General features: G+C 59.8%; 102 protein-coding genes, 8 tRNA genes and 3 pseudogenes (1 of these 113 cut by a window edge). 51 read left to right on the top strand and 62 right to left on the bottom strand.

Annotated features, from left to right (window positions below; genetic code table 11):
* Positions 1-174: 174 nt before the first annotated feature.
* Positions 175-444 carry a hypothetical protein gene (locus tag PSEBG33_RS28565; RefSeq protein ID WP_005786761.1) on the bottom strand — a complete coding sequence of 90 codons (270 nt, stop codon included), beginning with the start codon at positions 442-444 and terminating at the stop codon, positions 175-177.
* A gap of 487 nt (positions 445-931) precedes the next feature.
* Between PSEBG33_RS28565 and PSEBG33_RS17290 the strand changes: the two genes are divergently transcribed.
* Positions 932-2,035 carry a sigma-54 interaction domain-containing protein gene (locus PSEBG33_RS17290; protein WP_005786759.1) on the top strand — a complete coding sequence of 368 codons (1,104 nt, stop codon included), beginning with the start codon at positions 932-934 and terminating at the stop codon, positions 2,033-2,035.
* On the opposite strand, the gene PSEBG33_RS17295 is transcribed toward PSEBG33_RS17290, so the two are convergent.
* Entirely contained in the window at positions 2,024-2,389 is a 366-nt protein-coding gene (locus PSEBG33_RS17295; protein WP_005786757.1) for an antibiotic biosynthesis monooxygenase, read from the bottom strand. The genes PSEBG33_RS17290 and PSEBG33_RS17295 overlap by 12 nt on opposite strands.
* A gap of 100 nt (positions 2,390-2,489) precedes the next feature.
* On the opposite strand from PSEBG33_RS17295, the gene soxR reads away from it, so the two are divergent.
* Together soxR and PSEBG33_RS17305 are read left to right on the top strand one after the other, a co-directional pair.
* Positions 2,490-2,945 carry a redox-sensitive transcriptional activator SoxR gene (soxR, locus tag PSEBG33_RS17300; protein ID WP_005786755.1) on the top strand — a complete coding sequence of 152 codons (456 nt, stop codon included), beginning with the start codon at positions 2,490-2,492 and terminating at the stop codon, positions 2,943-2,945.
* Positions 2,946-3,019: 74 nt separating this feature from the next.
* A complete protein-coding gene (locus tag PSEBG33_RS17305; RefSeq protein WP_005786753.1) occupies positions 3,020-3,478 on the top strand; it encodes a VOC family protein in 459 nt (152 codons plus the stop codon).
* 106 nt (positions 3,479-3,584) lie between these two features.
* Here the strand turns inward: PSEBG33_RS17305 and PSEBG33_RS17310 are convergent, their stop codons facing one another.
* The 4 genes from PSEBG33_RS17310 to PSEBG33_RS17325 are packed head-to-tail and all read right to left on the bottom strand — an operon-like array spanning position 3,585 to position 8,035.
* A complete protein-coding gene (locus PSEBG33_RS17310) occupies positions 3,585-4,817 on the bottom strand; it encodes an MFS transporter (protein ID WP_005786751.1) in 1,233 nt (410 codons plus the stop codon).
* Positions 4,814-5,530 (bottom strand): 2OG-Fe dioxygenase family protein, encoded by a 717-nt coding sequence (locus PSEBG33_RS17315; protein ID WP_005786749.1) that lies wholly within the window; start codon positions 5,528-5,530, stop codon positions 4,814-4,816. Before PSEBG33_RS17315 ends, PSEBG33_RS17310 begins: the two co-directional genes overlap by 4 nt.
* 4 nt (positions 5,531-5,534) lie before the next feature.
* Positions 5,535-6,902, bottom strand: a complete 1,368-nt coding sequence (locus PSEBG33_RS17320; protein ID WP_005786747.1) for an ATP-grasp domain-containing protein — start codon at positions 6,900-6,902, stop codon at positions 5,535-5,537.
* A complete protein-coding gene (locus PSEBG33_RS17325) occupies positions 6,899-8,035 on the bottom strand; it encodes a KamA family radical SAM protein (RefSeq protein WP_232289412.1) in 1,137 nt (378 codons plus the stop codon). The genes PSEBG33_RS17320 and PSEBG33_RS17325 overlap by 4 nt, the downstream gene beginning before the upstream one ends.
* Positions 8,036-8,816: 781 nt before the next feature.
* On the opposite strand from PSEBG33_RS17325, the gene PSEBG33_RS17330 reads away from it, so the two are divergent.
* From PSEBG33_RS17330 to PSEBG33_RS17365, 8 genes are read left to right on the top strand one after another with little or no spacing between them, the layout of a single operon-like run.
* Positions 8,817-10,019 (top strand): PepSY-associated TM helix domain-containing protein, encoded by a 1,203-nt coding sequence (locus tag PSEBG33_RS17330; protein WP_005786742.1) that lies wholly within the window; start codon positions 8,817-8,819, stop codon positions 10,017-10,019.
* A complete protein-coding gene (locus PSEBG33_RS17335) occupies positions 10,016-10,552 on the top strand; it encodes a hypothetical protein (RefSeq protein WP_005786740.1) in 537 nt (178 codons plus the stop codon). The genes PSEBG33_RS17330 and PSEBG33_RS17335 overlap by 4 nt, the downstream gene beginning before the upstream one ends.
* Positions 10,549-10,872: a hypothetical protein gene (locus tag PSEBG33_RS17340; RefSeq protein ID WP_005786738.1), complete on the top strand. Its 324-nt coding sequence runs from the start codon at positions 10,549-10,551 to the stop codon at positions 10,870-10,872. The genes PSEBG33_RS17335 and PSEBG33_RS17340 overlap by 4 nt, the downstream gene beginning before the upstream one ends.
* The gene (locus tag PSEBG33_RS17345; protein ID WP_005786737.1) at positions 10,869-11,429 is read left to right on the top strand and encodes a DUF6162 family protein; all 561 of its coding nucleotides are present in this window, start codon (positions 10,869-10,871) and stop codon (positions 11,427-11,429) included. Before PSEBG33_RS17340 ends, PSEBG33_RS17345 begins: the two co-directional genes overlap by 4 nt.
* 19 nt (positions 11,430-11,448) lie before the next feature.
* Complete coding sequence (locus PSEBG33_RS17350) at positions 11,449-12,369, top strand: metal ABC transporter substrate-binding protein (protein WP_005786735.1); 921 nt, start codon at positions 11,449-11,451, stop codon at positions 12,367-12,369.
* Complete coding sequence (locus tag PSEBG33_RS17355) at positions 12,366-13,112, top strand: metal ABC transporter ATP-binding protein (protein WP_005786733.1); 747 nt, start codon at positions 12,366-12,368, stop codon at positions 13,110-13,112. Before PSEBG33_RS17350 ends, PSEBG33_RS17355 begins: the two co-directional genes overlap by 4 nt.
* The gene (locus PSEBG33_RS17360; RefSeq protein WP_005786732.1) at positions 13,109-14,008 is read left to right on the top strand and encodes a metal ABC transporter permease; all 900 of its coding nucleotides are present in this window, start codon (positions 13,109-13,111) and stop codon (positions 14,006-14,008) included. The genes PSEBG33_RS17355 and PSEBG33_RS17360 overlap by 4 nt, the downstream gene beginning before the upstream one ends.
* Positions 14,008-14,970, top strand: coding sequence for a metal ABC transporter solute-binding protein, Zn/Mn family (locus PSEBG33_RS17365; RefSeq protein WP_005786730.1), 963 nt, complete (start codon positions 14,008-14,010; stop codon positions 14,968-14,970). The genes PSEBG33_RS17360 and PSEBG33_RS17365 overlap by 1 nt, the downstream gene beginning before the upstream one ends.
* On the opposite strand, the gene PSEBG33_RS17370 is transcribed toward PSEBG33_RS17365, so the two are convergent.
* The gene (locus PSEBG33_RS17370; RefSeq protein WP_005786728.1) at positions 14,951-15,676 is read right to left on the bottom strand and encodes a UTRA domain-containing protein; all 726 of its coding nucleotides are present in this window, start codon (positions 15,674-15,676) and stop codon (positions 14,951-14,953) included. The genes PSEBG33_RS17365 and PSEBG33_RS17370 overlap by 20 nt on opposite strands.
* A gap of 351 nt (positions 15,677-16,027) precedes the next feature.
* Here PSEBG33_RS17370 and PSEBG33_RS17375 point away from each other — a divergent pair, with 351 nt between their 5' ends.
* The 8 genes and pseudogenes from PSEBG33_RS17375 to PSEBG33_RS27930 all read left to right on the top strand — a co-directional run.
* The gene (locus tag PSEBG33_RS17375; protein WP_005786727.1) at positions 16,028-17,104 is read left to right on the top strand and encodes an ABC transporter substrate-binding protein; all 1,077 of its coding nucleotides are present in this window, start codon (positions 16,028-16,030) and stop codon (positions 17,102-17,104) included.
* A gap of 177 nt (positions 17,105-17,281) precedes the next feature.
* Positions 17,282-18,088, top strand: coding sequence for an alkaline phosphatase family protein (locus tag PSEBG33_RS17380; RefSeq protein ID WP_005786725.1), 807 nt, complete (start codon positions 17,282-17,284; stop codon positions 18,086-18,088).
* The gene (locus PSEBG33_RS17385) at positions 18,085-18,921 is read left to right on the top strand and encodes an ABC transporter permease (RefSeq protein ID WP_005786724.1); all 837 of its coding nucleotides are present in this window, start codon (positions 18,085-18,087) and stop codon (positions 18,919-18,921) included. Before PSEBG33_RS17380 ends, PSEBG33_RS17385 begins: the two co-directional genes overlap by 4 nt.
* Positions 18,908-19,708: an ABC transporter permease gene (locus tag PSEBG33_RS17390; protein ID WP_005786722.1), complete on the top strand. Its 801-nt coding sequence runs from the start codon at positions 18,908-18,910 to the stop codon at positions 19,706-19,708. The genes PSEBG33_RS17385 and PSEBG33_RS17390 overlap by 14 nt, the downstream gene beginning before the upstream one ends.
* Entirely contained in the window at positions 19,705-20,694 is a 990-nt protein-coding gene (locus tag PSEBG33_RS17395; protein ID WP_005786721.1) for an ABC transporter ATP-binding protein, read from the top strand. The genes PSEBG33_RS17390 and PSEBG33_RS17395 overlap by 4 nt, the downstream gene beginning before the upstream one ends.
* 33 nt (positions 20,695-20,727) lie before the next feature.
* Positions 20,728-21,381, top strand: a complete 654-nt coding sequence (locus PSEBG33_RS17400) for an HAD family hydrolase (protein WP_005786719.1) — start codon at positions 20,728-20,730, stop codon at positions 21,379-21,381.
* Between the two features lie 361 nt (positions 21,382-21,742).
* Positions 21,743-23,824, top strand: a complete 2,082-nt coding sequence (locus tag PSEBG33_RS17405; RefSeq protein ID WP_228309648.1) for a carboxy terminal-processing peptidase — start codon at positions 21,743-21,745, stop codon at positions 23,822-23,824.
* Between the two features lie 180 nt (positions 23,825-24,004).
* A pseudogene (locus PSEBG33_RS27930) lies at positions 24,005-25,045 on the top strand (GGDEF domain-containing protein); the annotation flags it as partial.
* Here the strand turns inward: PSEBG33_RS27930 and PSEBG33_RS17415 are convergent.
* The 4 genes from PSEBG33_RS17415 to PSEBG33_RS17430 form a co-directional block, all read right to left on the bottom strand.
* Positions 25,042-25,413 (bottom strand): hypothetical protein, encoded by a 372-nt coding sequence (locus PSEBG33_RS17415; RefSeq protein WP_005786715.1) that lies wholly within the window; start codon positions 25,411-25,413, stop codon positions 25,042-25,044. The pseudogene PSEBG33_RS27930 and the gene PSEBG33_RS17415 sit on opposite strands and share 4 nt — an antisense overlap.
* Entirely contained in the window at positions 25,410-25,748 is a 339-nt protein-coding gene (locus PSEBG33_RS17420; RefSeq protein WP_005786712.1) for a helix-turn-helix domain-containing protein, read from the bottom strand. The genes PSEBG33_RS17415 and PSEBG33_RS17420 overlap by 4 nt, the downstream gene beginning before the upstream one ends.
* A gap of 97 nt (positions 25,749-25,845) precedes the next feature.
* Positions 25,846-26,301 (bottom strand): YkvA family protein, encoded by a 456-nt coding sequence (locus tag PSEBG33_RS17425; protein ID WP_005786711.1) that lies wholly within the window; start codon positions 26,299-26,301, stop codon positions 25,846-25,848.
* Between the two features lie 291 nt (positions 26,302-26,592).
* Entirely contained in the window at positions 26,593-27,333 is a 741-nt protein-coding gene (locus PSEBG33_RS17430) for an FKBP-type peptidyl-prolyl cis-trans isomerase (RefSeq protein WP_005786709.1), read from the bottom strand.
* 247 nt (positions 27,334-27,580) lie between these two features.
* Between PSEBG33_RS17430 and PSEBG33_RS17435 the strand changes: the two genes are divergently transcribed.
* Both PSEBG33_RS17435 and PSEBG33_RS17440 read left to right on the top strand, forming a co-directional pair.
* On the top strand, positions 27,581-29,389 hold the full coding sequence (locus PSEBG33_RS17435; RefSeq protein WP_005786707.1) for a di-heme-cytochrome C peroxidase: 1,809 nt from the start codon (positions 27,581-27,583) through the stop codon (positions 29,387-29,389).
* Between the two features lie 29 nt (positions 29,390-29,418).
* Complete coding sequence (locus PSEBG33_RS17440; RefSeq protein ID WP_005786705.1) at positions 29,419-30,552, top strand: catalase family protein; 1,134 nt, start codon at positions 29,419-29,421, stop codon at positions 30,550-30,552.
* 89 nt (positions 30,553-30,641) lie between these two features.
* On the opposite strand, the gene PSEBG33_RS17445 is transcribed toward PSEBG33_RS17440, so the two are convergent.
* The 4 genes from PSEBG33_RS17445 to PSEBG33_RS17460 all read right to left on the bottom strand — a co-directional run bounded on the left by PSEBG33_RS17445 (position 30,642) and on the right by PSEBG33_RS17460 (position 31,161).
* A tRNA-Asp gene (locus PSEBG33_RS17445) sits at positions 30,642-30,718 on the bottom strand.
* Positions 30,719-30,737: 19 nt separating this feature from the next.
* Positions 30,738-30,813, bottom strand: a tRNA-Val gene (locus tag PSEBG33_RS17450).
* A 176-nt stretch (positions 30,814-30,989) separates the two neighbouring features.
* Positions 30,990-31,066: transfer RNA gene (locus PSEBG33_RS17455), tRNA-Asp, on the bottom strand.
* 19 nt (positions 31,067-31,085) lie between these two features.
* Positions 31,086-31,161, bottom strand: a tRNA-Val gene (locus PSEBG33_RS17460).
* A gap of 159 nt (positions 31,162-31,320) precedes the next feature.
* Between PSEBG33_RS17460 and rdgC the strand changes: the two genes are divergently transcribed.
* From rdgC to sugE, 3 genes are all read left to right on the top strand, one after another.
* Complete coding sequence (rdgC, locus tag PSEBG33_RS17465; RefSeq protein WP_005786703.1) at positions 31,321-32,241, top strand: recombination-associated protein RdgC; 921 nt, start codon at positions 31,321-31,323, stop codon at positions 32,239-32,241.
* A gap of 98 nt (positions 32,242-32,339) precedes the next feature.
* Positions 32,340-33,299, top strand: coding sequence for a bile acid:sodium symporter family protein (locus PSEBG33_RS17470; protein ID WP_005786701.1), 960 nt, complete (start codon positions 32,340-32,342; stop codon positions 33,297-33,299).
* Between the two features lie 112 nt (positions 33,300-33,411).
* Positions 33,412-33,726, top strand: a complete 315-nt coding sequence (sugE, locus tag PSEBG33_RS17475) for a quaternary ammonium compound efflux SMR transporter SugE (protein WP_005786698.1) — start codon at positions 33,412-33,414, stop codon at positions 33,724-33,726.
* Positions 33,727-33,834: 108 nt separating this feature from the next.
* Here the strand turns inward: sugE and PSEBG33_RS17480 are convergent, their stop codons facing one another.
* From PSEBG33_RS17480 to PSEBG33_RS17490, 3 genes are all read right to left on the bottom strand, one after another.
* A complete protein-coding gene (locus tag PSEBG33_RS17480; protein ID WP_005786697.1) occupies positions 33,835-35,709 on the bottom strand; it encodes an MFS transporter in 1,875 nt (624 codons plus the stop codon).
* Between the two features lie 59 nt (positions 35,710-35,768).
* Positions 35,769-36,917 (bottom strand): TDT family transporter, encoded by a 1,149-nt coding sequence (locus PSEBG33_RS17485; protein ID WP_005786695.1) that lies wholly within the window; start codon positions 36,915-36,917, stop codon positions 35,769-35,771.
* A 111-nt stretch (positions 36,918-37,028) separates the two neighbouring features.
* The gene (locus PSEBG33_RS17490) at positions 37,029-38,216 is read right to left on the bottom strand and encodes an MFS transporter (RefSeq protein WP_005786693.1); all 1,188 of its coding nucleotides are present in this window, start codon (positions 38,214-38,216) and stop codon (positions 37,029-37,031) included.
* A gap of 91 nt (positions 38,217-38,307) precedes the next feature.
* Between PSEBG33_RS17490 and PSEBG33_RS17495 the strand changes: the two genes are divergently transcribed.
* A complete protein-coding gene (locus tag PSEBG33_RS17495) occupies positions 38,308-38,847 on the top strand; it encodes a TetR/AcrR family transcriptional regulator (RefSeq protein WP_005786691.1) in 540 nt (179 codons plus the stop codon).
* An 81-nt stretch (positions 38,848-38,928) separates the two neighbouring features.
* Here the strand turns inward: PSEBG33_RS17495 and PSEBG33_RS17500 are convergent, their stop codons facing one another.
* The 4 genes from PSEBG33_RS17500 to PSEBG33_RS17515 form a co-directional block, all read right to left on the bottom strand.
* Positions 38,929-39,708, bottom strand: a complete 780-nt coding sequence (locus tag PSEBG33_RS17500; protein WP_005786689.1) for an ABC transporter permease — start codon at positions 39,706-39,708, stop codon at positions 38,929-38,931.
* Complete coding sequence (locus PSEBG33_RS17505; RefSeq protein ID WP_005786687.1) at positions 39,705-40,637, bottom strand: ABC transporter ATP-binding protein; 933 nt, start codon at positions 40,635-40,637, stop codon at positions 39,705-39,707. The genes PSEBG33_RS17500 and PSEBG33_RS17505 overlap by 4 nt, the downstream gene beginning before the upstream one ends.
* Positions 40,638-40,772: 135 nt before the next feature.
* Positions 40,773-41,390 carry a glutathione S-transferase family protein gene (locus PSEBG33_RS17510; protein WP_005786686.1) on the bottom strand — a complete coding sequence of 206 codons (618 nt, stop codon included), beginning with the start codon at positions 41,388-41,390 and terminating at the stop codon, positions 40,773-40,775.
* Positions 41,391-41,446: 56 nt separating this feature from the next.
* Entirely contained in the window at positions 41,447-42,106 is a 660-nt protein-coding gene (locus PSEBG33_RS17515; protein WP_005786684.1) for a transglutaminase-like domain-containing protein, read from the bottom strand.
* A 191-nt stretch (positions 42,107-42,297) separates the two neighbouring features.
* On the opposite strand from PSEBG33_RS17515, the gene PSEBG33_RS17520 reads away from it, so the two are divergent.
* Positions 42,298-44,745 carry an acyl-CoA dehydrogenase gene (locus tag PSEBG33_RS17520; RefSeq protein WP_005786682.1) on the top strand — a complete coding sequence of 816 codons (2,448 nt, stop codon included), beginning with the start codon at positions 42,298-42,300 and terminating at the stop codon, positions 44,743-44,745.
* Between the two features lie 75 nt (positions 44,746-44,820).
* Positions 44,821-45,228, top strand: a complete 408-nt coding sequence (locus tag PSEBG33_RS17525; RefSeq protein ID WP_005786680.1) for a PA2817 family protein — start codon at positions 44,821-44,823, stop codon at positions 45,226-45,228.
* Between the two features lie 86 nt (positions 45,229-45,314).
* Here the strand turns inward: PSEBG33_RS17525 and PSEBG33_RS17530 are convergent, their stop codons facing one another.
* Positions 45,315-46,262 (bottom strand): LysR family transcriptional regulator, encoded by a 948-nt coding sequence (locus PSEBG33_RS17530; protein WP_005786677.1) that lies wholly within the window; start codon positions 46,260-46,262, stop codon positions 45,315-45,317.
* An 89-nt stretch (positions 46,263-46,351) separates the two neighbouring features.
* Here PSEBG33_RS17530 and PSEBG33_RS17535 point away from each other — a divergent pair, with 89 nt between their 5' ends.
* Positions 46,352-47,032: a hypothetical protein gene (locus PSEBG33_RS17535; RefSeq protein ID WP_005786675.1), complete on the top strand. Its 681-nt coding sequence runs from the start codon at positions 46,352-46,354 to the stop codon at positions 47,030-47,032.
* Between the two features lie 65 nt (positions 47,033-47,097).
* Here the strand turns inward: PSEBG33_RS17535 and PSEBG33_RS17540 are convergent, their stop codons facing one another.
* Entirely contained in the window at positions 47,098-48,672 is a 1,575-nt protein-coding gene (locus PSEBG33_RS17540) for an alkaline phosphatase D family protein (protein WP_005786673.1), read from the bottom strand.
* A complete protein-coding gene (locus tag PSEBG33_RS17545) occupies positions 48,669-49,223 on the bottom strand; it encodes a GNAT family N-acetyltransferase (protein WP_005786672.1) in 555 nt (184 codons plus the stop codon). Before PSEBG33_RS17545 ends, PSEBG33_RS17540 begins: the two co-directional genes overlap by 4 nt.
* Before the next feature lie 190 nt (positions 49,224-49,413).
* Here PSEBG33_RS17545 and PSEBG33_RS17550 point away from each other — a divergent pair, with 190 nt between their 5' ends.
* The 6 genes from PSEBG33_RS17550 (at position 49,414) to PSEBG33_RS17575 (ending at position 56,646) form a co-directional block, all read left to right on the top strand.
* Entirely contained in the window at positions 49,414-49,821 is a 408-nt protein-coding gene (locus tag PSEBG33_RS17550; RefSeq protein WP_005786670.1) for an ExbD/TolR family protein, read from the top strand.
* A 2-nt stretch (positions 49,822-49,823) separates the two neighbouring features.
* Positions 49,824-50,555 (top strand): energy transducer TonB family protein, encoded by a 732-nt coding sequence (locus tag PSEBG33_RS17555; RefSeq protein ID WP_005786668.1) that lies wholly within the window; start codon positions 49,824-49,826, stop codon positions 50,553-50,555.
* 24 nt (positions 50,556-50,579) lie between these two features.
* Positions 50,580-52,865, top strand: a complete 2,286-nt coding sequence (locus tag PSEBG33_RS17560) for a TonB-dependent receptor (RefSeq protein WP_005786666.1) — start codon at positions 50,580-50,582, stop codon at positions 52,863-52,865.
* Positions 52,866-52,889: 24 nt separating this feature from the next.
* Positions 52,890-53,537 carry a MotA/TolQ/ExbB proton channel family protein gene (locus tag PSEBG33_RS17565; protein WP_005786664.1) on the top strand — a complete coding sequence of 216 codons (648 nt, stop codon included), beginning with the start codon at positions 52,890-52,892 and terminating at the stop codon, positions 53,535-53,537.
* Between the two features lie 56 nt (positions 53,538-53,593).
* The gene (locus tag PSEBG33_RS17570) at positions 53,594-54,811 is read left to right on the top strand and encodes a phospholipase D-like domain-containing protein (RefSeq protein WP_005786662.1); all 1,218 of its coding nucleotides are present in this window, start codon (positions 53,594-53,596) and stop codon (positions 54,809-54,811) included.
* 95 nt (positions 54,812-54,906) lie between these two features.
* On the top strand, positions 54,907-56,646 hold the full coding sequence (locus PSEBG33_RS17575; protein ID WP_005786660.1) for a dipeptidase: 1,740 nt from the start codon (positions 54,907-54,909) through the stop codon (positions 56,644-56,646).
* A gap of 177 nt (positions 56,647-56,823) precedes the next feature.
* Here the strand turns inward: PSEBG33_RS17575 and PSEBG33_RS17580 are convergent, their stop codons facing one another.
* Entirely contained in the window at positions 56,824-58,485 is a 1,662-nt protein-coding gene (locus tag PSEBG33_RS17580) for a M24 family metallopeptidase (RefSeq protein WP_005786659.1), read from the bottom strand.
* 78 nt (positions 58,486-58,563) lie between these two features.
* On the opposite strand from PSEBG33_RS17580, the gene PSEBG33_RS17585 reads away from it, so the two are divergent.
* The 3 genes from PSEBG33_RS17585 to PSEBG33_RS30095 all read left to right on the top strand — a co-directional run bounded on the left by PSEBG33_RS17585 (position 58,564) and on the right by PSEBG33_RS30095 (position 62,466).
* Positions 58,564-60,054 carry a PLP-dependent aminotransferase family protein gene (locus PSEBG33_RS17585; protein WP_005786658.1) on the top strand — a complete coding sequence of 497 codons (1,491 nt, stop codon included), beginning with the start codon at positions 58,564-58,566 and terminating at the stop codon, positions 60,052-60,054.
* 113 nt (positions 60,055-60,167) lie between these two features.
* Entirely contained in the window at positions 60,168-62,348 is a 2,181-nt protein-coding gene (locus tag PSEBG33_RS17590; protein WP_005786656.1) for a hypothetical protein, read from the top strand.
* Positions 62,335-62,466, top strand: coding sequence for an FAD-binding protein (locus PSEBG33_RS30095; protein ID WP_157264139.1), 132 nt, complete (start codon positions 62,335-62,337; stop codon positions 62,464-62,466). Before PSEBG33_RS17590 ends, PSEBG33_RS30095 begins: the two co-directional genes overlap by 14 nt.
* On the opposite strand, the gene PSEBG33_RS17595 is transcribed toward PSEBG33_RS30095, so the two are convergent.
* Entirely contained in the window at positions 62,409-62,696 is a 288-nt protein-coding gene (locus PSEBG33_RS17595; RefSeq protein ID WP_005786654.1) for a hypothetical protein, read from the bottom strand. The genes PSEBG33_RS30095 and PSEBG33_RS17595 overlap by 58 nt on opposite strands.
* Positions 62,697-62,744: 48 nt before the next feature.
* On the bottom strand, positions 62,745-63,848 hold the full coding sequence (locus PSEBG33_RS17600) for a polyamine ABC transporter substrate-binding protein (RefSeq protein WP_005786653.1): 1,104 nt from the start codon (positions 63,846-63,848) through the stop codon (positions 62,745-62,747).
* Between the two features lie 136 nt (positions 63,849-63,984).
* On the opposite strand from PSEBG33_RS17600, the gene PSEBG33_RS17605 reads away from it, so the two are divergent.
* Complete coding sequence (locus PSEBG33_RS17605) at positions 63,985-64,776, top strand: helix-turn-helix transcriptional regulator (RefSeq protein WP_005786650.1); 792 nt, start codon at positions 63,985-63,987, stop codon at positions 64,774-64,776.
* A 78-nt stretch (positions 64,777-64,854) separates the two neighbouring features.
* Here the strand turns inward: PSEBG33_RS17605 and PSEBG33_RS17610 are convergent.
* The 4 genes from PSEBG33_RS17610 to PSEBG33_RS17625 all read right to left on the bottom strand — a co-directional run bounded on the left by PSEBG33_RS17610 (position 64,855) and on the right by PSEBG33_RS17625 (position 65,269).
* Positions 64,855-64,930: transfer RNA gene (locus PSEBG33_RS17610), tRNA-Gly, on the bottom strand.
* 3 nt (positions 64,931-64,933) lie between these two features.
* Positions 64,934-65,009 (bottom strand) — tRNA-Glu (locus PSEBG33_RS17615).
* 105 nt (positions 65,010-65,114) lie between these two features.
* Positions 65,115-65,190: transfer RNA gene (locus PSEBG33_RS17620), tRNA-Gly, on the bottom strand.
* Between the two features lie 3 nt (positions 65,191-65,193).
* Positions 65,194-65,269: transfer RNA gene (locus PSEBG33_RS17625), tRNA-Glu, on the bottom strand.
* Positions 65,270-65,638: 369 nt separating this feature from the next.
* Here PSEBG33_RS17625 and PSEBG33_RS17630 point away from each other — a divergent pair.
* Together PSEBG33_RS17630 and PSEBG33_RS17635 are read left to right on the top strand one after the other, a co-directional pair.
* Positions 65,639-66,397, top strand: coding sequence for a hypothetical protein (locus tag PSEBG33_RS17630; RefSeq protein WP_005786648.1), 759 nt, complete (start codon positions 65,639-65,641; stop codon positions 66,395-66,397).
* A gap of 136 nt (positions 66,398-66,533) precedes the next feature.
* Positions 66,534-67,346 (top strand): alpha/beta fold hydrolase, encoded by an 813-nt coding sequence (locus PSEBG33_RS17635; RefSeq protein ID WP_005786646.1) that lies wholly within the window; start codon positions 66,534-66,536, stop codon positions 67,344-67,346.
* 36 nt (positions 67,347-67,382) lie between these two features.
* Here PSEBG33_RS17635 and PSEBG33_RS30090 read toward each other — a convergent pair whose 3' ends face one another.
* The 4 genes and pseudogenes from PSEBG33_RS30090 to PSEBG33_RS17650 form a co-directional block, all read right to left on the bottom strand.
* Positions 67,383-68,087: a methyl-accepting chemotaxis protein gene (locus PSEBG33_RS30090; protein WP_420066313.1), complete on the bottom strand. Its 705-nt coding sequence runs from the start codon at positions 68,085-68,087 to the stop codon at positions 67,383-67,385.
* A 201-nt stretch (positions 68,088-68,288) separates the two neighbouring features.
* Positions 68,289-68,468 (bottom strand): annotated as a pseudogene (locus tag PSEBG33_RS30085) (HAMP domain-containing protein); the annotation flags it as partial.
* 995 nt (positions 68,469-69,463) lie between these two features.
* Positions 69,464-70,876: a PLP-dependent aminotransferase family protein gene (locus PSEBG33_RS17645; protein ID WP_005786642.1), complete on the bottom strand. Its 1,413-nt coding sequence runs from the start codon at positions 70,874-70,876 to the stop codon at positions 69,464-69,466.
* 200 nt (positions 70,877-71,076) lie between these two features.
* Entirely contained in the window at positions 71,077-71,838 is a 762-nt protein-coding gene (locus PSEBG33_RS17650; RefSeq protein ID WP_005786640.1) for an SDR family oxidoreductase, read from the bottom strand.
* 228 nt (positions 71,839-72,066) lie between these two features.
* Between PSEBG33_RS17650 and PSEBG33_RS17655 the strand changes: the two genes are divergently transcribed.
* A complete protein-coding gene (locus PSEBG33_RS17655) occupies positions 72,067-73,074 on the top strand; it encodes an NADP-dependent oxidoreductase (protein WP_005786638.1) in 1,008 nt (335 codons plus the stop codon).
* Between the two features lie 409 nt (positions 73,075-73,483).
* On the opposite strand, the gene pyrF is transcribed toward PSEBG33_RS17655, so the two are convergent.
* Positions 73,484-74,182, bottom strand: coding sequence for an orotidine-5'-phosphate decarboxylase (gene pyrF, locus PSEBG33_RS17660; RefSeq protein ID WP_005786636.1), 699 nt, complete (start codon positions 74,180-74,182; stop codon positions 73,484-73,486).
* A gap of 257 nt (positions 74,183-74,439) precedes the next feature.
* Between pyrF and PSEBG33_RS17665 the strand changes: the two genes are divergently transcribed.
* Positions 74,440-75,204 (top strand): response regulator, encoded by a 765-nt coding sequence (locus PSEBG33_RS17665; protein WP_005786634.1) that lies wholly within the window; start codon positions 74,440-74,442, stop codon positions 75,202-75,204.
* The gene (locus tag PSEBG33_RS17670) at positions 75,204-76,238 is read left to right on the top strand and encodes a sensor histidine kinase (RefSeq protein WP_005786632.1); all 1,035 of its coding nucleotides are present in this window, start codon (positions 75,204-75,206) and stop codon (positions 76,236-76,238) included. The genes PSEBG33_RS17665 and PSEBG33_RS17670 overlap by 1 nt, the downstream gene beginning before the upstream one ends.
* Before the next feature lie 463 nt (positions 76,239-76,701).
* Here PSEBG33_RS17670 and PSEBG33_RS17675 read toward each other — a convergent pair whose 3' ends face one another.
* The 9 genes from PSEBG33_RS17675 to PSEBG33_RS17715 all read right to left on the bottom strand — a co-directional run bounded on the left by PSEBG33_RS17675 (position 76,702) and on the right by PSEBG33_RS17715 (position 84,935).
* Complete coding sequence (locus PSEBG33_RS17675; protein ID WP_005786630.1) at positions 76,702-77,766, bottom strand: AI-2E family transporter; 1,065 nt, start codon at positions 77,764-77,766, stop codon at positions 76,702-76,704.
* Positions 77,767-77,838: 72 nt separating this feature from the next.
* Positions 77,839-78,657, bottom strand: coding sequence for a DUF4892 domain-containing protein (locus PSEBG33_RS17680; RefSeq protein WP_005786628.1), 819 nt, complete (start codon positions 78,655-78,657; stop codon positions 77,839-77,841).
* A gap of 102 nt (positions 78,658-78,759) precedes the next feature.
* Positions 78,760-79,614: an alpha/beta hydrolase gene (locus tag PSEBG33_RS17685; RefSeq protein WP_005786625.1), complete on the bottom strand. Its 855-nt coding sequence runs from the start codon at positions 79,612-79,614 to the stop codon at positions 78,760-78,762.
* Positions 79,611-80,414 carry an alpha/beta fold hydrolase gene (locus tag PSEBG33_RS17690; RefSeq protein ID WP_005786623.1) on the bottom strand — a complete coding sequence of 268 codons (804 nt, stop codon included), beginning with the start codon at positions 80,412-80,414 and terminating at the stop codon, positions 79,611-79,613. The genes PSEBG33_RS17685 and PSEBG33_RS17690 overlap by 4 nt, the downstream gene beginning before the upstream one ends.
* 97 nt (positions 80,415-80,511) lie before the next feature.
* Positions 80,512-80,955, bottom strand: a complete 444-nt coding sequence (locus PSEBG33_RS17695; RefSeq protein ID WP_005786621.1) for a hotdog fold thioesterase — start codon at positions 80,953-80,955, stop codon at positions 80,512-80,514.
* Positions 80,956-80,985: 30 nt separating this feature from the next.
* Positions 80,986-82,635 (bottom strand): AMP-binding protein, encoded by a 1,650-nt coding sequence (locus PSEBG33_RS17700; protein WP_005786619.1) that lies wholly within the window; start codon positions 82,633-82,635, stop codon positions 80,986-80,988.
* 464 nt (positions 82,636-83,099) lie between these two features.
* Positions 83,100-83,555, bottom strand: coding sequence for a phosphohistidine phosphatase SixA (sixA, locus tag PSEBG33_RS17705; protein ID WP_005786617.1), 456 nt, complete (start codon positions 83,553-83,555; stop codon positions 83,100-83,102).
* Positions 83,552-83,899: a DUF4389 domain-containing protein gene (locus PSEBG33_RS17710; protein WP_005786615.1), complete on the bottom strand. Its 348-nt coding sequence runs from the start codon at positions 83,897-83,899 to the stop codon at positions 83,552-83,554. The genes sixA and PSEBG33_RS17710 overlap by 4 nt, the downstream gene beginning before the upstream one ends.
* Positions 83,900-83,909: 10 nt before the next feature.
* Positions 83,910-84,935 (bottom strand): NAD(P)H-dependent glycerol-3-phosphate dehydrogenase, encoded by a 1,026-nt coding sequence (locus tag PSEBG33_RS17715; protein ID WP_005786614.1) that lies wholly within the window; start codon positions 84,933-84,935, stop codon positions 83,910-83,912.
* Between the two features lie 195 nt (positions 84,936-85,130).
* Here PSEBG33_RS17715 and PSEBG33_RS17720 point away from each other — a divergent pair, with 195 nt between their 5' ends.
* The 5 genes from PSEBG33_RS17720 to fabB all read left to right on the top strand — a co-directional run bounded on the left by PSEBG33_RS17720 (position 85,131) and on the right by fabB (position 92,080).
* A complete protein-coding gene (locus tag PSEBG33_RS17720; RefSeq protein ID WP_005786612.1) occupies positions 85,131-87,254 on the top strand; it encodes a TonB-dependent receptor plug domain-containing protein in 2,124 nt (707 codons plus the stop codon).
* A 1-nt stretch (position 87,255) separates the two neighbouring features.
* Positions 87,256-88,185, top strand: a complete 930-nt coding sequence (locus tag PSEBG33_RS17725; protein ID WP_005786610.1) for an ABC transporter substrate-binding protein — start codon at positions 87,256-87,258, stop codon at positions 88,183-88,185.
* Positions 88,182-90,083, top strand: coding sequence for an ATP-binding protein (locus PSEBG33_RS17730; protein ID WP_005786609.1), 1,902 nt, complete (start codon positions 88,182-88,184; stop codon positions 90,081-90,083). The genes PSEBG33_RS17725 and PSEBG33_RS17730 overlap by 4 nt, the downstream gene beginning before the upstream one ends.
* A gap of 249 nt (positions 90,084-90,332) precedes the next feature.
* Complete coding sequence (gene fabA / locus PSEBG33_RS17735; RefSeq protein ID WP_003210552.1) at positions 90,333-90,848, top strand: 3-hydroxyacyl-[acyl-carrier-protein] dehydratase FabA; 516 nt, start codon at positions 90,333-90,335, stop codon at positions 90,846-90,848.
* A gap of 11 nt (positions 90,849-90,859) precedes the next feature.
* Positions 90,860-92,080: a beta-ketoacyl-ACP synthase I gene (gene fabB / locus PSEBG33_RS17740; protein WP_005786601.1), complete on the top strand. Its 1,221-nt coding sequence runs from the start codon at positions 90,860-90,862 to the stop codon at positions 92,078-92,080.
* A gap of 187 nt (positions 92,081-92,267) precedes the next feature.
* On the opposite strand, the gene PSEBG33_RS30080 is transcribed toward fabB, so the two are convergent.
* The 3 genes and pseudogenes from PSEBG33_RS30080 to PSEBG33_RS17750 all read right to left on the bottom strand — a co-directional run bounded on the left by PSEBG33_RS30080 (position 92,268) and on the right by PSEBG33_RS17750 (position 95,012).
* Positions 92,268-93,131 (bottom strand): methyl-accepting chemotaxis protein, encoded by an 864-nt coding sequence (locus PSEBG33_RS30080; RefSeq protein ID WP_413817855.1) that lies wholly within the window; start codon positions 93,129-93,131, stop codon positions 92,268-92,270.
* A pseudogene (locus tag PSEBG33_RS30075) lies at positions 93,123-93,893 on the bottom strand (MCP four helix bundle domain-containing protein); the annotation flags it as partial. The gene PSEBG33_RS30080 and the pseudogene PSEBG33_RS30075, both read right to left, overlap by 9 nt.
* A 96-nt stretch (positions 93,894-93,989) precedes the next feature.
* Positions 93,990-95,012, bottom strand: a complete 1,023-nt coding sequence (locus tag PSEBG33_RS17750; protein ID WP_005786598.1) for an amidohydrolase family protein — start codon at positions 95,010-95,012, stop codon at positions 93,990-93,992.
* Between the two features lie 137 nt (positions 95,013-95,149).
* On the opposite strand from PSEBG33_RS17750, the gene PSEBG33_RS17755 reads away from it, so the two are divergent.
* Together PSEBG33_RS17755 and PSEBG33_RS17760 are read left to right on the top strand one after the other, a co-directional pair.
* Positions 95,150-95,566, top strand: coding sequence for an OsmC family protein (locus PSEBG33_RS17755; protein WP_005786596.1), 417 nt, complete (start codon positions 95,150-95,152; stop codon positions 95,564-95,566).
* A 64-nt stretch (positions 95,567-95,630) separates the two neighbouring features.
* A complete protein-coding gene (locus PSEBG33_RS17760) occupies positions 95,631-96,497 on the top strand; it encodes a pirin family protein (protein ID WP_005786595.1) in 867 nt (288 codons plus the stop codon).
* 84 nt (positions 96,498-96,581) lie between these two features.
* Here the strand turns inward: PSEBG33_RS17760 and PSEBG33_RS17765 are convergent, their stop codons facing one another.
* The 4 genes from PSEBG33_RS17765 to PSEBG33_RS17780 all read right to left on the bottom strand — a co-directional run bounded on the left by PSEBG33_RS17765 (position 96,582) and on the right by PSEBG33_RS17780 (position 100,295).
* Positions 96,582-97,310, bottom strand: a complete 729-nt coding sequence (locus PSEBG33_RS17765; RefSeq protein WP_032803389.1) for a dienelactone hydrolase family protein — start codon at positions 97,308-97,310, stop codon at positions 96,582-96,584.
* A gap of 65 nt (positions 97,311-97,375) precedes the next feature.
* Complete coding sequence (htpG, locus tag PSEBG33_RS17770) at positions 97,376-99,280, bottom strand: molecular chaperone HtpG (protein ID WP_005786592.1); 1,905 nt, start codon at positions 99,278-99,280, stop codon at positions 97,376-97,378.
* An 89-nt stretch (positions 99,281-99,369) separates the two neighbouring features.
* On the bottom strand, positions 99,370-99,822 hold the full coding sequence (locus tag PSEBG33_RS17775) for a PaaI family thioesterase (protein ID WP_005786590.1): 453 nt from the start codon (positions 99,820-99,822) through the stop codon (positions 99,370-99,372).
* Entirely contained in the window at positions 99,819-100,295 is a 477-nt protein-coding gene (locus tag PSEBG33_RS17780; protein ID WP_005786588.1) for a PaaI family thioesterase, read from the bottom strand. The genes PSEBG33_RS17775 and PSEBG33_RS17780 overlap by 4 nt, the downstream gene beginning before the upstream one ends.
* Positions 100,296-100,451: 156 nt before the next feature.
* On the opposite strand from PSEBG33_RS17780, the gene PSEBG33_RS17785 reads away from it, so the two are divergent.
* Positions 100,452-100,709 (top strand): hypothetical protein, encoded by a 258-nt coding sequence (locus PSEBG33_RS17785; protein ID WP_005786587.1) that lies wholly within the window; start codon positions 100,452-100,454, stop codon positions 100,707-100,709.
* A gap of 83 nt (positions 100,710-100,792) precedes the next feature.
* Here PSEBG33_RS17785 and PSEBG33_RS17790 read toward each other — a convergent pair whose 3' ends face one another.
* The 9 genes from PSEBG33_RS17790 to sdhA all read right to left on the bottom strand — a co-directional run.
* Positions 100,793-101,533 carry a DUF599 domain-containing protein gene (locus tag PSEBG33_RS17790; RefSeq protein ID WP_005786585.1) on the bottom strand — a complete coding sequence of 247 codons (741 nt, stop codon included), beginning with the start codon at positions 101,531-101,533 and terminating at the stop codon, positions 100,793-100,795.
* Positions 101,534-101,789: 256 nt separating this feature from the next.
* Positions 101,790-103,103: a branched-chain amino acid transport system II carrier protein gene (gene brnQ / locus PSEBG33_RS17795; RefSeq protein WP_005786584.1), complete on the bottom strand. Its 1,314-nt coding sequence runs from the start codon at positions 103,101-103,103 to the stop codon at positions 101,790-101,792.
* Positions 103,104-103,475: 372 nt separating this feature from the next.
* Entirely contained in the window at positions 103,476-104,357 is an 882-nt protein-coding gene (sucD, locus tag PSEBG33_RS17800) for a succinate--CoA ligase subunit alpha (RefSeq protein ID WP_005786582.1), read from the bottom strand.
* Entirely contained in the window at positions 104,357-105,523 is a 1,167-nt protein-coding gene (sucC, locus tag PSEBG33_RS17805; protein ID WP_005786580.1) for an ADP-forming succinate--CoA ligase subunit beta, read from the bottom strand. The genes sucD and sucC overlap by 1 nt, the downstream gene beginning before the upstream one ends.
* Before the next feature lie 204 nt (positions 105,524-105,727).
* A complete protein-coding gene (gene lpdA / locus PSEBG33_RS17810) occupies positions 105,728-107,164 on the bottom strand; it encodes a dihydrolipoyl dehydrogenase (RefSeq protein ID WP_005786578.1) in 1,437 nt (478 codons plus the stop codon).
* Between the two features lie 99 nt (positions 107,165-107,263).
* Positions 107,264-108,502 (bottom strand): 2-oxoglutarate dehydrogenase complex dihydrolipoyllysine-residue succinyltransferase, encoded by a 1,239-nt coding sequence (odhB, locus tag PSEBG33_RS17815; RefSeq protein WP_005786576.1) that lies wholly within the window; start codon positions 108,500-108,502, stop codon positions 107,264-107,266.
* 44 nt (positions 108,503-108,546) lie between these two features.
* Entirely contained in the window at positions 108,547-111,378 is a 2,832-nt protein-coding gene (locus PSEBG33_RS17820; protein ID WP_005786575.1) for a 2-oxoglutarate dehydrogenase E1 component, read from the bottom strand.
* A gap of 261 nt (positions 111,379-111,639) precedes the next feature.
* On the bottom strand, positions 111,640-112,344 hold the full coding sequence (locus PSEBG33_RS17825) for a succinate dehydrogenase iron-sulfur subunit (RefSeq protein ID WP_005786573.1): 705 nt from the start codon (positions 112,342-112,344) through the stop codon (positions 111,640-111,642).
* A gap of 11 nt (positions 112,345-112,355) precedes the next feature.
* Positions 112,356-112,785: the 3' portion of a succinate dehydrogenase flavoprotein subunit gene (gene sdhA, locus PSEBG33_RS17830; protein WP_005786572.1), read on the bottom strand. The gene runs 1,343 nt beyond the window's last position; 430 of the gene's 1,773 nt are visible here — the last part of the coding sequence; its start codon lies beyond the right edge, outside the window; it ends in the stop codon at positions 112,356-112,358.

The raw sequence follows: 112,785 nt of genomic DNA, 5'->3' as shown, positions 1-112,785 counted from the left end.
AACAGAGGTCGTCAGGTTTAACCGATCGAATGCCATTAAAGAAGGTAACTTTATTTAAATGTGCGTAGGAACGCTCCTGGAATTGAGCTTAACAGGCTGAAGTAGCTCCATGGCAAACAAAAAGCCCGAGGTTCCTTAAGGGAATCCTCGGGCTTTTTATCGCAAAAGGCCGGCTCAACTGGGGCGACCATGCAGGACTACGCTGCGCTCGGCGTTCATTTCACCCTGGCGATCAAAAGAGAAAGGCTTCTGTGGCTGGCCAAGCAACGTAGCGCGCTGCTGCTGATATTCGTCAAACGACAAGCCGCGACGGCTCAGCGCCTCCAGGGCCAATTGCCGGGTCTCCTCGGCGGTGTATGGACGCAATTCCGGGGCTGGATGGGACGCACATCCGGCAAGGACAGAGGTAACAAGTAGCAGCGAAACAGCGAGGAAACGGTTCATGGCGGCGGCTCTGCGAGAGGGGTTTCAAGTCAATGAACACAGGCTACTCCCGGTCCCTTCCACTGAAAAATCATCGCCCGTGATAGTCGCTATCAACCGGCACGCCACCTTCAACAATCGGCCGCCAATATTCCTTAAAGATCTATAAATATGCAAAAACATCCATTTACGGAATAAATCATTTTCTCTATAAATAGCTTCACACGTCAGCAACTGTGCAGTGGCAACAGCCAACCCCAAAACTGCGGTCAGTCAACAACTCCCTTTCTCGGCAGCGAGCGCCATACCCATACAGATCAAGGCCTGAACCCGTTGGTACAGCCCTTGTTCAACCTACTTCGCCTCTGTTGCTCAGTACCCCGCCGTTAAAGGAGCTGTTAACTAGTGTTCCCGTTGCTACCGCAGCTGTATGCCAGCCTGACGGGGCCGTTGGGGCATTGAGCCAGTCCCTGCCGATCCCGACGTTCTACTCCTGAAAGAGGTGCCCATGCAGCTTTTGACCCTACCGCCCTCGCCCGCCCTTGCGACCTCGATCCGCGCCACGGCCCAGGTCTTCGAAGACCCCAAATCCCAGGCACTGCTCGACCATATCCGACAAGTGGCGCCCAGCGAAGCCAGCGTGCTGATCATCGGCGAGACCGGCACCGGCAAAGAGCTGGTGGCGCGGCATATCCACAACCTCAGCGCCCGGCGCAACCGGCCGTTCGTGGCGGTGAACTGCGGGGCGTTCTCTGAATCTCTGGTGGAAGCCGAGTTGTTCGGCCATGAGAAAGGCGCGTTTACCGGCGCCCTCAGCGCCAAGGCCGGCTGGTTCGAAGAGGCAGACGGCGGCACCTTGTTTCTCGATGAGATCGGCGACCTGCCGATGGCCATCCAGGTCAAGCTGCTGCGGGTGTTGCAGGAGCGCGAAGTGGTGCGCCTGGGCTCGCGCAAAAGCATACCTATTGATGTAAGGATCCTGGCCGCCACCAACGTACAACTGGAAAAGGCCATCAACGCCGGGCATTTTCGCGAAGATCTGTACTACCGCCTCGATGTGGTCAGTCTGGAGCTGAGCCCGCTGCGCGAGCGCCCCGGCGATATCCTGCCGCTGACCCGCCACTTTATCCAAGCCTACAGCCAGCGCCTGGGCTACGGCCCGATCACCATCAGCAGCGAGGCCGAGCACAAACTCAAGCGCTACAGTTGGCCGGGCAATATTCGCGAGCTGGAAAACGTGATTCACCACACCTTGCTGATCTGCCGCAACGGCGTGATCGAACGCGACGATCTGCGCCTGTCAAATATGCGCATCGAGCGCCAGGACGACAGCCAGCACGCCACCGACAACAGCGCCGAAGCCTTGCTTGCGCGGGCGTTTCAAAAGCTCTTCGAGGAACAGGCCGGCGCCCTGCATGAAAAAGTCGAGGACGCTTTATTACGCGCCGCTTACCGCTTCAGCCATTACAACCAGGTGCACACCGCCAACCTGCTGGGCCTGAGCCGCAACGTTACGCGCACGCGCCTGATCAAGATCGGCGAACTGGCGGTAAACAAACGCCGGCCCGGGCAAACGCTGCAGGGCGAACGGATGCTGCATTTATCCATTTAAGCGGCAGTGCAAAGCATCGTCCTGACTGCGCTCAAAACTGCGCAACACCTGGAATGATCCGAAGGTCACAGCCGTCGCTTGATGCGCGCGGATCAGTGTCCAGAAATCTTCGTCGCCGTGCTCGAAACGCTTGAAGGCTGCTTCTCCGTCCTCGCGGGATTGCCATTGCAGGTAATTGAGCACCCGCCGCCCATCATCGCTGACCTGCACACTGGCGCTCAGAAAGCCGCCATGGCTTGCAGCGAGGCGCTCGCTCTGGGTGGTCAAAGCCGCCACCAGGGCTGATTGCTGGCGGGGCTCGATCTGAAATTCGATCAATTGAGTGAAGCTGCGATTTTTCTCTGATACCTGCATGAGCACTCCCCTTTCTCTGTAGGCAGAATCTTGCGATTCGATGTCACGCAGGGTAAAACCTCTAGTTAAGTCGAGGTCAAGCACTGTTTGGGAGTCTTACATGCTCAGCAACGAACTCAGCGTCGGTCAGTTGGCCGCCCGCAGCGGCGTAGCGGTCACCGCCCTGCACTTCTACGAATCCAAAGGACTGATCAAAAGCAATCGCAATGCCGGCAATCAACGCCGCTATCCACGGGACGTACTGCGCCGGGTGGTGCTGATCAAAATCGCTCAACGCCTGGGCATTCCGCTGGCGACCATTGGCGAGGCATTGCGGGCCCTGCCCGATGGGCGTACACCGAACGCTCACGACTGGGAGCGGCTGTCGGCGTTGTGGCGTGAAGATCTGGATGAGCGCATCAACAAGCTGATGCTGCTGCGCGACAAGCTCAATGGTTGTATCGGGTGCGGGTGCCTGTCGATGGAGGCGTGCCCGTTGCGCAATCACGATGACCAGTTGGGTGAGCGTGGCCCCGGTGCGCAACTGCTGGAGCCCACGCTTGATTCCGATCGGTAAAGCCGGTTGCGCAATGCAACGTGACCTATAGTGAAAAGGCTGTAACTCCATAACCACAATCAAAGGAGAACGTTATGAGCGTTAAACCTATTCCCGAGGGTTACCACGGCATTACTCCCTACCTGGGCATCAACGAGGCCGCAAAGGCGATCGAGTTCTACAAAAAGGCCTTTGGCGCCTCAGTGTTCATGCGCCTGGACATGCCCGACGGCAGGGTCGGCCATGCGGAGCTGCGTATTGGCGAAGCGGTGATCATGCTGGGCACGCCCTGTGACGAAACGGCCCTGCGCAATCCCGACTCACATCCCAGTGTCGGTTTGCACCTGTATGTGAATGACGTGGACGCACAATTCAAACAGGCGGTTGATGCCGGCGCCAGCGTAGTGTCCGAGCCGCAGGATCAGTTCTATGGGGATCGCTCGGCGAGTGTGAAGGATCCGTTCGGTCATCTCTGGTTCCTGGCCACCCATAAGGAGGACCTGACCGAGGAGCAAATCCGCCAACGTGCCATGCAGATGTTCAAGCAAAATTAACCCTGTGGGCGTGAGCTTGCTCGCGCCTGCAACACGCCACGCCTTGCCCCAGGTTCCAATCGGCCTGTTCCGGCAAGCTAAAGGCCTACGTGGAGTCTGGAACACTTCAAGGGTTTGTCGATCTGACACCCCGGTACGCATTGCGCCCCAGCCATATCGTCATGACCAACAAGGCGGTCAATGGCAGCCCATGGAACAACACGATCACCTGGGCCGGCGTCCACGTCACATAGAACGGCCCGACCACCAGCATGCCCACGCCAAAACCGGCCATCTGGATCAGGGTCAAGAGGCTGAACAGCGGCAAGCGCAAGCTATCGGGCTCGCTTTGCGCACGGGAGATCAACGCCACCTCGGACAATCCATCGCCCAGCCCTGCCCACACCACCAGCAACAGCGCCAGCCACAGTTCGGTCTGCTGGAATGTCAGGATAAAGCCGCTGGACATCAACGCCACACCGAGCATGAACAAGCGCTCCATGCCTTGGGTGCCACGACCTTTCAACACTGCACTGGCAATGCGCGCGCCAACAAACTTGCCACAGGCCCACACGGCCAGCAGATAGCCCATGACCGTCTTGGCCGTGTCCGGTGAAATGTACTGCGACAGCACTGGCCAGCCGACGTTATGGGCCGCGCTGCCAAGGGTGTCGAGCATGCTGATCAACAACATCGCGGCCAGCACCGGCGCACCGCGCAACCCCTTGGTCAGCTCGTGCCATTCGGCGGCCAGCCCGCGATGCGCGGCAACAGCAACGCTAAACAACGCGCGCAAGGGCAAGACCAGGCAAGCGGCAATCACATAGGTGCCGATGTTGACGGCAAACACCGCTTCAAATCCTCCCGTGGCGATCAGCAAGCCGGAGAGCAAACTGCCGAAGACCGCGCCGGTGGCAGCCGCCGAGGTGATCCATGCGTTGGTATTCACCCGCTGCTCAAGCGCGACCCAGGTGGGCAACTGACTGTTGAGGCCAATGGCAAACAGCGAATTGCACAGGCCGATGCCGAAGGCGATAAAGGGAAGAAGGGTGAGTTGATGGGCCGGTAACAATACCAGCAGCGGCGTCAGCAACAGCGCCCGGGCCAGGTCCAGCCCCGCCAACGTCCCACGCCCGGCAAACCGCCGGAAAAACGGGATGCCAAACAGGCTGGCGACAATCCCGCCGGTGACCCGGCACGCCAGGAAGATGCTGACAAACACTACGCTCTGGCTGAGCCAGTACACATAAGTGGACAACGCCACCATGTTGAGGAACGCGCCAAAATCCGACACACCGCGAGCAAAGATGATCAGGCGAGCGTTGCGGGTCGACAGATTCAGTTGTTGATCGTGGCTCATGCAGGCTGTGCCTCCTCGACACTGCGCAGGCTTACCAAGAGCACATCGCGCCAGGCCGGTGCCGTCTCCACCCGCGGTCGCACCTCCCCGGCCCGATGGTAGAACCCACGGTCGTTGATCACGATAGTCTCCAGAAATTTCTCCATCGGCAGTTTCAGCAGCCGGCTGTGCTCCGTTTCGTCGGCAAACACCTCCGACACCACCGGCACCGTGTTGCATTCGCCAATAAAGTGCATGAACACCCAATCCAGGCCGTCCTGGTGAATCCCCGAAGTGGTCGGGCTGCTCGATGGCCCATCCGCCCGCACCCGAAACTGATGGATATCGATCGTATAGGTCTGTTCGCCCAGGTGCGGGGCAATCACTGCAAGGTCCGTCGCCAGCAGCTTCTGCATGAGTGGGTGCTCGATAAAGCCCTCCTCGCTGTAGCTCAGGTGGTTCACGCCCTGGCGATAGTTCACCGCGTAGGTGACCGGCGATTTGAACGCCGTATTCCTGTCGATCTGCAATTGCCGTGACGGTAACAGACGATAGCGCAAGATGCGCCGTTCGCGGTGGGTGTAAGTCCTGAACGCCTCGTCGCGCACCAGGTTATCCCAATACGCGCGAAAGCTTTGCTCCTCACCGGGTTCAACTTTGACCAGTTCGCGAAAGTCCGGGCGATGACAAAAGTGATGTTCGCGCAAAAGCGCCGAAATCTGAGGGATGTCCATATCGCTATCCTGCAACCGGTGGATCGATGAGGATGCGCAGGTGTTGCTGCAACGCATCGTGCAAGGCATGGGCGTCGGCGGCATTGCCAACCTGGGCCCAGCATTTGAGCAAATAATGCTCCTCGATATCCGCGTCAATGTAGTGGCCGGGGTCCTGCGGGGCGTATTCCAGCACCGAGCGGTGTTGGTCCAGGAACTGCAGGCCGTCAATGCCCCTGAAAAGGCCACTGTGCTGCGGATAAATCGCCAGCATCGCGTAGTGTTGCCGCGCCTCGGCGTTCTTATGTGCGCCGGCCTCCAACTGTGCATTGATGCCCTTCTCGCCCAACAACAATCCCATATACAACTGATAAGGATCGATACCGGCCAAGTCGCGGAACGCCGAGTTCACATACAGTCCGCCCAGGCGCGGGTTGATCTCGATGACCACCGGCCCTGCGTCCGTCATGCGAAACTCGAAATGCACCACGGCGTTGGTCAGGCCCACCGCGTGCAGGCAGTCCACCGCGTACTGGCGGATCTGCTCGCACTGGGCCTGGCTGAACGACGTCGGAGGGGAAATCAGCAGGTTCTCAAGGACCGTGCCGCTGCGCTCGGTCAGCAGCAGTTTTTCATTGATCAGCAGCGGATGGACACGCTCGCCGGCAATCACACATTCCACACTGCCTTCGATGCCAGGAATATAACCTTCCAACAGAATGCTGCGCCCTGGCAGGTATTCACGCCGCAGCCCGTCCTCAGGCGGCAGGGCGTGCGCACAGCCGTAGAAGTCCGCATAAGCGGCGGCGCCATGATCACTCACGAAATGCCGATAGTGGCTGCGTAGCTCCTCCCAGTTCGAGCATTTTTTGATAAACGCCGAAGCCCCGCCAAAGGGCGGTTTGGCGATCAGTGGATAACCCACGCGCTCGGCGCCTTGCTGGAGTTCCGGTTCGTTGTTGCACAGCACGAACGGTACCGAACGCAACTCATGCTGTTTCAACACGCGGCGCATCAAGAACTTGTTATTGCACGCCGCGATCGCCTCTGGGTGGCTGTAGACCAAGCCCAACCGCTGACACGCCTGCGCAACGATACAGCCCACCTCCCCTTGTGCGGACGGGTGCCCGGCCTGGCAGAAAATCCCCCGCACCTGATAACGCCCGTCCAACTGTCCGACCAACTCCAGGATGGACTGCTCACTGAGCGTTTCGAGCAGGAACACTTCGTCACTGTCGGCCGTGAGTCGTTGCAGCTGCTTGCGCCCCGCCACGGCGGCCGTCAAACACGCCAAGCCGTGGGTGCGAGCCGCCGTGAAATGCGGTTCCCGGTAGCGGTAGCGAGCGCAAGCGCTGTCATCCACATCAATAAACAGAATCGCATCCTGTTTCATACCGCATCCTGCCAACTGCACCAGTGGCCCTCCCAGTTGCGAAAACGGTAAGTACGCTGCCCATCGCGAACTTCAAAATGCGGTAAGTCTTCAGGCTTTTCAAAGTCCAACAATGGCACGGTGAACTTGCCTTGTGCGTGAGGCAGTACATATTCGGGCAGGGCAATATTGGATACACGGCGTTTGAGCCGATCCATTATGACGATGGCTTGGCTGATCGAGGCCTTATACTCTGAAGCACCGGGTGAAAACGGCATGAAGTGATATAAGTAATAGGGCTTTACGCCCAGACGATAAAGATCAATGAATAATTTATGCAACGTCGCTTCATCATCATTCACGCCACGCAACAGCGGCATGTTAGAGAATACTATCGGTACCACACCCTGAATCCGTTTAACCGCGACGGCAAAATCAGCACTGAGTTCAAGGGGGTGGCAGACATGCACACCAAATGCATTGACTTTGTACTTGTCCAGCATCGCCACCAACTCATCGGTCACGCGAAACGGGTTGAAACTCAAGGCCCGCGAATGAATGCGTATCAGCAGGTCATCACGAATGCCGCGCAATGCGGCCAGCATCTCCTCAAGCTTGCGGTCGGCCAGCATCAGTGGGTCACCGCCGCTGAGAATCACCTCTTCAATCGCCGGGTTACTGCGAATGTACTCCACCGAATCCTTGAACGAGTCGGTGTTGGCGTTAGCTTTGTCGGTGCCCACCTGAAGCGTACGCAGCGCCTCGAAACAGAACTGGCAATAGGCATTGCAGGTGTTGGTGGTACGCAGGATCACGCGGTTGTCGTACTTGTGCTGGCAGATGGGCGTCTTCATCTCATGATTGAGTTCCCAGTTTTCGGAACTGCCGTCATAGTCGCCCTGCACCTGTTCGCTCCAATACGGTACTACCTGGCGCCACAGTGGGTGGTCCATCACCTCGCCGGTGGTGAGTGAACGCTTGATCAAATCAATGTAGTAAGGCGTGATCTGCATCTTGCGATCTTGCAAGTTGTGCTCGATATGCGCCGTTGTGGCCTCGCCCCATCCACCGCAGGCATTGCGCAGTGCAGGTTCATCGCGGATGGCATTCTTCTGCTGCCAGCGCCAGTCTTGCCACTGAACTGAACGATGCATGGCTTGATCAAAAATCGACATGAGTTTGAACTCTCTGTTAAGGCATAGGGACGCGTACTTTTCCAGCGCAGGAAAAGTATTATTCGCAACAATGACAACCGACGGGCAGGCGACAGACCACGATCAAGTAACTAATTTGATCACCGGCACCAGAGAGATATAACAGTTCACCACGTGATGGCGCGAATAAACGACTAGCACGGTCATGCAATCAACTTCCTTTTTATAATATTCCGACTTCCAAGTCCGCACTCACTAAAGCCGATGCCCGCCAATGTGTCAATACAATAACCTTGTAATTTTTCTGGAATTAACCTGCACCCGTGCCAACACCCTTTAATGACAAGGGGGGCTTTCGTTCAAGCCAAGCTATTTGAAAAACAAATAATACTGAAAGCAACGCGCGCCGCTGTTATAGAGAGGGTTATTTCTACTTATATAACTACGTAGCCGCACTTCCGCTGAGCCAGGGGCTGGGCGCGAGGCAGTGGCGCTCAAACGCATGGCTGATGACGAAATCACCCAGCGGCATGATCACGTCCCTGGAGGTCAGGCCCGGCCTCACGCAAGCCGCTGAACGCCTAGGGGCCGGTGTATTGCGTGTTCGATCAGCTCTCAAATCCGGCCTGAATGTGAACCTGAAACATTTTCTTTCATATGCGCCTTAGGGATTTCTCATTCTCATTCGTCTTAATTTAGATACAGCCCGTCGCGTCAGCAAAAGCTACGACTGGCCTTTTCCGGGCTTTCATTGCCCCCTTCGCTCAAGACCCTCATTCATATGTCGAAGAAGTCACGCTCCAAACTCTGGTTTCTCGTACATAGCTGGCTGGCGTTGCCCATCTGGTTCTTTGTACTGATCGTCTGTGTCACCGGCACCCTGGCCGTGGTGAGCCAGGAAATCGTGTGGCTGGCCAACCCGGATATCCGTGCGAGCAAGCCGTCGGATGACGCCCAGCCGCTGAGCTTTGACCAGGTGATCGCGGCCATCAAGCGCGATGAGCCCAAGGCAATCGTCCAGTCCATCATTCGCCCGGATGAGTCGCACTTCGCCCTGAGCGTCGGCCTCAGCTACCCGGATGGGCGCTCGGTGGACGTCTACGCCAACCCCTATACCGGAGCGATCCAGGGCATCAGCCCCTCGTTCAACTTTCAGCAATTTACCCGCGCCCTGCATGGCTGGTGGCTGGTGCCTTTCACCAATGGGTACAGCTGGGGCTGGTACCTGGTATCCGCGCTGGGCTTGCCACTGCTTGCCTCGCTGGTCACCGGGCTGGTGGTGTACAAACGCTTCTGGAAAGGTTTCCTGCGCCCTACCCTGCGTATCCGACACGGTGCGCGGATCTTCTGGGGCGACTTTCACCGCCTGAGCGGCATCTGGTCGATCTGGTTTATCGCGGTCATTTCAATCACCGGCACCTGGTTCCTGATCGAGGCGGCCTTGAGCGACAACCAGATATCCATTTCCAGTGAGCCCATCGTGCCGGTGATTGCCCGTGAAAAGGTGCCATTGTCGGCGTCGGGCGTCCCGGCACCGATGATCCCTATCGATAAGGCCATCGACATCGCCGCCGAAAAAATCCCGGGGCTGGACGCCAGCTTTGTGTTCATGCCAAGCAACGCGTACAGCCACCTGCAAATCGGCGGGCGCGGCTGGTACCCGTTGATGTTCCAGACCGCGCAACTGAACCCCTATGACGGTGAAATTGCCGTCTCGAACCTGTTGTCCGACCGCACCCCCCTGGAGTTCGTCACCGAGTCGATGCGCCCGTTGCATACCGGTGACTTCGGCGGCTTGTGGATCAAGTTGATCTGGGCCTTCTTCGGCCTGGTGCTGAGCATGATGGTATTGAGCGGCTTGCTGATCTGGACCAAGCGCACGGCCCTGGCCACCCTCAATGCCCTCAAGCGCGAAGCCAAGACGCAACGCCAACCCGCTTCTATCCCGGCCATGCACGCCAAAACCTCGGAGGCACAGCGATGAGCAAGGTCGCGACCGTACCGCCATCCCCACTGCGCGCCCTCTGGCTGAAATGGCGTTTTCACATCAATGTTCTGCTGTTGCTGATACCGCTGGGGTTCATGCCCAAGTACTTCGCCGACGCCGCACTGTTTCGCGGGGATACCGGTATCGGCGAGCGCGTAGCCGGGCAAGTGCAAGTCGGCCCCTGGAGCCTGACCCTGGCCGAGTTCCGCAATGAAGGCCCGAGCCCGAACCCGGCCGGGCCGATGAAATTCTTCAACGCCGCCCTGTGTGACACCTGCGCCAACGAAGTCAAGGCCACCTACCTGCGTATCGGTAAACCCCGCAGCCTGCGCGCCGCCGGGGTGATCTTCTTCGGTACGCCATACCGCATGGGCGCCGCCCTGCCAGTGCCGGAACGCACACCGGTGGACGCCGAAGTCTGGGTGACCATGGAAGGCTGGGACGGCAGCATGCACCAGGGTTCCATCCCGCTGAACCAGGCTTCGCCTGCCACCATTGCCTGGCTGAACAAGCAAGGAGTTAAACCATGACGTTCAAGCGCCTGACCCGCGCCGCACTGTTACTGTGCGCCGGCTTGAGTACCACCGCCTTTGCCCACAACCCGATGTGCGAATGCAAGGAAATCCCCGGCGAGCAGATCCAGTGCAAGGGCGGCTTTTCCGACGGCAGTGGCGCACCCGGCGTGACGCTGGATGTGATCGGCTACGACGAAACCATCCTGGTGCCCGGCAAGCTCGGTGAAGATTCGACCCTGACCTTCAAGAAGCCCGCAGCCGAGTTCTATGTGCTGTTTGATGCAGGCCCCGGCCACGTGGTGGAAATCGACCAAGCGGATATCCAGGCGCAATGAGTACTACACAGGTTGTACGCCCCGCCGGTGCCGGCCATGAAACGCTCTATGTGCTGCTGCTGTGCCTGCTCATCCTGGCGGTGGCGGGCACGGTCGTGGCGCTGCACGGTGAAACCCAGGAAATTGCGGCGCTGCCAAGCCACCAGTTGGACGCCCGCCGTGACCTGAGCGCCGCCGAGCAAGGCATCTACGCCGACCTGCGGGTGACTCTGGATGAAATCCACTTGTTGCAGCAGGAGCAAAGCGCCCTGCCGACACCTGAGCAACTGGCCGACGAAGGCTTCGCCCCCTTTGCCCAGGATGCCAGCTCGGTCAGCCGTGGTGGCCATCGCTGGCAGTTACTCCCCTCGGCCGCCTACCTGGGCTTGAGCCAGGCACCGGCCACCAGCGGCTCGCTGCTGATGCGCGTGCAGAGCGACGAGCCGGATATCTGGCTCAACCGCAGCGTCAATCTTGCCGCCCCCTCCGACCTCACTGACCAGGCACTGATCGCAGCCGGCTGGCAGCAAGTGGTTGCGCAATTCGATGCCGGCGTGACCCGCCAGCATCGTCACTGAACGAGAAGACCGATTGCCCATGTCTATTTCATCGCCCCTGTTGCGCCTGTTACTGGTCAGCTTCCTCAGCCTGCTGCTCGCTCCCCTGGCGAATGCCGAAGCAGCGAAACGCCTGCGTATCGGCATCACCCTCCACCCCTACTACAGCTACGTGGCCAATATCGTCGGCGACAAGGCCGAAGTGGTACCGCTGATCCCGGCCGGCTTCAATCCACACGCCTACGAGCCCCGCGCCGACGACATCAAGCGCATCGGCACCCTGGACGTGATCGTGCTCAACGGGGTTGGCCATGACGACTTCGCCGACCGCATGATCGCCACCAGCGAGCGCCCGGACATCAAGGTGATCGAGGCCAACGCCAACGTGCCGCTGCTGGCGGCCACCGGCAATGCCGCGCGCGGTGCGGGCAAGGTGGTCAACCCGCACACCTTCCTGTCGATCAGTGCATCGATTGCCCAGGTCAACAACATCGCCCGCGAGTTGGGCAAGCTCGACCCGGACAACGCCAAAACCTACACCCAGAACGCCCGCGCCTATGGCAAGCGCCTGCGCCAGATGCGCGCCGACGCCCTGGCCAAGCTGACCAGCGCCCCCAACCCGGACCTGCGCGTTGCCACGGTGCACGCAGCCTACGACTATCTGCTGCGCGAATTCGGCCTGGAAGTCACCGCAGTGGTAGAACCGGCCCATGGTATCGAGCCAAGCCCCAGCCAGTTGAAGAAAACCATCGATGAACTGCGCGCCCTGGATGTGAAGGTGATCTTTTCGGAGATGGATTTCCCGTCCACCTACGTCGAGACCATCCAGCGTGAATCCGGGGTCAAGCTGTACCCGCTGTCGCATATTTCCTATGGCGAATACAGCGCTGAAAAATACGAAGTGGAAATGACCGGCAACCTCAACACCGTGGTCCGCGCAATCCAGGAGTCAGGGGCATGACCGCGGCGCAACAACTGAACGCCGTCAGCGTCGGCCCGACCCTGAACTTCGACCAGGTCTCGCTGACCCTAGGGCGCACCGTGATCCTCGACGACGTGAGTTTCCAGGTACAGCCAGGCAGCATCCATGCGCTGGTCGGTCCGAATGGCGGCGGCAAAAGCTCGCTGATCAAGACTCTGCTCGGCCAAACGCCCCACCAGGGCCGTTTAAGCCTGGAGTGGCCGGCCGCGCCCGGCACCATTGGCTACGTGCCTCAGGCGCTGGAGTTCGACCGCGGCCTGCCGATGACCGTCGACGATTTCATGGCTGCCATGTGCCAACGGCGGCCTGCGTTCCTTGGCCTGTCCCGGCATTACGCAGCGGCGATCGGTGACGCACTTGAGCGCGTCGGCATGCATGACAAACGCAAGCGGCGCATGGGCGCGTTGTCCGGCGGTGAACGCCAGCGCGTGCTGCTGGCCCAGGGCCTGATCCCTGCACCGCAATTGCTGGTGCTGGACGAACCCATGTCGGCCCTTGATGAAGCCGGCATCCAGGTGTTCGAACGGCTGCTCAATGATTGGCGCCTGGCCGGGATCACCGTGCTGTGGATCGAGCACGACCTGGAAGCCGTCGGCCGCCTGGCTGACCGTGTCACCGGCCTGAACCGCCGCGTGCTGTTCGACGCCACGCCAAAAGAGGCGCTGACCCCGGACCGCCTGCTGACCCTGTTTTCCACTCACCCGCGGAGCCCGGCACAATGAGTTATGAAGCCTTTCGCTTGATGGTCCAGGGCTGGGCGTCTTCCGGTTACCTGCCGGAAGCCCTGGCCTACGGGTTTGTGGTCAACGCCCTGCTCGCTGGCTTGCTGATCGGCCCGGTGCTGGGCGGCCTGGGCACTCTGGTGGTGGTCAAGCGCTTTGCGTTTTTCTCCGAAGCGGTCGGCCATGCTGCGCTGACCGGCGTGGCCGTAGGCATCCTGCTGGGCGAACCCTACACCGGGCCCTATGGCAGCCTGTTCGGCTACTGCCTGCTGTTCGGCATCCTGCTCAACTATCTGCGCAATCGTACCGGCCTGGCGCCGGATACCTTGATCGGCGTGTTCCTGTCGGTGTCGCTGGCGCTGGGCGCCAGCCTGCTGCTGATCCTGGCCGGCAAGATCAACGTGCATATCCTCGAAAACGTTTTGTTTGGCTCGGTACTGACGGTCAACGGCAATGACTTGCTGGTACTGGCAATCGTCGGTTCGCTGGTCATGGCCCTGGCATTGCCGCTGTACAACCGCATCATGCTCGCCAGCTTCAACCCGCAACTGGCGGCGGTGCGCGGTGTGGCGGTGAAGACGTTGGACTACCTGTTCGTAATCCTGGTGACGCTGATCACCGTGGCTGCGGTCAAGGTGATCGGCGCGATCCTGGTCGGTGCGCTGCTGGTGATCCCTGCCGCCGCGGCGCGCCTGTTGAGCCAATCGCTCAAAGGCTTCTTCTGGGTCTCGGTGCTGATCGCCACTGTGAGTACCCTGTGCGGCATCCTGCTGCCGATCATCTTCGACCTGCCGATCCCGTCCGGCGCCGCAATCATTCTGGTTGCCGGTATCGCCTTCGCCTTCGCCGCCATCGCCCGCGGCACCGTGCCCAGCCTCAAAGGGAATCTTGGATAATGCGCCCTGTCTTTCGCCCAATGGCCCTGGCCATCGCTTGCTTGATCAGTACATCGGCACAGGCTGCCGTTGATGGTTTCGATCCAAAGGAATTCAAGGCCAATCACGGCCTCGGCCATGCCGCGCTGACCAAGGCCAAGTCGGTAAAACCGGTCAAGGTGTTGGCCTCGCTACCCATTACCTACGGTTTGGCCGAAGTGCTGCTCAAGGATACCGACGTGCAACTTGAACGCGCCGCGCCAGCCAACCTACCCGGCTCGCGGCAGGTGTCCTACTTCACCGGCCGCGGCGCGGCGGCACTCAACACCTTGGCGCAGGACGCCGACGCCGCCATCGGCCTGCGCTCGCTGTGGGCCGATGATCCGCTGTACCCCGTGGCACGGCGCAGCAATATCCGCATCGTTGAAGTGGACGCTGCACGCCCGGTGGACGGTGGCTTGCCGGGCATTGCGGTACAACCGGGTGTCACCGATGGCCTCAACAGCCAACCCTGGCAATCGAGCAACAATCTGGGCCGTATGGCCGATGTATTGGCCGCCGACCTGAGCCGTCTCGCCCCAGGCGCCAAACCAAAAATCGATACCAACCTGGCTGCACTCAAGCAACGCCTGCTCAAGCTCACCGCCGACAGCGAGGCGCGCCTGGCCCAAGCCGATAACCTGAGTGTAGTCAGCTTGAGCGATCACTTTGCCTATTTGATCAGCAGCTTGAACCTGGAACTGGTCAGCACCGATGCTCGCCCAGACGCAGACTGGACGCCTGAAGCGCTGCAAAAACTCAGTGCGCAGCTCAAGGACAACGAAGTGGCGGTGGTGCTGCACCATCGTCAGCCGAGTGACGCGGTAAAAGCAGCTGTCACTGCAGGTGGCTCCACACTGCTGGTGTTGAATGTGGACGGCGCCGAACCGGTGACAGAGTTGCAAACCAATGTGGATCAGGTGATCAAGACGCTGACGCCATAACATCCACCCCAACATGAATCGCATCATGTCGCCAGAACTCCAGGTCACAATCGATCAGGCGCTGGTGTTGGTCATAGTTAACCCGGGCGATGCGCAAGCCCGGGCTGCCCACCGATACACGCAATGCCGCCGCAGCTTCCACCGGCAGTGAAGTCGGCACAATCTCGAAACGCACCCGCCCATAGTGCAAGTCGTAGTTGCGCGCATACAGCTCGGTCATCGACTGATTCAAATCACACGCCAGGATCCCCGGGAAATACCGCGGGTTCAGGTAGTGCTCCACATACAGCACCAAGCGCCCGTCGATCCTGCGGCTGCGGCAAATCTGGATCACACTGGACAGCGCCGGCAACTGCAACCACGCACACACCGCCGCCGACGCCGGTTGCAATCGCGCGCTGATCACTTCAGTGGCGGCCACACGCCCCTGGTCACTGACCATCGCGTGAAAGTGGCTGCGCTGCATCAGGTTGTAGGCCAACCGCGGCGGCGAGACGAACCAGCCACGGCGCTCTTCGCGATAGATCTGCCCTTGGGCCTCCAGTTGTAACAAAGCTTCGCGCACGGTAATTCGAGTGGTACCAAACAGCTCGCTGAGCTTGCGTTCGGCGGGCAGTTTGCTGGCTGGCGGCAACAGGCCGTGGTCGATCTGCTCTTGCAGCGCCAGACCGATGGAGGTTACCGCCTTGATTGCCTCATCCCGCATCAACGTTACCTATCTGGACTAGACCAGCACCGTTCAGGTGCACAAAACACGCTATGCCTGGGCTTTTACTGTTGCGTGCCAGCCTAGGCATTACAGATGACCGACAGATGACAGCAGGTGTCGAGGGCCCGTACCACACCCTGCAATACATCGGCCAAGTCCAGGGCCTGCGGGCTGTTGGGCATGGTCTACGCTAAGTCTGAGCTGAGCGACACCCGTGCTTCAAAAACGACATCGACATGAAACTGTCATCCATCGGGCCTAAATTGGCTCAGGTATTGCTGACCTAGACCACACCCTCGCCAACGTTCGTATAAAACGCCGCGTGTAAAACGCCCAAAGGAGCTTCGGATGAAACAGCTTTTCCTGGCATCACTGTTAGGCTCGACCATTGCCATGTGCACCGCCGCCATGGCCGCTGATACCGATCTAAAAACCTTGGAAGCCGCCGCCAAGGCGGAAGGCGCCGTCAACAGCGTCGGCATGCCCGATGATTGGGCCAACTGGAAAGGCACCTGGGAAGACCTGGCCAAGACCTACGGCCTCAAGCACATCGATACCGACATGAGTTCGGCCCAGGAAATCGCCAAGTTCAAAGCCGAAAAAGACAACGCCAGTGCCGATATCGGTGACGTGGGCGCAGCCTTCGGCCCGATCGCGGTGAAGCAGGAAGTCACCCAGCCCTACAAACCCTCCACCTGGGCGCAGGTTCCGGATTGGGCAAAAGACAAGGACGGTCACTGGGCCCTGGCCTATACCGGCACCATCGCGTTTATCGTCAACAAGAAGCTGCTGCACGGCTCAGAAGTGCCGACCAGTTGGGCCGACCTGCAAACCGGCAAATACAAGGTGTCGGTGGGTGATGTAAGCACCGCAGCCCAAGCCTCCAATGCGGTACTCGCCGCCGCTATCGCCAACAAGGGCGACGAGAAAAACATCGCACCGGGCCTGCAGTTTTTCACCAGGATCGCCCAGCAAGGTCGCCTCTCACTGTCCAACCCGACCATCGCCACCATGGAAAAAGGCGAAGTCGAAGTTGGCATTGTCTGGGACTTCAACGGCCTGAGCTACAAAGCCAAGATGGCCAACCCGGATGACTACGTGGTGCTGATTCCATCGGATGGCTCGGTGAAATCGGGCTACACCACCATCATCAACAAATACGCCAAGCACCCGAACGCCGCCAAGCTGACCCGCGAATACATCTTCAGCGATGCCGGCCAACTCAACCTGGCCAAGGGCAATGCGCGTCCGATCCGTGCGGAAACCGACCTGAAGCTGCCGGCCGATATCGCCAAGAACCTGATCCCGGGCGAGCAATACACCAAGGCCAACCCGCAGCCGATCAAAGATGCCGATGCCTGGGAAGCGACGTCCAAGAAGCTTCCGCAGATGTGGAACGAGCAGGTCATCGTAGAGATGAAGTAATCGGTCTCTCTGATACAAGTGCGGTCAGTGTGGGAGCTGGCTTGCCTGCGATAGCGGTCTGACATTCAACATTGGTGTCCACTGATACACCGCCATCGCAGGCAAGCCAGCTCCCACATTTGATCCCATTCCAAGTTGATACTGAGCCATACCCCCTGTTGCGGAGCCCCAGCCCCCATGAAGCACACTGTCATCCTTGTCGTGCTCGACGGCCTGAATTTCGAGGTCGCCCGGCACGCCATGGGGCACTTGCAGGCCTACGTCGGCGCAGGACGCGCAGCCCTCTACAAACTGGAATGCGAACTGCCCGCCCTGTCCCGCCCGTTGTATGAATGCATCCTCACCGGCGTGCCACCGATTGACAGCGGCATTGTCCATAACAACGTCTCGCGCCTGTCCAACCAGCGCAGCATTTTCCACTACGCCACCGATGCTGGCTTGGCCACGGCAGCGGCGGCTTACCATTGGGTCAGCGAGTTGTACAACCGCACGCCCTTCGTCGCCGCGCGTGATCGCCACACCGACAACAAGGCGCTGACGATCCAGCACGGGCATTTCTACTGGACTGACCACTATCCGGATTCCCATCTGTTCGCCGATGCCGAAAGCCTGCGGCTCAAGCACGCGCCCAACTTTTTGCTGGTGCATCCGATGAATATCGACGATGCCGGCCACAAGCATGGCCTCGACACCGCGCAATACCGCAACAGCGCCCGTTCGGCCGACATTATCCTGGCCGACTACCTACAAGGCTGGCTCGACGCCGGCTACCAGGTGCTGGTCACGGCCGACCACGGCATGAACAACGACCGCTCTCACAACGGCCTATTGCCGCAAGAGCGCGAAGTGCCGCTGTTTGTCCTCGGTGACGCCTTCAGCCTGGATGCCGACGCCGCGCCGAAACAAACCGATCTGTGCGGTACCGTCTGCGAACTGCTCGGCGTCCCCCACGACAAACCTGTATGCCGGGAGCTGTTGAAATGAGCCGCGGCAAATGGCTGGCGCTACTGTGCCTGGTGCCCTTCGCACTGTTCTTTATCGTGTTCGAGATCGCGCCGCTGGTATGGGTGCTGATCAACAGCCTGCAGACCGAAGAGTCCGGTTGGGGCGTGGATAACTTCACACGGATCTTCAGTTCGAAGTTCTACCGGCAGGCGATTCAGTTCAGCCTGGAGATCAGTTTCTACTCCAGCATCTTCGGCATCGTCATCGCCACCCTGGGCAGTTATTCGTTGCGCCGGGTGGATTCGCCGCTGCGCAACTTCGTCACGGCCTTTGCCAACATGACCAGCAACTTCTCAGGCGTGCCCCTGGCCTTCGCGTTCATCATCCTGCTGGGCTTCAACGGCAGCATCACCATCATGCTCAAGCAGGCCGGGATCATTCAGGACTTCAACCTGTACTCCAAGACCGGCTTGATCATCCTCTACACCTACTTCCAGATTCCTCTCGGAGTGCTGTTGCTCTACCCGGCCTTTGATGCATTGCGCGAAGACTGGCGTGAGTCGGCTGCGCTGCTCGGCGCCAATGGCTGGCAGTTCTGGCGACATATCGGCTTGCCGGTGCTCACCCCTGCCCTGCTTGGCACTTTCGTCATCCTGTTGGCCAACGCCCTTGGCGCCTACGCCACGGTCTACGCCCTGACCACCGGCAACTTCAACGTGCTGCCGATCCGCATCGCGGGGCTGGTCTCTGGTGATGTGTCGCTGGACCCGAACATGGCCAGCGCCCTGGCCGTGGTGCTGGTAGCGCTGATGACGGTGGTCACCGTGGTCCATCAACTGCTGCTCAAGAGGAACTACCATGTCTCGCGCTGATGCCGGCCCGGCCTCCCTCTACCATCGGGTAGTGGTGTACCTGCTGTTCCTTATTCTGGTACTGCCGCTGATCGGCACCTTTGTCTACTCGATCTCCAGCAGTTGGTCGGCGACTATCCTGCCCGCCGGCTTCAGCGTGAAATGGTACGTACAACTGTGGAGCGACCCGCGCTTTCTGATGGCGTTCGAGCAATCGTTGCTGGTGTGTGTGGGCGCGTTGATCCTTTCGGTGGTATTGATTTTGCCGCTGCTGTTCGTGGTGCATTACCACTTTCCCAAGCTTGATGCGCTGATGAACATTCTGATTCTGCTGCCCTTCGCGGTGCCGCCGGTGGTGTCTTCAGTCGGTTTGCTGCAACTGTACGGTTCCGGGCCGTTGGCGATGGTGGGTACGCCGTGGATTCTGATCGGTTGCTACTTCACCGTGGCGCTGCCGTTCATGTACCGGGCGATCACCAACAACCTGCAAGCCATCAACCTGCGCGACCTGATGGACGCCTCGCAACTGCTCGGCGCCAGCACCTGGCAAGCGGCGATCCTGGTGGTGCTGCCTAACCTGCGCAAAGGCCTGATGGTGGCATTGCTGCTGTCGTTCTCGTTCCTGTTCGGTGAGTTCGTGTTTGCCAACATCCTCGTCGGCACGCGCTACGAGACCCTGCAGGTGTACCTCAACAACATGCGCAACAGCAGCGGCCACTTCACCAGTGCCGTTGTGATCTCCTATTTCTTCTTTGTGCTGGTGCTGACCTGGGCCGCCAATATCTTGAACAAGGACAAAAGCCAATGAGCTTCGTCAGCGTCCAACATCTGCAAAAAAGCTACTCCGGCACGCCAGTGTTCAGCGATATCAACTGTGAAATCGCCAAGGGCGAGTTCGTCACCCTGCTCGGCCCGTCCGGTTGCGGCAAGTCCACCCTGCTGCGTTGCATCGCAGGGTTAACCTCGGTAGACAGCGGCACAATCCTGCTGGATGGGCAGGACATCGTGCCCCTGAGCCCGCAGAAACGTCAGATCGGCATGGTGTTCCAGAGCTACGCGCTGTTCCCCAACATGACCGTGGAGCAGAACGTTGCGTTCGGCCTGCGCATGCAAAAGGTCAACGCCGACGACAGCCACAAGCGCGTGCAGGAAGTGCTGCAATTGGTTGAGCTAAAGGAGCTGGCCGGCCGCTATCCGCACCAGATGTCCGGGGGCCAGTGCCAGCGTGTCGCCCTCGCCCGCTCCCTGGTGACCCGCCCGCGCCTGCTGTTGCTCGATGAACCGCTGTCGGCATTGGATGCACGTATTCGCAAGCACTTGCGCGAACAGATCCGCCAGATCCAGCGCGAACTGGGGCTGACCACGATTTTTGTGACCCATGACCAGGAAGAAGCCCTGACCATGTCCGACCGTATCTTTCTGATGAATCAGGGCAAGATCGTACAAAGCGGCGATGCCGAAACCCTCTACACTGCGCCGGTGGATGCCTTCGCCGCCGGTTTTATCGGTAACTACAACCTGCTCGACGCCGACAAGGCCAGCCAGTTGTTGCAACGGCCAATCAACGGGCGCATTGCCATTCGCCCCGAGGCCATCGAGTTGAGCCGCAGCGGCGAGCTCGATGCGCTGGTGCGCAGCCACAGCTTGCTGGGTAACGTGATTCGCTACCGCATCGAAGCCCGTGGCGTGGAATTGGTGGTCGACGTACTCAATCGCTCGGCCGACGACCTTCACCCGGACGGCCAGCGCCTGGCACTTTCCATCGACCCCAGCGCCCTGTGTGAAGTAGCCTGACAGGCAGCGACCTATTGAGAGAGAACATGACGGATGGCATTGGTAATTTTTGATCTGGACGACACCCTGATCCACGGCGACTGCGCCACCCTGTGGAGCGAACAGATGGGCCGCCTGGGCTGGGTAGACCCTGAGTCGTTCATGCGCAGGAACAACGAATTGATGGACGCCTACAGCCGAGGCGAGTTGCGCATGGAAGACTTCATGGACTTCAGCCTGGAGCCGATGATCGGCCGCACTCCGGAAGAAATCGAGCATCTGGTGGAGCCGTGGGTCGAGGACGTGATCGAGCCGCTGATCTATAGCGACGCCACCAAGACCATCGCCCGCCACCGTGCGAATGGCGACCGGATCCTGGTGATTTCCGCCTCGGGCACTCACCTGGTCACGCCGATTGCGGCGCGTATCGGTATTGAAGAAGTGTTGGGGATTAACCTGGACGTCGGCCACGGCGTGTACAGCGGCAAGACCATAGGCGTGCTGACCTATCGTGAAGGCAAGATCACGCGCCTGCTGGAATGGCTGGAGCAGGAAGGGGAAACGCTGGAGGGCGCGTATTTCTACTCGGATTCGCGCAATGACCTGCCGCTATTGCTCAAGATCGACCACCCGCAGGTGGTGAACCCGGACCCGGTGTTGCGCGCCCACGCCGAACAGGCCGGCTGGCCGATCCACCATTGGACCTGAATCAATAGAGATCAACCTGTGGGAGCTGGCTTGCCTGAGATAGCGGTGCAACAGTGAAGAATTCTTCATCTGGTGCACCGCTATCTCAGGCAAGCCAGCTCCCACACTGACTGCATTTCAATCCAGGATTCGGTCAGGCTGTTGGCAATATGGACTACATCGAATGTAGGACTGGGTTCTTCTAACCCTCCACATGCCCCTCAACGCCTTGCAATGCTTTCACAGTGCCTCCATAGTGAGTCTGGACTGAGCCCGTAGCAGTAGCGTCGGGCTTTTTGCATTATGCGACCGGACCATATGGAACCGGCTCCCTCAAAGACGGCCTAATATGCGTTATCAATTGCCCCCGCGTCGAATCAGCATGAAGCATCTGTTCCCCAGCACCGCCCTCGCTTTTTTCATTGGTCTCGGCTTCGCGTCGATGTCGACCAATACGTTCGCAGCCAATAGCTGGGACAACCTTCAGCCTGATCGCGATGAGGTGATTGCCAGCCTTAACGTTGTCGAGTTGCTCAAGCGCCATCACTACAGCAAGCCGCCGCTGGACGACGCTCGCTCGGTGATCATCTACGACAGCTACCTCAAGCTGCTGGATCCGTCGCGCAGCTACTTCCTGGCCAGCGATATCGCTGAGTTCGACAAGTGGAAGACGCAGTTCGACGACTTCCTCAAAGGCGGCGACCTGCAGCCCGGCTTCACCATCTACAAGCGTTACCTGGACCGCGTCAAAGCGCGTCTGGACTTCGCCCTGGGTGAGCTGAACAAAGGCATCGACAAGCTCGACTTCACCCAGAAGGAAACCCTTCTGGTGGATCGCAAGGATGCCCCTTGGCTGACCAGCACGGCAGCGCTGGACGACCTGTGGCGCAAACGCGTCAAGGACGAAGTGCTGCGCTTGAAGATCGCCGGCAAAGAGCCCAAGGCCATTCAGGAACTGTTGACCAAGCGCTACAAGAATCAGTTGGCGCGCCTGGACCAGACCCGTGCCGAAGATATCTTCCAGGCCTACATCAACACCTTCGCGATGTCCTACGACCCGCACACCAATTATCTGTCACCGGATAACGCGGAAAATTTTGATATCAACATGAGTCTGTCCCTGGAAGGCATCGGTGCCGTCCTGCAAAGCGACAATGACCAGGTCAAGATCGTACGTTTGGTACCGGCAGGCCCGGCAGACAAGACCAAGCAGGTCGCCCCGGCAGACAAGATCATTGGCGTGGCCCAGGCCGACAAAGAGATGGTCGATGTGGTCGGCTGGCGCCTGGACGAAGTGGTCAAGCTGATCCGAGGGCCAAAAGGCAGTGTGGTGCGCCTGGAAGTGATTCCGCACACCAACGCACCGAACGACCAGACCAGCAAGATCGTGTCCATCACCCGTGAAGCGGTGAAGCTCGAAGACCAGGCGGTGCAGAAGAAAGTCCTTAACCTCAAGCAGGATGGCAAGGACTACAAGCTGGGCGTGATTGAGATCCCGGCCTTCTACCTGGACTTCAAGGCGTTCCGTGCCGGTGACCCGGACTACAAGTCCACCACCCGCGACGTGAAGAAAATCCTGACGGAACTGCAGAAGGAAAAAGTCGACGGCGTGGTCATCGACCTGCGCAACAACGGCGGCGGTTCCCTGCAAGAAGCCACCGAGCTGACCAGCCTGTTTATCGACAAGGGCCCAACCGTATTGGTCCGCAATGCTGATGGGCGTGTCGACGTGCTGGAAGACGAGAACCCGGGCGCCTTCTACAAGGGGCCGATGGCGTTGCTGGTCAACCGTCTCTCGGCCTCCGCTTCGGAGATTTTCGCCGGTGCCATGCAGGACTATCACCGTGCGTTGATCATCGGCGGCCAGACGTTCGGCAAGGGCACCGTGCAGACCATCCAGCCGCTGAACCATGGCGAGCTGAAACTGACGCTGGCCAAGTTCTACCGGGTTTCCGGGCAGAGCACCCAGCATCAGGGCGTGCTGCCGGATATCGATTTCCCGTCGATTATCGACACCAAGGAAATCGGCGAAAGCGCGCTGCCTGAAGCCATGCCATGGGACACCATCCGCCCTGCGATCAAGCCGGCGTCGGATCCGTTCAAGCCGTTCCTGACGCAGTTGAAAGCAGACCACGACACCCGCTCTGCCAAGGATGCCGAGTTCGTGTTTATCCGCGACAAGCTGGCCCTGGCCAAGAAGCTGATGGAAGAGAAAACCGTCAGCCTCAACGAAGCGGATCGCCGTGCACAGCACTCCAGCATCGAGAATCAGCAATTGGTGCTGGAAAACACCCGCCGCAAAGCCAAGGGTGAAGATCCGCTCAAAGAGCTGAAGAAAGAAGATGAAGATGCCTTGCCGACCGAAGCGGATAAAACCAAACCGGAAGACGATGCCTACTTGGCCGAGACTGGCCGGATCCTCCTCGACTACCTGAAGATCACCAAGCAGGTGGCCAAGCAGTAAATGATGGCAATTTAATGTGACCGCTCCACGCAGTGTCATCATATAGACATCATTCTGTCGTGAAATGAAAGGACCGCAGGCTTGACGCCTGCGGTCCTTTTTTTTTGATCGAGATCGTCATGACCGTGACCGAACCGCTGAATGCATTGGGCTCAATCCTGGTTCAAGGCAGTTTGCACACCGCAGGAAGCGCGCCAGATGTTGCCCAAGCCGGATAACGCCACGACTGCCCTCAGCGATGAAGGCAGTGACCTCAGCGCCCTGCTGAACGAACAGCCAGCGGTGGATCAAGACACCGCCACGGCTCAAGTGCTGGAAGCGTTCCATCACCAGGCCAATCTCAATTCACTGGCGGTGCTGGATGGCGGCGGTCGCCCGATCGGAATTGTGCACCGACACTCGCTGTCGGACGCGCTGCTCAAGCCGTTCGCGACCGACTTGTTTGCGCGCAAACCGATCAGCCGCTTGATGAGCGATGATTTCCTGGCGGTGGAATTGAGCCAATCCTTGCAACAGGTCAGCCGTTTGTTGACCAGCCGCGCACGGCAGCGCATCGAAGAAGATTTCATCATCACGTTGAACGGTGACTATCTGGGCCTGGGCCGGGTGATCGACGTGCTCAAGCTGATCACCGAACTGAAAATCCAGCAGGCGCGCTACGCCAACCCGCTGACTTTGCTACCAGGCAACGTACCGATCCAGCAATGCCTGACTCGGCTGTTGCAGCAACAGCGCGAGTCGCTGATCTGTTATGTGGATATCGACAGTTTCAAGCCGTTCAACGATATCTACGGCTACGGGCGTGGGGATGAAGTGCTGCTGTGCCTGGCGCAATGCCTGAACGACCAGGTAGACCCCAGCCGCGACTTTGTCGGGCATATTGGCGGCGATGACTTTTTGCTGGTGCTGGGCCCGCAGGATTGGCGCAAGCGGCTCAACCAGTTGCTGGACGACTTCCATACCCAATGCCGACGCTTTTACCGCGCCGAGCACGTCGATGCTGGTTGCTTCGTGTCACTCAACCGCCAGGGCGTGCGCCAGGAGTTCGCCTTGCTATCGCTGTCTATCGGTGTGGTGCATCTGTATCCACAGGCCTGTGCGCAACTCGATGCCAGCCAGTTGGCGGAATTGGCCTCGCAAGCCAAGCACCACGCCAAGGACGTGGCCGGCTACAGCATCCATGTGATCGACAGCCTGGACATGTACTCAGCAGCGCTTTAAGCCTCGGCGGATTCCGGGTATTCGTACTCGAACACCCGCACCACTTCCGAAGCGTGCCAGGACGCAGCCGCCACGCCATCGGAGGGTCCGCTGAAGCGCCCTAGACGCTCCACACACTCAAAGAACCCGGTACGTGGCAGGCGGCTGGCACCCTGGCTGATCACCAGGGAACTGCGCAGCGGCTGCTCGGCCTTGGCATCCAGCGCCGCCAGATGCTCCAGGGCAGCCGCCAGGGTCTGCATGGCTGGCGTCGGAAATTGCAGGCGCTCAAGCAGCGCCCGGTACGTCAGCAAATGGCGCTGGCGACGCGCCTGATCCAATTCGTTGAGCAACCCGTCCCAGTGTTGACGGCTGATACGTAGGCTCAAGACTCATCCCTCCAACCTGCCACGCCCAATTCCCAGGCCAGGCTGCGGCGAATGGCGGCATCCGGCTGGCGTTCACCACTTTCAATCAAACCAAGGTACGAGGGGCTGATCCCCACCGTGCGTGCCAGGGTCTCGATAGCCAGGCCCTTGGCTTCACGCAAGCCGCGCAGGTCTGCGAGCGGTCGCAGGTCCTGGTCGATGGCGGCAGAGGCGGCAGGGGAAGAAGCGGGTGTAGGTGGCTGCTGACCGGCAGCTTTTAGCAGCGCCTGGTACTGGTCCCATGGCAACACCGCATATTCGGGTGCGCCATCGCGTGAAATGATCTGAATATCCATGACTGCCCCGTAGGATAAAAACACTTACTAAGTAAGCTCTTTCCTTAGAAGTGTAATCCTAACAGCCACGAAGGTCGCTGGGGGATCCCCGGCATCATTAGTTTTTTTGTGGGTTTTCCTGGGCCAGCAGCTCAGGGGTTGCAGGGAGGCGCTCAACCACCGCGAGTTTTTCCGGGCGTTGCGCATCCCGCCAGGCGCGAAAGGCGCTCAGTTCGCCACTCAGGGTCTTCATGACCCATGCCAGCACCGCGATGTCGTCGAACATGCCGAACATCGGGATGAAGTCCGGGATCGCGTCAATCGGGCTCAGAAAGTACATCAACCCCGCCACCACCGAGATCAACGCCTTGGGGCTGATCGCTCGGTATTCGCCGCGCCAGTAAGCCAGGCACAGGGCTTGGAGCAATTTGAGATCATCCTTGAGCTGGCCCAGGCGATTGCCCTGGCTTGAGCCTTTGGCCGCAACGGCAAACAGCAAGGTCGGCAAACGTCCACGGCCCAGCAGGCGCGCGGCCATGGGCAGAAAACGGGTGAAATTGAAGGGTGGTTTCATCAGACACTCCAGTTCCAGGCGAGGTAAAAGGTTATCCACACAAATTGTGGATAACCTTGTGAACAGAGCCTGTTTTATCAGCTGAAAGCCACGGTTTATAAGGCTTACAGTCAGATCGGGCGTTTTTTGCGCACATAAAAAAAACCCAAGATTTCATTGACTTGGCCTGTATGTGCGGCTACCCGTGCTCGAGTCTTACATCAGACTGCGCGCAATGCTGCGGGTTCTATCGGATTTACCCAGAAACAACAACGCCCCGTCGAGACGGGGCGTTGTGTGCTCAGGCGCCGATTACTTCTTGGCGGCTGGTGCAGCAGGTGCGTCAGCAGCTTCTGCCTTGGCTGGGTCCTTGATGCCCAGCAGTTCCAGGTCGAATACCAGCACGGAGTTGGCTGGAATCGCCGGGCTCGGGCTCTGGGCGCCGTAGGCCAGGTCAGACGGGATGTACAGCTCGACCTTCTCGCCTACGTGCATCAGTTGCAGGCCTTCGACCCAACCCGGGATCACGCCGCTGACCGGCAGGTCAATCGGGCTGCCGCGATCCACGGAGCTATCAAAGGTGGTGCCGTTGGTGAGCTTGCCGGTGTAGTGAACAGTCACCACGTCGGTTGGCTTGGGCTGTGCGCCGTCGGCCTTCTTCACGATCTTGTACTGCAGACCGGAAGCGGTGGTGACGACGCCGTCTTTCTTGGCGTTGTCTTCGAGGAATTTCTTGCCGGCAGCTGCCGACTCTTCGCTCATTTTGGTCATGCGCTCTTCGGCACGCTTTTGCAGCGCGGCGAAGGCTTCGACCAGCTCGTCATCTTTGAGCTTCTGCTCTTTCTTGCCGACAGCATCTTCGATGCCTTGGGCTACCGCTTTGGAGTCCAGGTCATCCATGCCTTCTTGGGCAAGGCTCTTGCCCATGTTCAGGCCGATGCCGTAGGAAGCTTTTTGCGCCGGGGTTTTCAGCTCTACGCTGGTCTGCGAATCACAACCCGCAAGTACCAGGCTAACCAGGGCCACCGCCGCCGCCAACCGATGCTGTTTCATGCTATTTCCTTGTTCATGCGCCAAAAGGGCATTCGAATAAAGTCGCGAGCTTATCAGGCGGCCACGACCAATGGCTACCGGCATGTGAGCAGGAAACTTCTGATAAGTTCACGTGTTTAAAAGCATTTCCATTTATCATGGGGCACCGCGACGGATCGCGGGACCGCCTGCCAGCAGGCTCATCGCTACTTGCCGCACCTGTGGCGCAGTGGCATAACAACGCGACAATTCGACAAGGATAGTTATCTTGCGCACTTTTTCCCGTGTTTTACTCCTGATACTGATCGCCCTGGGCCTGATTCTGGCCGTGGTGCTCTATTACACCCTCAACCCCAAGCTACCGGACTACGTGCCAGTAAAGCAGGTGCACTACCAGGATCAATGGAGTGCCGCTGACCGTCAGACCTACTACTTCACGCCCCAGGGCACCCAGGTAAAGGGCCTGCACTACGACTGGTTCACGGCCCTGGAGCTGCCGTTCTCCGAGCAACGCTTTGCCGCGCCGGAATACCTGGCGCGCTTTGGTTTTCTGGTCGACCCCAAGCAAGTGCCCACCCCGCAAAACCCTGGCAACCTGCCGGTAGGCTTTGCCCGACACCAGAACGCCGACAGCCAGGTTCAATACCTGGATATCACCTGTGCGGCCTGCCACACCGGTCAATTGCACTTCAAGGGCCAGGCCCTGCGTATCGACGGTGGCTCGGCGCAACACGTGCTGCCCTCCAGCGTACCCACCTTGCGGGGCGGCAGTTTTGGCCAAGCCCTGGTCGCCAGCCTTGCCGCTACGTATTACAACCCGTGGAAGTTCGAGCGCTTCGCCCGCAAAGTCCTGGGTGATCAGTACGATACCCAGCACAATCAGCTGCGCCAGGACTTCAAACAATCGCTGAACCAGTTCCTCAAAGTCGCCTGGAATGATACCCATCGCGGCCTCTATCCCACCGAAGAAGGCCCCGGTCGTACTGACGCCTTCGGGCGCATCGCCAATGCCAGCTTTGGCGACGCTATTTCCCCCGACAATTATCGTGTCGCCAATGCCCCAGTGGACTACCCGCAGTTGTGGGATATCTGGACATTCGACTGGGTGCAGTGGAATGGCTCGGCTCAGCAACCCATGGCGCGCAATATCGGTGAAGCCCTTGGTGTAGGCGCAACCCTGGCCTTCTTCGACAGTGCCGGCCAACCGCTCCAGGGCGACGCTCGCTACCCGTCCAGCGTACGCGTGCGGGACCTGCACCTGATCGAAGAAACCCTGCAACGCCTCAAGCCGCCAACCTGGCCGGAGGACTTGTTTGGCGCCATCGACAAACCCCTCGCCGCCCAGGGCCGCGCACTCTTCGCCGAAAACTGTGCTGGCTGCCATATACCCGCGGTCACCGAGGAAAATGGCCGCCCGGTGCAGCAGTTGAAAATGCTGCCGGTGGACTACATCGGCACCGACCCCGGCACCGCCAGCAACATTGCCGACCAGCGTTATGACCTCAGCGCCCTGCAATGGGACCCGGCCGAACTGGCCCAACTCAATGTTGAACTACACCCTTCGCCCACCGCGCCACTGGATCTGAAAAAAATGTCCGTGGCCCAGGGGCTGGCCTACGTAACCGCCTTTGTCGAAGAACATGCCTACCGCGCCGCCGGCGTGACCCCGGCCGAGCGCCCGAGCCTGGATGGGTTCGGCCTGCCGATTGGCGTGCGCGAATTACGCGCCTATAAAGCGCGACCACTGGCAGGCGTATGGGCTACCCCGCCGTTCCTGCACAACGGTTCGGTGCCGACGATCTACCAACTGCTTTCGCCCCAGGACGAGCGCAGCACCACCTTCTATAAAGGCACGTTCAACTACGATCCACGCCATCTGGGCTTTGAAACCGCCTCGTTCAAGAATGCCTTCCTGTTCGATACCCGAATCACCGGCAATCACAACAGCGGCCACGAGTTCCGTGCTGGCGCACGGGGCAATGGCGTCATTGGCCGTGGCTTGCTGCCCCAGGAGCGCTGGGCGCTGCTCGAATACCTCAAAGTACTGGGCGGCCCGCTGGAGCACCAACTGCCATGATTATCCGATCGAACAACAAGGACCGTTCCATGCTCGCTCGTCTCTGGCTGCGTCTCGGCGCTTTTCTCGGCAAAACCCTGTTGTGGCTGGTGGGCGTTGGGCTGTTGGGGTGGCTACTGGCGACCGTATGGTTCGCCTGGCAGCACAGTGGCCCGGTGTCAGCGGATGAACAGATCCCGCCGGGTGAAGCAGCGATGACCCAAGGCATCATCCAGACCGCCGTACGCATCGTTGACCAGCACCGCGAAGGCACACGCTACCTGCGCGATGCCCATGCCAAGGCCCATGGTTGCGTGAAAGCCGAGGTCAGCGTTCTGGCGGATCTCGACCCGGCCTTGCGCCAGGGCGTGTTCGCAGAGCCGGGCAAGATCTGGCAGGCGACGATGCGCCTGTCCAACGGCAACGCCTACCCGCAATTCGACAGCATCCGCGATGCCCGCGGCATGGCGATCAAGCTATTGGATGTGCCGGGCAAGCAACTGATGGCCGACCAGCAAGCCCGCACTGAGCAGGATTTCGTGATGTTCAGCCACCCGAATTTCTTTGTCAGCGATGTCGCGGAATATGCGCAGAACATCGGCGCGCAAGCGGATGGCAAGAAGGTCCTGGCGTTCTTTCCCAAGCTCGACCCGCGCAGTTGGCAAGTACGTCACCTGTTTATCGCCCTGGCAACGCTGGCGCCCGCACCGGCCAGCCCGACGCAGACGACTTACTTTTCAGTGTCGCCCTACAAGTTTGGCGCGGCAAACGCCAAGTTTCGCGTCGCCCCCGACCCGCAAAGCTGCCCGGATTATGCGCTGCCCAAACAGAACCAGGCTCTGCCGAACTTCCTGCGCAGCGCCCTCAATCAGCAACTGTCCACCGACCGCGTAGCGGCCTGTTTCGTGCTGCAGATCCAACGGCAGAACCCGCAAAAGTTCATGCCCATCGAAGACACCAGCATCGAATGGAAGGAAAGCGACGCGCCGTATGAAACCGTAGCCAAGGTCAGGATTCCCGCTCAGGATTTCGACACTCCCGCGCAGAACCTGGCCTGCGATAACCAGTCGTTCAACCCGTGGTTTGGTTTGGAAGCGCACCGTCCCATCGGCGGTATCAATCGGTTGCGCAAGGCGGTGTATGAAGCGGTCAGCGATTACCGTCACAGCCGCAACGCACCGTAAGGAGCGGTAAATCGCAGGCGAAAAAAAACCCGCTCAATGAGCGGGTTTCTTGTGGCTACCTGGCGTTCAGTGTTCCAGGTTACCGAATATGGCGCAGCGGACGGGACTCGAACCCGCGACCCCCGGCGTGACAGGCCGGTATTCTAACCGACTGAACTACCGCTGCGCGTAACACTTGAAGCGAATGGTGGGTGATGACGGGATCGAACCGCCGACCCTCTGCTTGTAAGGCAGATGCTCTCCCAGCTGAGCTAATCACCCTTCGTTTCGGTGTGGGCGCATCATACACCAAAAAATCGTAATGTCTTGATTTAAATGCAATTTATTTAAAAAAAGTTTTCCGCACGATTTTTTGCCATATTCCGGACAAAGAAAAGCCCGCGATTAAGCGGGCTTTCTGTGGTGACCTGGCGTTCAGCGTTCCAGGTTACCGAATATGGCGCAGCGGACGGGACTCGAACCCGCGACCCCCGGCGTGACAGGCCGGTATTCTAACCGACTGAACTACCGCTGCGCGTAACACATGAAGCGAATGGTGGGTGATGACGGGATCGAACCGCCGACCCTCTGCTTGTAAGGCAGATGCTCTCCCAGCTGAGCTAATCACCCTTCGTTTCGGTGTGGCGCGCATTCTACGTAGCGACCCTATGTCTGGCAAGCACTTTCTTAAATCTTTTTTTTCAGCCCTTCCAATGGCTTAGGCAGGGTTGGCCTACGGCGTGATCAAGAGAATAATGCCCCCCTTTGTATAGAGGAGAGACTCACCCCATGTGGTTCAAGAACCTGCTTATCTATCGCCTGACCCAAGATCTGCCTGTTGATGCCGAGGCGTTGGAAGCGGCCATGGCCACCAAGCTGGCGCGCCCGTGTGCAAGCCAGGAGTTGACCACTTACGGTTTCGTCGCCCCCTTCGGTAAAGGTGAAGACGCTCCCCTGGTTCACGTCAGTGGAGATTTTTTGCTGATCGCCGCGCGCAAGGAAGAACGCATCCTGCCAGGTAGCGTGGTGCGTGACGCACTGAAAGAGAAAGTCGAAGAGATCGAAGCCGAGCAAATGCGCAAGGTCTATAAGAAGGAGCGCGACCAGATCAAGGATGAAATCATCCAGGCCTTCCTGCCGCGTGCCTTTATCCGTCGCTCGTCGACCTTTGCTGCGATCGCGCCGAAACAGGGCCTGATCCTGGTCAACTCGGCCAGCCCCAAGCGTGCCGAAGATCTGCTGTCGACCTTGCGTGAAGTGATCGGCACCCTGCCCGTCCGTCCGCTGACGGTAAAAACCGCACCGACCGCAATCATGACCGACTGGGTCACTACCCAGAAACCGGCCGATGACTTCTTCGTCCTCGACGAATGCGAACTGCGCGACACCCATGAAGACGGCGGCATCGTGCGCTGCAAGCGCCAGGACCTGACCGGCGAAGAGATCCAACTGCACCTGACCACCGGCAAGGTCGTGACCCAACTGTCCTTGGCGTGGCAGGACAAGCTGTCCTTCATGCTCGATGACAAGATGACCGTCAAACGCCTGAAATTCGAAGACCTGCTGCAAGACCAGGCGGAACAGGACGGCGGCGACGAAGCCCTGGGCCAACTGGATGCCAGCTTTACCTTGATGATGCTGACCTTCGGCGACTTCCTGCCGGCGTTGGTGGAAGCGCTGGGCGGGGAAGAAACCCCACAGGGCATCTAAACAACACCGATCCAATGTGAGCACGGTCAGTGTGGCTTGCCTGCTCCCACATTTGATCGCGTCGCCCTATTCAACACTCTAATAACAAGGACATCCCCATGCGTGCACTCGCCGCCTTGAGCCGCTTCGTCGGCAATACCTTCGCCTACTGGGTGTTGATCTTTGCCGTTGTCGCCTTCCTCGAACCCAGCTGGTTCATCGGCCTGAAAAGCGCCATCGTCCCGCTGCTGGGCCTGGTGATGTTCGGCATGGGGCTGACCTTGAAACTTGAAGACTTCGCCGAAGTCGCTCGCCATCCATGGCGCGTGGCCTTGGGCGTGGTCGCGCATTTTGTGATCATGCCGGGCGTGGCATGGTTGTTGTGCCAGGTCTTTCACCTGCCGCCGGAAATTGCCGTCGGCGTGATCCTGGTCGGCTGCTGCCCAAGCGGCACCTCGTCCAACGTGATGACCTGGCTCGCCCGCGGCGACCTGGCGTTGTCGGTGGCGATTGCCGCCGTCACCACCCTCCTCGCCCCACTGCTCACGCCAGCGTTGATCTGGCTACTGGCCTCGGCCTGGCTGCCGGTATCGTTCATGGAGCTGTTCTGGTCGATCCTGCAAGTGGTGCTGCTGCCGATCGTGCTCGGCGTGGTGGCGCAACGGGTGTTGGGCGAGCGGGTTCGCCATGCGGTGGACGTGCTGCCGCTCGTGTCGGTGGTCAGTATTGTGATCATCGTCGCGGCCGTGGTTGCCGCGAGCCAGGCGAAGATTGCCGAATCGGGCCTGCTGATCATGGCGGTGGTGATGCTGCACAACAGCTTCGGTTACCTGCTGGGCTACTTCACCGGGCGCTTGTTCAAGTTGCCGCTGGCGCAACGCAAGTCGTTGGCGCTGGAAGTCGGTATGCAAAACTCCGGGCTGGGTGCCGCGCTGGCCAGTGCGCACTTTTCGCCGCTGGCGGCGGTTCCCAGTGCGTTGTTCAGTGTCTGGCACAATATTTCCGGCGCATTGCTGTCGACGTATTTCCGCCGCATGAGCGAAAAGGAAGACCGTCGCGCCCTGGAAACCGCCCCGTAAGCTTGATCGCCTGAGCCGTTTTCGGCACTCTAGCAAGCTTCGCGAGGACGACCTCGCGACGCTATCAGGCGCTAACCAGGGGACGACCCCACTTTGTAGAAGCGAGGTCATCATGTCCTGGATCATTCTGTTTTTTGCCGGGTTGTTTGAAGTTGGCTGGGCCGTCGGCTTGAAATACACCGACGGTTTCAGCAAGCCACTGCCCACCGCCCTGACGATTGCCGCCATGGCCGTCAGCCTTGGATTGCTGGGGCTGGCCATGAAGGAACTGCCACTGGGTACCGCCTATGCGATCTGGACCGGCGTGGGTGCGGTAGGCACCGTGATCGCCGGGATTATCCTGTTTGGCGAATCCATGGCGTTGTTTCGGTTGGCCAGTGTGGCGTTGATTATTTGCGGGCTGGTTGGCCTCAAGATCAGCACCTGATCCACTACCGCCTTCGCGAGCAAGCCCGCTCCCACATTTGACTGTATTCACAATTCAAAAGGTGGGAGATGGCTTGCCTGCGATGAGGCCCTGACAAACAACGAAAAACTACCTGACACTCCCCCGCAAACCACCCACTACTGCCTGCAACTGCACTGGCGTTGCCGCCTCCACAGCAATCGGCTCACCCGCCACCAACACCACCCGCGACCAGATCCGATGGAAGAAGCCCTTGTGCGGATCGCGACTGAAGAAACTCCCCCACAGCCCCTGCAACGCCATCGGAATCACCGGCACCGGTGTCTCCTCCAGAATGCGCGTCACCCCACCACGAAATTCATTGATCTCGCCATCGGCTGTCAGCTTGCCTTCCGGGAAGATGCACACCAACTCGCCATCCTTGAGGTACTGGGCAATCCGCGCGAACGCCTGTTCGTAGATCTGCATATCTTCATGGCGCCCGGCAATCGGAATCGCCCCGGCGGTGCGGAAGATAAAGTTGAGTACCGGCAAACGGTAGATCTTGTAGTACATGACAAAGCGAATCGGCCGACGCACCGCGCCGCCGATCAACAGCGCATCGACAAACGACACATGGTTGCACACCAGCAACGCCGCGCCTTCATCCGGAATGGCCTCCAGGTTGCGATGTTCCACGCGGTACATGGAATGGCTGAGCAGCCAGATCATGAAGCGCATGGTGAATTCGGGGACGATCCTGAAGATGTAGGTGTTGACCGCAATATTGAGCAGCGAAACCACCAGGAACAACTCGGGGATCGACAGCTTGGCCACGCTCAACAGCAGGATCGAAACGATGGCCGAGACCACCATGAACAATGCGTTGAGAATGTTGTTGGCCGCGATGACCCGTGCCCGTTCGTTCTCGGCGGTGCGCGATTGGATCAGCGCATACAGCGGTACAATATAGAAGCCACCGAACACGCCCAGGCCGAGGATATCGAACAACACCCACCAGGCCTGGCCGTAGCTGAGCACCGCGAGCCAATCGTTGGCCTGGACATTCTGCGGGAAGCCGCCGGAGTGCCACCACAGGAGCAGGCCGAACACCGTTAGGCCAAACGAGCCGAACGGCACCAGGCCGATTTCCACCTTACGCCCGGAAAGCTTTTCGCAGAGCATCGAGCCCAGGGCGATGCCCACGGAGAACACGGTGAGGATCAGGGTCACCACGGTTTCATCGCCGTACAACCACTCCTTGGCGTACGCCGGGATTTGCGTGAGATAGATCGCACCGACAAACCAGAACCACGAGTTGCCGACAATGGAGCGCGACACCGCCGGCGTCTGCCCCAGGCCCATGCGCAACGTCGCCCAGGACTGGGTGAAGATATTCCAGTCCAGGCGCAGTTGCGGCGTCGAAGCTGCCGCGCGCGGGATGCTGCGGCTGGCGAGGTAGCCCAGCACCGCCACGCCGACAATCGCCACCGCCACCACCGGCGCGTAATGGATGGAAGACATCATGACCCCGGCGCCAATGGTGCCGGCCAGGATCGCCAGGAACGTGCCCATTTCCACCAGGCCGTTACCGCCGACCAGCTCATCGTCGTGCAATGCCTGGGGCATGATCGAGTATTTGACCGGGCCGAACAGCGCCGAGTGGGTGCCCATGGCAAACAGCGCCAACAGCATCAATTCAAGATGATTGGTCAGGAAGCCCGCCGCGCCGACGGCCATGATCACGATCTCGCCGATCTTGATCGCACGGATCAACGCGTCCTTGTTGAATTTCTCGCCAAACTGTCCGGCCAATGCCGAGAACAAAAAGAACGGCAAGATAAACAACAACGCACACAGGTTGACCCAGATAGAGCGGTCGCCCTCGATGCTGAGCTTGTAAAGGATGGCCAGGATCAGCGATTGCTTGAAGATGTTGTCGTTGAACGCGCCCAGCAACTGGGTGATGAAAAACGGCAAGAAACGCCGCGTGCGCAGCAAGGTGAATTGGGAAGGATGGCTCATCGTCGTCCGTGTTCCTGCGTGGCCTTTATTTATCAGGCCACGACTTTACCTAATCCTGCTTACTTATTCGCTAGTCCTGCAATGCAGGGCGAAACAAAAAGCTCGCCTTTATAAGCCCCCTGCACGGTGCGCTTGGCCACGATCAGCCACATCAACGCCAACGCCACCACCAGCGCACTGCCAAAGATGCTGAAGAACCCCAAATGCAACACGTTCGCCAGTTTCAGCGTGGCCAGGGCATACACCCCCAACGGGAAAGTAAAGCCCCACCAGCCGAGGTTGAACGGGATTCCGGCGCGCAGGTAACGCAGGGTGATCAGCACGGCGATCAACATCCACCACAGGCCAAAACCCCATAGGGTGATACCTGCAATCAGACCCAGGCCATGGGCCATTTCACCGACATTCTCCAGGCCATTGGCGGCGAAGATCGCCGGCGCATCGCCCCCCAACAGCAACATGCCCAAGGCACCGGTACCAATCGGCCCCAGCGCCAACCAGCTCGACGCCGCCATATTGGCGTGGGGCAACTTATGCAAAGCCATGCGCAGCATCAGGATGGTCAGGATGCTGAACGCCACCGGCAGGGAAAACGCCCACAGTACGTAGCTGGTCACCAGCATCACCAGTTGCGAATGGGCATCGGCCAGGTGCGGCGCGAGCAAGCCGCCGCTGGCCGCCGCCACTTCGGCCGCCACCACGGGCAACAGCCAGACGGCTGTCATCTGGTCGATGCTGTGCTCCTGGCGTGTGAACATCATGAACGGGATGAGTACGCCGCAGGCAAGGGCCATGACCACGTCCAGCCACCACAGGGCTTCGGCCAACGGGATGACATCACTGCCCCAACGTGGCAGGCCGAACAACAGCAATCCGTTGAGAATGGTCGCCAGCCCCATGGGGATGGTGCCGAAGAACATCGAAACCGTGGAGTGCCCGAAAATGCGCCGCGCCTCGTGGAAAAACATCAACCAACGAGCGGCATACAACACGCTGAACAACACGAACAGGCCGATGGTGAACATCCACAGGCCTTCAGCGACAGCGTGCAAGCCTGGCAAAGTGACCGGCAACTGAGCCAGGGCCAGTGCCAGCACCCCGGTGCCCATGGTGGCGGCAAACCAGTTCGGGGTGAACTGGCGAATCACTTCCCGGGGACGGGTCAGGTGGCTGAAAGGTTTGAAACGGTGGGTGGTCGAACAGGTCATGATTTGATCCTCTTCCTCGCATGAGGTTGAGGCCATGGTAGAACCTGAATGAATATCTATATAACGGGTAATATCTCTAACTGTTATCTACTTTATAGATATTTGCCTTGCCTACGCAGCTGCCCTGCTCCGCGCAGAGCCCTGCCACAACTGCCCGCCTAGAGCGCCCAACGCCAACAGGATGAGGACCGCAGCGTAGCCATCGGTGGTGACGACGAGGCCAAACTCCCGGCTCAGATTGCCCGCCACCAACGCCGGTACGCAGAATGCCAGGTAGCTCAGTACGTAGAATGCCGACATCAACCCCGCGCGCTCATGGGGCAACGCCAACCCGACGATACTGCGCACGCTGCCCATAAAGCCGCCGCCGAAACCAAAGCCGGCGATTACACTGGCGACAAAGAACAACCATAAGCTGGCCGTCTGCACGGCAACCAACAACAGGCTCACGCCAATGGCCATCAGCACCGCCGACAGGCGCATGACCTTGTCAGCTGCACGGTTGCGCAGGCTGTAGATCATGACCGCGCCGCTTAACGTGACCACCGCGACCAGCCCCCCGCCGATCAAATGCGAGGTCGACCCGGTGGCGACCCGCACCAGCGAAGGCGCCAAAGAAGAAAAGAACCCACCCAGCGCCCACACCGCCACATTCAACGGCATCGCCAACCACAAGGCCCGACGCGCTTGCGGTGGCACATGCAGGGTGGGCGCCAGGGACTTCAAGGCCCCCGGTATACGACTGACCGTCTCGGACAACCGCCAGACATACACGGCCTGCAGCACCATCAAACCCAGCAGAGTGAGATAGATCAATTGCGTCGGCCGTGGCGCGTACTCCACCAGCAAACCGCTGCCCAGCCCGCCACTGGCCATGCCCAGCATCGGCGCAAGACTGTTGAGCATCGGGCCGCGCACCCGGTCAGTATCGAGCAGCGTCGCACTCAGCACCGCTGTGGCAGTACCGGTCGCAAAACCCTGTAATGCACGGGCAGCGAGCAGATAGGCCGTACTGTCCGCGTTGATAAACAGCAGCATCGCCACGATATTCAGCAGCAACGCGGCAAAGATCACCGGCTTGCGCCCCAGGTAATCGGAAAGCGAGCCCACCGTCAGCAGCGCCGCCAACAGGCTTAGGGCATAGACGCCAAAGATAGCCGTCAGCATCGCGGCCGAAAAATGCAGGTTGTCCTGATACACCTGGTACAACGGCGTCGGCGCGCTGGAGGCGGCGAGAAAGGTCAACACTGTGATCACGAGGAACGTCAGGCTGGACCGCTGTGAAATGACGCTGATCATGGGCACGCTCCGCTAAAGCTAATATTTTGCTTTTGTGGAGTGTGCTACTCGCTGGCGCTTAAAGCAAATTCTTTGTGTTAAGGTTTTACCCATGGCAATCAAAGAAGGCCTCCGCCCGGGGGGCCGTAGTGCCCGGGTACAAGAATCCGTCCATAGGGCGGTGCGCCAATTGCTGGAAACCCATGAGCGTTCCGGTGTCACCGTGCCGATGATTGCGGCGTGCGCAGGCGTCACGCCGTCGACCATTTACCGGCGCTGGGGCGACCTGTCAGTACTGCTCGCCGACGTCGCCCTGGCACGTATGCGCCCCGATACCGAACCGGCCAACACCGGCAGCCTGCACGGCGACCTGCAAGCCTGGGCCGAGCAATACCTGGATGAGATGAGTTCGGACGTAGGCCGCAATATGATGCGCGACGTGCAAAGCAGCCCGACGCCGGGGTATTGCGTGAGCATCCTGAGCGGGCAGTTGCAGGTGATAGTTGATCGCTATCCGCTATCAGCGCCACCGAGCGTGGACCGGCTGATCAACCTGCTCGCGGCGCCGACGGTGTTTCGTATTCTGTTTTCGGCCCAGCCTTTGGCGGTTGAAGAACTGCATGCCCTGATAGAGCTGGCCCTGAAAAACTAAAAACCTACACAAACCAAATGTGGGAGCAAGTCGAATCGTCGCACCGCCCCTCCCACATTTTTACTGCATTAAGCTCAGTACTTATGTACGCATCCCGCGCCCACTCACCAGCAGCCGCGCACAACCGATATACAGCACCACGGTCGCCACGATCATAAAGGTGATCGCTACGCTGATCTTGATATCCGACACGCCCAGAATGCCGTAGCGGAAGGCGTTGACCATATGCAGCACCGGGTTGGCCAGCGACACGGTCTGCCAGAACGGCGGCAGCAAGGTAATGGAATAGAACACCCCGCCCAGGTAGGTCAGCGGCGTCAGCACGAACGTCGGGATGATCGAAATATCATCGAAGTTGCGCGCGAACACGGCGTTGATAAAGCCCAGCAGCGAGAAAATCGTCGCCGTGAGCACCACCACCAGAATGGTGACCCCAAGGTGATGCACTTGCAGGTGGGTAAAGAACAGTGACAGCAACGTCACGATCACCCCGACCATCAGGCCACGCAGCACACCGCCCAGCGTATAGCCGATCAGGATGGTGTGCGGTGACACCGGCGAGACCATCAGTTCTTCGATGGAACGCTGAAACTTGCTGCCGAAGAAACTGGAGACCACGTTGCCGTAGGAGTTGGTGATCACCGACATCATGATCAGGCCCGGCACGATGTACTCCATGTAGGTGAAACCGCCCATGTCGCCAATCTGCCGGCCAATCAGGTTACCGAAGATCACGAAATACAGAACCATGGTGATCGCCGGCGGCAGCAGGGTCTGCGGCCAGATCCGGGTAAAGCGTTTCACTTCGCGATAAACGATAGTTTGCAGCGCGACAAGGTTGGGTTGCAGTTCGGAACTCATACCGCCACCTTCGCCAGATTTTTCTCCACCAGGGACACAAACAACTCCTCAAGGCGATTGGTTTTGTTACGCAGGCTCAACACTTCGATGTTCTGAGTCGCCAACTGGGTGAACAGCGCGGTGATGCCCATGGCTTTGTCCACCTGCACCTCCAGGGTGTGGCTATCTACCAGGCGGCTTGGGTAACCCAGCAGGTGCGGCGCCACCGACAGATTGTTCTTCAGGTCGAGCAGGAAGGTTTCCACATGCAACTGGCCCAGCAGGTTGCGCATGCTGGTGTTCTCGACAATGGTGCCGTGGTCGATGATGCCGATGTTGCGGCACAACTGCTCAGCCTCTTCCAGGTAATGGGTGGTGAGGATGATGGTGATGCCCTTCTCGTTCAGCTCGGTGAGGAAGGCCCACATCGAGCGACGCAGTTCGATGTCTACACCTGCAGTGGGTTCGTCGAGGATCAGCAGGCGCGGCTCATGCACCAGCGCACGGGCGATCATCAGACGCCGCTTCATGCCACCGGACAGCGAGCGCGAAGGCACATCGCGCTTGTCCCACAGGCCCAGTTGGGTCAGGTACTGCTCGGCGCGTTCCTTGGCGATTTTCGCCGGGATGCCGTAATAGCCGGCCTGGGTCACGACAATGTCGAAGGTCTTTTCGAACTGGTTGAAATTGAATTCCTGGGGCACCACACCGATGGAGCGCTTGAGCGCCGCCGGGGACTTGTCCAGGTCGTGGCCGAAGATGTTCACCGTGCCGCTGGTCTTGTTGACCAGGGTGGAGAGAATGCCGATGGTGGTGGATTTGCCGGCGCCGTTGGGGCCGAGCAAGGCGAAGAAATCACCTTCGGCGACGTCCAGATCGATACCACTCAGGGCCTGGAAACCGTTGCCGTAGGTTTTGGTTAGCTGCCGGATGGACAGAGCGGAACTCATATCGGAATACGCACCAAAGAAGGGAATAGAAAGAATAGATGAGGGCGCAGCGCAGGTAGTTCAACCGGCGATGCAATGCAGGCATGGTGCTTGCCCATGCCGCACAAGTACAGTCACCCGTATTAATAGTGTGTATTAAGTCAACGCGGTCATCACCGCTTTGCGATACGCCGGGCGCTGTTGCAGGCGCTGGTACCAGGCCTCCAGATGGGGCATGGCCGGCCGCTCGATGGGCATCTCGAACCAGGCATAGATGAAGCAACCCAGAGGGATATCACCCATGCCGAACGCCTGACCGGACAGGTAGGGTTGCTCGGCAAGGGCCTGGTCGACGGTTTTGAGCGCGTCGATACAGGCTTGGCGCCCGGCATTGATACTGTCCCAGTTTTGCCTGTCAGCCGGGGTGCGCACGATCCCCCAGAACACCGCCTTGAACGGGTCGGCGAGCGTGGAGGTGGTCCAGTCCATCCACTTTTCGGCATTGGCCCGGGCTTGCAGGTCGCTGGGGTAGAAGTCCGATGCCTGTTTGGCGCACAGGTAGCGCACGATGGTGTTGGATTCCCACAGCACAAAATCGCCATCTTCGATCATCGGCACCCGGCCATTGGGGTTCAGCGCCCGGTATTGCGGGGTGTCGACCACACCAAAAGCCCCGCCCGCATCAATTGCCTCATAGTCCAGGCCGAGCTCCTCGGCGCACCACAGTGCTTTCCTGACGTTTGATGAATTTTTACGACCCCAGATTTTCAGCATGACCGCGCCTTATTGTGGATGAACTTGGCTGGATGAAGGCAGCAGCATACGCCGGATCAGCCACGGCTTAAATCGCCCTGCAGATCGCCCAGCAGGGTCGGCGCATTGTCGGCAAACAAGTGCGGGTAACACTGGCGGATATGCGCGAAAAAGAATGCCTCGGGGACGTCAGCAAATTGCCCGTGATCCACCACATATTCCATTGAGCGACGGCCCTGGCGATTGAACGCGTGGAAGACACTGTCATGCAAGCCATCGAATTCCAGTGGCGGCACATCAAACACGTCGCACAGTTGCTGATTGAACGCCGGAGTCGCTTTGACCCAGCGACCGTTCAGGTACAGCTCGGTATAACCGTGCATGGCGAACACGTCACTTTTGAGCAGGGCAAGCAGGCGCGGTGTGGACAGGTGGTTGCGCACGTCTGCCAAGCCAATGCGCGCGGGGATGCCACAGTGACGGGCGCAGGCGGCCAGCAAGGTGGCCTTGGGCACGCAATAGCTTTCGCCGGCAGCCAGTGCGAAGCTGGCATTCAATGTATTGGGGTCGCGGCTGAAGGTGTAGGGGTTGTAGCGAATCGCCTCACGTACGGCGTAATAAAGACTGACTGCCTGGTCACTTAAATCCGTGCGGGTTCCGCGATGTTTTTCGGCGAACTCCACCACCGCAGGGTGGTCACTATCGATGAAGCGGCTGGGACTCAAGTACGCATTCATAAGCTTGATCTCCGAAGTGAGCCTGGAGTTTAACGACAGGCCTGCCACAGAGATAACGACGATTACGCCAAATGTCGGCGCCTGCTGATGGGTATCCCCAGTACAACTTGTAACACCCTGATCACCCGGCTTGTTCGGATGCGGACTAAGCTCCCTGGTGGTTTCGCCCCTGGTTTCACGGAGGATTGCATATGCTTTTGTTGTGGATACTGGTGCTGGTGGTCGGCATTGCCTACCTGGCACACCGCCGAACTGCCCCCCTTCCCGCCCTGGGCGTGGTCGCCGTCTACCTGCTGGCGATGGGCGCCTGGAGCCACGCGCCGGGCTGGCTGCTGCTGATCTTCTGGGTGCTCATCGCCGTGGTGGCCGCGCCGTTGCTGCTGCCTGACCTGCGCCGCCAATACTTCACCAAGCCGCTGTTCAGCTGGTTTCAGAAAGTACTGCCACCGATGTCCGAGACCGAACGCGATGCGATCGATGCCGGCACCGTCTGGTGGGACGGCGAACTGTTCAGCGGGCGCCCCGACTGGGATAAATTGCTGGCCTACCCCAAGGTTCAATTGACCGAAGAAGAACAGGCGTTCATCGACGGCCCCACCGAAGAACTCTGCGCCATGGTCAGCGACTGGGAGATCGGTCAAGCCATGGACCTGCCGCCAGCGGCCTGGGAGCACATCAAGACCCACGGATTCTTCGCCCTGATCATTCCCAAGGAGTATGGCGGCAAGGGCTTCTCTGCCTATGCGCACTCTCAGGTTGCGATGAAGCTTGCGACCCGCAGCGGTGACCTTGCGTCCACCGTGATGGTCCCCAATTCCCTGGGCCCGGCCGAGTTGCTGCTGCACTACGGCACCGAAGAACAACGCAACCACTACCTGCCGCGCCTGGCGCGTGGCGACGACATCCCGTGCTTTGCCCTCACCGGCCCGCTGGCCGGTTCCGATGCAGGCGCCATGCCCGACACCGGGGTGATCTGCAAAGGCGAATGGCAAGGCAAGGAAACCCTCGGCCTGCGTCTGAACTGGGAAAAACGCTACATCACCCTCGGCCCGGTCGCGACCTTGCTCGGCCTGGCGTTCAAGGCCCACGACCCGGACCACTTGCTGGGCGAAGAAGAAGACCTGGGCATCAGCCTCGCGCTGATTCCAACCGATACGCCCGGCGTAGAAATAGGCCGTCGTCACCTGCCGCTTGGCGCCGCCTTCATGAACGGCCCCAACTCCGGCAAGGACGTGTTCATTCCCCTGGAATACCTGATCGGTGGCCAGGAGATGCTCGGCAAAGGCTGGATGATGCTGATGAACTGCCTGTCGGTCGGCCGTTCGATCTCCCTGCCTGCCGTCGGCACCGGCGCCGCCAAGTTCACCAGCCTGGTGACCGGGCAATACGCGCAGGTGCGCGAGCAGTTCAATGTGCCACTGTCAGCCTTCGAAGGTATCCAGGAAGCCCTGGCGCGCATCGGCGGCAATGCCTGGCTGATGGACAGCGCGCGTATGCTCACCGCCAATGCCGTTGACCTGGGGGAAAAGCCCTCGGTGTTGTCGGCGATCCTCAAATATCACCTCACCGAGCGTGGCCGCGAGTGCATCAGCCACGCCATGGATGTGCACGGTGGCAAGGGCATCATCATGGGCCCTAACAACTACCTGGGCCGCAGCTGGCAAGGTGCGCCGATCTTCATCACCGTGGAAGGCGCGAATATTCTCTCGCGCAACCTGATGATCTTCGGCCAGGGTGCAATTCGCTGCCATCCTTTCGTGCTCAAGGAAATGGCCCTGGCCGGTCGCGAAGACCATGACCAGGCGTTGAAAGAGTTCGACGGCCTGCTGATGCAACACATCGGTTTTGCCGTGAGCAACGCCGCCAGCACCCTGGTGCTGAACCTGGGCTTCGGCCATTTCGAAAAAGCCCCCGGCAACCGTTTGAGCCAGGGCTACTTCCGTGCCCTGAACCGCCAGGCGGCTGCATTTGCCCTGCTGGCCGACCTGAGCATGATGCTGCTGGGTGGTGAGCTCAAGCGCCGCGAACGCTTGTCCGCCCGCCTAGGTGATGTACTGAGCCATATGTACCTGGCGTCCGCAGCGCTCAAGCGTTATCACGACCTGGATTCGCCAGACCATCTGGAGCCGCTGTTTGCCTGGGCCATGGAAGAGAGCCTGGGTGAATCGGAACGCGCACTGGATGAACTGCTGAGCAACTTCCCGAACAAGGTACTCGGCTGCCTGCTGCGGGTAATCGTATTCCCGTTCGGGCGTCGGCATACCGGGCCGTCCGATGCGCTGGATGCCGAAGTGGCGGCGGTGATCGGTCGGGCCAAGGGCGACCCGACCCTGGAAGAACTGCTGGCCGGGTGCTACCGCCCGCAAGCGGCGGAAGATCCAGTAGGCGCCCTGCAACATGCCTACGATTTGCTCGGCGCCAGCCATCCGTTGCAGAAAAAACTGCATACCGCGCTTAAAAGCGGGCAGGTCAAACCGACTGCCGGTGAGTCTGCCATCGATGCCGCGCTGCACGCCGGCGTGCTGCAACCGGGTGAAGCGCAAACCCTGCGCGATGCCGAAGCGGCACGGCGCAAGGTGATCGACGTGGATGATTTCAGCAAGGAAGAGCTGATGCAGGCTGAGGGTAAAGTCCGCTGATACCGGCGGTCATATAAAAACGGGCGCGAGAGGCATATACTCTCGCGCCCGTTTTTGCTTTAGAGGACTTATCTCGTGTCCAACGTCGTTGCCGATCATCTCGTCTTGCTCGACCACTTGCGCAGCATCCTGGTTGCCGTCGGCGAAGCCGAACAGGTACCCGAGGAAAGCCACTCGCTGTTCCTGGAGCGTTTCGACGAACTGCGCGCCCTGTTGCCGATCGATCCGATCGAAAGCCAGTACCTGGGCCAGGACCTGATGAACCAGGTCATCCTGCGCTACCCGCAAATCGCACACTTGGTGCCACGCGACCTGCTGTGGTTCTTTGGCGGCGACTGCCTGCACTTCATGCCCGACGAAGAACTGGACCTGTACCAGGCCCTGGAAGAACGTCGCTATGAGGCCGAACAGAACGACGAACCGTTCGACTGGAACCAGGAAAAGCAACTGCTGGCCATGCCCCAGGACCAGAGCAAGCACTGACTTTTCAAGCACTGAGATTCAAATGTGGGAGGGGGCTTGCCCCCGATAGCAGTGGGTCAGTCAACGTAAGGGTGACTGACAGAGCGCTACCGGGGGCAAGCCCCTCCCACATTTAGCTTTGGCTCCTTGGCCATGCATTCCACCAGATAATCGATAAAGACCCGCAACTTCGGCGGCAGGTACCGCGTCGGCGAATGCAGCAACCACGCCTCGCCATGGTACGAGGCAATAAAATCCCACCCCGGCAACACCTGCACCAACTGCCCCGACTCCATGGCATGCCGCGCCGTGAAATACGGCAAGCTGCCAATCCCCACATGCTGCAATACCGCATCCAACCGCACCCCAGTGTGGTTCGCTGCATAACGCCCGCGTACGCCAACCGTCACCGCCTTGCCGGCCTGGCGAAATTTCCAACGCGAATCGCCCGGGGTTTCCCCCAGGTAGATGCAACTGTGTTCAAGCAAATCGTGGGGATGGCATGGGGTGCCATGCTCGGCCAGGTACTGCGGCGTCGCGCACAGCAGGTGTTCGATGGGCAATAGCTGGCGCCCGACCAGGCCGGGAGGTGGACTGTCAGTGATACGAATGCTCAAGTCGACATTGTCGTCGATCAGATCCACATGCCGATCTTCAAGGATCAATTGCACATCCACCTTGGGGTAGCGCCGCAGAAATTCCGGCATATGCGGATGCACCACGAACCGCCCCACGGCCTTGGGCACGCTGACCCGCACCAGGCCCTCGGCTTCATGGTTGAACTGGCCACTGATTTCCATCACAGAGCGCGCCGCGTTGACCATCTCCTGGCAACGCTTGAACACCTCTTCACCGCCCTCGCTCAGGCGCAATTTGCGCGTTGTGCGTTGCAGCAAGCGCGTGGCCAGGGCCTGCTCCAGGCGTGAAATGCTGCGGCTTACAGCCGAAGGTGAAACGCTCAGTTGCCGCGCCGCTTCGGAGAAGCTGCCGGTTTCCACGACCTTGACGAAAATCGCCATTTCACCCAACAACGGCAAAGGAAGATTGATGCTCATGACGCACAGGTCCATTGATAATTGAGCGGATTATCACTCATCTGCGCACTATTTATACTGCCCACAGAACCCTGATGCGGATGTAGACCATGACCGAGCGCCTGTTTTTTACCCATGACCACCTGACAGCCGAGCTGGAAGTGCTCAGTTGCACCCCGCATGAAGAGCAATTCGCCGTGATTGCGCAGTCGACGATTTTTCATCCCCAAGGCGGCGGCCAGCCGTTCGACACCGGCTGGCTCGGCGATAGCCAGGTACTGCGGGTCGTGCAGGAAGCCGAACAGGTGGTGCATTACGTCGACCGACCTCTGGAACCTGGACCGGTCATTGCACGAGTCGACGCACAGCGTCGCGCCTTGCACAGCCGCCTGCATTCGGCGGGCCATTTGATCGGCAACGCCGGCGAACGTCTGGGCTGGATGCCGATCAAGGCCCACCACTGGCCAGGCGAAGGCAAGATCACCTTTATCCGTGGCCAAAGCGCGCAAGACATGGATGCGCAAACGCTCCAGCGATGGGTCAACCAGTGGATCGCCGCTGACTATCCACGGCATATGACGCTCGATGAAGGCACCCGCGAAGTCGGCTTCGGTGAATTGCCGGCTTACGCCTGTGGCGGCACTCATGTGCAAGCGTTGAGCGAGCTGGGCCAGGTGACGATCCTGGCGCTATCGGAGAAAAAGGGCGCATTGTCGGTGCGCTATGAAATTGAAACTAATATGGGAGGGGGCTTGCTCCCGATAGCGGGGTGTCAGTCAGCTTACCTGTAACTGATCCACCGTTATCGGGAGCAAGCCCCCTCCCACAGTGGACCGATGCGCCACAGAGAAATAGGCTAGACGGCAATCGCCCCAGCCCTGCCCGGCTCGACCACGAACGACTTCAACGTCGACACCGTCGCCGCCGGGTCACGCGGGTCACTGATCGCCCGAAAATTCGTCAACATGCTGTCGGCCGCCAACTCCACCGACACATACCCGCGCTGGCGGCTGTCGAAGAACTTCACATGGGGGTTAAGCGGCATGATCTTCATGAACGCGTCATAGGGCGGGCCGTCGGAGGTCACCGACGAGCCAACGAACTCGGTGGCAACCACCGCCGAGTCCGGGTTGTCGGCGTTCGCATGCAGGTCAGTGGCCCAGAACGAATGAATGTCTCCGCCCCAGAACACCGGGTTCTTCACGCGATTGCGCACAATCGACGCCAGCATCCGTGAGCGGTTAGCCATGTAGCCATCCCACCCATCGGTCCAGCGCCCCGGCTTGTGGTTGGTGAGATCGCGCTGGATCAGCGGCGCCACCAGCAAATCCTGGGCGATCACATTCCATTGCGCCTTCGACTGGGCAAAACCCTGGTCCAGCCAGGCTTCTTGTTGCCAGCCGAGCAACGTGCGGGCGGGGTCGCGCAAGTTGCTGCAAGGGGTGTTGACAACATGCCCCTGGTGGCTGCCATTGGCTGCGATGCACGGTTGCTCGGAACGGTACTGACGCCCGTCGAGCACATGGAAACGTACAAGCCGGCCGTAGTCCAGACGTCGATAAATACGCATGTCCGCGCCCTTGGGCACGCTACTGGCGCGCAAGGGCATGTGTTCGTAAAACGCCTGGTAAGCCGCCGCCCGTTGCTGGAGAAACTGCGCCACCGCAACCTTGGGATCCTGGGACCAGCGGTTGGCATAGTCATTCTGCACTTCATGATCGTCCCAGGTCGCCACGCTGGGTGCGGCGGCGTGCAGGGCTTGCAGGTCCGGATCGGTCTTGTACAACGCGTAGCGGTTGCGATAGTCGCTCAGGCTTCGCGCATTGCCACTGCCGTGAGAACGAAAAACCTTGCCAGAATCCGCCGCGTAGGAGCTGTCGTAAATATAGTCGCCGAGGAAAAACACCAGGTCGGGCTGCTCCGCGGCGAGGTGTCGGTAGGCGCTGAAATAGCCGCGTTCCCAGTGCGAACAAGAGACAAACCCCAACCGGGCCGAGGCCATGGCGTGCGGCGCTGGCGTCGTGCGCGACTGGCCCACCGCGCTCTGCGCACCAAGCCCTTCAAACTGGTACCAATAGGGTCGGCCCGCCGCCAGCCCTGCCACTTCGACATGCACTGCGTGAGCGAAACGCTGCGTCGCCAGCACCTCCCCCTGCCTCACAATACGCGTCATCGCCGCATCGCTGGCCACCCGCCAACGCACTGGCACTGAGCGACTCAGGCCGCCACGGCCATCCGCGGCGTTGAACAACGGCGCCAGGCGCGTCCATATCACAAAGCCATCCGGCAACGGGTCGCCGGAAGCCACGCCGAGGGTGAACGGATAATCCACCCCGGCACTGCGCGCAAACGGGCTGAGGATCGAAAACGCGGTAGCGACCGCCAGCCCGCCAAGTATCCGGCGCCGGTCGTGGTCTACCCCGCCGCTCACAGACAGCGCTCCCAGTCGTCACGTACGGTGGCAAACCCGAGCAAATCCTCATACACGCCGTTCTTTAGAAACGCCTGGCGCATGCAGCCTTCATAGCGCAGGCCGATCTTTTCCATGACCCGCGCCGATTCCTTGTTGCGACCAAAGCACTGGCTGCCCACGCGCTGCAACCCCAGCTCGCCGAAGCCGAAGTCCATCACCGCGCTTGCCGCTTCTGCCGCATACCCCTGGTTACGGCAGTGCGCCGCCACCCAGCCACCCAAGTGCCCATAGTGATGCCGAGCATTGATGCGCAGGCTGACCATGCCAATCAACTCGTGTGTGCCCAGCACATGCATCCCCAGGTTCAGCAGTTCACCAGTGCGGTATTTATCGGCAATCCCTGCAATAAAATCCTCGGCGGTTTCCAGAGTGTAGGGCGATGGAATATTCGCCGTGTTGTCAGCAATTTTCGGGCCGTTGGCGAGCGTGAAAAGCAACTGGGCCTGGTGCATTTCCAATGCTCGCAACAGCATCCGCGGGGTAGTCAATTGAGGCAATGCTGTGTCCATGGACGCTGGTTCTCAAGATAAATTTCTCAAGCATGTACGCCCCGAGTGTCAGTTTCATTACGTGCCGAAACTGACCGGTAAGTTTTCTGAAAGACCCGTCCTAGAGCCTTTAAACCGTCAATTAAAGTTAACCATTCGGTCATTTTTGCTTGCTAGCGTGTTGCCCCTAATTCAATAACGGGGTAACGGAATGAGAACCTGGGACGAACCCAAGAAACGCAAGGCGCACATCGAACTGATCCCGATGATCGACGTGATGATGTTCCTGCTGGTGTTTTTCGTACTGGTGAGCCTGAACGTGATTCCCGCGCTCGGCATGAAGACCCAATTGCCCAGCGCCAGCAGCTCGCAGCAGCTCAAACCGCAAAACAAATTCATCCTCACCCTGGGCCTGGAAGGCCAGTTGCAACTGGACGGCAAGGACCTGACGGTGGATGCCCTGGTGCCGGCCTTGAAGGCGGCCGAGAAGCCCGACACCAAGTCGACGATCATCGTCAACAGCGACAAAGGCGTAGAGGTTTCGCGCCTGGTGGAAGTGATGGACACCCTGCGCCTGGGTGGCTTCACCTCCGTGTCCATTGCTACGCGTAAGTCTTGATCATGTACGTTCTGTTTCGTGCGCGTCAGCTGCTGGGCAGTGTCCCGGCCCTGATCGCCCTGGTGCTGATTGCACTGGGTATCCAGTCCCAGACCTTGAAGGTCGAGCCGGTGTATGACGAGTCGGCGGTCGAATTGGCCTTGGTCGAGCCGGAACCGGAAGTCATACCGGAACCGGTGGTGGAACAAGAACCGCCACCGCCGGTAATAGAAGAGGAAGAGGCCGCGCCGGCGCCACCGCCACCGCCCAAGCCGCTGCCTAAACCCGAACCCAAACCCAAACCCAAGCCAAAACCTGTGCCCAAGCCGGCGCCCGTGGTCGCCAAGCCCGCGCCAACGCCGCCACCGGTGGCCGCCAAGCCAGCCCCGGCCGCCGTCGCCCAAACGGCACCGACGCCCGCCCCACCGGCGCCACCGAAGGTCGATGGCCAGGCCCTGGAAGGCGGTTACCTCAAAGGTTTGCGCAACGAGTTGGACACCTACAAGCAGTACCCCACCGGGCGCCAGGCGTCGCTCGAACGCCCCAGCGGCGAGGTAGTGGTGTGGTTGCTGGTGGACCGCCAGGGCCGCGTGCTCGATTCCGGTTTGCAGACTCAGGCCTCAAGCATGTTGCTCAACCGGGCCGCCACCAACAGCTTGCGTCGCATCAAGCAAGTCAAGCCGTTCCCCGAACAAGCCTTCGGGGGCCGCAATGAGCAGCGCTTCACCGCCACCTTCAACTACAGCGTGCAATAAGCACCCGACATCAGGACGACAGTGATGAAGTTCACCCGCATTCATCTGGCACTCGTTGCCGCGACCAGCATGAGCCAGGGACTGGTCATGGCAGAGACCAGCGACAGTGATGTCGGCACCATTGGGGTACAAGGCAAGGCGAGCGCAGGGGGCGGTTACATGGTCCCGGAAGAAAGCATCAAGGGCCGCTCCACGGTGACCAAGGAAGCACTGGACAAGCAGGCAGCAACGGGCAATGCCATCGATAAGCTCAAGTACACCCCGGGCTTGAACATCTCCAGTGAAGACAACACCGGCCTCTCGGGTTTTCGCTTCACCATGCGCGGCATGAACTCCGACCAGGTGGGCATGTCGGTGGACGGCATGCCGATCAACGACTCCGGTAACTACGCGCTGTACTCCAACCTGCTGGGCGACCCGGAAAACATCGACCAGATCTTCGTCACCCAGGGTGCCTCGGAGGCCGATGGCCCGCACATCGGTTCCAGTGGCGGCAACATCGGCATCGTGACCATTCGCCCGACCAAGGAAACCGGCGCGTTCGTCAAACAGGTGGTCGGCAGCAACGCCACGCGCAAGACCTTCGCCCGCCTCAATACCGGTGAAATCAACGGTCTTAGCAACTGGTTGTCGGTGTCCCATACCGAAGGGGAAATGTGGCGTGGCTCAGGCGCGGTGCGTGCAGACAAGGTGGAGTGGAACAGCTTCTTCGACGCCGGCAACGGCAACACCGCCAACCTGATCCTCAAGTACCACGAGCAGGACAACAACAGTTATAGCCAGTTGACCAAGGCGCAGTTCCAGCAGAACGGCCGCAAGTACGATCCCTACCCGGCCACGCCGAGCGTGGGCAGCAACGGCAAATACAACAGCTACTACGCCCTGGCGCAGAACCCGTTCCAGACCTTCACCGCCGTGCTCAACACCCAGTTCAAACTGGCCGACAACCTGGCGCTGTCGGTGATCCCGTATTACTACTGGGGCAACGGCAGCGGCGTCGGCTCGTCCGCCTACGCACTCAACCGTGGCTCCAACCAGGGTGGCGTGTTCGACCTCGGCAACCTACCCACCGCCGCCCAGTACAACGCCGATGGCACACCGAACAGCGGCGTGTACTACCGCCCTTCTCGCACGCAAACCTGGCGGCCGGGCATCACCACCAAACTGACCTGGGACCTGGGCGACCACAGCCTGCAATTCGGCTACTGGTACGAGCGCGCACGCCAGAGCCAGACCCAGCCGTTCATTCCCCTAAAGAGCAACGGCAAGCCGGTGGACACCTGGCCGGATTCCAACAGCGCCATCGTCGATGCCAACGGCAATCAGGTCCAGGGGCGCGACCGCTTCACCGTGACCCCGGCGCAAAAGGTCTGGGCCCAGGACACCTGGTACATCAACCCGGACTGGACCTTCATCGCCGGCCTTGCCTACATGAACGTCGAGCGGGACGGTACCAACCACGGCAGCCTCAACGAGCGTCCGGAAAAACGCAACCAGACCTATAACAAACTGCTGCCCAATGTCGGCCTCAAATACCAACTGGACGAGCGCGACCAACTGTTCTACAGCCTGTCGCGAAACATGCGCGTACCGCAGAACTATGCGCTCTACGACAAGGGCGTTGATTCGATCAACCTCGAGCCGGAAACCAGCTGGAACCATGAACTGGGCTGGCGCTACAGCGGCGACGACATGACCCTGGCCGCCACCCTGTTCTACATGGACTTCAAGAACCGCCAGGTCTCATCCAAAGACATCAACGGCGACGCCGCCGACATCAACGTCGGTGCCGTGACCAACAAAGGCCTGGAGCTGGAATGGAGCGGCCAACTGCCCCACCACTTCAACTACTACACCTCCTACACCTACACCAAGGCCGAGCAGCAAGACGACATGACCGTCTACAACGCCGGCAAGCCCATCGTGCTGCCCACCAGCGGCAAGCAGTTCGCCAACGTGCCCAAGAACATGCTGGCGGCCAACGTTGGTTACGACGACGGGCGCTTCTACGGCACCTTCGGCGGCAAGTACACCAGCAGGCTCTATGGCGACCTGACCAACGACGAAGCCATTTCCGGACGCACCGTGTTCAACCTTGGCGCCGGTATCTACCTGCCGGTGGACAAGAAAGTCGTCAAGGACGCGACCCTGCGCCTGAACGTCGACAACCTGTTCGACAAGAAGTACCTGGACGGCGTGTACACCACCAAGACCAACGCGGCCAGCTACAGCGGTTTTCGCGATGGCGACCCGGCCTACATCGTTGGCCTGGACCGCACCGTAACGGTTTCGCTGGAAGCGAATTTCTAAGACTGACCCAAGAGGAACACCAGCATGGATATGAACCTGCTCCACGACGTCACCTTCTATGTGATGTACGCGGCGATGGCCATTGCGATCTTCATCGCCATCGAACGCGGCATCTACTTTGCCTACGTGCGCCGCCAGGCTCGGGCGTTGATCGACGCCCTCGGCGCCCCCGTGCACAGCGAGCGTGACCTGCCGGAAAACCTGAGCCGTCGCGACAGCCTGCCGCTGAACATGATCCTGCCGGTGCTGGCGCAGAAAGCCTCCAACGGTTCACGCAAGGACCTGGACGACGAAATCGACACCCAATACCTCAAGACCCGTGCCCCGCTGGCCCGCAGCCTGTGGATCATCGAGACCATTACCACCGCCGCCCCGCTGCTGGGCTTGCTGGGTACCATCCTCGGCATTATCGACACCTTCAAGGCACTGGCCACGGCGGGTGTTTCCGACCCAGGGCAGATTTCCGGTGGTATCGGCACGGCCTTGTTCGCCACCGGCCTGGGTATCGCCATCGCGCTGTTCTGCGTGGTGTTCCACAACTTTTTCCAGGACAGCCTGGAACGCATCAACGACCAGTTGAAGATCCTGTTGATCCGCGCGGCCAGCGGAGCCCGCGTACAAGGCGAAGTGCCGCACCTTGTACCCACCTCCTTGCACAGCCGCACAGCGTGATCCGTCGGGCGGGCGCGTAATACGCCCGCCCCTTTGTTTTATCCGATGAGACGCCTATGTCCCTTTCGATGAAGTTGCGTATCGCCAGCCTCGCCGGCGTGTTGCTCAGTCCGCTGGCCCAGGCGGACTTTTCCATTCCGGGGTTTGAGCTGGTGCACACCGTGCCGGTGGATACCGCCCTGGGCACCGCCGATCTGCGCCAGACCGGCCCGGTATGGATCGAGCTGTTCGACAGTGCGAAGAGCCGCATTGATATCGGCCAGTTCTACGCCGTCGACCATCCCGGCTCGGTGATGGACACGGTCATCGAACGCCTTGAGGCTGCCGGCAAGCGCGGCGTGAAAATTCGTTTTTTGCTGGAAGAAAAAGGCATCAGGCTGTCAGAAGCTGCCACCCTGGAACGCCTGCGTGCGATCCCCAACCTGACCTTGCGGGTGCTGCCCTACGGGCAACTGAGCGGCGGCATCATCCATGCCAAATACCTGCTGGTGGATGGCAAGCAGGCGTTTATCGGCAGCCAGAATTTCGACTGGCGCTCCCTGGAACATATCCACGAAACCGGGCTGCGTATCAGTGACGCAGCCATCGTAGGCCAGGTGCAGGCGATCTTCGATCAAGACTGGCAAGCCCAGGCCGCGCTCGCCGATAAACAACCGGTGCCGCTGCCGGCCACCGGCCAGGCGCCCGCACGCACCGGCAACTACCTGGTGGCCAGCCCGCAACGCTACAACCCGCCAGGCGTAGGCGACTCACAGCTGGAACTGCCACGCCTGCTTAGCGAAGCCAAAAAAGAAGTGCGTGTGCAATTGCTCGATTACGCGCCACTGTCCTACGGGCCTGATCGAACCCGCCCGTACTACGCGGTGATCGACAACGCCGTGCGTGCCGCCGCTGCCCGCGGGGTGTCGATCAAACTGATGGTGTCCAACTGGAACACCGACAAGCTGGAACTGCCCTACCTCAAGAGCCTGGCGGTATTGCCCAACGTCGAAATCAAGATCGTCACCCTGCCCGAAGCCAGGCAAGGCTTTATCCCTTATGCGCGAGTGATCCACAGCAAGACCATGGAGATCGACGGGCAAGTGGCGTGGATCGGCACCAGCAACTGGTTGGGCGGTTACCTGGATAACTCGCGCAATCTGGAGGTGGTGATGCGCAGTGAAGCGATGGCCAGCCGTGTAGGGCAATTGCATGAGCAACTGTGGGACGGGCCCTACGCCAGAGCCTTGAGCGTGACGGATGAATACCCTGAGCCCCATCCTGGCCAGCATTGACCTTGGGCACCTGAGTAGTGGTAGTGTGTGGAAATGTTTCCGACTTACCTGTCAGAAACACCCTACTCACTACCTGCAAAGGAATGCCTTAAACAATGCACTTTCCACTCAAGCAATTGGCCGTTGCCACCCTGTTCGCGGCTAGCCTTTCGGCACTCTCAAGCCCCGCTTTCGCCAACATCAGTGCAGACCAAAGCGCGGCGATTGTGAAGAGCTTCGGCGAGACATCGGTCACCGATTTCCGCGGTTTCCTCGGCAACCTGGCCAAGGGCGAGCTGGGCAAATCGGCTGACGTCGGCCCGGCTATCAGCGCCTTTCTCGACAACAAAACCCTGAACGCCGAGCAGCAGAACGAGATCAATCGCCTGCTGGGTATCTACACCCGTGTGAAGTACGGCAAGGCTGCCCTGGAAACCTTGCGCGAGCTGGTGGAGATTCCGACCTTCAACGTAGACGGGCTGCCACAGTACAAAAACCCGGAATTCCTCAAGATCGCCGACAAGATCCAGGCCCTGGCCAAATCTTTCAACCTGAACTTCCGTAACGTCGATAACCGTGTGTACGAGATCTCCCTGGAAGGCAGCGGTGATGAAGTCGTCGGCGTACATGCCCATGCCGATGTGGTGCCGGTCACGCCGGAAAACTGGGTGCTGCAAGACGGCACCAAGCTCGACCCATTCAAGGTCACGCTGATCGGCGATCGCATGTATGGCCGTGGGACCGAAGATGACAAGAACGGCATCGTCGTGGCGATGTATGCCATGAAGGTGATCAAGGAAGAAAAACTGCCGCTGGCGCGTACGTTCAAGCTGCTGGTGGACACCACCGAAGAAACCGCCGGTGACGCGATTCCCTACTACTTCGAACGCAACCCGGTGCCGCAATACAACCTGGCGCTGGATGGCGGCTACCCGGTGGTGATCGCAGAGAAAGGCTCGGGAACCGTTATGGCGACCTTTCCGGTGCGCAAAGGTGAAGGCACAGGCGCAGAAATCATCGCAATGACCGGCGGCAAGGCCACCAACCAGATTCCATCGGTTTCGGTGGCCACGCTGGTCAGCGATAAGCCTGCTGAGTTAGCGGCCAGCCTGCAGCAGGCCGGTAATGACTATGCCAAGCGCAACGGCGGCAATTTCCAGGTCAGCGCCAAGGTCGATGGCAAGGACGTCAAACTCACTGTCACCGGCGTATCCGCCCACTCATCCGAACCCGAAACCGGGGTCAACCCGGTGGCTCGTATGCTGGAACTGATCCACGGCGTGGACGGCAAGATTGCCCTCAAGCACAATCACATCACTGATGCGGCGCGTTATGCAGCCGACAACTGGGGCCTGGATTACCTGGGCGGCAAATTGGGCGTGGGCTTCGCCGATGACTTCATGGGGCCGCTGACCACCTCGCCGACCTTTGTCGGCCTGGATGACAAAGCCTTCAAGCTGGCGGTGAACCTGCGGGCGCCGAAGGGTAAAACCCCGGAGGCACTCAAGGCACAGATCGAACAGAAACTGAATGCCTGGAACCAGCAAGCCAAGGTCAACGTGAGCTTCGCCTATTCGCTGGATACACCGATGTACCGCAACCCTGAAGGTGAGTGGGTCAAAGCCTTGCTGGCGGTCGCCACGGAAAACCTGGGCATGCCGCACAAGTTCGGCACCTCGGCCGGTGCAACCTCGGTGCACGACTTGCCCAATGGGGTGCAATTTGGCCTGGCCCGTCCGGAAGAGAAGTACACCGGGCACACCGACAGTGAGTTCAAAACGGTTGAGCAGTTCCTGCTGGACCTGCAGATCGTCACTGAAATGATGGGCCGCGTCGGGCAGTTGCCGAAGCTCTGACCCATGTGAAACCCAAGCGAGGCTGCGATGGCGGCGGCACAGGCAACATTTTCATCGCCTGAACCACCGTTTTCGCAGCCTCGCTGAAGCTCGACAGCTCCCACAGGAGATCGGCAGTGCTGGGTTGATCTCGGTTCATCGCGACAAGCGCACTTCTCGGCAGCAATGGCAGGCTCTTCAGGCTTGCAACATCAGCATGTCTTCAAAGAACCCACCCACTGGCTCAGTGGGATGGCACAACTGGATCTCCAGCACCCAGGCCATTTCGCTCGGTGGGATCTCCAGGTCAGCCAACTCCTTGCTTTCGAACAAGGCATGGGGGAAATCCGCAAGGCGATGCCCCGCCAGATTGCGTGCCAGCCTCCAGCCCTTCGACACGGCGCTCTGTTCGGCGAAGTCGTAGAGCTCGCGCCCGGTCAGCCCACGCAGCCACGCTTGGCGGGTCTCATCGAACACCTCATGCAACGCAGTCCTGCACGCCAGATGCAGCGGTAACTCACCGAAGATGAACGTGTCGCCGTAGTCCCCTTCATAGCCGTCCCATACCGGCCCCAGGTCGACCACGACGATATCGCTGGCGCGCAGTTTGCGCTGACGATCAACACCCTCGCGGGAGGGCCGGATGGTGTCGGGGCCAAAGCGAATGTAGGTCGGATGCCAGGTGTGCGAGGCGCCCATGGCCGTGAGTTGCTGGGCGGCCATCTCCAGGGCTTCGCCGGTGGTCATGCCGACCGTCAACCGGCTGGCGATGGCCGCCAGGGCGCGTATGGATTTTTCTCGCGCCGCCAACATGCCGTCCAGGGAATACCGTGGGCCGACTTTTTCCCAGATCGGGTCGAACGACAGCAACACCGTTTGCGCGCTTGACCGGCCACTGGCGACAAACGCCTCCGCGACAAACCGATGGCTCGGCAACCCCGCCTCGACGCAATGGGCACGCACCTGGCTAAGCATGGTGCCGTTACCACACGCATAGACCTGCGCCGCCTCCCAATGATGCCCGTGGCTCAATGCAACCTCCTGCACCCGCCCCTCGGATGATCGCACCGAGTGCCAGCGAAAACGGGGGTGCTCAAGCATCGATTCATCCAGAAAGGCGCCGTCATAAAAGTCGGTTGACTGCGCGCCGCCCCAATACAACGTCACCTGGACATTACGTTTGAGCGCGGTCAACAGGATCGGCTTGATGCCCGCGTAACCGGTACCCGTGGCAAACAGCACGACGGGCGCTGCGTCATCGTCCTGCCAGGTGCAGGCGCCAAACGGTCCTTCCAATTGCATGCGCGCCCCCACGACCAAGCCATCCAGAACGCCTTCGGAAAAGTATCCGCCGCTCACCCGACGAATCTGGAAGACCAAACGCCCCTCGTTCTCGGCTGGCAGGTTGGCAACCGAGAAGCAACGCGTGTCGCCGTCTGCCAGGTAGAACTTGAGGTATTGACCAGCTCGCACCTTCAAAAGTGTATCGGGCTTGAGTATCAACTCAATGACATCGGGCCCGAGCGCGCGCTTGCCAATGACCTGAGCGCCAACGACCAACGCAGGTGTATCCAGGGACCAGCCGGGAATCTCCAGGCGCATGTCGGTGCAGGCATGGCTCTGGCAAAGCAACATTTCATTGGCGGCCAGGGGGTAACACGGCGCCGGCGCATCCGGCGCCAGGCGCTTGGCCCGGTACTCACCTGCGGCGACCACCACCTTGCACGAGCCGCACGCACCACGGCGGCACGAGAACGGCACAGCCAGGCCGCTGGCAAGCATGGCGTCGAGCAACAGTTCGTCGCCGATCTCCAAGGTTTTTCCCGAGGGAGACAGTTCGATGACATGGCGTGTGTTCATAAAGACCTCGGGGTAAGTGAGGCCTGGATTGTTACGCTAGACTAGGACCATTAAAACCTCCAGATTTGGATACTTCAGATGGTCCAGTTGCGTAAATGGCACCCCCTGCTCAAACTCGACGAAGACACCCGCCAGGCGTCCTATCGCAAGATTGCCGAAGGCTTGGTCACCGCGATTGTCGAAGGGCGCCTGCCGCCAGGGACGTTGCTGCCGGGCACACGAGAGATGGCACAACTGCTCGACGTCAACCGCAAGACAGTGATCCTGGCTTATGAGGAAGCGATGACCAAAGGCTGGCTGATCAGCGAGCCGCGCCGTGGCACATTCGTCAATGCGCAATTGGCCCCAAAGCCCCTGCCCTGTGCGGCGCAACCGTCTTTCGCCCCACTGCTGCTGGACCAGCCGGTGGTACCGTATTTCACCCATAACGCCCAGGTGGTCGCGCTTCAGCATCGGCACAGTGCGCTGTTCTTCGACAATGGCACCAGCGACCATCGCCTGCTGCCCCAGGCCGTTTTGCATCGCTACTATCGCCATGCGCTGCGCAACAGCTTTGCCTCCAACACGGTGCGCTACGGCAGTGAGGGCACCGGCTATCAGTTGCGCTGCGCCCTGGCCGAGATGCTGCGCAATAACCGCGGGCTGACAGTGACTGCCGAGAATATTTGCCTGACCCAAGGCACGCAGATGTCCCTGTATCTGAGCGCCAGCCTGCTGATCAAGCCTGGCGACGTGGTACTGGTGGAGCGTTTGAGCTACCCGCCGGCGTGGGAAATTTTCCGCAAGCTCGGCGCGCAGTTGGTCACGGTCGACATCGACGATGAAGGTTGCCGCACCGACCAGGTCGAGCGCTTATGCCGCGAGCATAACGTGCGCATGATCTACCTCACGCCCCACCACCAATTTCCCACCACCGTGAGCCTGCATGCCGCACGTCGACAACACTTGCTGGCATTGGCCGCGCAACATGACTTTTGCGTGATCGAAGAAGACTACGACCACGAATATCACTTCAGCGGCCGCCCTTACCTGCCGCTGGCCAGTGACCGTGCCCAGCGCCATGTGATCTATATCGGCTCGTTATCCAAGGTGCTGGGCTCGACGTTTCGTTGCAGTTACATCGTGGCCCCCACGCAGGTGATTGAAGCCCTGCAGCGCAATGCCGCACTGATGCTGGGCGACGCCGATGCGGTCGCACAGACCATGCTGGCGGACTTGATCAATCACGGTGAGTTGAAAAAACACCTGCGCCGCGTCTCCAAAGAGTACCTGGCGCGCCGGACCGTGTTGCGCGAATGTCTGGACCAGGCATTCGGTGAGCGCATACAGGTGCGCGAGCCCGAAGGTGGCTTGGCGCTCTGGGTACGTTTCGAGGATAGCGTGAACGTGGATCGCTTGGTGCACACCGCCCTGGAGCATGGGCTGGTGGTACGCAGCGGTCGTCAGTTTTCACCCGACGACCAAGCGGAAAACGCCCTGCGCCTGGGCTTTGCCTCCCTGGACCGGGATGAGATCCATCACGCAACACAACGGCTGGCCCAGGCTATGAAAGCGATAGATAGGCGCTGAACGCGTGATGGCCCGGTGCAACGGTTCCTTTCCCGCTTACCTAGCCGTTCGGTCAGTTACCACGCCGCCCCCTTTAACGTACCTTGGCCTCTGAACCTGTCGGAGCACTCGGGATGTCGCTGATCAACGCTGTCGAACGCGCCTGCACACGCCTGGCTCCCACCGGCTGGCGTGATCTGTTGCTGCACCATGGCTTGGACATAACCTCGACAACCCTGCGCGATGAACTCGCCAAACCCCTGCTCATCGATCGTACCCAGCCCGGCTTTGAGGACTTTTCGGCCGATGGCATACGTGGCGTTGAGCCTGGGCACCCAGCCGCCAGCCTGCTGTTTCATGCATTCGCCTCGCCGAATGTGAACCTCGGAATCAACGGCAGTACACTCACAGCCTTCCCTACCCCTGCTGAAACCGAACACATCCTTAATTATGTCTACGGTGCCAATCCTCCCAGCATGGAGGTTTTGCAACTGGCCGCCGGTGATGCAGAGCTGGCGATTGCCGTGTTTGCCTATGAATACCGCCCCCGCCCCGAGACCGTGCATGGGCGCCAGGCCGACCTGTGCTTTTCCCGCACCGGAATCGCCCGGGTCGGTACGGCGCCAGCGCTGTATGACCCGCAACGCAGGGGCTTTTTGCCCTTTGTCGAGGACCAGCCCAATCAGATGCGCGTTATCCCGGCGCGCTACGGCGCGTTCATAGCGGCACGGCATGTGGGTCAGCCCGAGCGGTTCGGCCCGATGAATGCTCAATCCATCGACCATGATCTTGAGTTCTGGGTGCCCTTGCATAAGGTATTCGATGGCGATGAGTGCGTGGCGGGTATGGACCTGAGCGTTCAGTTGGTCAATCACCAGGTCAATGAAAAGATCGGTCAAATCCACAGACGCTTTCGCAATACCGGTTGGCAAGAGCCTGACATTCTCAACGCACCTTTCGTCATTACCGAGGGGTTATGTCATTGGGCGGATATCGATGGCTTTGCACCTGGCTTGCTGGTGCCCGACGCCAAGGAGCGGCTGGTGCAGCTGACTCACTACCAAGGTCGTCCGCTGTCCTTCATGATGCCCCCGGGCACCGGCGGCCTGGTGCATGGGCGCCATCATGTGCGTGACGACGGCTCGATTGAAGACCTGAATCAACGTGAGGATGTCGATGCCATCGTCAAGGCCGGAGGCTACCGAGCCCTGCACTATCAGGACGCAATGGCCGATGGCTGGGTGCGCGCACTCTGTCCAGCACTGCAACTGCAGAGCATCGCCGCCTATTCGATTATCGGAGCACCGGATTTTTACCCGTTGTGTGGACAACGGGAACTCAAGCAATGGTCCAGCGACCCGCAGGTTTTTCCTTGCCCTACCCCACCCTGTCCGCAGGTATGGCACACGCGAGTCAACCCACTGTCCGATGTGCGGTTTTTCATCAATCAGTCGCTCAGGGGAGGTTATTTTTCCGCTGAAGACCGCGGCGCCACTGCGATCGTCTCGCACCCCCAAACGTCCACGACTCCAAGCCCCGGACATCCGGCGGCCTATGCCCAGCGACAATCCTGGCTGCCGGATTTCGCCAGCGGGGTCTTCGGGCCTGGCTGGGAAGTCGGCCGTGGCTTGGTAGATGCCCCATTCACCAATATGCTGTGCGGCTATCAGTTAGCCAGCCCGTTCACGGAAGATGCACGCATCTGTGCTGCGCTGGGTTCGTACTGGCCAGGGGTGGCGCCTGATTCAACCCGTACGTTCGAACCGCGCAATGTCTCTGCTACGGTCATCCCGCTGACTGACAACGAAATCGGCCTGCTAGACCAGCCTGCCTGGGATGGGCGTAGCGGCCCCTCACTGATCGAACTGGAGGGGCGCACGCTGGTTCAATACCAGGCTTATGAATACGGCGACTACACCCAGGCCGCGCTGGATGGCCGGATCTCACTGGCCGCGACCGGGCAGACCAGCACCAAGCAGTACCATCAGCGCGTCCTGGGCATGCGCCGCGCATATCAAGCAGTCGGTGCGGGCTCAGACACCGAGCAACGAAAACGCTGGCCGCTGCTGTCGTTTTTTCAGGTGCAATTACCGGACGAAGCTTTCGAAGTCGCACAGCAAGAGGCCGGTTTGCGACTGGAAGGCGAGGTGGCGTACTACAGGCTTTACAAACACGGCGCGATCAGCACCCCAGCGCACGACTTCAAACTTCGTCATGTGGAAATAGAGCAAGAGATCGAACTGTATATGAGCCAGGACGCGCTGCTTATCCGCCGGGACGGGGAACCCTGGCGACACCTCGATGAGTCACTTTGACGTCGTTGTTGTCGGCGGCGGCCCGGCTGGCTGCGCTGCCGCAATCCACTGCGCAGGGCGTTATCCACGATGCCTGCGCAACAAAGGCCAGTTGGACGCGAGTGCTCCGGGCTCATAGTCTCGGCCCCTGACCCGTACCAGGTCGGGGAATTCAAGCAACAAGGCGCGATTCCCCCTGCCGATGTGCTCCATCACCGCCAGGGTGATGTTTTCTCGCACCATGCCCGTCGAGACGTAATACATGGCCCAGGCTTGTTCCGGCGTGCAGAGGCCGATCTGCTCTTCAATCTCTTTGTACGCTTTGTAGTCGTCTGACTCCAAATAGCACTGATCACCGCCTTGGCGCATGCTGTTGCCCTCCCCGGCCCCTGGGTCAACCGCCCAATAGGCCTACACTCACGTACCGCTCTTGACCTTGGTCCAGACCCGGGTGCGAATACGCTCCGCCTTCAACGGCAACGGCTCAAGCGGAACCAGCGTGGCCATGGTCTTTTTATCGGGATAAATCCACGGGTTATCGCGCAACTTCTGCTCGACGAACTGCGTGGCATCTTTATTGGCGTTGGGATAGAGCATGTAGTTGGAAGTCTTGGCAATCACCTGGGGGCGCAGCATGTAATTAATGAACTCCAGCGCGGCCTTGGGGTGTCGAGCGTCTTTGAGCAGTACCCAGTTTTCAGACCAGACCAATGCGCCTTCTCGAGGCAGGCTGTAGGCAATCTTGCGTCCGCTGTTGGATTTTTCATTGATCGCCTGCGCAGCCAGCGCACCATTGGCCCAGCCTACAACTGCGCAAATATTGCCGTCAGCCAAATCGGTGTCGATTCGCGAGGAATCGAAATAGAGCACGTAGGGACGGATTTTTAGCAACAGGGCCTGGGCCTTCTGGTAGTCCAAAGGGTTGGTACTGTTGCTGGGCAGCCCCAGGTAGTGCAAGGCGATCGAAATGATTTCGCTGGGCGAATCGAGCATGGCCACGCCACAGGCCTTGAGCTTGCTGATATTTTCTTCTTTGAAGATCAGGTCCCAGCTGTCCACCGGGGCGTCATCACCCAGGGCGGCCTTGACCTTGTCCACATCGTAGCCAATGCCGGTGGTGCCCCAGACGTAGGGTACGGCGTAGCGATTGCCGGGGTCATTGACCGCCAGCAGAGACAGGATATCGGGATCGATATGCGACAGATTACTCAGTTGCGAGCGGTCCAGCTCTTGCAACACCCCCGCCTTGATCAGGCCGGGCAGCACATTGGAAGTAGCCACGACCAGGTCATAACCGGTGCGCCCGGCCATGACTTTGCTCTGCATGGTTTCGGCGCTGTCGAAGGCATCCATATGCAGCTTGATCCCGCTTTCCTGCTGGAACTCCTTCGGGGTTTGCGGCTCGAGAAACCCGAACCAGTTATACAGATACACCGAAGATTGCGCGGCGCTGGCCGGCGTGCTGATGGCGGCGCCAAGCAGCGAGGCTAAAAAAATAGCTCGCAAGTGTGATCGACTCATATGACTATCCCTGTTACCCGAAGCGCCTTCATGGCTATCGTAAGCTCGGGGTGAATATACCGGGCGTTGTCGAATAGTAAATACCTACAAGTACTTAGCCCTGGCCTGCAAATCCCTAACCCTAAAGGGGTAGAACATGTCGCTTGACCTTCACAACCTGGCTTGGCACCGATCGGTTGGCAAACTGATCATGCAGCTTGATCGACCAGAGTTCTGGAGCTCATTGATTCGCGTATTGAATGAATATGTGCAGATAGACAACTGGGTTGTGCTGGTTTTCAGCGATCACGCCGTGCGGGTGATCAGCCTGCCGGAGGTGGCAGACAGCGAAGAAGTGGATGCCTTTATTCATCGGTATGTGAAAGGTCTTTACCTGCTGGACCCGTTTTATATCGCTAATCGGGAAAACCCGCAGAGCGGGTTCTTCCATCTGCTCGATATTGCGCCGGAACACTTTCTTGAAACCGAGTACTACCAGCAATATTTCGCGCAATACATCTCGGTCGATGAGGCGCAGTACAACGTGCAACTCGATGCCGACAGAACCCTGTGCATGTCGTTCGGCAGTAACGTGCGCTTCACCCAGGCGCAAGTCACGCTACTGGACATGATCAAGCCATGGGTGACGGCAATGATGCATCAACGCATGTGCTTTGAAATTGACCCGCAAAAGAACTTCGCCGAACCGGCCCCATGGACTGAGGCGCTGACCCAGTTGGACACACAAATAACAGCACGCGAGAAAGACGTGCTGAAGTTGCTGCTCAGCGGTTTTTCCAACAAGGAAATCGCCGGGAAGCTGGCGCTGTCGACTGAAACCATCAAAGTCCACCGCCGCAACCTCTACAACAAGCTCAATATAAAATCGCAGTCCGAACTGTTTGCCCGGTTTTTTATGCCAAGGCCGCAAGCCCATGCGGCCATTTGAACGCGGCAAAACCGTATCGGGCCAAATTCAGCACAAACAAAAACGCCGATCATTGCTGATCGGCGTTTTCGTTAAATATGGAGCGGGAAACGAGACTCGAACTCGCGACCCCGACCTTGGCAAGGTCGTGCTCTACCAACTGAGCTATTCCCGCAAATGGCGTCCCCTAGGGGACTCGAACCCCTGTTACCGCCGTGAAAGGGCGGTGTCCTAGGCCACTAGACGAAGGGGACACGCTACTGAAACACATGGTGTGTATTTCAGTGCCCAGAGGCCTCGTCCGAAGACTTGGTCCTGGTTTCACTCAATGCCGCCCGAGGGCCACACTGCTTGTAAATTGGAGCGGGAAACGAGACTCGAACTCGCGACCCCGACCTTGGCAAGGTCGTGCTCTACCAACTGAGCTATTCCCGCATATGGCGTCCCCTAGGGGACTCGAACCCCTGTTACCGCCGTGAAAGGGCGGTGTCCTAGGCCACTAGACGAAGGGGACACACGTACAACATTCACTCCCTACCGCGTTTCGCTGTGTGCTTTACGCTGTAAGTGGCGCGCATTCTATGGATGGATTGAAAGGTCGTCAACCCCCAAGGATAAATTTATTTAAATCAATGACTTCGCCATGGTTTGCCGGCCCGTGCGGGCATTGTCGCCGCTGGAGCCTTGGCGCCTATATTCTGGCGTTCAACAAGGCGTTATAGTCTGCCTGGGCAAATGATGGCAATGTGCACCCATTCGGAAGCGCTTACCTATATAGAAGAAACTACCCGGGCAACTGGTCGATCGGTCCTATCCGCCGGATGCCTCAGTCACTACACTCCACAGCAAACCCTATAAAGAGGTCACACCGGTGACACCACTCATGATCACCCTGCTGGTAATAGCCGGGATCGTAATACTGATCGCCATTGGCTACATGAACCACGTGGTGGAAAACAACAAGCTGGAAAAGAAGCGTACCGAGATCGAGCTTAATGATCGGCTGCGTCGCTGCGGTGAAATCACCGAGACTTTCCCCGGCCAACTGATGACCCCGGCGCTCAAACTGTTGCTGGCTCGCCTGGAACTGAACGTCAACCAGCGCCTGTTGAACCTCAATAAGTCCAGCGCGCCAATCAAGGCACGTATCAGCGAACTGAATGCGCTGATCGCCCAGGGCGAATCGATTCCGGTGGCCAACCCACCTGCGCCGATCCAGACCGAAGCCAAGGCCAAGGACGTGCGCTTTTTGCTCGAAGCCCTGCACGGCCAAGTCACCCGTGCAGCCCAGGACGGTTTCCTGCCAACCAATGAAGCCAAGCACTGGATCAAGGAAATCCGTCATATCCTGGTACTGCTGCATATCGAGTTCTTCAACAACCTCGGCCAACATGCCCTGCTGCAAGGCCAGCCCGGCCAGGCGCGCCTGGCGTTCGAACGCGGCGTGCAGTACTTGCGCAAGCAACCGGAACCGGTGCTCTACAGCGCACAGCTGCAACTGCTGGAGTCACAACTGGCCCGCGCCAACTCCACGGTGCTGACCAACAGCCAACCGGCAGAAGACGAAGTCAATGAGCTGACCGAAGGTTTGAAGGTCGTCGATGCCGACGCCGAGTGGAAAAAGAAAGCTATCTACGACTGACAGCCCAGACAATAACGTGGGAGGGGTGTCAGTTGGATGGCAACCCTCACACCATATGCCATCACTTTGCATCTATCCCCCCGCCCCCGACTAGCGTAAAAAAGTGCCCCTCACTCCGTGAAGTTAGAGGCCTGCTATGCCTGTTGCCGTGATTGATGGACAACCGCTGCATTACCTCGACCAGGGCAGCGGCCCGGTCGTATTGCTCGGTTCAAGTTACCTGTGGTCTCGCGACATGTGGACGCCGCAGATTGAAGCGCTGTCCCAGCAATACCGGGTAATCGTCCCCGAGCTGTGGGGCCATGGCGAGTCGGGCCCGCTGCCCACGCAAACCCGGTCCCTGGATGATCTGGCTCGCCAGGCCCTGGCGCTGCTGGATCACCTGGACGTCGAGCAGATCAACCTGGTGGGCCTGTCGGTCGGTGGTATGTGGGGTGCGCGCCTGGCACTGCTGGCACCCGAGCGCATCAACAGCGTGGTGCTGATGGACACCTACCTCGGCGCCGAACCCGAAGCAACGCGCCAGTATTATTTCTCGCTGTTCAAGATGATCGAAGACGCTGGAGCCATCCCCGAGCCGCTACTGGATGTGATCGCACCGATCTTCTTTCGCCCGGGCATCGACCGTGAATCGGCGCTGTATCAGGACTTTCGCAAATCCCTGCAGGGCTTCCCCCGCGAACGCCTGCTCGATAGCATCGTACCGCTGGGCCGCTTGATCTTCAGCCGTGAAGATATCCTGGAGCAATTGCCGCGCCTGGACGCCGACACCACCCTGATATTGTGCGGCGAGCAAGACAAACCCCGCCCACCTGCCGAATCCGAGGAAATGGCCGGGCTGATTGGTTGCGACCTGATCCTGATCCCGGAGGCCGGGCATATCTCAAGCCGCGAAAACCCGGACTTCGTCAACGAAGCGCTGCTGACCTTCCTCGCCAACAACGCCTGACCACCCTTCGCCTTGCTCGCCGCACCCCAGCGGCGATCACAGGCGGAAATGCCCCACCATCCCCTTGAGCTCCACGCCCAACTGCGCCAGTTGGACGCTCGATGCGGCATTGCCTTGCATACTCAACGCCGAATGATCGGCACTTGCCCGAATACTGGTGACGCTGCGGTTGATCTCTTCGGCCACCGAGCTTTGTTCCTCGGCGGCGGCGGCGATCTGTTGGTTCATTTGCTGGATCAGTGACACGGCGGCCGCAATGCTGCCCAAGGCACTTTCGGTTTGCAGGGCATCACCGACCGCCAGTTTCACCAGTTCGCCACTTTGCTGGATCTGCTGCACCGACGACTGCGCCGCACTGCGCAAGGTGCTGACCAGCCGTTCGATCTCCTCAGTCGATTGCTGGGTGCGCTTGGCCAGGGCCCGTACCTCGTCGGCCACCACGGCAAAGCCACGCCCCTGCTCACCGGCGCGCGCCGCTTCGATGGCGGCGTTCAAGGCCAGCAGATTAGTCTGCTCCGCCACGCTGTTGATCACACTCAGCACGGTGCCAATGTTCTGGATCTCTGCGCTGAGGCTTTCGATGCTCGCGCTGGCACTGTTGCTTGACGTGGCCAGCAATTCGATACGCTGCAAGCTCATGCGCACCACCTGCTGGCCGCTGTCGACCTTGGCATCCGCCGTCTGTGCAGCTTGCGCCGCTTGCTCGGCATTGCGCGCCACATCGTGCACCGTGGCGGTCATCTGGTTCATCGCCGTGGCAACCTGTTCGGTTTCTTCCTTCTGGCTGTTGACCTCGTGGTTGGTCTGTTCGGTAACGCTGGACAGCAAATGCGCGGAACTGGCCAGCTGTTCAATGCCGGCCTGCAACCCGCTGACCATCTGGCTCAAACCGCTGCTCATCTGCTGCATGGCTTGCATCAACTGGCCAATTTCATCGCGACGGCTGACCTCCATGCGCCCGCTCAGGTCGCCCGAGGCAATCTGCTGGGCCACGGCGATCACACTGCGCAACGGCGCAACGATCAACCGGGTAATCAGCCACGCAGCAATCAAGCCCACCAGCAACGCCAAGGCGGAGGAACCGATGATCAGCAGCGTGCTGTGCTGCAACTGCGCCTGCATGGACTGATCTTCAGCGGCGTACGCCTGATTGACCTGGCTGACCACTTGCTCGGCGCGGTCATGCAGTTGCGTGTAGACCAGTTTTTCCTGGGCCAGCAGCCCGGTGTACTCGCCGAGTTTTTCACTGAATGACGCGATATGCCCGCTGACTTCGTTGAGTACGGTCTGGTAGCCCGCGTCCTTGACGCTGGTTTTCAGCTTCTCGACCTCGGCCAGGGCCTGGTCGGCCTGCTCGATCTTGCCCTGTGCAACGTCGTCTGCCTCAGCCTTGCGGCTCTGGTCCAGGCGCACCCGCGCTTCGTTCATGGCTTGCAGCATCAAGCGCGACACCTGGCTGACCTGCCCCGCCTGCTCGATAAACTCGGCGCCCTCCTTGCCCTGGCTTTCCTTGAGGCCATAAGCGCCGTCGTCGGCGAGGCCGGCTTGCAACACGTCCAGGTTATTCGCCACGCTGGATACCGACCAACTGGCCATTTCCAGCGCCAGGTCCTTGGCCTGGGTCAAGTCGACGAACTCATCGAACGCCTTGCGATAGGCAATCAAAGCTTGCTCGACATCACTCATCACCCGCTCGTTGACAGCGGACCGGGCCTTGAGGCTGATGGCCTGGGCCAGCAATGCGTCAACACTGTTATGCAGGGCGTCAACGGCCTGGGGGTCGGCGTGCAGCGCGTAGTTTTGCTCGATCACACGCACCTTGAGCAACTCGCTATTGAGCGAAGACATCTGCTTGAGGCCATCAAAGCGCTGGCCGACGGTGTGCAGGGCCCCCACACCGATCGCCGCTACCAGGGCCGTCAGAAGGAGTACCAAGGTAAAACCCAAGCCCAGTTTTTTTGCCATGCCAAGGTTGGCGAATCGTCGTTGCACGCCCCAAATCATTGCACTTGATCCTCTTGCAATGGCAGATGCCATAAACCAGGTTTACAAGCATTGAGAGTGGCAACCCCGAGGCCTCGAGCACAAGCCGCTGGCGTAGCAATAATGGCAAAAAGCTACATGCCCGTCGTTTTCAGAATGGTCGAGGTCGATCTGGACGGCCCCATGGCACGGAACAACGCCAGTGCGCGCTGATCCCCTGCATAGGCCACATTGATGCGTAGCCAGTCGCTACGCTCCCCGGCGGGGCTAAACAGCGCCCCGGGCGACAGCAGCACGCCGAGCCGCCGGGCACAGGCTTGCAGTCGCGACGGGTCCGGGATGCCCGGTCGCGCCCACAGGAACATGCCCCCAGCGGGAACGGCAAAGACCTGCCACTCTTCATCCTCAAGCACCTGCAACGTTGCAGCCATCTGCGCATTCAGGTGCTTGCGCAGGCGCTGCACCCACTTACGGTAAGTGCCGTTGCTCAACAACGTTGCCACCATTGCTTCGGCAAAGCGCGAGGTGCCGATGCCCGTCAGAGTCTTGAGATGGGCCAATTGCTCAATGAGCGTGGCACTGGCACAGAGGTAGCCCACGCGCAGGGCGCTGCTCAGGGTCTTGGAAAAACTCGACACATAGATCACCCGGTCACCGTGGTCCAGCGCCGACAAGCGCGTGCAACTGGCATGTTGCAGGTCGCCGTAGACATCCTCTTCGATGATCAGGAAATCCCACTCTCGCGCCAGTTCCAACAACCGCTGCGCCACCGAACGGCACAGGCTGGTGCCGGTGGGGTTGTGATAGAGGCTATTGATGAACAGGCACTTGGGCCGATGGGTTTGCAGCAGCGTTTCCAAGGCAGGGATATCCGGGCCGCCACGGGCGCGCGGGACCTCCAGCAGGGTCACACCCTGAAAGGCCAACTGGCGATAGAGGTTGCCATACCCGGGTGTTTCCACCACGACCTCATCACCGGCCTTGAGCAAGGTGCGTATCAGCAGGTCCTGGGCATGACTGGCGCCATGGGTGGTGAGAATACAGTCCAGGCGGGTGGCTATGTGAATCTGGGTCAGACGCTTGAACAGTTGTTCACGCAGCGTCGGCAGCCCCAAGGGCGTACTGTAGCTGAACAAAGCCCCGGTATCGGTACGACTGAGTTCGCGAATTGCATAGCTGATGTCATCGCTTTCGCGCCAGTCGTCCGGCAGCCAGCCACACCCCAGTTTCAACTCGCCGACGGGACTGTCGGTAAAAGTGCCCCATCCCTGCTCCGCGCCTTCATACCAGTGGTGTTCGTGGGTCGCTGCAGGTTGCGCCACCACGAACCCCGAGCCGTGCCTGGAGGCCAGCAGCCCCTGGGCCACCAGCCGTTCGAACGCCTCAATCACGCTGGACTGGCTCAGCAGGTTGTCGAGGGCCAATTGCCGAATGGACGGCAAGCGCGTTCCGGGGCTCACCCCTTCCTTGCGAATCCAATGCGCCACCGCGCTGACGATTTGCTGAACAACCGGTACCAGGGCTTGTCGATCGATCCCTAAATCCATGAGCCACTCACTTCAACTGTCTGTTAACCCAAAACAGTTAAGCACAGAAGCTCGCCGAAATTTGCCGCTAAGATTTATTAAAGTATTGATTTTATTAGATTATTTACCTACTGATACATATTCGCGCACGGCCCACTGCCCGCTATGGAAACGCCCCACAGCACCTCGCCCTCTTTTCGAATGCGGTGCGACTTGCCGTCCTAGATGGCTGTTGCGCCACCATCCACCGCCAGGGACTGGCCGGTGGTAAAGGCGGCACCATCACTGCACAGGTACAACACGGCGCTGGCAACTTCCTCCACCTTGCCGATGCGCCCGACCGGGTGCATGGCCGCCGCGAATTCGGCTTTGCGCGGGTCGGCCTCGTAGGCGCGGCGAAACATGTCGGTATCGATCACGGCAGGGCAGACCGCGTTCACGCGGATCTTCTTTTTCGCATACTCAATGGCTGCCGACTTGGTCAGGCCGATCACTGCGTGTTTGGACGCCGCATAGATGCTCATCTTCGGCGCCGCCCCCAGCCCGGCCACCGATGCCGTGTTGACGATTGCTCCGCCGCCCTGGGCCAACAACAGCGGCAACTGATACTTCATGCACAACCAGACGCCTTTGACGTTAACCCCCATGATGGCATCGAACTCATCCAGGCTGCCGTCGGCCAGCTTGCCTTTCTCGATCTCAATCCCGGCGTTGTTGAAGGCATAGTCCAGTCGTCCATAGATGGCGACCGTCTGCGCCATCAATTGCTGTACGTCCGTTTCGAGCGTGACGTTGCAACGCACAAACACCCCTTCGCCGCCGGCCTGGCGGATCAGCGCAACAGTGCCCTCGCCCCCCGCCACATCGAGGTCGGCAACGACCACCTTCAAGCCTTCGGCCGCGAACGCCAGCGCAGTGGCGCGACCAATACCCACGGCGGCGCCGGTTACCAGGGCGACCTGGCCAGAAAATGTCATGCTCATGGGAACTGTCCTATGGGAGTGGTAACGGTGGCGCGAGTCTAGCCAACACAGGGATTAGCGCGTCAGCACTATCAGACGGCGGGTTAGCGCTGCATGAATCGCAGTGATAAGTCTACCGGGATGGTTATCAGCGATGCCTATCGACGGGCATTCGCCTCCCGCAGGCAACCTTGCCCTGGCGTCACTGAAGGGCTATCACTCATGATTCATTTCCAAAGAGTCCTTGCCATGACCGCCCAGACCAACCGCCAATTCCTGCTCGCCAAACGCCCGGTCGGTGCGGCCACGCGAGAGACCTTCACCTACCAGGAAGTGCCGGTGGGCACGCCTGCCGACGGCCAGGTCCTGGTACGCAATGAATACCTGTCCCTCGACCCGGCCATGCGTGGCTGGATGAATGAGGGCAAGTCCTATATCCCGCCGGTCGGCATCGGCGAAGTGATGCGGGCGCTGGGCGTCGGCAAGGTGATTGCCTCGAACCATCCGAACTTCGCGGTGGGGGACTACGTGAATGGCGCCCTGGGCGTGCAGGACTACTTCCTCGGCGAGCCCCGTGGTTTCTACAAGGTCGACCCCAAGCTTGCGCCCCTGCCCCGTTACCTGTCTGCCCTGGGCATGACCGGCATGACGGCTTACTTCGCCCTGCTGGAGACCGGTGCGCCGAGAGCCGGTGACACCGTGGTCATTTCCGGCGCCGCGGGTGCCGTGGGCAGCATCGCCGGGCAGATCGCCAAGATCAAAGGCTGCCGCGTGGTGGGGATTGCCGGCGGTGCCGACAAGTGCAAGTTCCTGCTCGATGAGCTGGGCTTTGACGCCGCCATCGACTACAAAAGCGAAGACGTACCTGCCGCCCTCAAGCGCGAATGCCCGAAGGGCGTGGACGTCTATTTCGATAACGTCGGCGGCGATATTCTCGACGCCGTGCTCAGCCGCCTGGCACTCAAAGCCCGCGTGGTGATTTGCGGCGCGATCAGCCAATACAACAACAAGGAAGCCGTCAAAGGCCCGGCCAACTATTTGTCATTGCTGGTCAATCGCGCGCGCATGGAAGGGTTTGTGGTGATGGACCACGCGGCGAACTTCGCGGCGGCCGGGCAGGAAATGGCCGGCTGGATGGCCCAGGGCAAGCTCAAGAGCAAGGAGGATATTGTCGAGGGGCTGGAGACATTCCCGGAAACGCTGATGAAGCTGTTCAGCGGCGAGAACTTCGGGAAGTTGATACTAAAAGTCAGCTGACACACGGCAGATCTAAATGTGGGAGGGGGCTTGCCCTAGGCTTTTGTAGGAGTGAGCTTGCTCGCGAAAAACTCACAGGCACCGCGTTCATTCAGACAACACGCGTTATCGTCGACGTTTTTCGCGAGCAAGCTCGCTCCTACAGAGGGCGATGTACGCTTGACTGACTGGCATTAGGGCTTGCCCACGATGACCATGCTGACTCGCTGCTTGCTCTTGCTCTTGCTCTTGCTCTTGCTCTTGCTCTTGCTCTTGCTCTTGCTCTTGCTCTTGCTCTTGCTCTTGCTCTTGCTCTTGCTCTTGCTCTGCTTTTGATCTTAGGCGCCCCGTTAAACCACGCTGGCCGGAATTCGACAGGGATTTGGGGGGTAAGCCCCCTCACACATTTTTTACCGTGTTCCCCTGAGTATCAGGCGATTTCGGCAACCACCGCGGCCAACGCTTTGGCCGGATCCGCCGCCTGGCTGATCGGACGGCCGATCACCAGGTAGTCCGAACCGGCATCCAGGGCCTGGCGCGGGGTCAGGATACGGCGTTGGTCATCCTGCGCGCTGCCCGCCGGGCGAATACCCGGCGTCACCAGTTGCAACGACGGGTGGGCGTTTTTCAGGGCCTGGGCTTCCAGGGCCGAGCATACCAGGCCATCGAGGCCGGCTTTCTGCGCCAGAGCCGCCAGGCGCAATACCTGCGTCTGAGGCTCGATATCCAGGCCAATACCGGCCAGGTCTTCGCGCTCCATGCTGGTCAGCACGGTCACGCCGATCAGCAGCGGTTTGGGGCCGCTGCGTTGTTCCAGCACTTCGCGGCACGCGCTCATCATGCGCAAGCCGCCGGAGCAGTGCACATTGACCATCCACACGCCCATTTCGGCCGCAGCCTTCACGGCCATTGCCGTGGTGTTGGGGATGTCATGGAATTTCAGGTCCAGGAACACTTCGAAGCCTTTGTCCCGCAGGGTGCCGACGATTTCCGCCGCGCAACTGGTGAACAGTTCCTTGCCGACCTTGACCCGGCATAGCGTGGGGTCCAACTGGTCAGCCAGCTTCAGTGCGGCGTCACGAGTGGGGTAATCCAGGGCGACGATGATAGGAGTCTGGCAGACGGACATTGGAATGGGCTCTCAGGCAAGTCGAAATCGGCGCGGATTGTAGCGCAAGCAGCGCCGTTGCGGGATCCGATGATCGGTAAATACTGATCAAGTGCCCGATACACGCGATTTCGAGCACTTGTTTCAAAGTCGATACATTCACGACACGCCCTCAACACGCCGCCCGGCTAGCCTCGCACACTATCGCACGCCCAGCATTTCCAGCCACGGCGCTGGGCGCCTATGCTGACAGCACTACTCAGGCAGATGATCGCACTATGCAGACCCCTTCCGTCCCCGTAAACGAAGAGCCTAAAGGCACGACGATCGCCGAAGACAAGCGCTGGACCACCCGTGCGCTGATCGTCGACGACGACGTGCCGATCCGCGAACTGCTGATCGACTACCTGGCGCGCTTCAATATTCTGGCCTCGGGCGTCACCGACGGCGCCGCCATGCGCCAAGCCATGCAAGCGGAAACCTTCGATGTGGTGGTACTGGACCTGATGCTGCCGGGCGAGGACGGGTTGTCGCTGTGCCGCTGGCTGCGTGCCGAGTCGGACATTCCGATCCTGATGCTCACGGCCCGCTGCGAACCCACCGACCGCATCATCGGCCTGGAACTGGGCGCTGATGACTATATGTCCAAACCGTTCGAGCCCCGGGAGCTGGTGGCCCGTATCCAGACCATCCTGCGCCGGGTGCGCGATGACCGCACCGAGCAACGGGCCAACATCCGCTTCGACACCTGGCGCCTCAACAGCGTACTGCGCCAGTTGGTGGCCGATGACGGCCTGGTGGTGCCGCTGTCCAACGCCGAGTTTCGCTTGCTGTGGGTGTTCATCGAACGCCCGCGCCGCGTATTGAGCCGCGAGCAACTGCTGGATGCGGCCCGTGGTCGCTCCATCGAAGCCTTTGATCGCAGCATCGACTTGCTGGTATCACGCCTGCGCCAGAAACTGGGGGATGACCCCAAGGCCCCGCAGTTGATCAAGACCGTACGCGGCGAAGGCTACCTGTTCGACGCCCGGGATATCGGTTGATGCGCGCCACCTTCAATACGCTGTTCGGGCGACTGTTCGGCCTATTGCTGGTGGCCATTGTACTGGCCCACGTGCTGGCGCTCTTCTGGTTCCACCACTACGGCCGGCCACCGCCTCCGCCTCCCCAGGCATTCGTCGAACAACCGGACGGCACCCTCAAACCGCTGCGCAAGGAACCTCGCCCTTGGTTTGGTGGCCCGCTGGTACCGCTGACGTTTCAATTCATCTCGCTGATCATTGCCGCCTGGTACGGCGCCAAGCTGCTGAGCCGGCCGATCCAGCGCCTGAGTGCCGCAGCCGAGCGTTTGAGCGTCGACCTCGACAGCCCGCCGCTGGTGGAATCCGGCCCGCGCGAGGCAAGGCAAGCAGCCTCGACCTTCAACCTGATGCAAAAGCGCATCCGCGAACAAGTCAGCCAGCGAGCACGTATGCTCGGTGCGGTCTCTCACGACCTGCGCACCCCGTTATCACGCCTCAAACTGCGCCTGGAACAGATCGAAGACACCAAGCTGCAAGGCCAGATGCGTCAGGACCTGAACGACATGATCGATATGCTCGACGCCACCCTGAGCTACCTGCACGAACAACGCACCAGCGAGACGCGGCATTGGCTCGACGTGCAGGCGCTGGTGGAGTCCCTCAGCGAGAACGCCCAGGACCAGGGCTGCGACGTGCAATTTTCAGGCACCTGCGCGCCCTTGCAAGTGCAGCCCATGGCCCTGCGCTCATGCCTCAACAACCTGATCGACAACGCGCTGCGCTATGCCGGTATGGCCCGGGTAGAACTGGCCGACAGCCGTGGCGCATTGGTGATCAGGGTGATCGATAACGGCCCGGGGATCGCCGCCGATAAACGCGAAGCAGTGTTCGAACCATTCTTCCGGCTGGAGGGCTCGCGCAACCGCAACTCCGGAGGGGTCGGTTTGGGGATGACCATTGCCAGAGAGGCCGTCGAGCGGCTAGGCGGGCACTTGAGCCTGGAGGACACGCCGGGTGGTGGGTTGACTGCCGTGATGTGGTTGCCGAGGGGCTGAGGCTTCTCCCTTCTATACAACTGTGCAGCTTGCCGCCCCCACGGTAACCACGATGCGAAGCGAGCCGCTCTTGATCTTGATCTTGATCTGCCTTTGATCTCAGGCGCCCCGTCAAACCACGCTGGCCGGAATTCGACAGGGATTTGGGGGGTAAACCGGCAGGGATGCCGGTTTAGCCGCCCCGCGCCATGGATGGCGCGGGGCGGCGGCCCCCCAAATCCATGGCGGATTACGGGCACACCGAGCCTAGGCGAGGTGCCGAGTGGTGGGGCAAGAGCGTTTGGGTTACTTTTGCGCTTTTCAAAAGTGACCCGCTGTAAAAGCGGAACCAATATCAGCCGTTACCCAAATAACGGATATGTACTCAGTCGGATCCAACATCCTGGCCGGCCCTGAGGCCGCCATCGGGAGCAAGCCCCCTCCCACAGGTGCCGCGTCACATCACATCCTGATGCCTAGCCCCTCAATTACACGGCTTGTCGTCACGACGCACTTGCGCCTGGGTAGCGCTCCAGTCCGTCAACAGGCTGTACGCCACCGCCAGCAGCGTCGGCCCGATAAACAGCCCGATAAAGCCAAAGGCGATCAACCCCCCAAACACCCCCAGCAGCACAATCACCAACGGCAGGTTACCGCCACGACTGATCAGATACGGCTTGAGCACGTTGTCCACACCGCTGATCACAAACGTACCCCATACCCCCAGGAACACCGCATAGGTGTAGTCACCCTTCCACGCCAGCCAGGCCGTGGCCGGAATCCACACCAGCGGCGGGCCCATGGGGATCAGGCTGAGCAGGAAGGTAACAATACCCAGCACCAGCGCACCCGGCACGCCGGCGATCAGGAAGCCGATCAGCGCCAGCAAGGCCTGGGCCGCCGCTGTGCCGATCACACCATTGACCACCCGCTGCACCGTACCGGCCACCAGCTCGATGTAATAGCCGGCACGTTCACCGATCAGCCGCTCCAGCAGACGGTGCACAAACATCGCCAGGCGCGGCCCATCACGGTAGAAAAAGAACACGAAGACCAGGCTCAGGGTCAGCTCAAGAATACCGCCGCCAATTTGCGCACTGCGTGCCAGCAACCAGTTGCCGACCTGGCCGAGGTACGGCTTGATGCTGACCATCAGCGCCGCGCCCTGTTGGTCAATGCTGTCCCACATCGCCACCAGGCGCTCGCCGACGAACGGGATCGAGCCCAACCAGGTCGGCGCCTCGGGCAAGCCGTCGACCTGAATATCTTTGATCAGCGCCACCGCATCGCGCACATGGTCGGCCAGGTTGAACCCCAGCCACACCAGCGGCACCGCCACCAGCAGCATCCAGCCCAAGGTCAGGATGCCAGCAGCCAGGGACTCCCGTCCGCCCAGCCAGCGAGTGAGCAAACGCATCAGCGGCCAACTGGCAAACGCCAGCACCGCGCCCCAGAACAGCGCCGACCAGAACGGCGCCATGACCCAGAAGCTGGCGCCAAACAGCACCAGCAGCAGGATTTGCACCAGCAGGCGATCGTTATTGAGCATCGGGTATCTCGAGAATATGGCTGTAGGAAGAGAGCTTAGGCGAACGGCACGGGTCCGTTCGCCTTGTAACGGTCAGCGTATCAGATGCAGGTGCAAACCCTTAGCGTCACCGCTGCCGGTTTCCAGGCGTGCGGCGCGCACGCCCTTGTCGACCAGGGCCTGGCGCCAGGCCTCGGCTTTCGGGCCGGTCAGGCTCACGCGCAAGGTGGTATCAAGGTTCAACCCACGGGAAATCAAGGTCAGCCAGGTGTCATCAGGCTCGGCGGCCAATGCAGGGAGATCCAACTCGCCCGTGCTTTTGAGCTCTCGCAGCAGGGTGGCCGAGGTGGGTAGCAGATCGCCCAAAGGCGCGCTGGCATCGAGTTGCTCCACATGCAGGTAAGCGCGTCGGTTGCCGCGAGTAATGCCGTACAGCGCGACCAGCGAGTTGTTCTGCGGGGCGGCCAGGCGCAGCAGCAGGTATTCCTGCTGGCCGTCGGCCCCCACCAGCTTGGCGTTGCCGAACACTTCATTGGCCCACAGACTGCTCTCGCCGCAATCGCGGGCCTGGCACCAGAACAACAGCTGCGCGCCCTTGGCCTGCAAAGCTTCACGCGTTGCAGTAAAGGCGGCGCTGGAGCTGTGCTCCGCGGGCAATTCATAGGTGATTGCAGTGGCCTGGCCGCGCGCGGTGGCCTGGCCTTCGTAACGCAACTGGCCGCTGATCTTGCGGATCGCGCCCATGGGGTAGATGCGTTCCTTCTCTTCAGCGGGGCGATAGTCGACAATTTGCGCGTCGACCTGGCGGGATACGGTAGGTAAATCCTGGCTGCCTGGCACATCGGCGGCAAACACCAGGGGGCTGAAACAGCAAAGGCCAAGGGCACGGATACATCCTTTACCCAGGCTCATCGGATCGATAGGCCCTGGCCAATGGAGGTCACAGCGATGTTGAGTGTGTTCATGGTTGACTCCCTTTCAATCCGCCCAGCCTCGGCAGTTGACCCCGCCAAGTCAAGGCGTGGAGAAGAACCGATTGAAACAGTCTGCAACAAGAGCGGCGCCGGACTCATCATTCAGGTGCAAATGATGGCCACCTGGCAGCGTGGTAACGCTGAAGGGTAGCTGAGAAAGCAATTCGGCATGTTTCGCCAACATGCCGTCAACCGCCACCACCAACTGCGCAGGGCAACTGACGCGACGCACAAAAGCCATGGCCTGTTCATCGGTCAGACGCATCGGCGATGCCAGGGTCAGGCGACTGTCGCTGCGCCAGGTGTAACCGCCAGGCACCGGCATCAAACCGCGCTGGGCCAGCAGTTGCGCCGCTTCACGACTGACCGCCACCACGCCCTTCATTCGCGCTTCAACCGCTTTTTCGAGGGTGTTGTAGACCGGCTTGCGCTTGTCCTGCAGGTTCAGTTGCGCCTGCAAGGCCATGCCCAGACGTTCGGCTGCATTCTCGCCGCTGGCGGTCGGCGGGATCACACCGTCGATCAAACCCAGGTGCGTCACTCGCTCCGGCAACGCCCCGGCCAACACCAGCGAGACGATGGCGCCCAGGGAGTGGCCAAGTAATGCAAAACGTTTCAACCCCAATTGTTCGGCCACCTGCAGCACGTCGTAGACGTAATCCCACAAGGCATAACCGGCGCCTGCCGGACGATGGGCCGAATGCCCGTGCCCAGCCATATCCAGAGCGATGATGCGCAACCCGTGCAGCTTCGGCGCCAGGCGCGCAAAACTGTTGGCGTTGTCCAGCCAACCATGCAGGGCAATCACCGGCAGGCCATCCTCGGGCCCGAACAGGTGCGCGGCCAGTTCGATATGCGCCAGGCTCAGGCGAACCTCTTCGACCGGCGTACTCATGCGCAACTGCGCTCGCGGGCTTGCCAGCGGGCGAACAGGTTCTTGATCAAGGCAGCCGTGTCCTGGGGGCGTTCGAGGGGGAACATATGACCGCCCGGCATAGTGAGCATTTCGCCCATGGGCAAGCGGCCGACGCCACTGGCATGGTGACGCATGACCACTCGACTCTGGCGACCACGCACCACGGCCAGTGGCACTTTCAGCAGGCGTACCTGGCCAGGGCTGGTGTGCGGCACGCCGCGGTAGATGCTGATTTCGGTGGCCGGGTCGAAGCGCAAGCGCAGGCGGTCGCCGACTTGCTGCAGGCCATGCTGCAAATACGCGTCGAAGCATTCGGGGTCGAAGCCACGAAACAGGGTTTTGCCGGCGAAGTAGCTGCGCGCGGTGTCCAGGTCGGTGAATTCTTCACGCCGGCCAAGGGTACGTCCGGCCGGTGTCAGTCGATCGATAAAACCAAAGCGCTTGGCGGCGCGGATCACCCAGCGGTCGGCACGGGTGAGCACCGGCGAATCCAACATCACCACGCCACGGTACAACTGCGGGCAACGCATGGCCGCGTGCAAATGCAGCACGCCACCGAGGGAATGGCCGACGCCCCACACGGGTTCCGGCTGTTGCTCAAGGTGGTGGATCAACTCGTCCACCAGGTTCTGCCAGTTATCATCCACCGGGAACCTGGGGTCGTGACCGTGCTGCGGCAGATGCGCCACCGTATATTCCGGGGCCAGCGCGGCAAACAGCTTGCCGTAGGTGGCCGAAGGGAAGCCATTGGCGTGGGTAAAAAACACGTGCTGCGACATACAGGTTCCATCGATAAAAACAGAGGTTGATTGTCACCATGCCGGCCGCCTGCAGCAATGACTGTAACTGCCAGGAATGATGACACTCACGCCACGCCTATCGTGCCGGCGGGTTTTCGCCCAGCGGCACCACGGCCATGGTCAGGCGCGAGACGCAACTGGCTTTGCCATCATCGCTGCTCAGGCGGATATCCCATACCTGTGTGGTGCGCCCGATATGAATGGCCTTGGCCACCGCCGTCACCCGCCCGCTGCGCACGCCACGCAGGTGGTTGGCATTGACCTCAAGGCCCACGCAATAAAACTTGCTGGCATCGATGCACAGGTAAGCAGCCATGGAGCCGACGCTCTCGGCCAGCACCACCGAGGCGCCACCGTGCAGCAGGCCGTAGGGCTGATGGGTGCGGTGATCGACCACAATGCTGGCAGTGAGGGAGTGCTCGTCGAAGCTTTCGAAACGAATATCGAGCAACTCACCGATGGTGTTTTTCTGAATCGCGTTGAGTTGTTCGATATTCGGTTGGGTGCGCCACAGGCTCATAGGGTTGTCCTTGTTGGTTTTATTACGATCCTAATCCTGCCACAGAACGGTTTCAGCGCGCTCGCTCCAAGTGTGCAAATGTGGCCCGTACGTCGACTCGATCACGTTGCGTTTGATCTTCAAGGTCGGCGTGAGAAAGCCGTTTTCCACCGCCCAGTTGTCTTTCACCACCACCAATTGGCGCAAGCGCTCATGTCTATCCAGCCCGGCGTTGACCTGTGCCAGCCAGTGGTCAAGGTGGGTTCCAAGCGTTTGGCGGTCTTGGCCCTGTGCCGACAACACGCATAGCCCGATCGGTGCGCCAAGCCCCTCGCCGACTACACACACCTGTTCGATGCGTGCATGTTCGGCCAGACGATTTTCAATCGGCGCCGGGGCCACGTATTTGCCTTTACTGGTCTTGAAAATCTCCTTGAGGCGCCCGGTCAAACGCAGACGGCCGTCTGCGTCCTGCTCACCCTTGTCGCCGGTACGCAGGAAGCCATCTTCGGTAAGGGTCTCAGCGGTTTTTTGCGGGTCCTTGAAGTAGCCCAGCATGGTCGCGCCGCTGCGTACCTGCACTTCGCCTGATGGGTCGATACGCACTTCTACACCTGGGCAGGGCAGGCCGATCCAACCCAGCGTCTGTGCACCGGGGCGGCACACATGGGAATAGCCGCAGTTTTCGCTCATGCCGTACACCTCCAGCACGTCCAGGCCCAGGCGCTGATACCAACCCAGCAAGGCCTCGGGCACGGGTGCCGCACCGGACAGGGCAATACGCAGTGCATCCAGCCCCAGTCCCGCGAGCACTTTATGACCGACGCGCTTGCCGATAAAAGGCAGGCGTAACAGGGTGTCGAGACGTTTTTCCGGGACCTTGGCGTAGACACCCAACTGGAATTTGGTCCAGATACGTGGCACGCCAAACAAGGCCGTCGGCCGGGCCCTGCGCAAATCTTGCAGGAAGGTGTCCAGGCTTTGCGCAAAAAAAACGGTTTGCCCGGTGTAGATCGCCGCCATTTCCACAAACATGCGTTCGGCGACGTGGCACAGCGGCAGGTAGGACAGCAACCGATCGCCCTCCCCCAGGCCGAACAACTCGGTGCCGCGAGTGGCAGCGAAACCCAGTGCCCCGAACGTTTGCATCACACCCTTCGGCAAACCGGTCGTCCCGGAGGTATAGACGATGGTGGCCAGTGTCGAGCCAAGGGGTTCGGGATGGTCCTGGATCGGTGAGCAGGCTTGCAGGTCCGCCCAGCTGAAATCGAACGTCCCCGCCGGGCAGAGCGGCAGGCTAATGGTTGGCACACCCGCTGGCACACCCGGCGCCATTGCCGGCCAGTCATCGAGCTTGCCGATCAACGCCAACGCCGCCTCGGAATGGGTCAGCACATGGGCGACAGAGTCAGCGGTGAGGTTGGGATAAAGCGGCACCGAAACGTGCCCGGCCATCCAGATCGCCAGGTCGGCGATGATCCAGTGCGCGCAGTTTTTCGAGATCAGGGCGATGTGCGAACCTTGGGGCAAGTCTCGTGCACGCAACCAATGAGCGGCGCACCGGGCCTGGTGGCCGACATCGCCCCAGGTGAGGGTCTGCACCTCGACACCGTCAATGGGCTGCACCAGAAAAACCTTACGCGGGTGCCGCGCTTCACGCTCGAAGAAGACCTGCAACGGCAAACGAAAAGCGACAGGCATGGGACGCGCTCCTTTGTGATCCGAGATACAGCCAACCAAGCACTTGCTTGGCTGACTGTATAGCACACACAAAGCCAACGGCCTGCTGGCGAAGTACACGAGCCCCCCTCCCGTAACCACGATGCGAAGCGAGCCGCTCTTGATCTTGATCTGCTTTTGATCTGAGGCGCCCCGTCAAACTACGCTGGCCGGAATTCGACAGGGATTTGGGGGGTAAACCGGCAGGGATGCCGGTTTACCCCCCAAATCCATGGCGGATTACGGGCACACCGAGCCTGAGCGAGGTGCCGAGTGGTGGGGCAAGAGCGTTTGGGTTACTTTTGCGCTTTTCAAAAGTGACCCGCTGTAAAAGCGGAACCAATATCAGCCGTTATCACAGGAATGGATATGTACTCGGTATAGCTGTGTCGGCTGGCAGGTCGTCACGGGAGCAAGCTCCCTCGCCACAGGCCCAGCCTCGCCCCTTATGCCCAGGGATTCTTCACCCCCACCAGACGCATCAAACCCGCCAGCGGAAAATCCCCCTCAAGCTCCGCCAGACTGGCCGTATACATCGGCTGTGGCTGACGCTGATGCCCATGCTGCAAAAAGCTGATCAAACTGCCCACCAAAGGCTGATGGCTGACCAGCAACACGTCGTCATCAGTATCAAGTTCCCTCAGCACCTGCTGAACATCACCATCGGGCGTCAACCACGGCACCGTGCGCACATCCGGCTCGAACCCCAAAACTCCGCGCACCAATTGAGCCGTCTGCTGCGCCCGCACATAAGGGCTGGCGATGATGGCACTGAGCGGCTGCCCGATCAGGTGCGCAGCGCTGCGCAATACTTCGGCACGGCCATGCTCGGTAAGATTGCGTTCAGCGTCCGTGCGGGCGTGCACCTGGGCCTCCCCGTGGCGCAAAACCCACAACTTCATAGCTTTGGCTCTTCATCACGCACCGGGTGCGGTGCTGGCGGCACGCTGTGGGCGACTTCGCCTTCGGGTGCACGCGGGGCTGGCCAATCGGCAAACGGCCAAGGCTTTTGGTCGGTGTGGAAGCTACCGAAGCGGCCGATCTGCGCCAGGAACTGGCTGAGGCTATCGCCAAAATTCATCAGGCCCAGGTTCGGCGCACCGTAGACAAGCCGGTAAATCAATTGCACCACCACCAACGCGCCGAGCAGCAATTGCGCCACCTGCCACACCAGCGCAAACGCCAGCATCCACAGGATGCGCAAGGCAATCGACTCATATTTGGGGGCTGCTTTCGGATCGTTCATGGCGCGTTCCTCAGTTGAAACCACTGGTAGAAATAAAGTCGACATCGGTCTTGGGCTCGGCCCGCATCAGCAACTCGATGACCTGCTCCAAGGTGCGCCCTTCGAACAGGATCGCGTGCAAACCGGCGACCAGCGGCATATACACCCCCACTTCCTGGGCCTTGGCCTTCAATACCTTGAGGGTGTTGACCCCTTCGGCCACTTCACCCAGACGCGTCACAGCGTCTTCCAGGCTCAGCCCTTGGCCCAGGGCAAAACCTACCTGATAGTTGCGGCTTTTGGGCGATGAGCAGGTGACGATCAAGTCACCCACGCCCGCAAGGCCCAGGAACGTCATCGGGTTGGCGCCCTGGTTCACCGCAAAGCGGGTCATCTCGGCCAGCGCACGGGTGATCAGCATACTCTTGGTGTTTTCACCCATGCCCAAGGCGACGGCCATGCCGGCAATGATCGCGTAGACGTTTTTCAGCGCCCCGCCCAACTCGACACCAAAGCGATCGGCGCTGGCGTAGACCCGGAAGGTGCGGCCATGCAGCACGGCCTGTACCTGCTCACACAAGGCGTCGTCTTCACTGGCAACCACCGTGGCGGTCAAGGCGTGTTCGGCCACCTCCCGTGCCAGGTTCGGCCCGGACAGCACGCCAATGCGGGCCAGTGGGGCAATCTCGGTGAGGATTTCACTCATCAGTTTGAAGGTCTGGGCCTCAATGCCTTTGGTCAGGCTGACCAGCAACTTGCCTGCCAGGCGCTCGGCGTGCGGCGCCAGCACTGAGCGCAACGCACTGGAGGGCAGCGCGACGAAGCACAGGTCGCACGCAGTGAGCGTTTCCAGCAGGTCGGTAACCGGTTCGACAGCTGGATGAATCTTGATGCCTTTAAGGTAACGGGGGTTTTCCCGGTGCACGCGAATGGCTTCAGCCTGCTCGGGGTCGCGCATCCACTGACGCACGGCGTGGCCGTTCTCGGCCAGCAGGTTAGCCACGGCGGTGCCAAAACTTCCGCCTCCCAGGACCGCAATAGGGCGCTGTTGAGTCATATGCAATCCGTTAATCCATACCAATGGCGATGGCGGCATTATACGGAGCGCCCGGCTTGCGGCCAGCCCCCGTATCAATTCGCGCACTTGTCGGAAAATGCCACGTTTGTACGAAGTAATTGCAAGTCCGACGACTGGCAAATAGCCCCACCTCAGTTAACATGGGCGGCTATCCGTCATTAACAAGGCCGTGCCGTGTACCTGGGCCCTCCTCCTCGCTCATCTCTATGGTTGATGCTGTTGTGCAGCGTACCTGCACTGGCTGACGATCTGTTTCTCGACAGCCAGCCGCTGCCGCAGGTGTTGACCGCCACGCGCCTCAAGCAATCAGCCGCCGCCGTACCCGGCAGCATGACGGTGATCGACAGTGAGCTGATCAAGGCCAGCGGCGCACGGGACATCGCCGAACTGCTGCGCCTGGTGCCCGGGATGATGGTCGGCTATACCACCGGCAACCAGGCGTCGGTCAACTACCACGGCACCAGCGCCAGTGATGCGCGGCGGATGCAGGTGCTGATCGACGGGCGTTCGGTGTACCGTGCCGGCCTGGCCACGGTGGACTGGAGCGATATCCCGGTGGCCATGGAAGATATCGAGCGCATCGAGGTATTTCGCGGCCCCAACACCGTCAGCTATGGCGCCAATGCACTGATGGCGGTGGTCAATATCCTCACCCGTTCCCCCGCCAACAGCCAAGGCTCGCGGGTGAAGGTCACCCGCGGCGAACGGGGGATCAACGACTTCTATGCCAGCCAGGGCGTGGGTTGGGAAACCGGCGATTTGCGCTTATCCCTGTCCGGGCAACAGGACGATGGTTTTGACAGCGACGCGGTCGGCGCCGACCGCCGTGACGGTCGCCGTCTCAACCGTTTCAGCCTGGCGGTGAGCCAGACGCTGAACGCACAACAAAGTATCGACTGGCAACTCAATGCCAAGGAAGGCACCAATCAGCGCCCTTATACCTACACCCCGGTGTTTGACGGGATCAGCGAAGGCGGCAGCAATTCCGATGTTGTCGCCAAGGACTACGCTGGCTCTTTGCGCTGGAATTTCGACTTCAATCCCGATCACAGTCTGTATATCCAGGGTTCAGCCCAGCAATGGGACCGCCGACAGGTCTGGAAAGCCTGTGATGCCAAGGTCTCGTTCAGCCCGCAGTTAACCCAGTTGTGGCAACTGAACCCCAACTATGCCGAACTGTTGGCGCGGCACATGGACACCTACAGCCAAGGCTCCCCACCCCCGGGAAGCGCCGCCGAGCAGGCATTGGCCAACCAGGTGCTGGATCAATGGAAAAACCACGGCGGCAAGGACACCGTCTGCGGCGATATCGACCAAAGCACCCGCGAAAGCCGCTACGACGTGGAGATCCAGGACACCTTCAGCCTCTCCGACAGCTTGCGCCTGGTCAGCGGCATCAACTATCGCTATGACCGCGCCGACTCGGACACCTACTTCAATGGAACCCTGGACGACACCACCTGGCGCCTGTTCGGGCACCTGGAATGGCGGGCCAGCGAACACTGGCTGCTGCAGGGTGGCGCCATGTACGAAGACAGTCACCTGAGCGGCGACTCACTGACGCCGCGTGTGGCGGTCAATTACCTGATCAACCCCCGTCACGGGTTGCGGGCGGTTTACTCCGAGGCGATCCGCTCGCCGGACATGTTCGAGAACAACGTCAATTGGAGCTACCGCGTCAACAACCTCAGCTCCCCGGCCTACGGACAAAACTCCGGGCAATATTTTGTCGTGACGCGCGGCCCTGGCGACCTCGACAAAGAGTTGATGCGCTCCCGGGAACTGGGCTACAACGGGTTCTTTGCCGACCTGGGGCTGAATGTCGACGTGAAGCTGTTCTATGACGAAATCACCGACATGATCAGCTCGCCGCTGCGCAACAACCAATACATCGCCAGCAACGCCAACAGCTCGCGCTTTACCGGTGCCGAATCACAGTTCGACTGGCGCATGAGCAACACCGACCGCCTGCGCCTGACCTACGCTTATGTCGACGCTACTTCCAGCAACCCGCGGGACAAGGCGCAAACCGCGCGCAACAGCGGCTCGGCCGGTTGGCTGCGAGAGTGGGGCCAGGGGTGGTCCAGCGCCCTGTTCTACTATGGCGACGACGCCCTTAACCAGTATCGCTTCCAACGGGTCGACCTGCGGGTAGCCAAACGCATTGCCGTGGGCAAAACCAATGTGGAGCTGGCCGGCATGTTGCAGCAACGCCTTGATGACCAGCCCACCACCTGGGCCGACAATAATTACGACCATCGTCACGTTCTCTACTTCAGCGCCGAGCTGGACTTCTGACATGGCCGATCAGTCACGGATGACCCTCTTGCTGCTTTCACGATTGTGGCGCCGTGGCGTGCTGCTCGCGTGCCTGCTGCTGGCGGTGCCGGCGTGGAGTGCCGATATCCTGCTGACGGCTGCCGAAGACGGCGCCGGGGTGCAAGCCTTCACCCAGGCCCTTGCCCAGCAGCGCCCCGACGACCGGGTCAGCTTCACCCCGCTCAAGAACTTGCCGGCACCAAGCCAGTTGCCCGCCGGCACTCGCTTGATCCTCCTCGACCTGCCCAGCCTCGATTGGCGCCTGCTGGATACCCAGGGACCGCCGACCCTGGTGCTGCGCATCAGCCGTCTGCAGGCTCGGCAACGCCTGGGCAATACGCACCCGGCCAAAATCAGCCTGCTATGGAGCGACCCGCCGCTGGAGCGTCAGTTGCGCCTGATCGCCGACACCCTGCCGCAGGCACGACGTATCGGCGTGCTTTACGGTGCCGACAGTGAATTCCTGCTGCGCGAGCTGATCCGGTTTGCCACCCCCCTGGGCCTGGAAATCGTGCCTCAGCTCTGGGACAACACCAGTGACAGCCGCCCGCTGCAAACCCTGTTCAAGAACAGCGATGTGCTGCTCGGCCTTGACGACCCGCAACTGTACAACCCCAAAACAGTAAAGAACCTGTTGCTGAGCAGCTACGCCCAGCAACTGCCCCTGATAGGGCCCAATGCCGGGTTTGTCCGGGCCGGCAGCCTGGCCAGCACCTACAGCGATCAGCCCGACTGGCTTGCCGTGCTCGACCGCCTGCTGGATCACCCGCCGGCCAATTGGCCGCACACGTTGTACCCGCAACACTTCAAAGTCGTGGGCAACCCGCAAGTCGCGCGCTCACTGGGCATCGAACAGGTTGATGAAACCGCCGTCGCCGCCCGCTTGGCCGAAGGAGAGAAACGCCCATGACCTTGCGTCGCCGTTGGGATATCAACACCCGCACCCAGCTCATTACCCTGGGCCCCGCGTTATTGTTGACCCTGCTGTTGATCAGCTTCTTTACCTTCGTACGGATCCAGGATTTGCGCCAGGAGCTGGACCACACCGGCCAATTGATCGCCAACCAACTGGCGCCCGCGACTGAGTATGGAGTGATTTCCGGCAACAACGATGTGCTTGAAGCGCTGCTGCGTGCGACCTTGGCCACGCCTCACGTGCGCTTCCTGGAGATTCAGAACAGTGCCGAAAACATTCTGGTGTATGTCGAGCAGCCGTCGGAAAGACGCGACCGCTCGCTGTCCGTGAAGGTGTTCCAGGCGCCAATCCGCCTGCAACACATCCAGCTCAACAATGACTTTTTCCAAGACAACCTCAACGAACCCAAGGCACCCCGAGCCGACTACCTGGGGCGGGTGATTGTCGGCATGTCCAACGACGCGTTCAGCCAGCGTCAGCAGGAAATCCTGTTCAAGGCCGGGATCCTGGCGCTGTTCGCCTTGCTGTTTACCTTCCTGTTGGCACGACGCCTGGCGGCAAGCCTGTCGCAACCAATAAGCGCGATGGGCCATGCGGTCAAGGCTATCCAGCAAGGCGATTACAAAACCCCGCTACCGATTGTCGATGATTCGGAGCTGGGTGACCTTTCGCGGCATATCAACAACCTGGCCGAAGGCCTGAACCAGGCCAGTCGCGAGCAGCAACAAGCCATGGCCCAGTTGATCCAGACCCGCGAGGAGGCCGAGCGTGCGAACAATGCCAAATCGGATTTCCTGGCGATGATGAGCCATGAACTGCGCACGCCCATGAACGGCGTGCTGGGCATGTTGCAACTGCTGGAAACCACCGACATGACTGCCGAACAGACCGAGTACGCGGCGCTGGCCTCCGAGTCCACCGAGCACCTGCTCAAGGTGATCAACGACATCCTCGACTTCTCACGCATTGAGCGCGCCGCCCTGGAACTGGAACATATTGCGTTCAACCTTGCCGACCTGATCAACAGTTGCGCCCAAGCGTTCCAGCACAGTGCCCAGCAACGCGGGCTGAGCCTGGAGCTGCCGATTCCTGCGGGCATGGAGGCCCTACGGGTGCGAGGCGATCCGACGCGGATCCGGCAGATCCTGGTAAACCTGATCGGTAATGCGTTGAAATTTACCGAACGCGGCAGCGTGACCGTCGAGCCCCATTGGCAAACCCTGGACCACGAACTGGTGTGGTTCACCTGCACCGTGCGCGACAGCGGTATCGGTATTTGCGCCGAACGCCTGGAGCTGATGTTCGATGCGTTCCAGCAGGCCGACAGCTCCATTTCCAGACGTTACGGCGGGACTGGCCTGGGCTTGCCCATCGCCCGCACCCTGGCCGAACGCATGGGTGGCACCTTGCGGGCTCAAAGCGAAGAAGGCCGGGGCTCGGTGTTTACCCTGGAAATCCCGCTGGCCATCGATCAGCAACAAGTACAGGCCATTACGCCCGACGCCCTCGGCAAGGCCAGTGCCGGCGAAGGACGCCACGTATTGCTGGTGGAAGACAACCCGGTCAACCGTACCGTGGTCGAAGCAATGCTGCGCAGCCTGGGCTTTGAAGTCAGCCTGGCCACCGACGGCGCCGAGGCGATCCGCAGCGCCGAGAGCCTGATCTTCACTGCTATCCTGATGGATTGCCGGCTGCCATTGATCGACGGCTACGAAGCCACTCGCCAGATTCGCCAACTGCCTGGCTGCGCCGATCTGCCGATCATTGCCCTGACGGCCAATGCCTTGCAGGGCGACCGCGAAGCCTGTCTGGCAGCCGGAATGAACGATTACCTGGCCAAGCCGTTCAAACGCACGGATTTGCAGCAAATCCTGCAACGCTGGGTGCAATAGCGCCGCGCCATCAACCAACTGCGACTGGCGTGAAAGACGAAAGTGCGGCAGTCTTAGGCACCCGAACGGGCCGATAAACAGGTCCGGTTTAAAATTTCAGTGAACAAGTGTACATTGAGTACCTTGCCGCTGTGACTTTCACTACAACGCAATAGTCTATGTGTAGGCTGCCGCTATGAGGCATGAACGCTTCATTCGGTTCGGGAAGATTTGCCCAACCCAGCCGCATGGGATTATTGAGGAGCTCGCATGACCAAACAAAACGCCTTTACTCGGGAAGACCTGCTGCGCTGCAGTCGCGGTGAGCTGTTCGGCCCAGGTAACGCGCAACTGCCCGCCCCGAACATGCTGATGGTGGATCGCATCACCCATATCAGCGAAGAAGGTGGCAAGTACGGCAAAGGTGAATTGGTCGCCGAGCTGGATATCACCCCGGACCTCTGGTTCTTCGCCTGCCATTTCGAAGGCGACCCTGTGATGCCAGGCTGCCTGGGCCTCGACGCCATGTGGCAACTGGTCGGCTTCTACCTGGGCTGGCAAGGCCTGCCGGGCCGCGGTCGCGCCCTGGGTTCGGGCGAAGTGAAGTTCTTTGGCCAAGTCCTGCCGACCGCCAAGAAAGTCACCTACAACATTCAAATCAAGCGCGTCCTCAAGGGCAAGCTGAACCTGGCCATCGCCGACGGTTCGGTGACTGTCGACGGTCGCGAGATCTATACTGCCGAAGGCCTTCGGGTCGGCGTATTCACTTCCACTGACAACTTTTAAGGGTTATCCGCATGCGCCGCGTCGTTATCACTGGTCTGGGCATCGTTTCTTGCCTGGGCAATGACAAAGAGACCGTCACCGCTAACCTGCGTGCAAGTCGCCCTGGCATCCGCTTCAACCCGGAATATGCCGAAATGGGTCTGCGTAGCCAGGTTTCCGGCTCCATCGACCTGCCCCTCGAAGAACTGATCGATCGCAAGATCTATCGCTTCGTCGGCCACGCTGCCGCCTACGCCTACCTGGCCATGAAAGACGCGATCGCCGATTCGGGCCTGAGCGAAGACCAGGTTTCGAACGTACGCACCGGCCTGATTGCCGGCTCCGGCGGCGCATCGACCCTCAACCAGATGGAAGCGCTGGATATCCTGCGCGAAAAAGGCGTGAAGCGCGTTGGCCCGTACCGTGTAACGCGGACCATGGGCAGCACCGTTTCCGCCTGCCTGGCGACGCCGTTCGCCATCAAGGGTGTGAACTACTCGATCTCCTCCGCGTGCGCCACCAGCGCCCACTGCATCGGGACTGCCGTTGAGCAGATCCAGCTGGGCAAGCAGGACATCGTATTCGCCGGCGGCGGTGAAGAAGAGCATTGGAGCCAGTCGTTCCTGTTCGACGCCATGGGCGCACTGTCCACCCAGTACAACGAAACCCCAGAGAAAGCCTCTCGCGCCTACGACGCCAAGCGTGACGGTTTCGTCATCGCCGGCGGTGGCGGCATGGTCGTGGTTGAAGAGCTGGAACACGCTCTGGCCCGCGGCGCCAAGATCTACGCGGAAATCGTCGGCTACGGCGCAACATCCGACGGCTACGACATGGTTGCCCCAAGCGGCGAAGGCGCGATCCGCTGCATGCAGATGGCCATGTCCACCGTTGATACCCCAATCGACTACCTGAACACCCACGGCACCTCGACTCCGGTCGGCGACGCCAAGGAAATGGAAGGCGTACGTGCGGTATTCGGCGACAAGGCTCCGGCCATCAGCTCTACCAAGAGCCTGTCGGGTCACTCCCTGGGCGCCGCCGGCGTTCACGAAGCGATCTACTGCCTGCTGATGATGGAAGGCAACTTCATGGCCGGCTCGGCCAACATCGACGAGCTGGACCCAGCCGTTGCTGATATGCCGATCCTGACCAAGACCCGTGAAGATGCAAAAATCGACACCGTGATGAGCAACAGCTTCGGCTTCGGTGGCACCAACGCCACCCTGGTGCTGAAACGCTGGCAGGGCAAGTAAGCCTCGCAGGTTGATCACATGAAAAAGCCCCGACTGGTTCGGGGCTTTTTTTTGCGCTTTGATTTGAAACCGCGTCGCCTTCATCGCAGGCAAGCCAGCTCCCACCTTCGACCGCGCTCATCCTGAAGGAATGCAGTCCAGTGTGGGAGCTGGCTTGCCTGCGAATGGGCCAACCCGGTTCCACGCCCTACACCGAAAACCGCGCCACCATCGAATTCAGATCCACCGCCAACCGCGACAGCTCCTGGCTCGCGGCGCTGGTCTGGTTGGCGCCGGTCGACGTCTGGTGCGCCAGGTCGCGGATATTCGTCAAGTTACGATCTACCTCCCGCGCCACTGCTGCCTGCTGCTCCGAAGCACTGGCAATCAACAGGTTGCGCTCGTTGATCAGGGTGAATGCCGAGGCGATCTCTTCCAGCGCCGTGCCGGCAGACTTGGCGATATCCAGCGTGGAACGCGCCCGCGTATTGCTCTGCTGCATGGAGCTGACAGCCTGGTCGGTGCCCTGCTGAATCCCACTGATCATCTGCTCGATTTCCTGGGTCGACTGTTGCGTGCGATGGGCCAAGGCACGCACTTCATCGGCCACCACCGCAAAACCGCGCCCGGCATCCCCGGCTCGCGCCGCTTCAATGGCCGCGTTCAGTGCCAGCAGGTTGGTTTGCTCGGCAATCGAGCGAATCACGTCCAGGACTTTACTGATGCCATAGACCTTTTGCGCCAGCGCCTCGACCTGGGTCACATTGGCGGTCACATCCGTGGCCAGGGCCTCAATCGACACCACCGTTTGCTGCACCTGTTCGCGGCCCTGCTGGGCAATGCGGTCAGAATCGCGTGAAGCATGGGACGTGGCCACCGCGTTGCTCGCCACCTCTTCCACCGCCGCCGTCATCTGGTTGACCGCCGTGGCCGCCTGTTCGATCTCCTGGTTCTGCTGATGCAGGCCGCGCGTGGCATCCTCCGTCACGCAACTGAGTTCTTCGGAAGCAGAAGCCAATTGGTTGGACGATTCAGCAATGCGCCGGATAGTATCGCGCAGATTCTCTTGCATGCCCTTGAGAGCCTGCTGCAAACGCGCCGGCTCATCGCTGCCGCTCACGCGGATCTCGCCGGTCAGGTCGCCACTGGCCACGCCCTGGGCCACTTTCAGCGACTGCGCCAGCGGCAACACGATGCTGCGGGTCAGCCAGACCGCCAGGCCAATGGTGATCAGTGCCGTGAGGATGATCATGCCAATCACCCCGGTACGCGACTGACTGAAAACGCTTTGCGCGAGGCTGGCCGCCTGGTTGGCACTGGTTTTATTGAGGGTGACCAGATCGCGCAACGTGACGGCGATTTGATCGGCGAGCTGATTCATCTCACCGTTGGCCACTTTGATCGCTTCATCGAGCCGGTTGGCCTTGGAAAACCCCATGACCTGCTCCTGGCGTTGCAGGTATTGCTGTTCCTGGGCCTTGAAACGATCGAATAGCGTGCGCTCTTCAGGGAGCACGATCAGCGCTTCGTAGAGGGCTTGCGCATGGGGCATGCCATTCTTGAGGTCGGTCAGTTTCTGCTCGTTTTGTGCCAGCGCCTGCGGATCGCGGTTAACCAACAGGCGCAGGGTCAGCGCACGCACGCGCAGCAGGTCCTGATTCATCTCCCCCACCGCCATGACGCTGGGCAACCAGTTGTTCTCCACCTGGTCCGACTGCTGGCGCATATTGGCCATCTGCAACAGGGCAAAGCCGCCCAACGCGAATACCATCAAGGCCAGCACGCCAAAGCCCAAGCCGGCGCGAGGCGCGATATTCAAACTACGGATATTCATGCCTGGATTCCTTCCAAAAAGTACTGCATCCACCTGCAGTATGGTCTTGGAAGTTATCGGCCCCCTCCGACATTTATGTAAGACGAAAACGCGATATCAATGCACCTGACCATTGCCAGGCGGCTTGGGCAAGATGGCAAGGAAATTATCCCGCGCCACCTTGTGCGCCACCTCCTCGGGCAATGCATCGAGGAAGGGCTCGAAGCGACGCATCTCCTTACCTAACTTATTGAAACGCCCTACCACGTCAGATCCCAGCATAAAGCGCTCAGGGAAGCGCTCCACCAGCTTCACCCACTCCTGCCGAGGCTGACCCGCCTCATCCAGCAGATAGGGCGTGAGCATGCTCCAGGACAGGTCGATATACAGGTTGGGGTACGCCTCAAGCATACGGCTCAAGGTTGGCAGCAAAAAATCCATCTGCACCTGGTGCCGATGGATTTCCTTGCTGGTACCACCATGGGCCCAGATAAAGCGCGTATGCGGGTGGTTACGCAACGGCTCTTCGACTTCCGCCAGGTACAGCGGGTTGCGCTCGCGCTTTGATGTGATATTGGAGTGCAGCAGCACCGGCAAGTCATTTTCAGCGGCCAGGTGATAGATACGCGTCATGGCTTCGTTGTTGGCGCGGGGCGTGTCGCCTGAGGTCAGGGCGGTAAGGTCGTCGTGGCGGGTAAACACTTCACCGATGCCCTGCCACAGCCCGGGGTTGAGGTCGATCATGCGCTGGATATGAGCAGCGGAGTTCTTGTCGTTGGGGTTGAAGCCGGCCAGGAACGGGTGAAAGTGCTGGCGCTGCTCAGGGGTCAGCTTATTGACCGCTGCCGCCACAATCACATCGGTGGCGCTGTACCAATAGGCATCGGCGTCATCACCAGCGTAGTAGCGGGGGCGCTTGGGCTCGTCTTCGTGCCACTTCTTGGCCACGGGGATGCCGGAAATCATTACATGTTCGATGCGGTTCTCGGACATCGCCTTGAGCAGTTTGTCCATGCCTGCCGTTTCCTGGAAAAAATCCACGTAATGCATGTGCGCGTCACTGTAGGCATAGTCGCGGGCCTGCGCGGCAAGGCTGCTGGCAGCGAGCAACAAGGCAAGACTCAGGCGGGTCCGAAGCACGGTGAAACCTCAATCAGGGCTGATACGGGTAGACCTTGCGCCTACCTTCGAGGTTCAGCGCGGAAAAACTGGAACACTTGAGCGCCAGCATGCTCTATAACTGCATGACCTTCATCCTGCCCCTTGAGAGGTTCGCCATGCCTGTTACCGTTAATACATTGAACGCTGAAAACTTCCGTCACAGCGTCAATATCAATCACCACGAACTGTTTACCGACCTGCCAAAGAGCCTGGGTGGCGACGACTCGGCGCCCTCTCCCCACGACTATTTCGATGCTGCGCTGGCGTCATGCAAAGCCTTGACGGTCAAGCTCTATGCGCAGAAGAAAGATATCCCGCTCACCGGCGTGACCGTTGAAGTGACCCACGACGCCGCCGAAGAGCAGAAAGGCAAATACAAACTCAGCGTCAAATTGACCCTCAAGGGTGTGCTGAGCGATGAGCAGCGCGAGGAGTTGCATCGCGTTGCGGACAAGTGCCCGGTACACAAGCTGATGACCACCGCCGAAATCAGCATCGAGACGAAATTATCGGAAGGTGCCTTCAGCGCATAGCGCCAACTTCCCATCGGGCGGGTTATGCTCAGACGCATCCAACCCGCTCAGACAGGGATGCACCATGACCACCCTTACCGTGATCCGCCCCCGCGCCGAAGATGTCGAAGGGCAGCCGATCCTGCGCCCGCTGCCTTCCCGTGAATGCCGTAGCGTCGGGCCCTTTGTGTTTTTCGACCATATGCTGCCCACCGCCTATGCGCCGGGTACCGGCATGAATATCCGCCAACATCCGCATATCGGCCTGTCTACCCTCACCTACCTGTTTGAAGGCGCCTTGCAGCACAAGGACAGCCTCGGCTCGGATCAGGTGGTGCAGGCCGGCGATGTCAGCTGGATGACCGCTGGCAGCGCGATTGCCCATGTCGAGCGTACCCCTGAAGCGCTCAAGGCCAGTGGTTTCAACCTGCATGGCCTGCAAGTATGGCTCGCCTCCCCCAAAGACCACGAGACCGGCCCTGGCCATTACAGCCATCACCCGGCGGCGAGCTTGCCGGTGAACGATAACCTGGGCGTGCAGGTGCGCCTGATTGCCGGTGATGGTTTCTGTCTCAAGTCACCAGTGCCGGTGCTCTCGCCGACGTTGTATGCCGAGGTGCAGATGCAAACAGCCACCACCTTGCTGATCCCCGATGAGCATGAGGAGCGCGCGGTGTATGTGCTGGAAGGTGAGGCGCAGCTCGACGGTGAGCCGCTGGCAGTGCATAGCCTGGTGGTATTGCCGCCAGGGCAAGAGATGACATTGTTTGCCGAAACCGACTGCCATGTGATGGTGTTTGGTGGGGCGCCGCTGGACGGGCCGCGGCGGATCAACTGGAATTTCGTGGCGAGCGATCCGGCAGTGATCGAGCACGCCAGACAGCGCTGGGCTGCTGGGGATTGGCCGACGGTGCCGGGGGAGTCAGAACGAATTGAGTTGCCTGTGAAATAGCTATCGCAGGCAAGCCAGCTCCCACACTGGATGGGTGTGCACCTTGAAATGTGGGAACAGGGCTTGCCCGCGATGGCGTCAGAATCAGCCCTTGAACACTTCATCCAACAAGTTATGCATCGACTGGAAAGCCCGCGCAGCGGTCTTGGCGTCGTACATCATCTTGCCTGGCACATTGGCATGGGGATCGGTGAAGGAATGCACTGCGCCGCCGTAGCTCAGCAACTGCCAATCCACACCCGCTGCGTTCATTTCCTCTTCGAACGCTGGCAGTTGCTCTTTGGGCACCAATGGGTCGGACGCACCATGCAATACCAACACTGAACCCTTGATGTTTTTCGCATCCGCCGGGTTCGGCGTGTCGAGGGTACCGTGGAAAGAGACAGCCGCCTTCACCGGCGCACCGGTACGTGCCAATTCCAGAGCGCAGCAACCGCCGAAGCAGAAACCGAAGGTTGCCAGCTTCGACGTATCAACGGCTGTCTCGGTCTGGCCTTGCAGTTGCTCGAAGGCCGCCTGCATACGCTTGTTCAACAATGGACGATCATTTTTCAACGGCATCATCGCTGCGCCGGCTTCATCGCCATTGGTCGGGCGTACAGTTTGCCCATACAAATCAGCAATCAGCACCACGTAGCCTTTGCCGGCAACACTCTTGGCGATTTCTTCGGCACCCGCACTCACGCCCATCCAGTTCGGTGCCATCAGCAGCCCCGGCAGTGGGCCCTTGTGGCTGGCATCGAACGCCAGGCGGCTTTCATAAGACTGGCCATCAATCTGATAGACCACGGAACGTACTGTGACTTGGCTCATCATTTTCTCCAGTTGAGGAGGATTAACGAAAAAACCCGCCGAAGCGGGTTTTTTCTACACCGGTGTTAAACCGACAATTCAACCAACAGCTTGTTCAGTCGGCGCACATAGGCGGCCGGGTCTTTGAGGCTGTCGCCAGCGGCCAGAGCCGCTTGGTCGAAGAGGATGTGCGACAGGTCGCCAAACCGCTCTTCGCTCTGCTCGCCATCGAGTTTCTCGATCAGCGGGTGAGCCGGGTTGAATTCGAAGATCGGCTTGGAGTCCGGGACCTTCTGGCCGCTGGCTTCAAGGATCTGACGCATCTGCATGCCCAGGTCCTGCTCGCCAATGGCCAGGATCGCCGGGGAGTCGGTCAGGCGGTGGGAAACCCGCACTTCACTGACTGCTTCGCCCAGGGACGCCTTGATCCGTTCAACCAGGCCCTCTTTGGACTTGGCGACTTCTTCGGCGGCTTTCTTGTCTTCCTCGGAATCCAGGTTGCCCAGGTCCAGGTCGCCACGGGCAACGTCAACGAACGACTTGCCGTCGAACTCGGTGAGGTAGCTCATCAGCCACTCATCGATACGGTCGGTCAGCAGCAGCACTTCGATGCCTTTCTTGCGGAAGACTTCCAGGTGCGGGCTGTTTTTAACCTGCGCGTAGGTTTCGCCAGTCAGGTAGTAGATCTTGTCCTGACCTTCCTTGGCGCGTGCTAGGTAGTCAGCCAGGGACACAACCTGCTCGCCGTCTTCGCCCTGAGTCGAAGCAAAACGCAGCAGGCCGGCGATTTTTTCCTTGTTGGCAAAGTCTTCCGCCGGGCCTTCCTTCATCACCTGACCGAAGTTTTTCCAGAAGCTCTTGTATTGCTCAGGCTCGTTCTTCGCCAGTTTTTCCAACATGTCGAGCACGCGCTTGGTCAGCGCCGACTTCATGGAGTCGATGATCGGGTCTTTTTGCAGGATTTCCCGCGACACGTTCAGCGACAGGTCGTTGGAGTCGACCACGCCCTTGATAAAGCGCAGGTACAGCGGCAGGAAGGATTCCGCCTGGTCCATCACGAACACGCGCTGCACGTAGAGCTTCAAGCCCTTCGGCGCTTCGCGCTGGTACAGGTCGAACGGAGCACGGGCCGGTACGTAGAGCAGCGAGCTGTATTCCAGCTTGCCTTCAACCTTGTTGTGGCTCCAGCTCAGCGGGTTTTCGTAGTCGTGGCCGATGTGCTTGTAGAACTCCTGGTATTCCTCGTCCTTGATCTCGGTACGCGGACGGGTCCACAGGGCGCTAGCGCGGTTGACGGTTTCCCATTCCTCGGCAGGCTTCTCTTCGCCTTCGGCAGCCGTCTGTTCTTTCGGCAGCTCGATCGGCAAAGCGATGTGGTCGGAGTATTTCTTGATGATGTTGCGCAGGCGCCAGCCATCAGCGAATTCGTCTTCACCGGATTTCAGGTGCAGCACGATGCGGGTACCGCGATCTGCCTTGTCGACAGTGGCGATTTCAAACTCGCCCTCGCCTTTGGACGCCCAGTGCACGCCTTCGCTGGCGTCGAGGCCCGCACGGCGGCTGAATACTTCAACCTTGTCGGCAACGATGAAGGCCGAATAGAAGCCCACGCCGAATTGGCCGATCAGATGAGAATCTTTTTTCTGGTCGCCCGACAGGTTCTTCATGAAATCTGCGGTGCCGGATTTGGCGATGGTACCCAAGTGGGTAATCGCGTCTTCACGGCTCATGCCGATACCGTTGTCTTCGATCGTGACGGTCTTGGCGTCCTTGTCGTAGCTCACACGGATTTTCAGTTCCGCGCCACCTTCCAGCAACTCAGGCTTGGACAGGGCTTCGAAACGTAATTTGTCGACAGCGTCAGAGGCGTTCGAGATCAATTCGCGAAGGAAGATTTCCTTGTTGGAATATAGCGAATGGATCATGAGGTGCAGCAGTTGCTTCACCTCGGTCTGGAAGCCCAGGGTTTCCTTTTGAGTTTCCACACTCATGGTCATCAAACTCCAATTGGATGGCAGTGGCCGCGCCCGAAAGGGTTGGCGGCGGGTTGTCATCAAAGTTGGGGGCTAAGACCGGGATTTCAAGGGCGTGCCAATTCCTCAATCTTGAAATGTGCGCGGGCGGTGGCAATCGGCTCGGCCTCGGTGGTTTGCCAGGCGGTGATCGCCACATTGGCGACGCGCCGGCCCTGGCGGCACACCTGGCATTTGGCGTAAGTGTCGCGAAACTGGCCGGCGCGCAGGTAATCCAGGGAAAAGTCGATGATTTTTGGCAGGCCCGGAGCCCCGGTAAATACCCTTAGATGCAGGGCCGCCGACAGCTCCATGAAGCCGGCGATCACCCCGCCGTGCAACGCCGGCAATATGGGGTTACCAATATTGTCCTTGTTGGCCGGCAGGCGAAACAGCAGCTCATCTCCCAGACGGGTGCATTCGATACCGATCAGCTTGGCATAGGGCACCAAGCCCAGCAGTGCGTCGTAGTTGCCACGCTCGAGAGCCTGCTCCAGACGGGTCTTGAATCGATGCGTCATGCCTGCTCTCCCTTGATCGTGCTGCCCAGCCCTTGCGTGCCTTTCAGGCGCTTGCCCATACGCATGAACGTGCCCACTACATGGGCGATGGGTTGTTGCGGGTCATCCTGATAGGCGAACCCGCGCGTGAAGATCACATCGGTGGTCACCCGGTAACATTGCGCGAAGCCATACACCGGCTTGTGCGGCTCGGCTGCACGCATGTAGTCGATACGCAGGTCCAGGGTCGGGCACACCTCGAATTCGGGTAATACGCACAAGGTGGCCATGCCGCAGGCTGTGTCCATCAACGAGGTCAGGGCGCCACCATGAATCACACAGGTTGCGGGATCACCAACAAGATGTGGCCCATACGGCAACACCAGGGTCATGCCCTCCTCGCTTGCAGCGTGGACAGCCACACCCAGCACCTGACAATGGCGCAGCGCCGAGACAAAGCGCGCGGCACGCTCTAACAAGGGGTTTTCGGTCATTGTTTTTAGACTCTTATTAGTGTGAAAGCAGCGGACTAAATCGCCGGAAAAAGTTTTTGTACGAAAAGCGTTATATATCTGTGAGACAAAAGGAACTAATGCTGGCCCCTTGGGTTCGAAAGGCCAGTAGATATCTTCAATAAGGAGAAACACCCCATGCGCAAGACATTAGCTATTTCCATGATGCTGGCCGCTGCACTCGGTCTGGCTGCCTGCGACAAGAAATCCGAAGACAAAGCCCAAGATGCCGCTGCACATTCTGAGCAAGCACAGCAAGACATGGCTAAAGCACAGGATAAAGTGAACGACGCTGCGAAAGAAAACGCCGAAGCTGCCAAAGCTCAGGCTGAATCGAACGCCGAAGCTGCAAAAGAAGCTGCACCTGCCGCACCTGCAGAACCTGCCAAGCAGTAATTGCCGGGTGTGAACCTGTAGTGCTGCAAAAGAAAGCCCGCTTATAAAGCGGGCTTTTCTTTGCCAGCTGTTTTATCCGGCCTTTAAGAAACACTCTCTTTTGCAGCATCCGAAGCTTGCATATTCGTCGGGGTATACACCATCACCTGCAAGACGTCGGAGTGAAACTCGCGGCGATAAAGCACCAATACCACCCCGCTGCTCATCAACATGAACAACCAAGGGCTGACAAACCAGGCCAGCATGGTCATGCCGAAGTAATAAGCGCGCAGCCCAAAGTTGAACTGGTTGGCCGCCATCGAAATCACCCGCGCCGCCCGCAAGGCAAATGCATTGCGCTCCTGCTCCGACACGTGCCGCTCACCAATCATCGGCGCCGAGCCCACCAGCACCGCAGCGAAGTTGTACTGACGCATGCACCAGCTGAAAGTAAAAAACGCATAGACAAATACCAGGGCCAGGCACAGCAACTTGATCTCCGACATGCCTTGGGAGGCCTGCTGCACCATAGGAATGTCTGCCAGCAACGACACCGCCCGCTCGGAAGCACCGAGCACGGTCAGAATACCCGCAAGGATGATCAAGGTGCTGGAGGCAAAGAACGAGGCATTACGCTCCAGGTTGCCGATCACGCTGGCATCGGCGATGCGGTTATCGCGCAACAACATGCGACGCATCCAGTCTTCACGGTACAGGTGCAATACGCTGGCCAGGCAGGCCGTATCCCGGGCTTTCCAGGTGGCATAACGGGTGTAGCCACCCCAGCACAGGATGAACCAGAGGGCGGCAAGCAGATGGACTTGATTGGTTTCGACGAACGACATGCGGGTCCTTGTACACAGGATGATAGGGCCGACACGGTTCAAATGTGGGAGCTGGCTTGCCTGCGATAGCGTCTTTGCAGTCACCACCGCGCCAACCGATGTACCGCCATCGCAGGCAAGCCAGCTCCCACACCGACCGGTGTTTTCAACTTGAGATTTTTGACGCCATCCCCAAAAAAAAGACACTGCCATCGACTCAAAAAAAATGCCCCGTATCGTTTGATACGGGGCATTTCAGTGCAGCACAAACCGCGGGTTATGCGACGGCTTCGCTACGCTTGCCCAGCATACGGTCGATCACCACGGCCACCACCAGCGTCATCACTGATGGCACCAACCACGCCAAGCCTTGCTCGCTCAGCGGCAAGTTTGCCAATTGTGTAGGCATCCAACCCGCCAGGCCCGCGCCCTTGAGTGCGTCGATACAACCAAAGATGAATGACACCAGCATCACCGGGCCGACGATACGGCCCTGTTCCTGCCAGAAGCCTTTGCAGAAACTCAGGGCTACCAGCACGATGCACGGCGGGTAGATCGCTGTAAGCACCGGAATCGAGAACGCGATCAGTTTGGTCAGGCCCAGGTTGGACACGAACAGCGAGAACAACGCCAGAATCACCACCAGTGTCTTGTAGGACAGCGGCAGGATTTTGCTGAAGTACTCGGCGCAGGCGCAGGTCAGGCCGACGGCAGTGACCAGGCACGCCAGGGAGATCAGCACGGCGAGGAAGCCGCTGCCCAGGGAGCCGAAGGTGTGTTGCACATAAGCGTGCAGTACGGCTGCGCCGTTGCTGGCACCGGCAGCCACGGCATGGCTGCCCGAACCCAGGCGGAACAGGCTGATGTACACCAGCGCCAGGCCCACGCCGGCAATCAGGCCGGCGATAATGGCGTAACGGGTGATCAGTTGGGGCGACTCGACACCCCGTGAACGGATCGCGTTGACGATCACGATGCCGAACACCAGCGCACCCAGCGTATCCATGGTCAGATAACCATTGATAAAGCCCTGGGAGAACGGTGCGGCCACGTATTCCGGCGTAGCGACGCCCACTTCACCGGCCGGCAAGGCAAACGCGGCAATGCCGAGGATGGCCAGGGCGATGATCTTCAGCGGCGCGAGGAAGCGGCCCACGGTGTCCAGCAGTCGACCTGGGTACAGGGACACAAAGAACACCACCAGGAAATACACCGAGCTGTAGAGGAACAGCGCCAATGGGCTTTCACCGGTTAGTGGCGCCAGGCCCACTTCGAATGACACCGTCGCGGTACGCGGGGTAGCGAACAGCGGCCCCACCGCCAGGTACGCCGCCGCCGCCAGCAGGCCACCGGCGATCTTGCCAATCGGGCTGCTCAGCGCATCCATGCCACCACCGACCTTGGCCAGGGCAATCACGGTGACCACCGGCAAACCGACCGCGGTGATCAGAAAGCCAAGCGCGGCCATCCAGACATGGGGCCCGGACTGCAAGCCCACGATAGGCGGGAAGATGATGTTGCCAGCGCCCACGAACAGGGCAAAGGTCATAAAGCCCAGCGCCAGGATATCCTGGCTTTTCAACACTTTCATTTGAGGAAATACCACACTACTGAATCGGAATTTAGAGAGGGCTTCCCTATGGATGAGGGAAATGCTGCCGGCCCTTATGGGGACCGACCGGTCTAGCGCGCAGCTTCCTTTTGGGATGCGGACGCATAAAGAGGCGGCTAGAGTACAGAATCAGGCTGACAAACGCACTGTTGCGGGGCGAACTGTCCGATAAGCGACATTTTAATGTCGCGTTTCCGTACTTAATTTGGCAAGACAAGCAAAGAATGCGGGAGGGGCGGTGCGACGATTCGACTTGCTCCCTCCCACATTTAATTTTCAGCAACCTGCAGAATGCACAAAGGCCACCCGAAGGTGGCCTTTGTGTGATGAGGCGTCAGCTAAGCGCGAGGCTTACTTGACAGCCCAACCGGTCAGCTCGGCCAGGGCCTTGCCGATGTCTGCCAGCGAACGCACGGTTTTCACGCCTGCGTCTTGCAGAGCAGCGAATTTCTCGTCTGCAGTGCCTTTGCCGCCAGAGATGATTGCGCCAGCATGGCCCATGCGCTTGCCCGCAGGGGCAGTCACACCAGCGATGTAGGAAACAACCGGCTTGGTCACGTGTGCCTTGATGTAGGCAGCCGCTTCTTCTTCAGCCGAACCGCCGATCTCACCGATCATCACGATCGCTTCGGTCTTCGGGTCTTCCTGGAACAGCTTCAGGATGTCGATGAAGTTGGAGCCTGGGATCGGGTCACCGCCGATGCCGACGCAAGTCGACTGACCGAAACCGGCGTCAGTGGTCTGCTTCACAGCTTCGTAGGTCAGGGTGCCGGAACGGGAAACGATACCGACTTTACCTGGCAAGTGAATGTGACCTGGCATGATGCCGATCTTGCATTCGCCTGGGGTGATCACGCCTGGGCAGTTAGGGCCGATCAGGACTACGCCCAGCTCGTCGCACTTAACTTTAGCGTCCAGCATGTCCAGGGTAGGAATGCCTTCGGTGATGCACACGATCAGCTTGATGCCGCCGAATGCTGCTTCCAGGATCGAGTCCTTGCAGAAAGGAGCCGGAACGTAGATCACGCTGGCAGTGGCGCCAGTGGTTTCTACCGCTTCTTTCACGGTGTTGAACACTGGCAGGCCCAGGTGCTCGGTGCCGCCCTTGCCCGGAGTTACGCCGCCAACCATCTGGGTGCCGTACTCGATGGCTTGCTGGGTGTGGAAACTACCTTGCGAACCGGTAATACCCTGGCAGATAACTTTGGTGTCTTTATTGATCAGGACGCTCATTACTTGCCCTCCGCAGCTTTGACAACTTGTTGAGCAGCGTCGGTCAGGCTGGTAGCCGCGATGATGTTCAAACCGCTTTCTGCCAGTACTTTAGCGCCCAGTTCAGCGTTGTTACCTTCAAGGCGAACAACAACCGGGATTTTAACGCCAACTTCTTTCACTGCACCGATGATGCCTTCGGCAATCATGTCGCAACGAACGATGCCGCCGAAGATATTGACCAGTACTGCAGCGACGTTGGAGTCGGACAGGATGATCTTGAACGCTTCGGTAACGCGTTCCTTGGTAGCGCCACCACCTACGTCGAGGAAGTTGGCTGGTTTGCCGCCATGCAGGTTGACGATGTCCATGGTACCCATGGCCAGGCCAGCACCGTTGACCATGCAACCGATGTTACCTTCCAGGGCTACGTAGTTCAGTTCGAACTTGGCAGCGTCCGCTTCACGCTTGTCGTCTTGCGACGGGTCGTGGAAGGTCTTCAGCTTAGGCTGACGGTACATGGCGTTGGCGTCGATGTTGATCTTGGCGTCGAGGCAGTGCAGATCGCCGTCAGCCTTGATCACCAGTGGGTTCACTTCCAGCAGGGCCAGATCGTGATCCTGGAACAGTTTGGCCAGACCTACGAAGATCTTGGCGAACTGGGCAACTTGCTTGCCTTCCAGACCCAGTTGGAACGCCAGTTCACGACCCTGGAATGGCTGAGCGCCAACCAGTGGATCGATAGTAGCCTTCAGAATTTTCTCTGGGGACTCTTCGGCAATCTTCTCGATGTCCACGCCACCTTCGGTGGAGGCCATGAACACAATGCGACGGCTCGAACGGTCAACGACAGCGCCCAGGTACAGCTCTTTAGCGATATCAGTGCACGATTCAACCAGGATCTTGGAGACTGGCTGGCCATTGGCATCAGTCTGGTAAGTCACCAGACGCTTGCCCAGCCACTTCTGTGCGAAGGCCTTGGCTTCTTCCCGGCTCTTAACCAGCTTGACGCCACCCGCTTTACCGCGACCACCGGCGTGGACCTGGGCTTTGACAACCCACTCGCTGCCGCCGATTTTGTCGCAAGCTTCTGCTGCTGCTTCCGGGGTGTCTACTGCGTAGCCCTTGGAAACTGGCAGGCCGTATTCAGCGAACAGCTGCTTACCCTGATACTCGTGAAGATTCATGCTTTTTACCGTCTTCGTTAGGTACTGCGCATTCGGCGCTGCGCTCATTATGAGTGCCGCACCACCTGTGACTGCTGCTTGCGCAACTTGCGGGGCTTATGGCCCGTAAAGCTGCGTAAGGCTGCGTCCAGCGGATATTCCGCGGTGAGTCTTGCGCGCAAGGCTCACGACGGGCAACTCCGCCGTGGTTTCTTATTATCTCGCTTAGCGCTTCTTCTTGTTGGCGATGTGGATGGCACCGCCATTCACTGCCAACGCGGCTTCATGCAGCGCTTCGGACAGGGTCGGATGGGAGAAGACCATCATACCCAGGTCCTCGGCACTGGTGCCGAATTCCATACCGATCGCGCCTTGCTGAACCAGTTCTGCAGCGCTTGGGCCAATCACGTGGACGCCCAATACGCGGTCAGTCTTGGCATCAGCGATGACTTTGACAAAACCACCGGTGTCGTTGGCTGCCATGGCACGGCCGGAAGCGGCGAACGGGAAGGTGCCGACGTTAACTTCAACGCCTTCAGCTTTCAACTGCTGTTCGTTCTTGCCGACCCATGCGATTTCCGGGTGGGTGTAGATAACCGACGGGATCAGGTCGTAGTTCATCTGGGTCTTGTGACCCTTGATGCGCTCGACGACCATGATGCCTTCCTCGGAAGCCTTGTGGGCCAGCATCATGCCACGAACCACGTCGCCGATCGCATATACGCCCGGTACGGTGGTTGCGCAGTGATCATCAACGTGGATGAAGCCACGCTCGTCGATGTTCACGCCGCTGTCGGAAGCCAACAGGTCATTGGTCACTGGACGACGACCAACGGCAACGATCAACTTGTCGAAGGTGATGGTCTGCTCGCCGTCTTTATCGGTGTAGGTCACCACGACTTCTTCGCCGTTGACCTTGGAGCCGGTGACACGGGCGCCGAGCTTGATGTCCAGACCTTGTTTGGTCAGGGTTTTCAGCGCCTCTTTGGAGACTGCAGTGTCGGCCGCCAGCAGGAACGTGTCCAGGGCTTCCAGCACGGTGACTTCAGCGCCCAGACGGGACCATACCGAACCCAGTTCCAGACCGATTACGCCAGCGCCGATCACGCCCAGGCGCTTAGGCACAGCCTGGAATTCCAGGGCGCCGGTCGAATCAACGATCACGTTGTTGTCAACTGGAGCAGGCGGAATGTCGATTGGACGCGAGCCGGGTGCCAGGATTACGTTTTCGGCTTCGATGACTTCAACCGAACCATCTGGTTTGGTGACTTCGACTTTCTTGCCGGCCAGCAGCTTGCCGTGGCCTTGAATGGAAGTCACACCGTTGGCCTTGAACAAGGTGGCAACGCCGGAAGTCAGGCCTTTGACGATGTTGGCTTTACGGCCGACCATTGCTGGCACGTCCATGGTTACGCCAGCATGGTTGATGCCGTGGATCGCGAAGCCGTCTTGGGCTTCGTGGAATTTCCAGGAGCTGTCCAGCAGCGCCTTGGAAGGAATGCAACCAACGTTCAGGCAGGTACCGCCCAGCGCCAGTTTGCCTTCCTTGTCGGTGTACTTTTCGATGCAAGCAGTCGAGAGGCCCAGTTGCGCAGCCTTGATGGCGGCAACATAGCCGCCAGGGCCTGCACCAATCACTACAACGTCAAATTTCTGTGTCATGAAAATAGATCCTCTATTTGCGACAAGCTTCTAGCCACAAGCTGCAAGCCAAGCTGCTTTTTCCTACAGCTTGTAGCTCGCAACTTGCAGCTGCTTCTATCAGATGTCCAGGAGCAGGCGAGCCGGGTCTTCCAGCAGGTTCTTGATGGTCACCAGGAACGTCACGGCTTCTTTACCATCGATCAGGCGGTGATCGTAAGACAATGCCAGGTACATCATTGGGCGGATCACGACCTGGCCGTTGATGGCCATCGGACGCTGGATGATGTTGTGCATGCCCAGGATCGCGGCTTGCGGTGGGTTGACGATCGGCGTCGACATCATCGAACCGAAGGTACCACCGTTAGTGATGGTGAAGGTACCGCCGGTCATCTCGTCGATGGTCAGCTTGCCGTCACGGGCTTTCTTGCCGAAGCCGGCGATGCCGCCTTCGATTTCGGCCAGGCTCATCAGCTCGGCGTTACGCAGCACTGGAACCACCAGGCCACGGTCGCTGGACACGGCAACGCCGATATCTGCATAGCCGTGGTAAACGATGTCGCCGCCGTCGATGGAAGCGTTGACTGCCGGGAAGCGCTTGAGTGCTTCGGTGGCCGCTTTCACGAAGAACGACATGAAGCCCAGGCGCACGCCGTTGTGGGACTTCTCGAACAGGTCCTTGTACTTGGAGCGCAGAGCCATGACTTCGGTCATGTCGACTTCGTTGAACGTGGTCAGCATCGCCATGTTCGACTGCGCTTCAACCAGGCGCTTGGCCACGGTGGCACGCACGCGAGTCATCGGTACGCGCTTCTCGGTACGGTCGCCGGCAGCGAACACCGGGGCAGCAGCCGCTGGAGCAGCAGCCTTGGCAGGCGCGGCAGCCGGAGCGTTCTTCTTGGCTTCAACCGCAGCAACCACGTCTTCCTTGGTCACGCGGCCGTCTTTGCCGGTGCCCTTGATGGAAGCCAGGTTGATGCCGTTCTCTTCAGCCAGTTGACGCGCAGCTGGCGCAGCGATTGGATCTTCGCCACCGACTGCCGGTGCAGCGGCAGGCGCCGAAGCAGCCAGTGCAGCCGGTGCAGCAGCAGCGGCGGCAGGAGCAGGAGCTGCAGCAGCGCTGCCCTCTTCGATCGAACCCAGTACCTGGTTCGACAGAACGGTAGCGCCCTCTTCAGCCACGATCGCGCCCAGCACGCCGTCAGCTTCGGCCAACACTTCCAGTACGACCTTGTCAGTCTCGATGTCGACGATCAGGTCGTCACGCTTGACGGCCTCGCCTGGTTTCTTGTGCCAGGTGGCAACGGTGCCATCGGCAACCGATTCCGGGAATGACGGGGCTTTGATTTCGATAGCCATTATCTGTAGGTCCTTAAAATTCGGTTTCAGTCAGCGCGAAGGCGTTAAACAGTGAAAGCATCTTGCAGCAGTTTTTCCTGCTGCTCGGCGTGCATCGACGCATAGCCACACGCAGGTGCAGCAGAAGCATCACGACCGGCGTACTCAAGGACCAAGGCCTTGTTGTGGTTGCCGATGCTGCGACGCAGATGATGCTGGCTGCTGTACCAGGCGCCCTGGTTCATCGGTTCTTCCTGACACCACACCACGTTCGTGAGGTTGGTGTAAGGCGCGATGATCTCCATGAGGTCATCTTCCGGGAACGGGTAAAGCTGCTCGATACGCACGATGGCGATGTCTTCGCGGCCTTCGGCACGGCGTTTTTCCAACAGATCGTAATAGACCTTGCCGCTGCACAGGATCAGGCGAGTGACCTTGGCGGCGTCCAGTGTATCGATCTCTGGAATCACGGTCTGGAACGAACCTTGGGCCAGATCTTCCAGGGTCGAAACGGCCAGTTTGTGACGCAACAGCGATTTCGGGGTCAGCACGACCAGCGGCTTGCGCAGCGGGCGGATCACCTGGCGACGCAGCAAGTGGTAGATCTGCGCCGGGGTGGTCGGCACGCACACCTGGATGTTGTGCTCGGCGCACAATTGCAGGTAACGCTCCAGACGGGCCGAAGAGTGCTCCGGACCCTGGCCTTCATAACCGTGTGGCAGCAGCATGGTCAGACCGCACAGGCGGCCCCACTTGTGCTCGCCGCTGGTGATGAACTGGTCGATAACCACCTGGGCACCGTTGGCGAAGTCGCCGAACTGGGCTTCCCAGATCACCAGCGCATTAGGCGTGGTGGTGGAGTAGCCGTATTCGAACGCCAGTACGGCTTCTTCGGACAGGAACGAATCGTACAGGTCGAAACGTGGCTGGCCTTCGTACAGGTTCTGCAACGGGATGTAGGTGCCCGCGTCTTTCTGGTTGTGCAATACAGCATGACGGTGCGAGAACGTACCGCGGCCGATGTCCTGGCCGGTCATGCGGATCGGGTGACCTTCGAACGCCAGGGTCGCGTACGCCATGGTTTCGGCGTAACCCCAGTTGATCGGCAGGCCGCCGGCTTGCATCTTCTGACGATCTTCGTAGATCTTCGCCACCTGGCGCTGTACGACGAAGCCTTCGGGAATTTCCAGCAGCTTGGCGGACAGTTCCTGCAACGTCTTCAAATCGAAGGATGTATCGTGACGTGCAGTCCAGGTGTGGCCCAGGTACGGACGCCAGTCAACGAACAACTCTTTGTTCGGCTCCTTGACCAGGCTTTTCACTACATGCAGGCCATTGTCCAGCGCGTTGCGGTATTCATCGACTTTCGCCTGAACACGCGCATCGTCAACCACGCCGGCCTTGGTCAGGCTTTCGGCGTACAGCTCACGGGTGGTGCGCTGCTTGGTGATCTGCTGGTACATCAACGGCTGGGTGCCGCTTGGCTCGTCCGCTTCGTTGTGACCGCGACGGCGGTAGCAAACCAGGTCGATCACCACGTCACGCTTGAACTGCATGCGGTAGTCGACTGCCAGTTGGGTCACGAACAGCACGGCTTCCGGATCATCGCCATTCACATGAAGGATCGGCGCCTGGATCATCTTGGCAACATCGGTGGCGTACTCGGTGGAACGCGCGTCCAACGGGTTGCTGATGGTGAAGCCGACCTGGTTGTTGATGACGATGTGAACGGTACCGCCGGTCTTGAAGCCGCGAGTCTGCGACATCTGGAACGTTTCCAGGACCACGCCTTGACCGGCGAATGCCGCGTCACCGTGGATGGAAATCGGCAGAACCTTCTCACCGGTGGCATCGTTACGACGATCCTGGCGCGCACGTACCGAACCCTCGACCACTGGCGAAACGATTTCCAGGTGGGATGGGTTGAACGCCATGGCCAGGTGAACTTCACCGCCGGTGGTCATCACGTTGGACGAGAAGCCCTGGTGGTATTTAACGTCACCGGAACCCAGCTCGACCTTCTTCTTGCCTTCGAACTCGTCGAACAGCTCGCGCGGGTTCTTGCCGAAGGTGTTGACCAACACGTTCAGGCGACCACGGTGAGCCATGCCGATCACGATTTCCTTGGTGCCGTAGGAACCGGAACGCTGGATCAGCTCGTCGAGCATCGGAATCAGGCTTTCGCCGCCTTCCAGGCCGAAACGCTTGGTGCCCGGGTATTTGGTACCCAGGTATTTTTCGAGGCCCTCGGCCGCGGTCACGCGCTCCAGCAAGTGGCTGCGGACATCGGCGGACAAGACCGGACGGCCACGCACGCCTTCCAGGCGGTGCTGGAACCACTGGCGCTGCTCGGAATCGGTGATGTGCGTGAACTCAGCGCCGATGGTGCGGCAATATGTCTGCTGCAACGCTTCGTGAATTTCGCGTAGGCTCGCTTCCTCTTTGCCGATGAACAGGTCGCCGGCACGGAAGGTCGTATCAAGATCGGCATTGGTCAAGCCGTAATGATTGATCGACAGGTCTGCAGGTGCAGGACGCTGCCACAGCCCCAGCGGGTCAAGCTGGGCTGCCTGGTGGCCACGCATACGGTAGGCCTGGATCAGTCGCAGTACTTCAACTTGCTTCTTCTCGTGCTCACTGCTCACGCTGCCGGCGGAAACCGGTTGGGCGCGGCGCTGGTTCTTTGCCAGCAGCACGAACTGATCGCGAATTGTTGCGTGCGATACATCGGTGGCAGCGTTGCCGTCTGAAGACAACGTCTGAAATTTGGTGCGCCATTCTTCTGGCACAGCGTTAGGGTCGTGCAGGTAGAGCTCATAAAGCTCTTCCACATAGGCAGCGTTACCACCTGAAAGATAGCCGCTGTTCCACATGCGCTGCATCACGCTTTCTTGCATGCTTGGTCACCCTCGATTTGGGGACACCACCGGCGAAAACACCGAGTCTGCTTGCAAAAGGCCAAGTGCAGCGACCAAAACAAGCCACTTAGGATCACGCTGATAGTTCGGGTACCAACCCGAATGCCCCTGCTTGTCTCATTTCTTCAAAATAAGAGCCGCGGCTTTGTAAGTCGCTGCTCAAGTTAAAACTACGGCGCCGGTTGAAGCCTGCGCCGCAGCATTTACGGGCACAACGGTCCTGCTTTACTACAACGTCAGTTACACGCCGCTGTGCAGCAGCATGTTACGGATGTGACCAATGGCCTTAGTCGGGTTCAGGCCTTTGGGGCATACGTTGACGCAGTTCATGATCCCGCGGCAGCGGAATACGCTGAACGGGTCATCCAGCGAAGCCAGACGCTCGGACGTCTTGGTGTCACGGCTGTCTGCCAGGAAGCGGTACGCTTGCAGCAGTGCAGCTGGACCCAGGAATTTGTCCGGGTTCCACCAGAAGGATGGGCACGACGTCGAGCAGCAAGCACACAGGATGCACTCGTACAGACCGTCGAGCTTCTCGCGCTCTTCCGGGGATTGCAGACGCTCGATGGCCGGAGCCGGCGTGTCATTCTGCAAGAACGGCTTAACTTTCTCGTATTGCTTGTAGAAGATGCTCATATCGACGACCAGGTCACGGATAACCGGCAAACCTGGCAGAGGACGAACAATCAGCTTGTTGCCTTTGACAACAGCAGACAGCGGCGTGATGCACGCCAGGCCATTCTTGCCGTTGATGTTCATGCCGTCGGAGCCGCAAACACCCTCACGGCAAGAGCGACGATAGGAGAAACCTTCGTCCTGCTCTTTGATCAGTGCCAGTACATCCAGCACCATCAGGTCTTTACCACCGGTATCGACCTGGAACTCCTGCATGAACGGCGCAGCGTCCTGATCAGGGTTGTAGCGATAAACACTGACTTTCAACATGGCAGCCACCCTTAGTAAGTCCGAATCTTCGGTTCAAACGTCGGCACCGTCTTCGGCGAGAAGTTCACGGCACGCTTGGTTACGCGCTTGTCACCCGGGAAGTACAGGGTGTGGCACAACCAGTTTTCGTCATCGCGATCTTCAAAGTCTTCGCGAGCGTGAGCACCACGGGATTCTTTACGAACCTCGGCGGCGATCGCCGTCGCTTCAGCCACTTCCAGCAGGTTTTGCAGCTCAAGGGCTTCGATACGAGCGGTGTTGAACGCCTGGCTCTTATCGTTGATCTTGACGTTGGCGATACGCTTGCGCAGGTCAGCCAACTGGGCGATACCTTTCTGCATGTATTCGCCGGTACGGAACACACCGAAGTAGTTCTGCATGCAGTTTTGCAGCTCGCGACGCAGGGTTGCCACGTCTTCGCCATCTGTGCGCTCGTTCAGA

It is taken from the genome of Pseudomonas synxantha BG33R (genome assembly GCF_000263715.2).
Classification (GTDB): domain Bacteria; phylum Pseudomonadota; class Gammaproteobacteria; order Pseudomonadales; family Pseudomonadaceae; genus Aquipseudomonas; species Aquipseudomonas synxantha_A.
This window is presented reverse-complemented; position numbering and strand designations above follow the sequence as displayed.

Bases quoted from the DNA above. Each gene is read 5' to 3' on its own strand.
- PSEBG33_RS28565 (WP_005786761.1), bottom strand. From the start codon at position 444: ATGAACCGTTTCCTCGCTGTTTCGCTGCTACTTGTTACCTCTGTCCTT.
- PSEBG33_RS17290 (WP_005786759.1), top strand. From the start codon at position 932: ATGCAGCTTTTGACCCTACCGCCCTCGCCCGCCCTTGCGACCTCGATC.
- PSEBG33_RS17295 (WP_005786757.1), bottom strand. From the start codon at position 2,389: ATGCAGGTATCAGAGAAAAATCGCAGCTTCACTCAATTGATCGAATTT.
- soxR (WP_005786755.1), top strand. From the start codon at position 2,490: ATGCTCAGCAACGAACTCAGCGTCGGTCAGTTGGCCGCCCGCAGCGGC.
- PSEBG33_RS17305 (WP_005786753.1), top strand. From the start codon at position 3,020: ATGAGCGTTAAACCTATTCCCGAGGGTTACCACGGCATTACTCCCTAC.
- PSEBG33_RS17310 (WP_005786751.1), bottom strand. From the start codon at position 4,817: ATGAGCCACGATCAACAACTGAATCTGTCGACCCGCAACGCTCGCCTG.
- PSEBG33_RS17315 (WP_005786749.1), bottom strand. From the start codon at position 5,530: ATGGACATCCCTCAGATTTCGGCGCTTTTGCGCGAACATCACTTTTGT.
- PSEBG33_RS17320 (WP_005786747.1), bottom strand. From the start codon at position 6,902: ATGAAACAGGATGCGATTCTGTTTATTGATGTGGATGACAGCGCTTGC.
- PSEBG33_RS17325 (WP_232289412.1), bottom strand. From the start codon at position 8,035: ATGCATCGTTCAGTTCAGTGGCAAGACTGGCGCTGGCAGCAGAAGAAT.
- PSEBG33_RS17330 (WP_005786742.1), top strand. From the start codon at position 8,817: ATGTCGAAGAAGTCACGCTCCAAACTCTGGTTTCTCGTACATAGCTGG.
- PSEBG33_RS17335 (WP_005786740.1), top strand. From the start codon at position 10,016: ATGAGCAAGGTCGCGACCGTACCGCCATCCCCACTGCGCGCCCTCTGG.
- PSEBG33_RS17340 (WP_005786738.1), top strand. From the start codon at position 10,549: ATGACGTTCAAGCGCCTGACCCGCGCCGCACTGTTACTGTGCGCCGGC.
- PSEBG33_RS17345 (WP_005786737.1), top strand. From the start codon at position 10,869: ATGAGTACTACACAGGTTGTACGCCCCGCCGGTGCCGGCCATGAAACG.
- PSEBG33_RS17350 (WP_005786735.1), top strand. From the start codon at position 11,449: ATGTCTATTTCATCGCCCCTGTTGCGCCTGTTACTGGTCAGCTTCCTC.
- PSEBG33_RS17355 (WP_005786733.1), top strand. From the start codon at position 12,366: ATGACCGCGGCGCAACAACTGAACGCCGTCAGCGTCGGCCCGACCCTG.
- PSEBG33_RS17360 (WP_005786732.1), top strand. From the start codon at position 13,109: ATGAGTTATGAAGCCTTTCGCTTGATGGTCCAGGGCTGGGCGTCTTCC.
- PSEBG33_RS17365 (WP_005786730.1), top strand. From the start codon at position 14,008: ATGCGCCCTGTCTTTCGCCCAATGGCCCTGGCCATCGCTTGCTTGATC.
- PSEBG33_RS17370 (WP_005786728.1), bottom strand. From the start codon at position 15,676: ATGCGGGATGAGGCAATCAAGGCGGTAACCTCCATCGGTCTGGCGCTG.
- PSEBG33_RS17375 (WP_005786727.1), top strand. From the start codon at position 16,028: ATGAAACAGCTTTTCCTGGCATCACTGTTAGGCTCGACCATTGCCATG.
- PSEBG33_RS17380 (WP_005786725.1), top strand. From the start codon at position 17,282: ATGAAGCACACTGTCATCCTTGTCGTGCTCGACGGCCTGAATTTCGAG.
- PSEBG33_RS17385 (WP_005786724.1), top strand. From the start codon at position 18,085: ATGAGCCGCGGCAAATGGCTGGCGCTACTGTGCCTGGTGCCCTTCGCA.
- PSEBG33_RS17390 (WP_005786722.1), top strand. From the start codon at position 18,908: ATGTCTCGCGCTGATGCCGGCCCGGCCTCCCTCTACCATCGGGTAGTG.
- PSEBG33_RS17395 (WP_005786721.1), top strand. From the start codon at position 19,705: ATGAGCTTCGTCAGCGTCCAACATCTGCAAAAAAGCTACTCCGGCACG.
- PSEBG33_RS17400 (WP_005786719.1), top strand. From the start codon at position 20,728: ATGGCATTGGTAATTTTTGATCTGGACGACACCCTGATCCACGGCGAC.
- PSEBG33_RS17405 (WP_228309648.1), top strand. From the start codon at position 21,743: ATGAAGCATCTGTTCCCCAGCACCGCCCTCGCTTTTTTCATTGGTCTC.
- PSEBG33_RS17420 (WP_005786712.1), bottom strand. From the start codon at position 25,748: ATGGATATTCAGATCATTTCACGCGATGGCGCACCCGAATATGCGGTG.
- PSEBG33_RS17425 (WP_005786711.1), bottom strand. From the start codon at position 26,301: ATGAAACCACCCTTCAATTTCACCCGTTTTCTGCCCATGGCCGCGCGC.
- PSEBG33_RS17430 (WP_005786709.1), bottom strand. From the start codon at position 27,333: ATGAAACAGCATCGGTTGGCGGCGGCGGTGGCCCTGGTTAGCCTGGTA.
- PSEBG33_RS17440 (WP_005786705.1), top strand. From the start codon at position 29,419: ATGCTCGCTCGTCTCTGGCTGCGTCTCGGCGCTTTTCTCGGCAAAACC.
- rdgC (WP_005786703.1), top strand. From the start codon at position 31,321: ATGTGGTTCAAGAACCTGCTTATCTATCGCCTGACCCAAGATCTGCCT.
- PSEBG33_RS17470 (WP_005786701.1), top strand. From the start codon at position 32,340: ATGCGTGCACTCGCCGCCTTGAGCCGCTTCGTCGGCAATACCTTCGCC.
- sugE (WP_005786698.1), top strand. From the start codon at position 33,412: ATGTCCTGGATCATTCTGTTTTTTGCCGGGTTGTTTGAAGTTGGCTGG.
- PSEBG33_RS17480 (WP_005786697.1), bottom strand. From the start codon at position 35,709: ATGAGCCATCCTTCCCAATTCACCTTGCTGCGCACGCGGCGTTTCTTG.
- PSEBG33_RS17485 (WP_005786695.1), bottom strand. From the start codon at position 36,917: ATGACCTGTTCGACCACCCACCGTTTCAAACCTTTCAGCCACCTGACC.
- PSEBG33_RS17490 (WP_005786693.1), bottom strand. From the start codon at position 38,216: ATGATCAGCGTCATTTCACAGCGGTCCAGCCTGACGTTCCTCGTGATC.
- PSEBG33_RS17495 (WP_005786691.1), top strand. From the start codon at position 38,308: ATGGCAATCAAAGAAGGCCTCCGCCCGGGGGGCCGTAGTGCCCGGGTA.
- PSEBG33_RS17500 (WP_005786689.1), bottom strand. From the start codon at position 39,708: ATGAGTTCCGAACTGCAACCCAACCTTGTCGCGCTGCAAACTATCGTT.
- PSEBG33_RS17505 (WP_005786687.1), bottom strand. From the start codon at position 40,637: ATGAGTTCCGCTCTGTCCATCCGGCAGCTAACCAAAACCTACGGCAAC.
- PSEBG33_RS17510 (WP_005786686.1), bottom strand. From the start codon at position 41,390: ATGCTGAAAATCTGGGGTCGTAAAAATTCATCAAACGTCAGGAAAGCA.
- PSEBG33_RS17515 (WP_005786684.1), bottom strand. From the start codon at position 42,106: ATGAATGCGTACTTGAGTCCCAGCCGCTTCATCGATAGTGACCACCCT.
- PSEBG33_RS17520 (WP_005786682.1), top strand. From the start codon at position 42,298: ATGCTTTTGTTGTGGATACTGGTGCTGGTGGTCGGCATTGCCTACCTG.
- PSEBG33_RS17530 (WP_005786677.1), bottom strand. From the start codon at position 46,262: ATGAGCATCAATCTTCCTTTGCCGTTGTTGGGTGAAATGGCGATTTTC.
- PSEBG33_RS17535 (WP_005786675.1), top strand. From the start codon at position 46,352: ATGACCGAGCGCCTGTTTTTTACCCATGACCACCTGACAGCCGAGCTG.
- PSEBG33_RS17545 (WP_005786672.1), bottom strand. From the start codon at position 49,223: ATGGACACAGCATTGCCTCAATTGACTACCCCGCGGATGCTGTTGCGA.
- PSEBG33_RS17550 (WP_005786670.1), top strand. From the start codon at position 49,414: ATGAGAACCTGGGACGAACCCAAGAAACGCAAGGCGCACATCGAACTG.
- PSEBG33_RS17555 (WP_005786668.1), top strand. From the start codon at position 49,824: ATGTACGTTCTGTTTCGTGCGCGTCAGCTGCTGGGCAGTGTCCCGGCC.
- PSEBG33_RS17560 (WP_005786666.1), top strand. From the start codon at position 50,580: ATGAAGTTCACCCGCATTCATCTGGCACTCGTTGCCGCGACCAGCATG.
- PSEBG33_RS17565 (WP_005786664.1), top strand. From the start codon at position 52,890: ATGGATATGAACCTGCTCCACGACGTCACCTTCTATGTGATGTACGCG.
- PSEBG33_RS17570 (WP_005786662.1), top strand. From the start codon at position 53,594: ATGTCCCTTTCGATGAAGTTGCGTATCGCCAGCCTCGCCGGCGTGTTG.
- PSEBG33_RS17575 (WP_005786660.1), top strand. From the start codon at position 54,907: ATGCACTTTCCACTCAAGCAATTGGCCGTTGCCACCCTGTTCGCGGCT.
- PSEBG33_RS17580 (WP_005786659.1), bottom strand. From the start codon at position 58,485: ATGAACACACGCCATGTCATCGAACTGTCTCCCTCGGGAAAAACCTTG.
- PSEBG33_RS17585 (WP_005786658.1), top strand. From the start codon at position 58,564: ATGGTCCAGTTGCGTAAATGGCACCCCCTGCTCAAACTCGACGAAGAC.
- PSEBG33_RS17590 (WP_005786656.1), top strand. From the start codon at position 60,168: ATGTCGCTGATCAACGCTGTCGAACGCGCCTGCACACGCCTGGCTCCC.
- PSEBG33_RS30095 (WP_157264139.1), top strand. From the start codon at position 62,335: ATGAGTCACTTTGACGTCGTTGTTGTCGGCGGCGGCCCGGCTGGCTGC.
- PSEBG33_RS17595 (WP_005786654.1), bottom strand. From the start codon at position 62,696: ATGCGCCAAGGCGGTGATCAGTGCTATTTGGAGTCAGACGACTACAAA.
- PSEBG33_RS17600 (WP_005786653.1), bottom strand. From the start codon at position 63,848: ATGAGTCGATCACACTTGCGAGCTATTTTTTTAGCCTCGCTGCTTGGC.
- PSEBG33_RS17605 (WP_005786650.1), top strand. From the start codon at position 63,985: ATGTCGCTTGACCTTCACAACCTGGCTTGGCACCGATCGGTTGGCAAA.
- PSEBG33_RS17630 (WP_005786648.1), top strand. From the start codon at position 65,639: ATGATCACCCTGCTGGTAATAGCCGGGATCGTAATACTGATCGCCATT.
- PSEBG33_RS17635 (WP_005786646.1), top strand. From the start codon at position 66,534: ATGCCTGTTGCCGTGATTGATGGACAACCGCTGCATTACCTCGACCAG.
- PSEBG33_RS30090 (WP_420066313.1), bottom strand. From the start codon at position 68,087: ATGACCGCCACGGTGCACGATGTGGCGCGCAATGCCGAGCAAGCGGCG.
- PSEBG33_RS17645 (WP_005786642.1), bottom strand. From the start codon at position 70,876: ATGGATTTAGGGATCGATCGACAAGCCCTGGTACCGGTTGTTCAGCAA.
- PSEBG33_RS17650 (WP_005786640.1), bottom strand. From the start codon at position 71,838: ATGAGCATGACATTTTCTGGCCAGGTCGCCCTGGTAACCGGCGCCGCC.
- PSEBG33_RS17655 (WP_005786638.1), top strand. From the start codon at position 72,067: ATGACCGCCCAGACCAACCGCCAATTCCTGCTCGCCAAACGCCCGGTC.
- pyrF (WP_005786636.1), bottom strand. From the start codon at position 74,182: ATGTCCGTCTGCCAGACTCCTATCATCGTCGCCCTGGATTACCCCACT.
- PSEBG33_RS17665 (WP_005786634.1), top strand. From the start codon at position 74,440: ATGCAGACCCCTTCCGTCCCCGTAAACGAAGAGCCTAAAGGCACGACG.
- PSEBG33_RS17670 (WP_005786632.1), top strand. From the start codon at position 75,204: ATGCGCGCCACCTTCAATACGCTGTTCGGGCGACTGTTCGGCCTATTG.
- PSEBG33_RS17675 (WP_005786630.1), bottom strand. From the start codon at position 77,766: ATGCTCAATAACGATCGCCTGCTGGTGCAAATCCTGCTGCTGGTGCTG.
- PSEBG33_RS17680 (WP_005786628.1), bottom strand. From the start codon at position 78,657: ATGAGCCTGGGTAAAGGATGTATCCGTGCCCTTGGCCTTTGCTGTTTC.
- PSEBG33_RS17685 (WP_005786625.1), bottom strand. From the start codon at position 79,614: ATGAGTACGCCGGTCGAAGAGGTTCGCCTGAGCCTGGCGCATATCGAA.
- PSEBG33_RS17690 (WP_005786623.1), bottom strand. From the start codon at position 80,414: ATGTCGCAGCACGTGTTTTTTACCCACGCCAATGGCTTCCCTTCGGCC.
- PSEBG33_RS17695 (WP_005786621.1), bottom strand. From the start codon at position 80,955: ATGAGCCTGTGGCGCACCCAACCGAATATCGAACAACTCAACGCGATT.
- PSEBG33_RS17700 (WP_005786619.1), bottom strand. From the start codon at position 82,635: ATGCCTGTCGCTTTTCGTTTGCCGTTGCAGGTCTTCTTCGAGCGTGAA.
- sixA (WP_005786617.1), bottom strand. From the start codon at position 83,555: ATGAAGTTGTGGGTTTTGCGCCACGGGGAGGCCCAGGTGCACGCCCGC.
- PSEBG33_RS17710 (WP_005786615.1), bottom strand. From the start codon at position 83,899: ATGAACGATCCGAAAGCAGCCCCCAAATATGAGTCGATTGCCTTGCGC.
- PSEBG33_RS17715 (WP_005786614.1), bottom strand. From the start codon at position 84,935: ATGACTCAACAGCGCCCTATTGCGGTCCTGGGAGGCGGAAGTTTTGGC.
- PSEBG33_RS17725 (WP_005786610.1), top strand. From the start codon at position 87,256: ATGGCCGATCAGTCACGGATGACCCTCTTGCTGCTTTCACGATTGTGG.
- PSEBG33_RS17730 (WP_005786609.1), top strand. From the start codon at position 88,182: ATGACCTTGCGTCGCCGTTGGGATATCAACACCCGCACCCAGCTCATT.
- fabA (WP_003210552.1), top strand. From the start codon at position 90,333: ATGACCAAACAAAACGCCTTTACTCGGGAAGACCTGCTGCGCTGCAGT.
- fabB (WP_005786601.1), top strand. From the start codon at position 90,860: ATGCGCCGCGTCGTTATCACTGGTCTGGGCATCGTTTCTTGCCTGGGC.
- PSEBG33_RS30080 (WP_413817855.1), bottom strand. From the start codon at position 93,131: ATGCAAGAGAATCTGCGCGATACTATCCGGCGCATTGCTGAATCGTCC.
- PSEBG33_RS17755 (WP_005786596.1), top strand. From the start codon at position 95,150: ATGCCTGTTACCGTTAATACATTGAACGCTGAAAACTTCCGTCACAGC.
- PSEBG33_RS17760 (WP_005786595.1), top strand. From the start codon at position 95,631: ATGACCACCCTTACCGTGATCCGCCCCCGCGCCGAAGATGTCGAAGGG.
- PSEBG33_RS17765 (WP_032803389.1), bottom strand. From the start codon at position 97,310: ATGAGCCAAGTCACAGTACGTTCCGTGGTCTATCAGATTGATGGCCAG.
- htpG (WP_005786592.1), bottom strand. From the start codon at position 99,280: ATGAGTGTGGAAACTCAAAAGGAAACCCTGGGCTTCCAGACCGAGGTG.
- PSEBG33_RS17775 (WP_005786590.1), bottom strand. From the start codon at position 99,822: ATGACGCATCGATTCAAGACCCGTCTGGAGCAGGCTCTCGAGCGTGGC.
- PSEBG33_RS17780 (WP_005786588.1), bottom strand. From the start codon at position 100,295: ATGACCGAAAACCCCTTGTTAGAGCGTGCCGCGCGCTTTGTCTCGGCG.
- PSEBG33_RS17785 (WP_005786587.1), top strand. From the start codon at position 100,452: ATGCGCAAGACATTAGCTATTTCCATGATGCTGGCCGCTGCACTCGGT.
- PSEBG33_RS17790 (WP_005786585.1), bottom strand. From the start codon at position 101,533: ATGTCGTTCGTCGAAACCAATCAAGTCCATCTGCTTGCCGCCCTCTGG.
- brnQ (WP_005786584.1), bottom strand. From the start codon at position 103,103: ATGAAAGTGTTGAAAAGCCAGGATATCCTGGCGCTGGGCTTTATGACC.
- sucD (WP_005786582.1), bottom strand. From the start codon at position 104,357: ATGAGCGTCCTGATCAATAAAGACACCAAAGTTATCTGCCAGGGTATT.
- sucC (WP_005786580.1), bottom strand. From the start codon at position 105,523: ATGAATCTTCACGAGTATCAGGGTAAGCAGCTGTTCGCTGAATACGGC.
- lpdA (WP_005786578.1), bottom strand. From the start codon at position 107,164: ATGACACAGAAATTTGACGTTGTAGTGATTGGTGCAGGCCCTGGCGGC.
- odhB (WP_005786576.1), bottom strand. From the start codon at position 108,502: ATGGCTATCGAAATCAAAGCCCCGTCATTCCCGGAATCGGTTGCCGAT.
- PSEBG33_RS17820 (WP_005786575.1), bottom strand. From the start codon at position 111,378: ATGCAAGAAAGCGTGATGCAGCGCATGTGGAACAGCGGCTATCTTTCA.
- PSEBG33_RS17825 (WP_005786573.1), bottom strand. From the start codon at position 112,344: ATGTTGAAAGTCAGTGTTTATCGCTACAACCCTGATCAGGACGCTGCG.